Here is a 108,867-nt window from a genome sequence, read left to right on the forward strand (position 1 = left end):
CTCCCCATCTTTTGGCCAGTTTCCGGGGTGGTTTAAGCTACTCTCTGCCCCTGCTGGTCGGTTTCGATCTGGTTGAAGTAGACCACGGCGGGCGGCTGTCCGCCATGGGCGGCGTGAGGCCGCTGGTGGTTGTAGAAGGTGATCCATTGGCCAACCCCGGCCTTCGCCTGCGAGCCCGTCTCCCAGGCGTGCAGATAGACGCACTCATACTTCAGGGACCGCCAGAGGCGTTCGATGAAGATGTTGTCGAGACACCGGCCCTTGCCGTCCATCGAGATCCGGGTGCCGATCCGTTTCAGCCGGTCGGTCCAGGCGAAGGACGTGAACTGCGACCCCTGATCGGTATTCATGATCTCGGGCGGGCCGAAGCGGTGGACCGCCTCGTTCAGCGCCTCGACGCAGAAGTCGGCTTCGAGCGTGTTCGAGATGCGCCAAGTCAGCACCTTGCGGGTGAACCAGTCCATGATGGCAACCAGGTAGAGGAAGCCCCGCCGCATCGGAAGGTACGTGATGTCGGCGCACCAGACCTGGTTGGGCCGTTCCACCCGCAGGCCACCCAACAGGTAGGGGTAGGTTTTGTGCCCCTTGGCCGGTTTGCTGGTGTTCGGCTTCTGATAAATCGGCATCAAACGCATGAGCCGCATCAGCCGCCGGATACGCTTCACGTTCACAGCGTGGCCCTCGTTCTGCAGGTGCCAGGTCATTTGTTGGACGCCGTAGAACGGGGTTTCGAGGAACTGCCGGTCGATCAGTTGCATGAGCGCCAGGTTCACTGCGGTCTCGCCCAGCGGTGCGTAGTAGAACGACGACCGCGAGATCGACAGCAGGCGGCATTGCGCCCCGACCGACAGCGTGGGGTGAGAGCGTTCGATCATCCCGCGCCTCACTTGCCGGTCCAAGGCTTGAGCTTTCTGGACAAAAAATCGTTGGCGACGGCCAGTTCCCCGATCTTGGCGTGAAGCGACCGCACCGTCTCCTCGTCGACCTCGGCCTTCTTCTTCCCGCCGCGCTCGAAAATGTCAGATGCGCCTTCAAGCAGCGCGCTCGCCATTGTTCTTGAACCAATGGCGCACAATGGCTCGCTCCACTGATGGATCATGGTCGGATGCACGCCGTATTCCGCGGCCAGCTCCGACACCGTGCGCTCGCCCTTCAGGGCTTCCAGCGCCACGCGAGCCTTGAAGCCCGCGTCATGGTTCCTGCGTTTCGACATGTTCTGATCTCCTCGTTCTTAGAGACCAGCAGACGTCAGATAGTAGCTTCCGTCACTGTCCGATTTTCGGGGAGGAGCTCAGCTTTCGAGACCATCAACACAGTATTTGATTGGTTGCCACTCGACTATACCGAGACGTCTAACGTCTTCAGTTCGCAAGAAAAGAGTATCATCTCAGAGTTTGTTCGGCTTGTTGAAGCAGCCTCTGACGCAACTACCGAAGACACTTGGGACGTCGAGTGGTTCAAGTCCTCAAAGGAGTGGGTGCAACTTTCTGCCTTCGCGAATGTTTCGGTGCCGCTGTTGCTTGAGCGCGGCCGCTTCTCAGAGGAAACAGAGGAGTCCCATTTGGGTTGATGGTAGGTTTGGGCTCAAAGCCTACCTCCACCCCTCAGCTGAGGCTCACGCCCTTCCGACCCGCCAGATCGGTGAAGAACTGCCAGGCAACCCGGCCCGAGCGTGCACCCCGCGTGGCCTGCCATTCGATGGCCTCCGCCCGCATTTCCTCCGCATCCACCGGCACGCCATAGGCGGCGCAATAGCCGCGGATCATGGCGAGGTATTCGTCCTGCGAGCAGGGATGGAAGCCGAGCCAGAGGCCGAAGCGGTCGGACAGGGAGACCTTCTCCTCCACCGCCTCGGACGGGTTGATCGCCGTCGAACGCTCGTTCTCGATCATGTCGCGGGGCATCAGGTGGCGGCGGTTGGAGGTGGCGTAGAGCACCACGTTGTCCGGGCGCCCCTCCACCCCGCCGTCGAGGATCGCCTTCAGGCTCTTGTAGTTCTGATCATCGTGGCTGAACGAGAGGTCGTCGCAGAACAGCACGAAGCGCTCCTGTGCCCCGCGCAGATGGCCCAGAAGGCGGCCAACGGAGGAGAGGTCCTCGCGCTGGATTTCCACCAGCTTGAGGTTCAGCCCCTCCCCGCAGATGGTGCCATGCACCGCCTTTACGAGACTGGACTTGCCGGTGCCGCGCGAGCCCCAGAGCAGCGCGTTGTTGGCCGGCAGGCCGCGCGCGAACTGGCGCGTGTTGGCGAGCAGCGTGTCGCGCGACCGTTCGATTCCCACCAGAAGCGCCAGCTCGACCCGGTTGACCTGCGGCACAGGCACCAGCCGGTCCGGCTCCGTATGCCAGACGAAGGCCTCCGCGCTGGCGAAATCGGGCGCGTCCAGCGGCGGCGGGGACATGCGTTCCAGCGCCGCTGCAATGCGTTCCATCGGATCGGAGAGGATCGTCACTTGTCGTCGTCCTTGTCGAACTCGGCCATCAGCGGGTCCTCCGCTTCATCATCCTCGAACCACAGGCCCTGCGCGCGCAGCTCCTTCTCGCGCTTCTTCTCGGTCAATCGCACGAGGAGAATGGAGACTTCGTACAGGCCGTAGACCACGGTGAACAGGATCAGCTGCGTCGTCACATCCGGCGGCGTCACCACGGCAGCGAGGATCAGGATGCCGACCATGGCATATTTGCGCACCGAGCCGAGACCCGCCGCGCTGACCAGCCCGGCCTTGCCCATCAAGGTGAGCAAGACCGGCAACTGGAAGCACAGGCCAAAGGCGATGATGAATTTCAGCGTGATATCAAGGCTTTCGTTCACCTTCCCGAAGAAGGTGATGCGGATGCCTTCGGTGGTTTCCGGCACGATGGCCACGTCGGTCGGCAGGCCGGTGCCCGCGGGCATGGCCGCCCCCGTGGCATCCCCCGCCGCATTCAGCAGGTTCGCGAAGATCGACGAAATGTCCGCAAAGCCGAGGAAGAAGGCCATGGCGAGCGGCGTCACCACGAAATGCGCGAAGCTCGCACCCAGCAGGAACATGAAGGGCGAGGCGATCAGGAACGGCAGGAACGCGCCCTTTTCGGACTTGTAGAGCCCCGGCGCCACGAACCGCCACAGCTGGTAGGAGATCACCGGGAAGGCCAGCGCAAAGCCGAAGACCATGGAGATGCGGAACAGCGTGAACAGGTATTCCTGCGGCGAGGTGTACTGCATCGTCGGAGAGGGATCGCCAAGCTCGCGCAGCGTCGCCTCGATTGGGCCGAGCAGGAACTGCAGGATCGGCTCGGCCACGGTGAAGGCCAGCACCATGCCCACGACGAACGCCAGCACGCAGCGGATCAGCCGCGTGCGCAATTCGGCGAGGTGTTCGATCAGCGGGGCGGAGCTGTCCTCGAGCTCGTCATTGGCGCTCATGCTTGTCCCTTGTCACTCTCGCCCGGCACATCGGGCGGCAGGTCATGCGGATCGGCGGCGAGCGATTTCTCCAGCTCCTCCGCCTTGCGCGCCGCCTCTTCCGCCTCGCGCTGCTTGCGTTCGGCGGCCTTGCGGGCGGCGTTGGCCTCGATCTTGCGTTTGGCCTCCTCGCGTTCCTTCGCGAGCTTGTCGGTTTCGCTGTCCTCGGTGAAGGACGTCATCGACTTTGCCGCATCCTTGACGCCATCCATGGCGCTGCCCACCGGGTTGGTGGCGGTTCGAATCGTCTTGTGGATGTCCTTCACACCGGCATCGTCCGCCGCCTGGTTCATGGCGGTGGTGAACTCGCGGGCCATGCCCCGGGCCTTGCCCATGAACCGGCCGGCGCTGCGGAACAGCTTGGGCAGGTCCTTCGGGCCGACGACGATCAGCGCGACCGTCCCGATGACCAGCATTTCGCTCATGCCGATGTCGAGCATGACTGCTTACACCTTGTCTTTTTCGTCCTCGGGAGTGACGTCCCTGGCGGAAGCCGCCTTGTCGTCCTCGATCTCCTGCTTGCCCTCGTCGACGCCCTTCTTGAAGGCGGTGATGCCCTTGCCGACCTCGCCCATGAGGCTGGAAATCTTGCCGCGCCCGAACAGCACGAGAACGACGACGGCGATCAGAAGAAGGCCGGGAAGGCCGATGTTGTTGAGCATGGCTCCACTCCTTGTGTCAGCAGGCCCCGCCGGGGACCCGTGCGAAAACTGGTGCTGGCCTTCTATGCCTTCCCGGACCGGGGGAAAAGCACCAAAACCGCGCCGGACCCGGGTTGTTTTGTCACCTTCTTGTCAGTTGTCAGGATTTTGTCAGTATAGGCCGACGGGAGAGCGGAAAAATGAATCGCAAGGACCGGCTTTACGCCCTGATGGAGCGCCTGCGCGACGGGCAATTGCACACCGCGGAGGCGATGGCGCAGGACCTTGGCGTCTCGATCCGCACGATCTACCGCGACATGGAGGTGCTCGCCGCCTCCGGGGTGCCGGTCGAAGGGGCGCGCGGCTACGGCTACACCGCCCGTGCCGCCGTCACCCTGCCGCCGCTGAACCTGACGGAGGCCGAACTCGACGCGCTGCACATCGCGCTCGCGGCCCTCGCGGCCTCGCAACTGGACGAGCACGCCCATGCCGCCCGCAGTCTCGCCGCCAAGATCGACGCCGTCCTGCCCGAGGAATCCGGCAAGCCGATGGCCCCCTTCGGCTTCGCCACGGACGCTTTTGCCAATGCAGCAAAGGGCTTCGCCCATATGCCCGCGATCCGCGCCGCGATCCGGGCGCGCCAGAAGCTGCGTGTGAGTTTGGCCGGGCGGGCCCACGACATTCGCCCGCTGCTGCTCGATTACTGGGGCCGGGTCTGGACCTGCGTGTGCTGGGACGAGACCACCGGCGCGTTTCACCGCTTTGCCCTCGAGCGGATCGAGAGCCTGTCGCCCCTGCCCGGCCTGTTCGTGGACGAGCCGGGCAAACGCCTGTCAGACTGGCAGACCTCCGCCCGGGGCGCTCAGGGCTGACCGATCAGGCGCACGACTTCGCCGTGCAATTCGCCGAAATGGGTGATGACCGCCTCCGGCGCCAGCGCCCGCACCGCCTCGCCCGCCGGCGAGAAGGAGACGAGTATCGACGGCACCCCGGCCGCCGCGCTGGTCTTGCGGTCCGTGTCGCTGTCCCCGACCAGCAGCGACGCCTCGCGCCGCCCGCCGCAGCCATCCACAGCAGCCCAGTAGTGCAGCGGATCGGGCTTCTTCACCGGCAGTGTATCGGCCCCGATCAACGATCCGAACAGGTCCCGGACACCCAGTGTTTTCAACAGGATATCCGCCAGATTTTCGGTCTTGTTGGTACAGACGCCTACCGCGTAACCGGCCTCGATCAGCCCTTCCACGGCGGCGACGGCGCCGGGATAGAGCGCGGTGTGCGTGGCCACGTTCTCGCCGTAGACCTCCAGCAGGCGCGGATACCACGCCATCACCCGCGCCTGATCCGGACGGCCCAGCCGCGTCAGCCCCTCCGCCAGCATCACCCGCCCGCCGCGCAGGGCCAGCTCGCGGTCGGTCTCGGTCGAGAGGCGCACCGCCTCGCCCATTTCCGCGAAACAGCGGTTCGCGGCGGCCAGAAGGTCGAGACTGGTGTCCGCCAGTGTCCCGTCGAGGTCGAAAATCACGCAAGGTTTCATGCACTGTCCTGCCATATCTGGTGACAGCCCCCTGTCACATCCCGAAATCAAGCGTGAAAAGCCCTTGCTTGCCCCGCCGCGAGAACCGGATAAAACGGGGCCAAGAGAAAAACAAACAGGAAAGAGGCCATGAGCACCGCCCTCATCATTCTTGCCGCGGGCAAGGGCACGCGGATGGAATCCGACCTGCCCAAGGTCCTGCACCGGATCGCCCACGCCCCGATGCTCTGGCATGCCATGCGGGCGGGCCTCGCGGTCGACCCGGAGGAAACCGTCGTTGTCGCCGGCCACGAGGCGGCGCAGGTCGAAGCCTCCGCCAAGGATTTCGACCCGCAGGTGAAGGTGGTGATCCAAGCCGAGCAACTCGGCACCGGCCACGCCGTCGCGCAGGCGAAGAACGCCCTGCAAGGCTTTGACGGCAATGCGATTGTCCTCTACGGCGACACACCGTTCATCTCCGAGGACACGCTTCTGGCGATGCTGGCTGCCCGCAAGACGCACGACATCGTGGTGCTCGGATTCGAAGCCGCCGACCCGGGCCGCTACGGACGTCTCCTCTGTTCCGGAGAAACGCTGGAGCGGATCGTCGAGTTCAAGGATGCAACGGATGAAGAACGCGCCATAACCCTCTGTAACTCTGGGGTTATCTGCGCGGATTCGACTGTTCTGTTCAATCTCGTCGACGCCGTGGGTAACGACAATGCCAGCGGCGAGTATTACCTGACCGACATCGTCGCCATCGCCCGCGCCCGCGGCCTCTCCGCCACGGTGGTCCGTTGCGACGAACGCGAGACGCTGGGTGTGAACTCCCGCGCGGAACTGGCTGTTGCAGAATGGCTTTTCCAGAAAAACCGCCGCGCCGAACTGATGGCGGACGGCGTGAGCATGGCGGCTCCCGACACGGTGTACCTCGCCTGGGACACGGTGATCGGCCGCGACAGCGAGATCGAGCCGAACGTGGTTTTCGGCCCCGGTGTGACCGTCGAGAACGAGGTCCGCATCCGCGCCTTCTCCCATCTCGAAGGCGCGCATGTCAGCCGCGGCAGCATCGTTGGCCCCTTCGCCCGCCTGCGTCCCGGAGCGGAGTTGGGCGAGAACGTGCATGTGGGCAATTTCGTCGAAGTGAAGAATGCCGTCCTGCATGAGGGGGTCAAGGCCAACCATCTGACATACCTCGGAGATGCGGACATCGGCGCCCGCACGAACATCGGCGCGGGTACCATCACCTGCAACTACGACGGGGTGTTCAAACACCGCACGGTGATTGGCGCGGATGCGTTCATCGGATCGGATACCATGTTGGTAGCCCCGGTCACTCTGGGCGACGGCGCCATGACCGCGTCCGGCTCCACGATCACCGAAGATGTGCCCGCCGCGGCGCTCGCCGTGGCCCGGGCCAGGCAGGAAAACAAGCCCGGGCTCGCCAAAAAATTGTTCGATATGTTGAAGGCCCGCAAGGCAAAGATGGTTAAAGGGGCGTCATAATGTGCGGTATTGTCGGAATCCTTGGAAAACACGAGGTGGCGCCCAGCCTGGTCGAGGCGCTGCGCCGTCTGGAGTATCGCGGCTATGACAGCGCGGGCATAGCCACCATCAACAACGGCCATCTCGACCGCCGGCGGGCCGTGGGCAAGCTGGTGAACCTCTCGGACCTGCTGGTGCACGACCCGCTTCCCGGCAAATCCGGCATCGGACACACCCGCTGGGCCACGCATGGTGCGCCGTCCGAGAACAATGCCCACCCACACAAGGCCGGGCCGGTGGCCGTGGTGCACAATGGCATTATCGAGAATTACAAGGAGCTTAGGGCCGAGCTGGCGCGGTCCGGGATCACCCCGCAGACAGAGACCGATACCGAAACCGTCGCGCTCATGGCACAGCACCTGCTGGACAAGGGGCTGGCACCGGTCGAGGCGGCCATGCAGACTGTGGACAAGCTCGACGGGGCTTTTGCCCTGGTGTTTCTGTTCGATGGCGAAAGCGACCTCCTCGTCGCCGCCCGCAAGGGCTCGCCACTCGCCATCGGTCATGGCGACGGCGAGATGTTCGTCGGCTCCGACGCCATCGCCCTTGCTCCGCTGACCGACCGGATCACCTATCTGGAAGAAGGCGACCGCGCGGTTGTCACGCGCGAAGGTGCCGTGATTACAGATGCTTATGCGCGGCGTGTGAACCGCGACCAGAAAACCATCCGGATGGATGCCGCGCGCGTCGACAAGGCCGGGTACAAGCACTTCATGGCCAAGGAGATCGCCGAACAGCCGGCAGTCCTGTCCGGGGCGCTCTCCGCCTACCTGACCCAGGACGGCATCGCCCTGCCCGAACCCGGCCTCGATTTCGCGAAGGTCGAGCGCCTCGTGATGGTTGCCTGCGGCACGGCGTTCTACGCCTGCCTGACCGCGAAGTACTGGTTCGAGCGGCTGGCGGGCATCCCGGTAGAGGTCGATATCGCCTCCGAGTTCCGATACCGCGAGCCGCCGATCGGCAAAGGCACCGTCGCGCTCTTCGTGAGCCAGTCCGGCGAGACGGCCGACACGCTCGCAGCGCTGCGCTACTGCAAGGAAAAGGCGGACAAAATCGTCTCCGTCGTCAATGTCGAGACGTCCTCCATCGCCCGCGAGAGCGACCTTGCGCTGCCGATCCACGCCGGGGCGGAAATCGGCGTCGCCTCGACCAAGGCCTTCACCTGCCAGCTCAACGTGCTGCTGATGCTCGCGCTGAAGGCCGCCGAGGTGAAGGGCCAGATGACCGATGCGGCGGTGCGCGACGCCCTGACCGCGCTGCGGGCGCTGCCCGGCGTGTTCAACATTGCGCTCGACCAGGACCAGGTCATCGCCGACACCGCGATGCAGATCGCCGAAGCCCGGGACGTCCTCTTCCTTGGGCGTGGACTGATGTATCCAATCGCTCTTGAAGGCGCATTGAAACTCAAGGAAATCAGCTACATCCACGCCGAAGCGTATGCATCGGGCGAACTCAAGCACGGCCCCATCGCGCTGATCGACAAATCCGTTCCGGTTGTCGTCATGGCACCGCGCGACTCGCTGTTCGACAAGACCGTGTCGAACATGCAGGAGGTCATCGCCCGCGGCGGCAAGGTCGTGCTGATCACCGACGCGAAGGGCGCCAGGGCGGCGGGCGAGGATGTCTGGCAGGTCGTGACCCTGCCCGAGGTGACGGAGATCCTGACACCGCTGCTCTATGCCCTGCCCGCGCAACTGCTGGCCTACCATGCGGCAATCGCCAAGGGCACGGACGTGGACCAGCCCCGGAACCTCGCGAAATCCGTGACGGTGGAATAGCGGTTCTGCCCCTGTTTCCGGCGGCCAATCCGACGGAAACTGTTGAAATATAGAACAAAGGACGGCAGCGCGGTGGATCTGGATATGGCACTGGCGGCCTTGCGGGCCGAGGCGGATGCGGAGCGTGCGGCGGGGAGTGCGGCCTATCACAAGGCGGATCGGGTCTACCTCGGGGTGCCGAATCCGGTCTTGAACGACCTCACGACGCGCTGGCGGCAGGAGATGCCGGTCGAAGCACGCGTGGCGCTGGCAGACGCACTCTGGCAGACCGACATTCACGAGGCCCGGATCGCCGCGGCGAAGCTGTTGACGCAGGCCCGGATGCGGCCCGACGACGCCGCCTGGGCGCTTATCCTGACCTGGGTGCCGCAGTTCGACGCCTGGGCCATTGCCGACCACGCCTGTTCCGCCGGGGCGCGGAGGCTGCAGGCCGAGCCGTCGCGGATCGACACCGTCGAAGGCTGGACCACCTCCGGCCGTCTTTGGACAAAGCGGGCCGCAATGGTGATGACCCTGCCCTGGACCAAGCAGAATTTCCCGTCAGATCAGGATCTTGCGATCCGCGAACGCGTTCTGGGCTGGGCGGCCGACTACACCGCCGATGCGGCGTGGTTCATTCAGAAGGCCGTGGCCTGGTGGCTGCGCGACCTGTCGAAACATGACCCGGACCGGGTGCGGGCCTTCCTAGCGGAGCATGGCCCGCGGATGAAGGCCTTCGCGCGAAAGGAGGCTGGCAAGTTCCTCAATTGACGGAATTTTCCCGCGCCTTGAACAGGTATCGACCAAGCAGCACCGTCACCAGCAGCGCCGCAAGGAGGCCGATCAGGTCCGAGGCGATCTGGGCCACCTGCGCGATCTGGCTGGCAAAGACGAAGCCGAGGCCGGTCTAGATCAGCACCCAGACCGATTCGCCGCTGACGCTGCCCGCGGTGAAGCGCCGCCAGTCCAGCCCCATCGCGCCCCCGATGAAGTTCACGTAAGGTCCCAGCGGGCTGAACAGCCAGCGGGTGAGGAAGACCGAGACCACCCCGCGCTCGGTGATCATCCGCCGTGCCCTTGCGATCAAGCCGGCGCTGCGCTCGTGTGTCTCCAACCGTGCAATCAGCGGCGTTCCGCCTTTCCGGCCAAGGAGATAGCCGGTCTGATCCCCGGCCAGCGCACCGCCAAGGGCGGAGGCCAGAACGGTGAGCAGGGCAAGATCGTCCGAGGCGGCGAAAGCGCCGCCCGCAAGCATCAGCAGGGACGACGGCACCGGGATCGCAAGGCAGGACAGAAAGGTGACCGCCATGAGAATCCAGCCGCCATAGACGGGCACGAGCGCAAGCAGCGTGTCAGTCATGCGGCTGCGCCCTGTGGTCCGTGATGGCGGAATAGAGCGCCTGCTTGAGCGCCTCGACAGGCACACCGCGGGCCTTCGCGAGTTCATCAAGCGTCTGGCCCGGTTGGAAGGTCTCCTTGGTGAAGCCGAGCGCATCGCCGACAAGCTGATTGGGCACGTGCCAGGAATGCGCCACGTAGCCCGGGGTCATCCAACCAGCGATGGTTTCGTCCCGGTGGGCCGGGTCCGCCCAGTACAGGCCGTGCAGCACGAGGCGCACGCCGAACACCACGCTCAGCACCAGCGCGAGTGCAAAAATCCCTGTCAGAACAGGGCGTTTGCGGAAACGTCTCGACACGGAGGCGACCATGGTGCCGTCAGCCCCCGGAATAGACCTCAAGGGTCGGCAGATCCGTCAGCGGGGCTTCGAGCAGGCGCATGGCGGCGAGCGAGATCCGGCTGCCGGCGGTGGCGGGACCGTCGATCGGGATCAGCTCGACCTGCGCCGACTTGCCGTTCGCCGAATAGACCACGCGGCCCATCGTGGGTGCGCTGACCAGAGGGGTTTCGAGCCAGAACCCCGGCCTTGCCACGTCGCCAAGCGAGGCCACCGTGGTGCCAAGGCTGACCTCGCCCGCCGGTTCCGGCGCGGCGGCGGCGGCGGCGCGTTCCTCGGCGGAGGTGGTGTCGAACTGCTCGGCGGTGCGGGCCGAGGCTGGCGGAGGCGGAGCGGCGGCTTCGGGGCGTGACTGCGGCCGCGTCTGTCCGTCGGCATTGGCCGCCGCCGGGGCGGCGTCAGGTCTGCCTTTGAAAAACCCTTTGAAACCGTCTCCCGACCCGCAGGCGGCGAGGCCGAGGGCCATGGCTGTCATCAGAACTGCTCTCATACACGCACCTTACGACCTTGGTCGCTCCCTGACAATTTCGCTGTTTCCCTTGCTCAAATACCCGCCGAAGCATAGGTTTGCCAGCATGACTGCGCCCCTGATCGACCCGTTTCATCGCCCGATTTCCTATCTTCGGGTTTCCGTCACCGACCGGTGCGATTTCCGCTGCGTGTACTGCATGTCGGAAAACATGACCTTCCTGCCGAAGAAGGAACTCCTGACGCTGGAGGAACTGGACCGCATGTGTTCCACCTTCGTGGGTTTGGGCGTGCAGAAGCTGCGTATCACCGGAGGCGAGCCGCTGGTGCGGCGGGACATCCTGACATTTTTCCGCTCCATGACGCGCCACCTCGACTCCGGAGCGCTCAAGGAACTGACGCTGACCACGAACGGCTCGCAGCTGGAACGCTTCGCCGGGGACCTGGCCGAGGCGGGCGTGCGCCGCGTCAATGTCTCGCTCGACACGCTGGACGAGAAGAAATTCGCCGACATCACCCGCTGGGGCCGCCTGCCGCAGGTGCTGCGCGGGATCGACGCGGCGCAGAAGGCGGGCCTCAGGATCAAGATCAACGCCGTTGCACTGAAAGGCTTCAACGAGGACGAGTTGTTCACCATGGCCGAATGGTGCGCCGAACGGGACATGGACCTGACCTGGATCGAGGTCATGCCCATGGGCGACATCGGCAACGAACAGCGGCTGGACCAATACTGGAAGCTGACGGACCTGCGGGCGCGTCTGGCGGAGCGCTACACGCTGACCGACCTGCCGGAAAGCACCGGCGGTCCGGCGCGGTATGTGCGACTGGAGGAAACCGGGCAGAAGATCGGCTTCATCACGCCGCTGTCGCACAATTTCTGCGAAAGCTGCAACCGGGTGCGGCTGACCTGCACCGGGGAGCTTTACATGTGCCTCGGACAGGAGGACATGGCCGACCTGCGCGCGCCTCTGCGCAACCATCCGGGCAACGACACCGCGCTGGAAGAGGCGATCCGGGCGGCGATCCGGCTGAAGCCGAAAGGGCATGATTTCGACTATTCCCGGCAGGACGTCGAAGGCCGCGTCTCGCGGCACATGAGCCACACCGGCGGGTAACGTTTCGCAAAAGGAGCGCCTTGCGGCGCGCTTTGCCGGTTCCGGGGGCAAGCCCCCGGTTGCCCCCGGATGGGGCTTCGCCCCAAACCCCGAGTATTTGCAAAGAGAAGAAACGGGGGACCGTTTCGACACCCGCTTCGGTCGCTGTCAGGCCTGATCCGGACGGCTGATCCGTCCGCCGCCGACCGGGGCGGCCACGCCGGTGGTCATCGGCGCGGAGGTGGGCAGGCCGCGCAGCACCCGGACCGCGAGAAAGGCGAAGGCCTGCGCTTCGAGCATGTCGCCGTCGAGGCCGACCGCCTCCACCGGCTCCACCGGGCAGTCGAGACCCGCAGCCAGCATGCGCATCATCACCGGGTTGTGCCTGCCGCCGCCGGTCACCAGAAGGCGGCTCGGCAGGGTCGGGCAATGCTCCATGCCCTGCATCACCGCGGCGGCGGCCATCGCCGTCATGGTCGCCGCGGCGTCGGCATCGTTCAACTCCCGCACGAGGTCCAGCATCAGGGAAAAGTCGTCCCGGTCCAAGGACTTGGGCGGTATCTTGCGGAAGTATCCTTCTTCGAGGAAAAGCTCCAACGCGCCTTCCTCGACGCGGCCCTTCATCGCCAACGCTCCGTCCCGGTCGCAGTCGAGCCCCAGCCGTTGTTGCACCAGATCGTTTATCGGTGCATTGGCCGGGCCGGTGTCGAAGGCAAGCAGCGCGCCATCGTCCTGCGGATTTGCCTTTGCCGGATCGAGCCAGGTCAGGTTGCCGACGCCGCCGAGGTTGAGGAAGGCGACGGGCTGCGACGCTCCGAACCATTTGGCGCAGGCGAAATGGAAGAACGGGGCAAGCGGCGCGCCCTGCCCGCCCAGTGCGACGTCCGTCGACCGGAAGTCCCAGACGACCGGCGTGCCCAGGGCTTCGGCCAGTGCGTCGCCGTCTCCCATCTGATGGGTGCCGCGCCCTGCCGGGTCATGTGCGAGCGTCTGGCCGTGAAAGCCGATCACCTCTGCCCCATCGAACTCCGCCAGGATCTCGCGATGGGCTTCGAAAGAAACCCCCGGTGCCTCGCCGAGATCGTCGCCAGGCCAGCGCCCAAGTGCCCCACGCAAGGCGGCCCGCTCAACATCGGTATAAGCCCGGTAAGCGCTTGCTCCGAAGTCGAAAATCGTCTCGCCATCCGTGCGCAGCATCGCCGCGTCGACGCCGTCCAGCGAGGTGCCCGACATGGCGCCCAATGCCCTGACCGGACCGCTTGGCCGGCCGTGCTGCAACTTGCCCTTCACCTTCGCTCTTCCGCCTCTTATAGGTGCCTCGCGTACCCGTATACGAGAGGCACCCCATGACCTACCATCCCAAATCGGATTTCATGTCGATCATGATGCAGCGCGGCTACCTTGCCGATTGCACCGATTATCAGGGCCTCGATGAGGCGCTGAGCAAGGGGTGCGTGCCGGCCTACATCGGCTTCGACGCCACGGCGAAGTCGCTGCATGTGGGCAGTCTCATCCAGATCATGATGCTGCGATGGCTGCAGAAGACCGGGCATCAGCCGATCACCCTGATGGGCGGGGGCACCACGAAGGTGGGCGATCCGTCGTTTCGCGCCGACGAGCGGCCCTTGCTGACGGCGGAACAAATCGACGCCAACATCGACGGCATCAAGCAGGTCTTTGCCAAGTATCTCGACTATGACCGGGCGGATAATCCGGCACTGATGCTGAACAATGCCGAGTGGCTGGATGGTTTGAACTACCTCGAATTCCTGCGCGACATCGGGCGGCATTTCTCCGTCAACCGGATGTTGGCGTTCGAGAGCGTGAAGTCGCGGCTCGACCGGGAGCAGTCGCTGTCGTTCCTCGAGTTCAACTACATGATCCTGCAAGCCTATGATTTCCTTGAGCTGAACCGCCGATATGGCTGTTTGCTCCAGATGGGCGGCAGCGATCAGTGGGGCAATATCGTCAACGGCATCGACCTGACACGCCGGGTTCTCGATCACGAAATCTATGGCCTGACCTCGCCGCTGCTGACCACTTCGGACGGCAAGAAGATGGGCAAGACGGCGGATGGCGCGGTCTGGCTCAATGCGGACATGCGCTCGCCCTACGAGTTCTGGCAGTTCTGGCGCAACACGACGGATGCGGACGTGGGGCGGTTCCTGAAGCTCTATACCGAGATCGACGTGGCGGAATGCGATCGTTTGGGCGCATTGGCCGGATCGGAGATCAACGAGGCGAAAATCGTGCTGGCGAATGCGGTGACCACGCTCTGCCACGGTGTGGACGCGGCGGCAGCGGCGGAGGCCACGGCGCGGGAGGTCTTTGAAAAGGGCGGCGTGGGTGACGATCTGCCGACGCTGGAACTGACCGCGGACGAGGTCGCGGGCGGGATTTCCATCGTTCAGGTGATCGTGCGGGCCGGACTGGCCAAGTCCGGCAAGGAGGCGAAGCGCCTGATCGCGGAGAACGGCGCGCGCTTGGACGACGCGCCGCTGACGGACGCGGGGCTTGTTCTGGACGCGGGAGCGCTTGCCGCGCCGATCAAGCTCAGCGCGGGCAAGAAGCGTCACGCGCTGGTCAAGCTCGGCTGAACCGGCCCGCTCCGGAAAGGAATTGCGCCGCCTCCCGGGGCGGCGTTTTCACGTCATAGTGCGATCTCCAGCAGGGCCAGCAGCGCCAGCGGTACGGACAGGGACAACGCCAGCAGCAGGGCTGCGCCGGAGGTTGGTCGGGGGCGTGGGGCCATGGCTTTTTCCATGCCGCCATTAAGCACATGGAAAGTTTCCATGGCGTAAATGGGTGGCATGACCGGATTGCCCTGCCCCCTGCCCCAATCCACCGAATTTGCCCGCGCCTGCGAGGCGATGGGCTTGCCGATCCGGCGGATGCAGCAGGAAAGCGGCGGCGCGGTGCGTCTGCACTGGCAGGTGCAGTCACGCAAGCTGCCCATGCTGGGCCGGGTCGACCTGATCTCGCGCGGGCCGGTTGCTCTGGAGACGGCGGATCTGCTGGATTGGCTGTCCCGGTTCCAGCGCTGGCAGGACGGTCGGCCGCTTCTTCTCAACAACGACGGACTGCCGGTGGAGCGCCTGCTGGGCGCCGGGTTCTGGCCTTTGATGACGGCCGCGACGCTGGCGATGCTGCCGCTGGGCGATACCGCGCAGATGCGTTCACGGCTCGACCAGAAGTGGCGCAACCGCCTGAGCAAGGCGGAGAAATCCGGGTTGAAGGTCACCCGGCATCCGCTGACGAAAGGGCACTGGCTGCTTGCGGCGGAGGCCCGTCAGGCGAAGGCGCGGGGCTACCGCAGTCTGCCGGCGGAGGTCTCGCTCGCCTTCGCCCATGCCAACCCCGGCAAGGCGCAGCTTTGGGAGGTGCGGCAATGGGGCGAGCCGCTGGCGGCGGTGCTGATGCTGCGACATGGGGCGATGGCAACCTGGCAGATGGGGCATGTCACGCCGGAGGGGCGGAAGGCGAACGCCATGAACCTCGCCCTCTTCACGGCGATGAAAGCGCTGGCGGATCAAGGACATACGCTACTCGATCTTGGCACGATCAACACCCAGGACGCGGTAGGTCTCGCCCATTTCAAGCTTGGAACCGGGGCGAGCCCCCATCGGCTCGGCGGGACCTGGCTGCATTTCGGGGCCCTGGCCGCGATCGTGCGACGCCTGCCGGTGCCGCTGCGGCTGGCGGCATGAAAAAGGGGCGACGCCCCGCGGCCCCGCCCCCTACGCTCACGCAATGGCGTGAAAATTCACTCGGTGACGGTGACCTTCACCATGCGGTCCGGCTCCCCGAAGACCTCGCCGTTGCGGCCTTCGCCGCGCTTGATGGCGTCGACCACCTCCATGCCGGATGTGACTTCGCCGACGACCGTGTACTGGCCGTTCAGGAACGGACCGGGCTCGAACATGATGAAGAACTGCGAGTTGGCGCTGTCGGGCGACTGCGAGCGGGCCATGCCCACGATGCCGCGCTCGAAGGACTTGTCGGAAAACTCCGCCTTCAGGTCCGCACGCTCGGAGCCGCCGCGGCCCGCCATGCGCATGTCGAAGTCCTCGGCCTCCGCATCGCCGAACCGGACGTCGCCGGTCTGGGCCATGAAGCCTTCGATGACCCGGTGAAAGACGACGTTGTCATACTCGCCCGCCTCGGCCAGAGCCTTGATCTGGGCGACATGGCCGGGGGCGACATCTTCGAACAGGTCGACATGCACGATGCCGTTGGCACCCTCGCCCGCGATCTCGATATCGAGACCCGTGGCCAGCGCCGGGGCCGTCATCAGCGCGAGGAACGCGCCGGAAACCAGCAGCTTACGCATCGGCGGCCACCTTGACGGAGATCATCGTGTCCGGGTTCGCGGGCGGCTCGCCGCGCGTGATGGCATCGACGTGCTCCATGCCGGAGATCACCTGCCCGTAGACGGTGTACTGGCCGTTGAGGAAGTCGTTGTCCTTGAAATTGATGAAGAACTGCGAATTGGCCGAGTTCGGGTTCTGCGAGCGGGCGGCGCCCAGCGTGCCCCGGGCGTGCGGGATGCGGGAGAATTCGGCAGGCAGGTCCGGCAGGTCCGAGCCGCCGGTCCCGGCGCGGCGGATGTTGAAGCCGTCGTTCATGTTGCCATGCTCGACATCGCCGGTCTGGGCCATGAAACCGTCGATCACCCGGTGAAAGACCACGCCGTCGTACTTGCCCGCACGCGCCAGTTCCTTCATGCGTTCCACGTGCTTGGGCGCCACGTCCGGCATCAGTTCAATCGTGACGGTGCCACCTTTCAGCTCCATGAGGATGGTGTTCTCGGGGTCCTTGATCTCGGCCATGGCCTTGCTCCCTTTCGGATTTGCTTTGACGACAGGACTTAATCGCCTGAGGCCCGCTTGCCAAGACGCCGTTGACGCCCCGGCGATGAAAGGGCAGACAGCGATGGGACAAATGTGGGAGAGCACCATGGCCTGGAAAACCCTCGACGAGATGGATCTGGACGGAAAACGGGTCCTGACCCGCGTCGACATCAACGTGCCGGTCGAGAACGGCGAAGTGACGGACACCACCCGGATCGAGCGCATCTGCGCCACCGTGCAGGACATTCTGAACCGGGGCGGAAAGCCGGTGCTGCTGGCGCACTTCGGACGGCCCAAGGGGGAGCGGCGCGAGGACATGAGCCTGCAGATGCTGATCCCCGCGCTGGAAGCGGTGATGGGCGTGCCGGTGGTGTTTGCCGCCGATTGCGTCGGGCCGGCTGCGGCGGCGGTGGTCGACGCGCTGGAGCCGGGACAGGTGGCGCTGCTCGAAAACACGCGCTTCCACAAGGGCGAAGAGAAGAACGACCCGGAGCTGGCCGCCGAAATGGCGAAGCTGGGCGACATCTACTGCAACGACGCGTTTTCCGCCGCGCACCGGGCGCATGCCTCGACCGAGGGGCTGGCACGGCTGCTGCCGTCCTGCGCCGGGCGGTTGATGCAGGCGGAACTGTCGGCGTTGGAGAGCGCCCTTGGAAACCCGGAACGCCCGGTGCTGGCGGTGGTTGGCGGGGCGAAGGTCTCGACCAAGCTCGACCTGCTGGGCAACCTCGTGGAAAAGGTCGACATGCTGGTGATTGGCGGCGGCATGGCGAACACCTTCCTCGCGGCACAGGGGATGTCCGTGGGCGCCTCGCTCTGCGAGCACGAGATGGCGCCGACCGCGCGGGAGATCCTGGAGAAGGCGCAGGCCGCCGGCTGCGAGATCCTGCTGCCGACGGACGTGGTGGTTGCCCGCGAGTTCAAGGCCGGTGCGGAGAACGAGACGGTTGCCGCGAACGCCTGCCCGGAGGACGCGATGATCCTCGACGCGGGCCCCGAGAGCGTGGAGGCCATCAAGGAGGCCATCGGCAAGGCGAAGACGTTGATCTGGAACGGCCCGCTCGGCGCTTTCGAGATCGAGCCGTTCGACACGGCCACCAACGCGGCGGCCCGCTATGCGGCCAAGCTGAGCGCCGACAGCCAGCTGGTTTCGGTGGCAGGCGGCGGTGACACGGTTGCGGCGCTGAACAAGTCAGGCGCGGCGGCGGATTTCACCTATATCTCCACCGCCGGGGGCGCGTTCCTCGAATGGATGGAAGGCAAGGAGCTGCCCGGCGTCGCGGCCCTCGGGTGAGGATAATTTTAGACTAAAATTATCCTCACGGTTCAGCCCGCCTGCGCGCGAATCGGCAGGAATGCAACGGTCGCGCGGCGTTTTCCGCCGCGGCGACTCAGGACTTTTCCGGAGCCTTGCCCCATGCCAGACTCCATCCACCGCCCGGCAAGAGGCGGCTTCGCAGAGCAGTTCAAACAGGTGACCCCGATGACGCACAGGCGCGCGCGACCGACTCTTGGCACGCTCATCTTCTTTGCCGTCGCACTCAGCCTCTCCGCCTATTTCACCTTCGCCGCCGTGCAGGGCGATTTCGGCCTGTTCCGCCGCGCCGAAATCTCCGTCGAAGCGCATGAATTGCAGGGTGAACTGGCGCATCTCAGGGAGGACGTCAGCCGCATGGAGAACCTCACGCACCGGCTCTCGGACGAGTATCTCGACCTCGACCTCCTCGACCAGCAGGCCCGCGACACCCTCGGCATGATCCGCGCCGACGAGATCGTGGTGAACTGACCTCCCGGCCCGTCGTCGGACTTTACTCGCCCCAACCGCCCCGCTACGCTCGAACCAAACCGTTCAAGGTTAAACAAAAGTCCGGGGAGGAGTGCGCATGGCGACGCGCAAGACGACGGCCAGGCCGAACGTGTCGGCAGAGGAATTGCTCAGCTATTACCGCGACATGCTGCTCATCCGCCGCTTCGAGGAGAAGGCCGGACAGCTTTACGGCATGGGCCTGATCGGTGGCTTCTGTCACCTCTACATCGGCCAGGAAGCGGTTGTCGTCGGGCTGGAGGCCGCCTGCGAGGAGGGTGACAAGCGCATCACCTCCTATCGTGACCACGGCCATATGCTCGCCTGCGGCATGGACCCGAACGGCGTCATGGCGGAGTTGACCGGGCGGATCGGCGGCTACTCCAAGGGCAAGGGCGGCTCCATGCACATGTTCAGCCGTGAGAAGCATTTCTACGGCGGCCACGGCATCGTCGGCGCACAGGTGCCGCTCGGCGCGGGCCTTGCCTTTGCCGACAAGTACAAGGACAACGGCCGCGTCACCTTCACCTATTTCGGCGATGGCGCGGCCAACCAGGGTCAGGTTTACGAGACCTTCAACATGGCCGCCCTCTGGTCCCTGCCCGTGGTATTCGTCATCGAAAACAACCAGTACGCCATGGGTACGGCGCAGAAACGCTCCACCTCCACGCCCGAACTCTACACCCGCGGCACCGCCTTCGGCATCCCCGGCGAGATCGTCGACGGCATGGACGTGCTGGCGGTCAAGGCGGCCGGCGAGACGGCGGTGAAGCACTGCCGCGCGGGCAAGGGCCCGTACATCCTCGAGATCAAGACCTACCGCTATCGCGGCCACTCCATGTCCGATCCGGCCAAGTACCGGACCCGCGAGGAGGTGCAGAAGATGCGCGAGGAACGCGATCCCATCGACCACGTCCGCGAATTGCTCCTGCAGGGCAAGCACGCCTCGGAGGAGGATCTGAAAGGGATCGACAAGGAGATCAAGAAGATCGTGAACGACAGCGCGGACTTCGCCCGGGAAAGCCCGGAGCCGGACCTTGATGAGCTTTGGACCGACATCTATGCGGAGGCTCAGTGATGGCAACCGAAATCCTGATGCCCGCGCTGTCTCCCACGATGGAGGAAGGCACCCTGGCCAAATGGCTGGTCAAGGAGGGCGACACGGTCCAGTCCGGTGACGTGATCGCGGAGATCGAGACCGACAAGGCGACGATGGAGTTCGAGGCGGTGGACGAAGGCATCGTCGGCAAGATCCTGATTCCCGAGGGCACGGCGGACGTGAAGGTGAACACCCCCATCGCGGTGCTGGTCGAAGAGGGCGAAAGCGTCGCGGATGCCAAACCGACCGGCCCGGCGCAGCAGCCCGTCCCGGCGGACAAGACCCTGACGTCCGAGGATCAGCCCGCCGCCGCGAAGACGCACCCCGCCCCAGCCCCGGCCAAGGCGGAGGCCCCCTGGCCCGATGGAACGAAGACGAAGAAGCAGACCGTCCGCGAGGCGCTCCGTGATGCCATGGCCGAAGAAATGCGCGCCAACCCGGACGTCTTCCTCATGGGCGAGGAAGTGGCCGAGTATCAGGGCGCCTACAAGATCAGCCAGGGCCTGCTCGATGAATTCGGCTCGAAGCGCGTGATCGACACGCCGATCACCGAACACGGCTTCGCCGGCATCGGCGTCGGCGCGGCCTTCGGCGGTTTGCGGCCCATTGTCGAGTTCATGACCTTCAACTTCGCCATGCAGGCGATCGACCAGATCATCAACTCGGCGGCGAAGACGCTCTACATGTCCGGCGGCCAGATGGGCTGCCCCATCGTCTTCCGCGGGCCCAACGGCGCGGCGGCCCGTGTCGGCGCCCAGCACTCCCAGGATTACGCCGCTTGGTACGCCCATATCCCGGGGCTGAGGGTCTGCATGCCCTACTCCGCCTCCGACGCGAAGGGCCTCCTGAAGAACGCCATCCGCGATCCGAACCCGGTGATCTTCCTCGAAAACGAGATACTCTACGGGCGCAGCTTCGACGTGCCGCAACTGGACGATTACACCGTTCCCTTCGGCAAGGCCCGCATCTGGCGCGAGGGCACGGACGTCACCCTCGTCAGCTTCGGAATCGGCATGACCTATGCGCTCGAAGCGGCGGAGAAACTGGCCGCCGAGGGGATCAGCGCCGAGGTTATCGACCTGCGCACTCTGCGGCCCATGGACACCGCCACCGTAATCGCCTCGGTTCAGAAGACCAACCGCTGCGTAACCATCGAAGAGGGCTTCCCGGTGGGCGCCATCGGCAACCACATCTCTGCCGTGCTGATGCAGGAGGCCTTCGACTACCTCGACGCGCCGGTCATCAACTGCACCGGCAAGGACGTTCCGATGCCCTACGCCGCGAACCTCGAAAAGCACGCGCTGGTCACCACCGCCGAAGTGATCGAGGCGGTGAAACAGGTCACCTACCGATGAGCACGCTCGAGATGAACGGCCCGGACGGGCGCGGCGGCTATCTGGTGGCGCTGAGCGACGGCGCCACGCAGGGCTTGATCCCGGCGGACCTGCTCTCGGAGCAGACCGGCGGCGGCGCACGCGAAGACGCCGAGGCGTGGATTGCTGCGGAAAGCGCCACCATCGCAGGGGCACTGGAGACCCTGCGGGACGGTGGAACACCCCGCGCTCCGTTCGACCGCATCCGGCTGATTGGCGCCGAGACATGAGCCCCCGGGTCGAGGTCCAGGGCCGCGACGCCGCGCGCGAAGCCTACCGCATCGAGACCGACGCAGGCCGCGCCCTCGTGCCGGAATTCCTGATGGCGGGCCTGCGTCCCGGCGACCGCCCCACACATCAGGACGCCTACGAATGGATCGCCGCCCACCGCAAGCCGCTGGCCGAGGCGATCAAGACCCTGGCATCCGGTAGAACGCCGCGCCGACCCTACGACACGCTTGTCCTGCTTTCTTCTCTTTCCAAATACTCCGGGGAGTCCGAGGGGCCGGCCCCGCCGGGCCCCCGCCCCCCCCACAAAAACCCCCCCCCCGCCCCCCAGCCGACAGAAATCCTCATGCCCGCCCTCTCTCCGACCATGGAGGAAGGCACCCTCGCCAAATGGCTGGTCATGGAGGGCGACACGGTCCAATCCGGGGACGTGATCGCGGAGATCGAGACCGACAAGGCGACGATGGAGTTCGAGGCCGTGGACGAGGGTACCATCGGCAAGATCCTGATCGCCGAGGGCACCGAAGCGGTGAAGGTCAACACACCCATCGCCGTCCTGCTCGAAGACGGGGAAAGCGCCGGCGACATCGCCGCGCCGGTTGCGAAGCCGCAGGCGGAGGCAACCGCGGCCGCCGAGGTGGCTCCTGCAAGGGGCCCCGAGAAGGCCGCCCCCCCGGCTCCAGAACAGGACGGAACCCGGATCTTCGCCACCCCCGTCGCCCGCCGTATTGCCGCCGACAAGGGGCTCGATCTCAGCGTGATCAAGGGCTCCGGCCCGCGCGGCCGCATCGTCAAGGCGGACGTGGAGAGAGCAGAGACGCAACCGGCGACGGCACAGTCTCCGGCACCCGCCGCGCAGGCCCCCGCGATACAGGCGCCCCGGCCTGCCGACCCCGGCGCAATCGCCAAACTCTACGAAGGCCGCGCCTTCACGGAGGTCCCGCTCGACGGCATGCGCAAGACCATCGCCGCCCGCCTCACCGAGGCCAAGCAGTCGATCCCGCATTTCTACCTGCGCCGCGACATCCGCCTCGACGCGCTCCTGACCTTCCGCAGCCAGCTCAACAAGCAATTGGAGCACCGCAGCGTCAAACTCTCGGTCAACGACTTCATCATCAAGGCCTGCGCCCTCGCGCTCCAGCAGGTGCCCAAGGCCAACGCCGTCTGGGCCGGCGACCGTATCCTTCAACTGGAGCCGTCCGACGTGGCCGTCGCCGTCGCCATCGACGGGGGGCTGTTCACGCCGGTGCTGAAAGACGCTGAAAACAAGAGCCTTTCGGCGCTTTCGGCTGAAATGAAAGACCTCGCCGCCCGCGCCAAGTCCCGCAAACTCGCGCCGCATGAATACCAGGGCGGCAGCTTCGCGATTTCCAACCTCGGCATGTTCGGCATCGACAATTTCGACGCGGTCATCAACCCGCCGCACGGCGCGATCCTGGCCGTTGGCGCGGGGGTGAAAAAGCCTGTGGTCGGCAAGGACGACCAGATCGAAGTGGCCACGATCATGTCCGTCACCCTCTCCGTCGATCACCGCGTCATCGACGGGGCACTAGGGGCGGAACTGCTGACCGCGATCAAGGACAACCTGGAAAACCCCATGGCCATGCTGGCCTGAGGCGCAACAACACGGGCAATGCCATCCGCAACGCCCCCGACGAAAGACCGTTTGAGTGAGTTTCTATTTCAACATTGCCACCGACAAGACCGTCACCGCAGACCAGATTCTCGAAGCCCTCGGACGCCCCGAAGTTTCGGTGGACGACAACAAGATGATCTTCCACATCCCCGGAAAATCCCTGCGCGGGGCCTGTGTCTATCACTCCGACGAGGGCTATGAGGTCGGAGTCAACGCCTTCACCCCCAAAACGGATGCCCGCCTGACCCGGGACGTCGCGGCCGCCATCGCCTGGCTTACTGGTGCGTCCGTCGTGCCCGAGGACAGCGAAGACAGTTTTTCCCCGGAATACATCGCGGACTACGGCGGCGAGGACTGGGTCGCCGAGCGGTTCGACGAAGCGTATTTCCTCGCCCGGCGCCCCGATGACGCCGCCGAGGGCGGGCCCCTTAGCGTTGCAGGCTACAAGCGCACATTTGCCGTGACCCCGGACATGTTTGAGCAGGACGCCGGTTCACTGGAGGACGCAATTCGCGCGGTGATGCAGGTGGGGATCGACTTGCAGACGTTGGATGACCGGGAAGATATCTTTGCCGCCAGCCTCATGTCTTTCACCCCGCCCGCGGCACCGCCGCAATCGACACTGCGACGGATGTTCGGTTTGTCAAAACCTGTATCCAACGTTCGGGAGCCCTATACGGCCTTTTTCATCGGACCGGACGTCCGGACTTTGACGCCTTACAACGAGACATCAGACCCGTTCTACGTCCATCTCAGCGTGGATCAGAAGGCAGTCTTCCGGCTTCCGGCTGATGACTTCTTTGCCTACGCTGAAGCGGCTGGAGCCCGTGCCTACGGAGCACAAGTCTACGACATCACGATCAGTCAGGCCGACCATGCGAAATTGATGCAACAAGCCGAGCCCGCCTGACCGGCGGGCACGGGCCCCGCCTCACACCTTGTCCGCATCCCGCAGCAGGTGGTCCATGCTGATCGACGGCTGGGCGCAGCCCGCCTTGCCGACGATCTTCGCCGGAACACCCGCCACCGTGGTGCACTCCGGCACCTCGTTCAGGACAACGGACCCCGCCGCGATGCGGCTGCAGTCGCCGATGCGGATGTTGCCGAGCACCTTGGCCCCGGCCCCGATCAGCACGCCATTGCCGATCTTCGGGTGACGGTCTTCCTCTTCCTTGCCGGTGCCGCCGAGGGTCACCGAATGGAGCATGGAGACGTTGTCGCCCACCACCGCCGTCTCGCCGATGACGATGGAATGGGCGTGGTCGATCATGATGCCCCGGCCGATCTTCGCCGCCGGGTGGATGTCGATGCCGAAGACTTCGGAGGAGCGCATCTGGAAGAAATACGCCATGTCGCGCCGCCCCTGCTTCCACAGCCAGTTGCCGACGCGATACGCCTGAACGGCCTGGAACCCTTTGAAAAACAACAGCGGCTGCAGGTAACGGTGGCAGGCAGGGTCACGGTCGTAGACCGCGACGATGTCGGCACGTGCGGCGGCGGCAAGATCGGGATCGGCCTCGTAGGCACCGTCGCAGATTTCCCGCAGGATCTGCTCGGACATCTCGCCGTTGGCCAGCTTGAGCGAAATCCGGAAGGCGAGCGCCTTCTCCAGCGTCGGGTAATGCAGGATCGAGTAATGCACCATGCCGCCCAGCAGAGGCTCCGCCTGAACGGCCTCCTCCGCCTCCCGCACCACACGGGCCCAGACGGGATCGAATTCGGCAAGTCTTGCGCGCGTTTCAGCCATCGTGTTTCTCCTTTGACCCGGGCACGATAGCAGATAGTCGCTTTGTCGCGAAACGCAAATCCGTGATGCGGTAAATCGCCAGCTGTGAACGCGGCAGACAGAAAGGCCGACCCGGTCCGCGCGTGCCCCCCCCCCCCGCACCCGCGTCCTTCGGACGTGGTGATTGCCTGTTTCGCCGCGTCCCGGCTTGACCCGGGACATCAGCGCCGGACCGCATTGGCAAGACGAATATGATGGAAGCCCCGGGAGTGAGCCGGGGTCCATACACGCCTGCCAGAAGCAAGAGAGCGCTACCCCGGCATGTTCCGCCGCCCCCGCAGCGCCTCCAGAACGGCCACGAAACACTCCGCGAAATCCGGATCGTCCAGCCGCCGCTCGGGTGGCAGGCGGCCCCACCCCAGCGCCGCCGCCATCAGCGTGCCGTTGCCCCAGAACGGATGCGCCTTGCCGAGCCGCTTGCGGTAACGGTCCGCCGCCTCTGCCTGCGTCACCAGCCGCCGGGCCAGCGCCTCTCGGGCGCAGGCGGGCACCATCAGAAGCACCCGCGCCGCCGCGCTCACATCGCCATGCAGGACCGGCCTCACAGCATCACCACCGTACTGGCGAACGGCCCCGGGCCGAACCGGGCGGAGACCTGCGCCACCGACAGCGTGGCGAGACCGCTGGCTCCGTCTGCACTTTGCATGGCGCTGGTATAGGTCCACTCCGGCACCGCCACCTGCGCCTCGCGCAGCACCGTACCGCCCTGCTCCACCCGCACGACATAGGCCTCGAGGTCTTCGCCCAGCGGGACATCCGCAAGGTCCCAGCTGTCGCCCTCGATCCGCGTCCGCCGGATCCAGCGCAGGGTCTGCCCCGTTGCCGATCCCGAGGCCGTCAGATGCACCGGGCTGTACGGCCGCAACCCGTTGCCCTCGAAGGCATGGATCTCGTGCACGTAGCTCGGGTCGTCATAGGGCCGACGCGCCGGTCCGATGCGGAAATGCCGCTGCATCCGCCGTTGTGCCGCCGCAAGGGCGATCTGGGTCGGCAGGCCGTCCATCATCACCACGAGCGATCCGGCGGGCCAGGTCTGCGGCATCAGCGCATCGCTGCCCAATTGCCCGCGCAGCCGGTTCCTGAGTTCCCAGGTTTTCGGCCCGACAAGGTCCGCCTCCCGAAACTGCAGGAGTTCCCACCGGTCCGGCGTGCCGTCTCCGATCGCCATCAGGTTCCCGCCCGCCAGCAGCGCCTCGTCCGAAATGGACTGGAGCGTGCCATGCGGCAGCGTAATCCGCAGCGGCGCACCCGTGTCCATCCGCCCGACAGGCCCCGCGAACAACGGCACCTCCGTGACGCCCACGGTGGAGCGTGTCGCGATGATCTCGTTCAGCAGGTAATCCGCATCGAACGCCGAGTCATAAACCGCCACGCTCCCCGGCCAGGGGTCCGCCACGATGGCGAGATGCGGCGCATGCGGCACCTCGTCGCCGCGAATCAGCGGCAGGTCCATGAACACCGGCGTGACCGGGGCCACGCCCTTGACCGTGCGCATCTGGGCGCCCTCGTCATCGAATACCGCCGGTTTGAACACATCCGGCACGATCCGCACCGCGTCGATGATCTGCCGGTCGGTCACCTCGACCCGGTCAATGCGCGCCAGCACCGGCCCGGACTTCGACGGCAGCCGCACGATATCGCCCGCGCCCAGCGCCAGCTTCGACGGCGGCAGGGCAAAACGCATGCTGTCCCGCGCCACACGCGCTTCGGCGAGCCAGCGCTCGGCGGTCTGCCGCCCCTCGGCCCGGGTCAGGGTCATGTTCAGATCGGTCTCCGCCACCGCATGGGTGCGCTCGTCCGGCAGCACGGTTTCTTCAGTCGACACCGCATGATCGCCGTCCGCCTCGACGAACCCGACGCGCACCCGGCCGACCATCTCTACCTCTCCGGCGCGGGTCTCCATCAGGTCGCCCTCGACATCCTCGCTCAGGGCGAAGGCCGCCGGGTCCAGATCGACCGGATTCGCCCCGGTCCGCATCCGGAACACCAGAAGCCCGTCGCGTTCGATGGCGTCGAAGCCATAGGCGATCATCAACGGCTGCAAGGCATGCCGCGCATCCGAAACCCGGGGCACGACGTAGCCGCGCACGTAGCCATGCAACTGGCTGGTGTCGATCTCCGTCAGCCCGGACCGCTCACAAATTTCGCGCACGACCGAGGCCAACGTCCGCCCCGACGCCCGGCCATTCAGCCAATGCCCGCGCCGGTAGTTCGGCCCGTCCGACCACAGGTCCGCATTGCCCGGGAACCACGGATAGGGCCGCGCGTCCCAGGCCCAGACAAAGGCCTTGCCCATGTCGATCATCGACTCTCCATAGACCTCCGACACCGGATTGTGCGCCGCGTCGCCCCAGTAATCGTACATCGCGCGGATGTACTGACGCTGGATCAACTCGTCGCGCATTCCGTTGGAATAATACGGCAAAGACGATTCCGAGCTTTTTGGATCGACGAACTTGTTCGGCTGGTTGGTGCCCTTGTCCACCGATGCGCAGCCCAGTTCCGTGAACCAGATCGGCTTGCTCTGCGGTTCCCACTCGGTCGGGTCCTCCGCACGCACACCGCCAATCCGCTCGTAATGGTCATGCGACCACCAGTTCCGGATGTCCTTGTAGCGCCAGACCCAGGGCTCATCATAGGCGCCATCGGTAATGGGCTCCCGGCGTTGGAAGTCCCGGCCCTCCTGGCTGTCGTAAAACCAGTCATACCCTTCACCCCCAGCGATGTTCGCCTTGAGGTAATCGAGGTTGTAGATCGACTGCCACGCGGCATCCGCATGGTCCTCCTCGTCGCGCCAGTCGGAGAGCGGCATGTAGTTGTCGATCCCGACGAAGTCGATCTCGTCATCGCTCCAAAGCGGGTCGAGGTGGAAATAGAGGTCCCCCGAACCATCCTGCGGATGATACCCGAAATACTCCGTCCAGTCCGCCGCATAGCCCAGCTTGACGGATGGCCCGAGCAACGTCCGACACTCCGCCGCCAGCGCCTTGAGCGCCTGCACCGCCGGGAAGCCCGCGGCGCCCCGGATCTGCGTCAGACCGACCATCTCGGAGCCGATGCAAAACGCGTTCACGCCGCCCGCCGCCGCACAAAGCGCCGCCTGGTGCAGAATGAACCGGCTGTAACTCCACTCCGCCGGACCAGTGTATGTGACGGTCCCGTTGCCCACTGCGAAATCCGCCGCCGTTACCGTACCGATGAACGCGGCCACCTCCGCATCCGCGACAGCCGTGCCATCCGGCGAGCCGTCCCGCCCCGGTGCAACGCTGAGCGTGATCCGCCCGCGCCACGGCAGTTTTGGTTGACCTGCCGCGCCGGTCCAGGGATCGGGCAGGCTGTTGGTCATCTGTTCCATCAGGATGAAGGGATAGTACATCACCTCCACACCCTCGTCGGCCATCTTGCGGATTGCCTGCACCACGGACGTGTCCGTTGGCGTGCCGCCATAGACAGGCCGCTCCATGGAGGTCGGCACCATCTCCGCCTCGTCGCGCGTCAGCCCGCTGACCGACCACGGCATCTTCGGAGCCTCGAACTCCTGATCCTCCACCTTCGGCTTGATCTCACAGGACCCGCAGCGCAGGTCGCTGCCGAACCAGCTCACCACAAGCGATGCCGACGTACAGCCCGGCATTTCCTCCCTCAACTGCTTGAGAGAAGTATTGAAATCCGGATCCTCGGAGGGCGAATTGACGTTCACCACCTTCTTGCCGGCCTTGGAAATGCCAAACTGGTTCGTCGAACCGGCGGTATAGTTCATATAGACCGGCTCGGTCGCCAGCGCATATTCCCCCGTCCCCGGGATCATCGCCACGCCGGTCACCGCGTTCGGCACATCGCCGGCGTCCTCCAGCTCGGGCCGTACGACTTCAAAGCTGAACTGCGGAATCCGGTTGCCGAATTCGCCGAGTTGCAGATCCTCCATGACCACATAGGCGGTGCCCCGGTACGCCGGCACCAGCCCCGTTCCCTCCACCGCCTCGATCTTCGGATCGGGCAACTGGTCATGGGTCCCCCGATAAACCCGCATGTTCAGGTCCTTCAGCGGCACCTCGACGCCATCGGCCCAGACCCGCTGCACAGACGCGATCTCACCCTCGCAGAGCGCAAGGGCAAGGCTCACCGAATAGCTGAACGTCTTGGTCTTCGGCTGCGGCGGAGCCCCCTTGCCGCCACCCCCGGTCTTCTTGACATGCTCCTCGAAATGGGTCGCCCAGATCACATGCCCGCCAAGCCGCATGCGGCCATAGACCTGTGCAATCGGGGCGCCTTCACCAGCGCCGGTCACCCGGAACCGGTCGATCTTGCCGACCTCCACCGCATCGGAGCCCTGCCCCATGATGCGCTGGTCGATGGCGTGACCCAAAGATGCGCCTATGAACCGGCCAACCGCCGTCATGCTCAGTCCGAGCAGCGAGCCGCCCATGGAACTGCCAATCGCCGCACCCGCGACCGAAAGAAGGATCGTAGCCATGCCTCACACCTCCGCTGGAAAGGCGAACCGCGCCACAACGCGCCGCGCCCATGGTGCGCTCAGCGCACTCTCGATAACCCCATGCCCGCTGTAGGCATGAATGAATGCCGCGTCCGTCCCGGTCCGCGACTGGATGCCCACATGCTTGGCAACAGACCCGTCCCGCATCCGGAACAGCAGCACATCGCCCGCCGCCGGCTCGCCCAGCGACTTGCGCGACAGATGGGCCATAGCCGCCTGCCACAGGCGCTCTTCGCCCTGTGGCTCGGACCAGTCCATCGTGTAGGCGGGCACCTGCACCGGCTCCGGCCCGATCACCTCGCGCCAGACACCCCGAAGCAGCCCGAGGCAGTCACAGCCCGCGCCCTTCGTGGACGCCTGATGCACGTAGGGCGTGCCGATCCACGTCCGCGCCGCGCCAACAATCGCGCTCATCGCCTGCTGCCCCCACCCGTCGCCTTGGCGCTGCCCGCATGGACAAACACCCAGTCTTCCTCCGGCACATCCGGGAAGCCCTGGAAATTGACGAGGTTGTTGAACTTCAACCGACAGGTCTCGAACCGCTTGTCGCAGCCCGCGATCAGCCGAACCTGATCCCCCGGCGCGACATCCGCGCGCAAAGGCTCCCACAGGTCGATCCGCCGCGTCCCGTCGCTCTGCGCCTCGTCCCGCTTGATCGCCCCGGCCAGCCCCGCCGCCGAACCGCTCAGCACCTCTAGCCGCCCACGCTGGAACCAGCCGTCCTCGAACCCGCTCAGGTCCGCGAAGGTGAACGCCCGCGTCTCCTCGACGCGCAGCACCCCGCCTTCATGAAAATACCCGCCCGAGGTCACATCGAACCCGCACGCCCGGTCACCCAGCACCGCCGAACACGGTTTCTGGAACACCCGCCCCAAAGGCCGGTTCAGCTTGTCCGTCAGCCCGCGCAATTCCGCATGAAACGCGCCATTGCCCCGGCGCAACTCGCCGATGTGGCCCCGGAACATCACCCGCCGCGCCGAGACATCCGCCCAGTTCACCAGCCAGGAGACCACCTCGGCGTCGTCGAACCGCCCTGCCGCAATGTCCTCTTCGCGGATCGAGGCATCGCTCAGGGCGCCCATGGCCTCGGTATTGTCCACCGCCAGCCCCGTCGCCTGCTGAAGCGCCCGTGCGCTCAATCCGGTATCCGCCCGGAACGTGATCCCGTCGAACGACAGATCCCGGTCATGGTCGGTGAACCCGTAGACCACGCCATCCCGGCGCGTCACGGCCCAGGCCCGGGCCACCGTGCTGGTCCCGGCCTGCAAATGCGTGTGAAGCTCCGTCGCGCCCATCAGACCCGAACCTCCACAACCGGCACATCCGGCACCTGACCGGCACGGAAGCTGGCGACACTGACGTTGATCCGGTCGGTGTCGAACCGCACCGGCACGTCGAACTCGAACCCGGCACTCACCTCGACCCCGGCCAGAGGCGGCTCGACGAAGGTTATCAAACCCTTCTCGACGTCCAGCGTGAAATGCACACCCTCGCGCGCCTCCACATCCTGCACTGCCGCCGTCACCGTCCCGGCCACCGGCTTGGTGATCGGCCGTGCGTAGGAGCCCTCGCCGGACTGATAGGTCTTGATCAGCTGGAACGTCTTGGTCACGCCGTCGCCATGGCCGATCACCTGATCGCCCATTTCCGGCTTGCGGGAGGGCTTGCAGGATTTGTAGTCCGCCCAATCCTTCCAACGGAAGCCGTAGATCTGCCCCTGCCGCGCCTCGAAAAACGCGATCAGCGACGACACATCGTCCAGAGACCGCAGCCCAAGTCCCGCATCATACCGCCGACGCGAATGCGCCCAGGGCGTGTTGCGCTCTTCGAACCCGCTGGTCAGTTGCACGATATCCGTGCGCCGCTCCGGTCCGCCGACCGAGCCAAAGCTCAGATCCGCCGGGAATCTTACCTCGTGAAACGCCATCTTTCCCTCCGTTTACCTGTTCCGCGCGCCCTTGCTCAGAGCCCGGCTCATCTGCGCTGCGATCTGGGACTGGCTGCGCTGGAAGCCCTGCACATCCGGCGTGTGAATATTCATCACCACCGTCACCGGCTGCCCGCCGCCTTGGGCCCGCACGCCGAGCTTGCCATCGGCGCCCCGGGTCAGCGGCATGATCGCCTCCGGCCCCGCCTCGCCCATCAACCCCGTGCCGCCCCGCATCGGGAAGGTCACCGGGCTGCTGACGACGCCGCCATTCGCAAACGGCATCACCCGCCCTTGGGAAAAGCTGCCGCCATTGGCAAAGGGCGAGAACGAGCCGAACATCGCCGACATGCCCGACGCGAGCAGCCCGCCGACATGGTTCGCCACCGGCTGCACCGCCGCCTTGTAGGCCGCGTTGATCATCGACTGCGCGACAACGCCCAAGGCGTCAGACAGCTTCATGCCATCCAGCACCACGCCGTCGATCGCCCGACTCACGCCCGAACTCAAAGCCCGCTCCAGCTTCGCTGCGCCGTCGCCCGTCGCCGAGAACGTCGAGTGAATGCGCTTGAGTTCGGCGTCGAACTCCGCCGCCATCGCGACGGCCCCGCCAAGCGATCCCTGCAGCGCCTCGATCTCGGTGCCGAGATCGTCGATCATATCCAACTCGCTCATTCCATTGCCCCTTCCGTGTGATCCGGGAACGCCGCCATCAACTCATCGAGCCGCGAGCGCCCCATCGGCCTGCCGCCCTGGCCTTCGCCCAGCAGCACTTGCAATTCCGCTGGGGTCAGCGCCCAGAACTCGTCCGGGCTCAGCCCCAGCCCACGCACCCCGGCACGCATCAGCGCGGCCCAGTCAAACCCCTGCATCCGCGCTCTCCGGCGACATGAAGGCCCGCGCCAGCAGCTCCGCCGAGGCCTTCGCCGCCGCCATCGGCCCGCCCTCGATCTCCGCCTGCAAGAGGTCCGACGCCCGGCCGTTCCAGCCGCCGCCGCGAAGCCCCGCGACGATCAGCATCAACACGTCCCGCGTGTTGAACGCCCCCTTCTCGAACCGCTGCACCAGGTCGACGAGGGAGCCGCTTTCGAGGCTCGCCTCCAGTTCGGCCAACGCCCCAAGCGTCAGCCGCATCACGCGGCGCTCGCCATCCACGACAAGCGCCACTTCCCCCCGCCACGGATTGGCCATCACGCCACCGGCAGAGCGATGAACTCGAGCGCACCCGCCGAAGCCAGCGAGACCTCGTAGGTCGCCTCGCCGTTGTGCGATCCGGCATACTCGATGGACGTCACCTGAAACGCGCCCTCGACGGTGCCGAAATCCGGGATGATGACCTGAAACTCCGGCGTTTCGCCGTCGAAGAAGATCTGCCGCGCCCGCTCGTCCGTGCCCGCGTCCTTGAAGACACCCGACCCGGAGATGTTCGCGCTCTTGACGCCTGCGCCCGCCAGCAACTCGCGCCAGCCGCCCTGGCTTTCCAGCGTGGTGACATCCACCTGCTCGGCATTGAAGCTCACCCGCGTGGCCCGCAGCCCCGCCATGGTCTCGAACTGACCGTCGCCGGTCAGGTCCACCTTGATCAGAAGATCCTTGCCGTTCTGTGCACCCATGATCCTACTCCAGTTGATGTGGGTTGAGAGAAGACCCGCGCAAACCACGGGCATTGTTCAGGAAATCTTTTCAGGCTGCGTCGTCCTCGACACGTGCCCGGAAGGTCATGTCGATGCGCCGCGCACCGTTGCTCTCGCGCTTCGCCTTCGCCTTGCGGAACCACAGCCCGACCAGCCGCCCCCGGCTCAACGTCAGAGCGGCCCCGTCCAGCGCGTCGCTCACCGCGCCCGCGGCTTCCTTGGCGCTCTGGAACCCGGCCACATCCGTCACCACCGAAATGGTGAACTCGTGCCAGGCGCCGCCGTCTTCGACATCGGACGCCTCGGTGACGAACTCAGGCCCGAGCGAGACATAGATCGACGGAACCGCCCCGGAGGGCATCGCGTCGAAGATGTCGTCCCCGACCAGCGCCTCAAGCGCTGCATCCGCCTGCAACTGCGTGTAAACTGCTGCCTGCAAAGGCGCGGACATGCCGTAACTCATGGGCTGACCTCCATTTCGCACTGGCAGACGAGGTACTGTCCACGCGGGCCTTCCTCGATGACTGCCTTGATGACGTGAACCTGGTCCCCGGCGACGAACCGCTGACCCGGGACCGGGCGATTGCTCTGCCCCACCGGCGCGCCGCGCACGGTGATCCGGCACACGGCCCGCGACAGAACCCCGTCGGTGCCGCTCACCTCCCGCCCGGAGCGCGGCTCGACCTGCGCCCAGAGCGTTCCCAGCGCCTGCCAGCCCTGCACGAACCCCCCGGCACCATCCGGCGTCCTGACGGGGGCCTCCAGAACGAGGCGTCTGTTCAGGGACGGCGTCATACGCCCATCCCCAGCCGCATCGGGCGATACCGCGCGATCAGGCTCGTCACGCCGAACGGCATGCATCCCTGGCCCAGCGCCGTCTCATCCCGGTATTCGTAGTAGTGCGCCGCAAGCAGTAGCACCGCCTGTTGCAGGTCCGCGGGAACGTCACCAAACGCCGGACCGTAGCCCGCAACGAACCGCACTTCCGCCGCGCCCTCCGGTGAAATCCCCGGCAAGCTGCTGCCCTTCGCCTTCAGCACCGGAGCAAAGCTGTCCTTGACCAGCCGGTACCGCGCCGGGTCGGCAGTCGTTGTCGCCCCGTAGGCATCCACCAGCGTCACATCCGTGATCGCCTCGACCGGCGCCACCGGCAGCGGCTGTGCGTCCCCCTCTCGCCATTCATCGACCGTCATCACGAAAGCCCGCGACATCAGCGCCTTGGAGCACCGCGCCTCGATCGCCGCCAACGCCGCCCGCAGGAAGGACTTCAGAACTGCGTCCTGCACGTCGTCTTCAGCAAAGCCGGTCCCGAGGCGCAGATGCTGCTTGAGCGCATCCACGGGCAGAGCCGCGTCAGCCACCTGTGTTTCTTCCACCAAGATCATCTCAATTCTCCAAAGCTCCTCGCCCGTCCCCCGCTTGCATACTCAAGCGGGCGCACGCCGCCCGCGTCGCAGTGGCGGAGGGGGCAGCTGGACAACGCCGTTGGCGTGCGCCCTGTGAAGGACGGACCAGCACGGCCCGCCCCCCAGTTCCGTCACCCTCAGGCGATGCAGCGCAGCAGCTTGATCGCCGCGAAGTCGCTCACGTCTCCGCCCACGCGCTTGGTGGCATAGAACAGGACGTGCGGCTTGGCGCTGAACGGGTCGCGCAGGATGCGCAGGTCCGGGCGCTCGGCGATGGTGTAACCGGCATCGAAGTTGCCGAAGGCGATCGGGGCATTGCCAACACCGATATCCGGCATGTCTTCCGCGATCAGCACCGGGTAGCCGAGCAGACGTGCCGGCTCACCGGCGGCAAACCCGTCGGACCACAGGTGACGGCCATCGGCATCCTTGAGCTTGCGCAGCGCACCGGCGGTCTTCGAGTTCAGGACGAAGGTCGCCCCGGCGCGGTACTGCGCACCCAGCGCATAGACCAGCTCGATCAGCGCATCGCCGCCGGAGAAGTCTGTCGCAACGGAGCCTTCGACATAGCCCACCGAACCCCAGGCCCAGCTGGCATTGGCCACCTGAGTGTGGTCGAGGAAGCCGCGCGGCTTGTCGACACCGTCGCCATTGACGAACGCCGCCGCTTCGGCGCGGGCGAACTTCTCGGCGATGCGGCCCGCGAGCCAGCCTTCAACGTCGAACGCACTGTCGTCCAGCAGGCGCTGCGAGACCTTCGGCATCGCGTTCAGCTCATAGAGCGGAATGGAAATGCGCTCGATCGTCGGCGTGCCGGTCTCGGAGCGCGACGCGGTCTCCTCGGCCCAGCCGGCGCCGGTGTCGTTCTGGTCGATCAGCACGTCGAAGGAGGTCGCCTCCACGTTCACCACATTGGAAATGGCGCGGATCGAGGCGGTCGACGCCAGGGTCGACTTGATGGTCTCGGCGGTTTGCGGATCGACGAGATAGCCGCCATCGGCGTTCACCGCCGTGGACATGGCCTTGCCTTCCAGCTCGAGGCCGCGCAGGCCATCGTCGTCGCCGGATCGCAGGTAGGCGTCGAACGCCTTCTGGTGCGGTGCCTCGACCGGCTGTGCGGACGAAAGCGCGGGGCGGCCCATGCGGGCGGATTTGTGATCAAGCATTTTCAGTCGCTCTTCCTGTTTGTTCATCTTCAGTTGCATGTCGGCCTGGAGGGCCTTGATGTCCCCGATCAGCCCCGCCATCGCGGCACTCACCCGGGTGACCGGAGACAAATCTTCCCCGGTCCGAGACTTGGTCTCGGGTGTCTTCATGAGGTTTTCCCCGTGTCTTGAGAGAGGCGCGCGTCAGCCGCCCGCCAGGTTACGGCGCATGTCCTCCAGGACGTCCGCCAACTCGCGCAGGGCCTCGCCCTCAAGGAGGTCATCTCCCTTGGACGCAACCCGCGCACTGGGAAGCATCGGGAAAGTCACCAGCGAGACCTCCCAGAGCTCCAGTTCCGTCAAGAGCCGCTGGCCCTTTTCGTTCTTGCTCGCTTTCAGCGTGCGATAGCCGATCGACAGGCCGTCGATGGCCCTCGCCTCGATCAGCGCCGCCGCCTCGCGGCCCTTCGCCACGCTCTCGAGCAGGCGACCCTTCACATAAAGGCCGCGCTCATCCTCGCGCACCTCGTCCCAGATCCCGATGGGCTGCGCCGGGTCATGCTGCCAGAGCATCTTCACCGCCCGCCCTTCGGAGGTCAGCCGCTTGAGCGAGCGGGCATAGGCCCCCTTGCTCACAACGTCGCCGCCCTGATCGCAGGCCCCGAAGAGGCTTGCGTAGCCCTCGATCCTTGTGCCTTCGACGACCTTCACCTCGTCGTCGAAGCGGCAGAACTTGTGTTCCAGATCCATCTGTTTTCTCCTTTTTTGTCCGACGGGCGCTCAGGGCGTGGCCGTCATGAACCCTGCAAAGACCTGCAGCAGGATCGCCCCCGCCACGCCGTAGACCGTGAGCCAGACCCGCTTCTCCACGCGCTCGAGCTGCTTTTCGAGATGCTCGTAACGGGTCGTCATCGCCTCGACGTGCAGCTTGCTGATCTGCTCATGCGCCTCGAGCCGCAGCGCCGGGGCGCAGGCGAAAGGCTCGCTCGTGCGCCGCTCACTCACCGCCGTCCTCCACCGCCAGCGCGGGCAGACCCAGCATCCGGCGCTTCTCGTCGGCGGTCAGGAAATCCGCGTTCGCCACCCGGCTCCACTGCGCATCGCGCTCCGCCGCCAGCGCCGGGACCTGGTCGAGGTCGGGCTTGAGGCTCACCGCTTCTCCCACGAACTCCGACAGCCAGCGCCCGATGGAGGCACTCACCCGAGTTGCCAGCGGCAGCACCGTCAGGCGATAGAAGGCCCGGTGCGCCTCCGCGTAATTCGAGTACGTCGCCTCACCCGGAATGCCGAGCAACATGGGCGGCACGCCGAAGGCAATCGCAATCTCCCGCGCGGCGGATTCCTTGGTCTTCTGGAACTCCATGTCCGAGGGGCTGAACCCCATCGGCCGCCAGTCGAGCCCGCCTTCCAGCAACATCGGCCGCCCGGCATTGCGTGCGCCCTGGTGGTTGCTCTCGATTTCCGCGGCGAGCCGCTCGAACTGCTCCGGGCTCAGATGCCCCTGGCCGTCGCCGCCCTTCCAGACAATCGCCCCCGAAGGCCGCGCCGCATTGTCGAGCAGCCCTTTGCTCCAGCGCGACGCACTGTTGTGCACATCCACCGCCTGCGCCGCCGCCTGCAGCGGCGACAACCCGTAATGGTCGTCCTGCGGATGGAAGCTCTTGATGTGGCAGATCGGCGAGACAGGCCCGGTCACGTCGAAGCGATGCTTGCGCGCGCCCACCGAGTATTCATAGGCCACCGGCCAACCGTCCGCCCCCGGCACCAGCCGCATCCGGTCAGAGCGCAGCACATGCAGCTCGAACGGCACCGCCGCGTCGCCCACCACGGCTTCGACATAGCCATCGCCGGACAGCAGCAGCTGGCCATAAAGCGCCTCGAACAGCTCGGCCCGCCCCTGCGCCGGGTTCGGCGCAGTCAGCAGACCGAGCAGCGGGTGCGCTTCATAGCGCGTCCCGCTGTCCTGCAGCACCAGCGGCAGCGCCGCCGCCGCTTCGGCGATCAGTTTCACCGCGCGGAAGCCCACCGGGTTTCCGGCGAAGGCCTGCTTGGTCAGCGAAACCGTATCGCGCGGCGACCAGGCCACGCGGCCCGAGGTCATATGCGCCACCACCGGCCCCGTGGCCGAGGCTTTCGCCTCCGGTGCCGCGCCCTCCGGCGCCCCGCCGCCCCGCCGCAGAAAATCGAATACCATCGCCTTGCGCTCCTTTGTCTCCGCCGGGACCGGCCGCAGGATGCCGCCCGAAAGCCCGCGAAGGCTTCCGGCACCCTGTCCGCCGTGTCTCAGGATCTGTCTTTCGGGGTGGCCCCCGTCGTCTTCGAAAATCAATCTATGAAGCGGGAGTTAACAAGTGTTCACACCACCGTACGGTGCATGTTTCGCGCTTTTTCAAACACTTGCAAAACCCACCGCACCGCACCCACCCGAATTCTTTAAAAGAATTCGGCCCGGAATCTTTTGAAGATTCCGGCACCTCTCCTCACAGCACGCGCACCTGAGGCGACACATATCCCTGCTTGTCCAGCATCAGCTCGTGGATCGCCCAGACCAGCGCGTCCACCCGGTCCGGAGAGCCCTGCCCCAGATAACCGCCGTTGGTCATCCGGCCCATTTGCGCCTCCAGCGCCTCCAATCCCCGCGCATGGAATACCCGGCCCTGCTCGTACAAGGCCGCAACCGGCTCCGCCCGCGCGATCTTGCCCCGCGTCGCATGCACCGTCTTCACCGGCAGCATCGGGTCCACCGTGTGCAAGACCGACGTCACCATGGCCCCGCCCTGGTTGACCTCCGCCACCACCCGATCCGCCTTCCAGCGCGCCGCCGCCTCGCAGGCCGCCGCCGCCCAACCGGCGGGGCCCAGCCCCTGCACGCTGGCATCCTCCAGCACGTAGCCTTTCCACGCAGCCGGCGGCCCGTCCATGACCACCCCGGCCACGATGATCCCGCAGGCATCGCTGGCCTTGCCGTCGCCCGCCGGCGGGTCCACCGCCACAACGATCCGCCCCAGTTCCGGCTGCCGCCCCATCCGCGCCGCGTCCAGCATCTCCAGCGTCCACAGGGCGCCATCGACCTGGTCCACCAGAATGCCGTCGAGTTCCTGCAACCCCAAACGCGTGCCTTCGTACCGCCGCCGCACTTCGTCCAGGAACGGCGCGGCGAGAAAGGCCCGGTTGGCCTCGGTCGGCGCATGCGTCCGCACCGTGGACTCCAACTCCAACAGCGTCTTCAGCACCTCCACGTTGCGCGGCGTCGTCGTCACGCAGGCGCGCGGGTCCCTGCCCAGCCGCAGCGCAAACTGCAACTGGTCCCAGGTCTCCCGCCCCTTCGGCCATTTGGCGAGTTCATCCGCCCAGGCCGCATCGAACTGCGGACCGCGCAAACTCTCTGGCGAGAAGGCCGAAAACGCCATCGCCTCCGCCCCGTTCGGCCAGACAAGGCACTGCCGCCCAGATACCCACTTCGGCATCCGGTCCGGCGGCGTGCATTTCAGAATGCCGCTGTCCCCGAACACCATCACCTCGCGCACCTGATCGAGCGTCTCACCGACCAAAGCCACGCGCTTGCACTTCCCCGGGTCGAGCGGCCGCGGCCCCTCTACCATGGAGCGCACCCACTCCGCCCCGGCCCGGGTCTTGCCCGCGCCGCGCCCCCCCAGAATCACCCAGGTCCGCCAGTCGCCCTCGGGCGGCAATTGGTGCGGATGTGCCCAGAACTCGAACAAAAAGGGGAGCGCAAGGCGCTCCCCGTCTTCCATATCCTCAAGAAACATCTTCATCGCAGCAGGCTCTGAGGCTAGCCAGGCGGCACCCGACCTGATAGGCGGCCGCGTCGAAATCGATGCCCCATCCGAGGGCGCATCCGTTTTCCTGTCGTCTGAGTGCGTCAATTTCCTTCTCCGTTTCCCTGGCCTGCTTGAGCCAGTAACGAACCTCGGTCAGCAGTTTGCCACCCTCGGCCCCGGTTCCCGCGCGCCGCTCGGCGCGCAGATCGTTCTTCAGCTCCTCGAGATCCTCGACGAGGTCCCTCAGCGTTGCCGCGATGCTTTCGCGGTCGTTCTCCAAACGCTTCAGGTCTGCCCCCGGAAGGATCAGGATCGGCTTTTCTTCAGCCTTCACGGCTTCTTCTGCTCGGTACATGCTCGACACCTTTTTTGCCTGTATGGGTTCCCCCTCCGGGGTAAGGCACAAACGAAAACGGCCCCGGGTCGCCCCGAAAGCCGTTTCGCTGTCACCTCGTCCAGCATGTCACAAGTGATACTCCGGACCGTGCGTTGGGTCAAACCCGGGCACGGGCGCAAGCAACTGAAAACATTCAGACAAATTACCAATCCGTTAACAAACGCAGGTCTCTGCCCTGGCCGCCCTTGCCCGCCCGGCGTGCCTCTGGCACTGATATCTCCAGCAAATACAGGAGCCTCCATGCCGCAGTTGTCCAAACGCATCCGCACCCTGAACACCGCAGGCTCGGACGGCTGGGAGGTGTTCTACCGCGCCCGCCAGATGATCGCGGCAGGCACGCCGGTGCTGGAACTGACCATCGGCGAGCATGACATCCGCACCCATCCGTCGATTCTCGACCACCTGCACGCCAGTGCCAAAGGCGGCCATACCGGCTATGCCTCCGTCCCCGGCGTCCTTGCGCTGCGCGAGGCCATCGCTCAGCGCGTCACCGCCCGCACCGGCGTGCCCACGACCCCGGACAACCTCGTCATCACCGCCGGCGGGCAGGCCGCGCTCCTTGCCGCGCATATCGCCGTCTGCCAGCCCGGCGAAACCGCGCTGCACATCGACCCGTTTTATGCAACCTATCCTGGCACGATCCGCTCCGCCTCCGCTATTCCGGTCACCGTTCCGACAAGAGCACGGGACAGCTTCCTGCCGGATCCGGCTCAAATCGACCGCATCGCCTCGGAGACCGGCGCCCGCTCGCTCCTGATCAACACGCCGAACAACCCCACCGGCACGGTCTATCCCCGCGAAACCCTTGAAGCCATTGCAGATGTCTGCATCCGGCACGACCTCTGGCTGATCTCCGACGAAGTCTATGACACCCAGGTCTGGGAAGGACAGCACCTCTCCCCGCGCCAACTCCCCGGCATGGAAGAGCGCACCCTCGTGATCGGCTCCATGTCCAAGAGCCACGCCATGACCGGCTCCCGCGTCGGCTGGCTGCTCGGTCCCGCCTCCGCCATGCCGCACCTGATCGACCTGTCGACCAACACCAACTACGGCGTGCCCGGCTACATCCAGGACGCCGCCCTCTTCGCGCTCCAGCAGGGCGCACCGCTCGAAGACGAGGTGGCCGAGCCCTTCCGTCGCCGCCGTGCCCTCGCCCTGTCCATCCTCGCCGAACAGGACACCGTCACCGCGATCCCCTCGCAGGGGGCCATGTACGTGATGCTCGACATCCGTGCCACGGGCCTCTCGGGACGCGACTTCGCCGAGGGGCTGCTCGACGCGAAACACATCGCCGTTATGCCCGGCGAGAGCTTCGGCACATCGGCCGCCGGACACATCCGCGTCGCCCTCACCATCGAGGATTCGCTGCTGGCGCAAGCCCTCCGCGACCTCTGCAGCTTTGCCCGGGAGATCACCCCATGACCGACATTGGCACCCGTTTCCGCGACCTCCACCGCCCCGGCGATCCCTTCATCCTGGCCAACGCCTGGGACATCGGCTCGGCAAGGATGCTGGCCGGTCTCGGGGCGCAGGCCATCGGCACCTCCTCCGCCGCCCATGCCTTCACGCTCGGTCGCCCGGACATGGGCCAGGTCACCCGCGACGAGGCCCTTACCCACGCGCAAACCCTTGTCAGCGCGGTCAATCTCCCCGTCTCCGGCGACTTCGAAAACGGCTTCGGCGAGGCGCCGGAGACCTGCGCCGAAACCGTCCGCCTGTCCTGCGAAGCCGGTCTGGCCGGTATATCCATCGAGGACACCGCCCTCCCGGACGATTCCCCCTACGATCGCGCCCTCGCCATCGAACGCATCCGCGCCGCAGCTGCCGCCGCCCGCGCGTTGCCCAGGGATTTCATCCTCTGCGCCCGCGCCGACGGTGTGATGAACGGCCACTATGACCTGACCGAAGCCATCGCCCGCATTCAGGGCTATGAGCAGGCCGGGGCCGACTGCGTCTATATCCCGCTCCCGCCGACCTTCGATGATGTGGCAACCATCTGCCAGTCCGTGAAAGTCTCGGTCAACGTTCTTGTCGCGGGCAAGTTCACGTCGCACCTCAGGCTGCAATATGCCAAGGTCGGCGTCGCCCGCCTCTCCCTCGGCTCTGCCCTCGCCCGCGCCACCCATCGCGTGATCCACGACGCCGCCAGGAAGATGTTCGACGACGGCGACTTCTCCGGCCTCATGCCCTCCATCTCCGGCGCGGAGGTCGACAAACTCCTCACATGAGCACGCCCATCTCCTCCATCCGAAACCTCGGCCCCGCCTTCGAGGAGGAGTGCATCCGCGCGGGCATCCCAGACGCCGAAACCCTGCGCGGGATCGGCGCACACGAAGCCTACCGGCGGATGCTGGCCCACGGCACCCGGCCGCATTTCATCGGCTACTACGTGCTGCACATGGCGCTGCAGGGCCGACCGTGGAACGACTGCAAGGGCAAGGAGAAGGACGCGCTTCGGGCGCAGTTCGACAGCCTGAAAGCCGAAACCACTCCGAAAGCCCCGCCCGGCATCGAACGCATCCTCAACGAGATCGGCACCGGTGCGCGCCGCTGACGCTGGCCAAGGCCCGCGACGTGCAGTAAGCCGACCCGAACCACAAGGAACGGAACGAGCCATGAGCGCCCTCGACGGACTGCCCCCCCTGCGCGACGTGATCGCAACGCACGAGCTCCGCGCCAAGAAGAACCTCGGCCAGAATTTCCTTCTGGACCTCAACCTCACCGCCCGCATCGCGCGCATCGCAGGCGACCTTTCGAAAACCGACGTCATCGAAGTCGGCCCCGGTCCCGGTGGCCTCACCCGGGGCTTGCTCGCCGAAGGCGCGCGCAAGGTCCTCGCCATCGAGAAGGACAGCCGCTGCCTGCCCGCACTGGCCCAGATCGCCGCGCATTACCCCGGGCGGCTGGAGGTGCTGGAAGGCGACGCGCTCAAGATCGACCCTTTGGAATACCTTGAGCAGCCCATCGCGATCTGCGCGAACCTGCCCTACAACGTCGGCACCGAGCTGCTGATCCGCTGGCTGACCCCGGAGGACTGGCCGCCGTTCTGGTCCTCGCTCACGCTGATGTTCCAGAAGGAAGTCGCCGAGCGCATCACCGCCCAGCCCGGCTCAAAGGCCTACGGTCGTCTCGCCATCCTCACCCAATGGCGCGCGGATGCCCGCATCGCGCTCACCTTGCCGCCGGAGGCGTTTACCCCGCCGCCGAAGGTCTCCAGCGCCGTCGTCCACCTGACCGCCCTGCCGGAACCGCGCTTCCCGGCCGATCTCAAGACGCTGGAACGGGTCGTCGCCGCCGCCTTCAACCAACGCCGCAAGATGCTCCGCGCCTCGCTCAAGGGTCTGTCTCCGCAGATCGAGGAGCACCTGACCGCAGCAGGCATCGCCCCCACCGACCGCGCCGAACAGATCCCGCTGGAGAACTTCTGCGCCCTCGCCCGCAGCCTCAAGTCTGCCTGAGGCCGCGCAGCGCAGTCCCGGACCTGATCCGGGACCTCCTGCTTTCCAGCCGCGATCCAACGAAAAAGCCCGGGCACACGACCCGGGCTTTTCCACAAATCCAGTTAGCTTACTCTGCCGCGTCCGGCGGCGTATCCGCCGCCACCGGGGCGCTCTCGCCTTCCGGCACCTTCTTCGCGCGCGGCTTGCGCGGCGCACGCGGCTTCTTCGGCTTGGGCTTCTCCTCGGCCGCCTCCGCAGGCTTGTCCGCCTTCGATTCAGGCGTCTCCACGAGACCCGGACCATCGTCTTCCGACTCGTCCGACGCGCTCATGTCGAGAATGTCCGGCTGATCGCCCATGCCCGCAGGCTCATGGCGCGGCGCCCGTTTCGGACGCGGCTGGTGCTGCGGCTCCTGGGCCTCCGCCACGTCGGGCTGGCTCTCGCCCTCGTCGTCACCGCGCGGCCCGCGCGTTGCATCACGGTCCGCCCGCTCGCGGTCCCGCTGCGCCTGCCGCTCGCGGTTCTCGCGCTCCTGCTGCTCGCGCTTGGCGTCGAGTTCCTTCTGCGCCTCGCTCAGCAGACGCAGGTAATGCTCCGCGTGTTGCTGGAAGTTCTCCGTCGCAACCCGGTCATTGCCAAGGGCGGAATCTCGGGCCAACTGGTTGTACTTGTCGATGATCTGCTGCGGCGTACCGCGCACCTTGCCCTCGGGGCCGTTGCTGTCGAACACACGGTTGACGACGTTGCCCAGCGAGTTGGAATTGTTGCGGTTGCGGTTGTTCTTGTTCCGCGAACGAGATTTGGAAGATCGCATGTTCTTGACTGTCCAGCCTGCTTTTCGACTGTTTCGTGACCTTTGCGGTGCATCCTGCACCAGGAAGAATCAGGTCACCTGAATGTTGGCTTGGTGTCGGGCGCGACCGCAGGTCAAGCGATCAAGCCATCCGACGGAACTTTCTAAACACGGATGGGGGACGCGGGGCAAGGAGAAATACCTGACTTCCGTCGATTTGACGCGGTTTTCAGCCGGTTTTTACGCCATGCGTGCCCAGGACCACACGATCACGGCCATCGAGATCGGGAATCACCGTCAGTCCGGTCAGCCCGGCCCCCGCCATCAGCGCCGCCACATCGGCGCCCTGCGTCGGCCCGATCTCGACGATCAGCCGCCCGCCCGGCTCCAGGTGCCGCATCACGCTGGCACAAATCGCGCGATAGGCGTTGAGCCCGTCCGCCTCGTCGGTGAGCGCCATGCGTGGCTCGTGATCCCGCACCTCCGGGGCCAGCCCCGCCATCTCGCCCCGGGCGATATAGGGCGGGTTGGAGACGATCAGGTCGAAGGTATCCTGCCAGTCCAGCGGCGTGAACCAGCTGCCGGCCCGCAGATCCGCCCGCTCTTCCAGCCGCAGTGCATTGCGGTTCCAGAACGCCACGTTCAGCGCCGCCTCGCTCAGATCGGTCCCGACCCCCACCGCCCGCTCCCGCTCCGCCAGCAGCGTGAGCAGGATGCAGCCCGACCCGGTTCCCAGGTCCAGAACCGCGGCGAAAGGCTCCGCCAGGGCCACCTCGATCAATGTCTCGGTCTCCGGGCGTGGATCGAGCACCTCCGGCGTCACCAGCCACTCCCGCCCGTAGAACTGCCGCCGCCCGGTCAGATGGCTCACCGGCACCCGCTCGGCGCGGCGTTCGATCATCACGTTGAAAACCACTTCGAGGTCCGGCTCGACAGGCTCCGGCAGGAACAGCGTCAACCGCCCCGGCGGCACCTTGAGCACATGCGCCAGAAGCCGCCGCGCGTCGCGCCCCGCGTCCGGCACCCCGGCAGCCACCAGCGTCGCCGTCCCGCGCGCAACAAGCTCAGCGCCGCGCATCGCGGGCCCTCCGACACTCCCGCGGCCAAGGTTCTTCACAGGACCTTGCAAGGTCCGTCCACGGAAATTGCGCCCGGATCATCCTTCCATCTCCGCCAGCAGCGCCGCCTGATGCTCCGCCGTCAGCGCATCGACGATCTCGTCGATGTCGCCCTGCAGGATCTGGTCGAGCCGGTACAGCGTCAGCCCGATCCGATGGTCCGTCATCCGGCCCTGCGGGAAGTTGTAAGTTCGGATGCGCTCGGACCGATCCCCGGACCCCACCTGGCTTTTCCGGTCCGATGCCCGCGCGCTGTCGATCTTCTGCCGCTCTGCATCATACAGCCGCGCGCGCAACACCTGCATGGCGATCTCGCGATTCCGGTGCTGCGATTTCTCCGACGATGTCACCACGATCCCTGTCGGGATATGCGTGATCCGCACCGCCGAATCCGTGGTGTTCACGTGCTGGCCACCCGCACCCGAGGAACGCATCGTGTCGATCCGGATATCACCCGGGTTGATGGCAATATCGACCTCCTGCGCCTCCGGCAGCACCGCGACCGTCGCCGCAGAGGTATGGATGCGTCCGCCGCTCTCCGTTTCCGGCACGCGCTGCACCCGGTGCACGCCGCTTTCGAACTTCAGCCGGGCAAAGACGCCCTCGCCTGCGATCCGCACCACGAGCTCCTTGAGCCCGCCAAGGTCGCTCGCCTGCTCCTCGATCACATCCCACTTCCAGCCCTTGGTCTCGGAATAGCGTTGGTACATCCGCGCGAGGTCTGCCGCAAAAAGGGCCGCCTCGTCGCCGCCTGTGCCGGGCCGGATCTCCAGAACCGCTGGCCGGGCATCCGCAGCATCCTTGGGCAGCAGCGCCAGCTGGACGGCCCGCTCCGCTTCCGGCAGCTTCGCCTTCAAGGTCGGCAGTTCCTCCTCCGCCAGGGCCCGCATTTCCGGGTCCGACAACATCGCCTGCGCTTCCGCCAGATCGGCCAGCAAGGTCTCGTAGGCACCGATTTGCGCCACCACGGGCTTCAGCTCCGCATATTCGCGGCCAAGCTCCGCAATGTCGCCGGTGCCCGCGCTCATGCGGGCCTCGACGAACTCCAGACGTTCCTTGATCTGCTGCAGGCGTTCACTCGGGATCATGCGGCGTGCATTGCCCGGAAAATCAGCCGGGTCAACCCTCTGCGGCGCGCAGCTCCTCGAGCCAGCCGTCCACGCGCGCGCGGTTCACCCCCAGGTCGGAGGTGCCGAACCGCTGCCGCGCGAAAATCTCGATCTGCCCGTCCGACTCCTGCACCGTGGTGTAATCCGGGAATCCCATCCACAGGCTGCGCGTGACATAGGTCGCGCGTCCGTCCTCCGGGCCTCCGGCGAGCACTTCGGTGCGCGGCGTCGCGAGAATTATGCCGTTCAGACGGGCAAACCGGCCCTCGTCCGCTTCGATCCTGCGCCGCACGCCGCTCGCAAGATCCTGGTCCGCGGTGACCATCGGATCGACGTTCCACACCGCGGGATCGGAGGGCGCAAAGCGAATCCACGCCAGCCCGCCGATCACAAGTATCAGAATCGCAAAGAAAATCATGCGCACGTGGGTGCTCCGGCTCTCACCAATGTCTTCCATCCCCGGGACCGGCATGACACGGGTCCGGGGGCGGAGGAAAGGGCCTCGCTCGAAATTGACACAAACCCGCCGATCTGGCCCTTATCGGCGTCAGTTTTCCGCCGATGGCCGGGCTTGACAGTCGCGGATCAGCGGCGCGTCCACCCCCAGAGGCACAGCAGTTCCGTCGCCACATGGGCCGCCGCCGTGGCTGTCATGTTCGCGTGATCGAAGGGCGGAGAGACCTCCACCACGTCTCCGCCGACCATGTTGATGCCCTTCAGTGCCCTGAGCATGTGCAGCGCCTGCCAGCTGGCAAGCCCGCCACTCACCGGCGTGCCGGTTCCGGGCGCAAAGGCCGGATCGAGCGCGTCGATGTCGAAGGTGACATAGACCGGATGGTCCCCGACGATCTCTTTGACGTTTTCCATCAAGGATTCCGGCGTGTTGCGATGACATTCCGGGGCATCGAAGATGTGGAAGCCACGCGTGTCCGGGTTGTCGGTCCGGATGCCGATTTGCACCGAGCGGTCCGGCACAACGGTGCCTTCCTTCGACGCCTTGTACAGGAACGTCCCGTGATCCACCCGGGAAAAGTCGTCATCTGCCCAGGTATCGGTGTGAGCATCGAACTGTATCACACTGAGCGGACCGTATTTTTCGGCATGGGCCCGCAAGCACCCGAGCGTGACCGAGTGATCCCCACCCAGCACGATGCACCCGGTATCCGTGGCCAGTATGCCACCCACATGCGCCTTGATCCGTGCCGGCACCTCGGATGGCATAGCGTAGTCGAAAGCCATGTCGCCGTAATCCGCGATGGCAAACTCGCTCAACACGTCGTAGCCCCAGCCATAGGGCGAGTCGCACTGTTGCAGGAGCGAGGCTTCGCGGATGGCACGCGGCCCGAGTCGCGTGCCGGGGCGGTTGGTCACCGCCTGGTCGAACGGCAGACCGGTGACCGCCACGTCCGCATGCGTCAAGTCCTTCGTATACCGCCGTCGCAGGAATGAGGCCGCGCCGGCGAAGGTGTTCTCGAACGAGAGCCCTTTCAGATCCTCGCGCATAAACGCTTGATCTATCGAATCTTTTGCGTCTTCGAGTGCCATTGGGTTTTCCTTGTTGTCTCCGGCGGAGTTCAGATCCGGTGCCGCCGCTCGATCAGCCGGGCAAAGAAACTCGCCCCGATCGGCGCAGCGGAATCGTTGAAATCGAAGGCCGGGTGGTGCACCGACGGTCCTTTACCCTGTCCGAGGAACAGGAAACAGCCGGGCCGTGCGTTCAGCATGTAGGAAAAATCCTCCGCCCCCATTTCCGGCGGCAGATCATCGACGACGCGGTTCGACACCTCGCGCGCAATTTCGACCGCAAAGGCCGTCTGCGCGGCGTGGTTGACCGTCGGCGGATAGCCTTTTCTGTAGTCGAGTTCGGCACTTACCCCGTAACTCATCGCCTGCCCCGTCACGATCTCGGCAATCCGGCGCTCCGCCAGGTCGCGGACTTCGAGGGACAGGTTGCGGACGGTGCCGCCAAGCTCGACGGATTCGGGGATGATGTTGAACGCCGTGCCGCCGTGCATCATCGTCAGGGACACCACGATGGAGCCGAGCGGATCGACCTCACGGGACACAAGTGCCTGTAATGCCGAGCCAATTGCCAAGGCGCAGGGCATCGGATCGCGGCAGTCCTGCGGGTAGGCCGCATGGCCTCCCTTGCCCTTGACGGTGATCACGAAGTCGTCCACCGCCGCCATGATCGGTCCGGGACAGGTGCGGAACTCGCCCAGATCGCCATAGGGATCGGTGTGCAGGGCATAGACCTCCTCGACGCCGAACCGCTCCATGATGCCCTCTTCGACCATCATGCGCCCACCGCCGATCGTTTCTTCGGCAGGCTGGAAGATCAGAACAACTTTGCCCCGGAAGTTTCTGGTTTCACTCAGATATTTTGCCGCACCCAGCAACATGGACGTATGTCCATCATGGCCGCAGGCGTGCATGCGCCCCGGGATGGTACTGGCCCAGTCCGCTCCCGTCATCTCATCCATCGGCAACGCGTCCATGTCAGCCCGGAGCCCGGTCACCGGCCCGTCTCCGCGGCCGTGGATCACCCCGACAACACCGCTGGTTGCAATGCCTGCGTGAATTTCGTCCACACCAAAACTTTTGAGATTTTGCACAACGAATTCAGCGGTTTGAAAGCACTCCAACGACAATTCCGGATGCATGTGCAGATGCCGCCGCCAGCCTGCCATCTCATCCGCAAAGCCTGCGATGCTGTTCACGATGGCCATCGGCGACTCCTTTCTGGACTCCCCGTCCACAATCCCGCATCCCTCTGACAGAGCAGAAAAACCGGGGGTGATGCAATGACTGATGAGCTGGTTCACGATCCGAAGGGGGGGATGCCGCGGCTCCTGGAGATCATGCGGCGGCTCAGGGACCCGCAGACCGGATGCCCCTGGGACCTGGAGCAGGATTTCGCCACGATTGCCCCCTATACCATTGAAGAGGCTTACGAAGTTGCCGATGCCATCGAGCGGGAGGCCTGGGCCGAGTTGAAAGGCGAGCTTGGCGATTTGCTGTTTCAGTCGGTTTTCCATGCGCAAATGGCTGAGGAAAAGGGGTTTTTCAATTTCAACGACGTCGCGGACACGATGAGTGACAAGATGGTCGCCCGTCATCCCCATGTCTTTGGGAGCGAGAGCCGGGACAAATCCGCCGAGCAGCAGACCCGCGATTGGGAAGCCATAAAAGCCCTTGAACGCAAAGAGAAAAAACGGAGCGGCGTGCTGGATGACGTGGCCTTGGGGCTGCCGGCGCTGATGCGGGCGGTGAAACTTCAAAAACGCGCTGCAAGGGTCGGATTTGATTGGCCTTCCACCGATCAGGTCATCGACAAGATCGTCGAGGAGGCCCAGGAGTTGCGTGAGGCGAAGAACCCGGCGCATGCCTTTGAAGAGTTTGGAGATTTGCTGTTTGTCATGGCCAATCTCGCCCGCCACATGCAGATCGACCCGGAGGAGGCCCTGCGGGCCGCCAATGCCAAGTTCACAAGGCGTTTCAGGTACATAGAGGCCGAACTTGCAACGCAAGGCCGGACACCGGACGACAGCGACCTCGCCGAGATGGATGCGCTCTGGGACAAGGCCAAGGCGCAGGAAAAGGCGCATTAACCTCTCGCAGATCTTGTCAGTCCATTACGGCACCGACCGCCGGGGTTAACGCGGCGCACGCCGGAAACCGTCAGAATTCCGCTAGACGACGAACCATATCTTGTACCCGCCCCGGTACATTCCACCACGGGTGAAGAGACTGTGAACGTTCACGCGACGCCGTTAACCGGCGTTTGGTGCGATTCCATCCGAGTTTCGTACAGATTGCCCCAGCGCGACTCGGCTCGCGCGCCGGTCCACCGTTGCGCCAAAGATTTTTCCTTAACCCCTGAGACTTTCTCCGATCACGGAGGCGCGACCGGCGCCGCGCCCTCTTGACCTGATAATTTTTGTCAGGTTTAACGCGGGCAGCGAAACACTTCACCAGACGAGGAGACACCATGGTCCCGCGCATAACAGCCACCGCCCTTGCCCTCTGCCTTGCCGCCCCGGCCATGGCGCAGGAGGTCAATCTCTATTCCTATCGCCAGCCGGAACTGCTCAAGCCGCTGACCGATGCCTTCACCGAGGCCACCGGGATCAAGGTCAACGTCGCCTATCTCGAAAAGGGCATGGTCGAGCGGCTGAAGGCCGAGGGCCGCCGCTCTCCCGCCGATCTGATCTTCACCGTAGACATCTCGCGCCTCGCCGCCGCCGTTGACGCGGGCGTGACGCAACCGGTCACCAGCGACGTTTTGACCGCCAACGTGCCCGCCGCCTACCATGACCCGGACGGCCAGTGGTGGGGTCTGACCACCCGGGCGCGGATCGTCTATGCCTCCAAGGACCGGGTCGATCCGTCGGAGGTGACGACCTACGAGGACCTGGCCGATCCGAAGTGGAAGGGCCGCATCTGCACCCGGTCCGGCACCCATGACTACACCGTCGCGCTGGTCGCGGCGATGATCCACCACCACGGCGAAGAGGCCACCAGGACCTGGCTGCAGGGCGTCAAGGACAACCTCGCGCGCAAGCCGCAGGGCAACGACCGTGCGCAGGTCAAGGCGATCTGGGCCGGGGAATGCGACATCAGCCTCGGCAACACCTATTACATGGGCCAGATGCTGAACGATCCCGAGCAGATCGAGTGGGCCAATTCGGTCAACGTGCTGTTCCCGACTTTCGAGAACGGCGGCACGCATGTGAACATCTCCGGCGTGGCCATGACGGCAGCGGCACCGAACAAGGACAACGCCTTGAAGATGATGGAATTCCTCGTCTCTCCGGAGGCCCAGGAGGTCTACGCCCATGCCAACTACGAATACCCGATCGCGCCGGGCACCGAGGCCGATGACCTGGTGAAGGGCTGGGGCACGTTCACCGCGGACGACACCAACCTGATGACGCTGGCCGGGCTGCGCGAGGATGCGCTGCGACTGGTGGAAGAGGTCGATTTCGACGGTTGATCCCGGCCCCGGACCGGGCTTGATCGCGGGGGCGGCCTTCGGGCCGTCCCTTTGTCTTTCGGCCTGTCTTGTCGGCGGACGCAACCTTTTCGCGGCGGTTGCGTTGACATGCCGTCTACCACAAGAAGACAGGCCGCGCCTCATGTACCAAGCCTCGCCCTCCTTTGCGGAGCCCGACACCGTCAAGCCGGAGGGCAAAGCGCACCCTCTCGGGCAGATCGCCGTCATTGCCAACAAGGCGTCCGGCACCAACGCCAAGGACAGTGCAGCCATCGACCGGGCGCTCGACGTGTTCGGGCGGGACCAGGCGACGCTGTACTACTGGAACCCGAAACGCAGCATCGACGCGGTCCTCGACACCGCGCTGGCCGAGGGTGCCACAACGGTCGTCGCCGCGGGCGGCGACGGCACGGCAATGGCGGTGGCGGGCGCGGCTCTGGGGCGGGACTGTGCTTTCGGCGCTCTGCCGCTCGGGACGTTCAATTACTTCGCACGCGGGCTTGGCCTGCCGGAGACGCCGGACGACGCCGCAGAGGCGCTGCTCGACGCGGCTCCGCATGACATCCGCGTCGGCACGGTCAACGGGCGGGTGTTCCTGAACAACGCCTGCCTCGGCATCTACCCTGCCGTGCTGAAACAGCGCGAGACCGTGTACAAGCGCTGGGGGCGGCACCGGCTGATGGCGCATTGGTCGGTGATCCAGACCTTCCTGCGGTTCCAGCGGCCGATGCGGCTGACTCTCTACGCGGATGGCCAGACCGTGGAGCGCCGGACGCCGCTGCTGTTCGTGTCGCGCTCCGCCTTTCAGCTGGAGCGGTTCGGTCTGCAGGGCGGTGACGTGATTTCGGACGACGGCTTCGCGGTGCTGGTCGGGCGCGGCGAGACGCGGCTGGATCTGTTCCGGACGGCGTTTCGGCTGATCACGCATACCGCGGAGGCCGGGCGGGATTACGATTTCCTGCCGGTGCGGCAACTCGATGTGCACACGGAGCGGCAGATCGCGCTGGTCGCCTATGACGGCGAGAAGGCCCGGCAACCGGCGCCGTTCCGCTTCCGCATGTCCCGTGCGACCTTGACCGTGCTCCTGCCGAGGAGCGATGAGGCGGCAGCATGAGACGGATCCTGCACCTGTCGGACCTGCACTTCGGGACCGTGGACGCGGGTCTGTCCGTGCCGCTGCTGGAGACCGTCGCCCGGCTGCAGCCGGACCTGGTGGTGGTGTCGGGCGACCTGACGCAGCGGGCGCGGCGCGGGCAGTTCCGCGACGCGCGGGTTTTCCTCGCCCGGATAGACGCGCCGGTGTTGAGCGTGCCGGGCAACCATGACACGCCGCTCGACAACCTCTACCTGCGGTTCCTGCGGCCGTTCGGGCGGTACAAGCGCTATATCGACGGCGAGTTGGAGCCGGTGTTCGAGGACGACGCGATCATCGTGATCGGAGTGAACACGGTGAACCGCTTTGCCTGGCAGAGCGGCAGGATCGGGCGCGGGCGGCTGGCGCGGCTGGCCTGGCGGTTGCGCGGATCGGCGGAGAAGCTGCGGGTGGCGGTGCTGCACCACCCGCTGGAACATGCACCGGGCGTGGACAAGCGGCTGATGCGCGGGGCGGACCGGGCGCTGGCGGCGCTGTCGCGCTGCGGGGCGGATGTGGTGTTGTCCGGGCATCTGCATCATGCGGTGGCGGCGCCTTCCGTGGCGGTGCCGGATGTGCTCTTCGTGCAGGCCGGAACGGCGCTGTCGACGCGGCTGCGGGGCGACCAGCGCAACAGCTTCAACCTGCTGGATCTGGAGCCGGACGGGTTGCACGTCACCACCTGGACCACGCCCGAGGGCACTGAGCGGTTCCAGCCGGGGGAGACGACTCTCTGGCGGCAGGAACCGGAGGGCTGGCAGCAGGTCCGGCCCCGGCAGCATCGCTCCGCGCACGGGTGACGGGACGGCGGGCGGGGCGATCTTGCCGCCAGGCAAGGAGCGGCGTCCCGGCGGCATCCTGGCGAGGCCGCAACGTAAAAACGGCGCCCCGGAGGACGCCGCTCATGGAAACGACAGGCGTTTCGATTACTGCGCTTCGGTGATGAACTTCACCGCGTCGCCGAAGGTCTGAATGGTCTCGGCGGCGTCGTCCGGGATCTCGATGCCGAACTCTTCTTCGAAGGCCATGACCAGTTCGACGGTGTCGAGGCTGTCTGCGCCCAGGTCGTCGATGAAGGACGCCGACTCGGTGACCTTGTCTTCTTCCACGCTCAGGTGCTCGACCACAATCTTCTTAACGCGATCTGCGATGTCGCTCATGTTTCTTCCTCACTTGTTCGGGCGCATGCCCATTTTCCGCCTTCGCCCCGAAGGGTCGGCATTTCGATGCCCTTTCGGGCGGTTCTCGCCGGAAACCCCGGCCCTGACCAGTACGCGAAGACGCCCCTCGGCCAAAATCTGGGGGGCCTATAACACACCCGCCCGCAATGGCAAATGCTTTTCCCTGCGGGCCGAAGCCCCGTTTACAGCATGGCCATTCCGCCATTGACGTGCAAGGTGGTGCCCGTCACGTAAGCCGCTTCATTGCTCGACAGATACAGCACCGCAGCGGCGATTTCCGCCGGCGTGCCCATGCGCCCGCTGGGGATCTGGGTCAGGATCGCGGCCTTCTGGTCATCATTGAGCTTGTCGGTCATCGCCGTCTCGATGAAGCCCGGGGCCACCGCGTTCACCGTGATGCCGCGCGAGGCAACCTCGTAGGCGAGTGACTTGGACATGCCCACCATGCCCGCCTTGGCGGCGGCGTAGTTGCCCTGCCCCGGGTTGCCGGTGGCGCCCACCACGGAGGAGATGTTGACGATCCGCCCCCAGCGCGCCTTCATCATGCCGCGCAGCACGCCCTTGCACAGGCGGAAGGTGGAGGTGAGGTTCACCTCCAGCACGGAGGCCCACTCCTCCTCGCTCATGCGCATGAAGAGATTGTCGCGGGTGATCCCGGCGTTGTTCACGAGGATGTCGATGGCGCCCATCGCCTCGATCGCCTGCTTCGGCAGCGCGTTGACCGCCTCGGCATCGGACAGGTTGCAGGGCAGTACATGGACCCGGTCGCCCAGTTCGGCGGCCAGCGCCTCCAGCGGTTCGGTGCGGGTGCCCGAAAGGCCCACGGTGGCCCCGGCGGCGTGCAGCGCCTTGGCGATCTCCCCGCCGATGCCGCCCGATGCGCCAGTGACCAGCGCGCATTTTCCTGTCAGATCGAACATGTCATTTCCTCTTTGTGTCGCGCAAAGCCCTGACAGGGCTTTGCAAATGTCTTCAAAGACATGTGCGGCTCAGCCCTTGAGGGCTGTCGCCGCGGCCTGTGCCTCGGCCGCCGTGCCGACATTGCCGACCGTCGTTGCCTTGTGGATGCGGCGCACCATGCCCGAGAGCGCCTTGCCCGCGCCGATCTCAAGGAAGTCCGTAACGCCCTGCGCCACCATCCATTCCACGCTTTCGCGCCAACGCACGGAGCCGGTGACCTGCTCGATCAGCAGCTGGCGGATGGTGTCCGGATCGGTGACCGCCTCGGCGCGGACATTTACGACCAGCGGCACCTTCGGCGCATGGATCGTCGCCCGGGCCAGTTCCTCGGCCATCACATCGGCGGCGGGTTGCATCAGGGCACAGTGGAAGGGTGCGCTCACGGGCAGCAGCAGCGCCCGCTTGGCTCCGGCTTCCTTGGCGATGTCCACCGCGCGTTCCACCGCGGCCTTCGCGCCGGAAATGACCACCTGCGCCGGGTCGTTATCATTCGCCGCTTGGCAAACCTCGCCCTGCGCCGCCTGCTCCGCCACCGCGCGGACGGCGGCAAGGTCAAGGCCGAGCACCGCGGCCATCGCCCCCTCGCCCACCGGAACGGCCGCCTGCATCGCCGCGCCGCGCGCCCGCAGGAGTTTCGCGGCATCGCCGACCGAGAGCGCCCCGGCGGCGGTCAGGGCGGAGTATTCACCCAGCGAATGACCGGCGACGAAGGCGGCGTCGGTGATCGCCACACCTTCGGCCTCCAGCGCCCGCATGGCCGCAATCGAGGTCGCCATCAGGGCGGGCTGCGCATTGGCGGTCAGCGTCAACTGGTCGGCTTCGCCCTCCCAGATCAGGCTGGAGAGCTTTTCGCCCAGGGCCGCGTCGACCTCGTCGAAGACGGCTTTCGCCGCCGGATAGGCCTCGGCCAGGTCCCGGCCCATGCCGATGGTCTGTGCGCCCTGCCCCGGGAAAATGAATGCGCGGCTCATGTCGGCCCTCTCGTTTCCGTGTTCCTTGTCGCAAGGGCTTACAGGGCCGGGCCGGTCCGGGCAAGCCACCGGCACAGGATATGTGCGGGAATGAAGATTGCATGCTGCGCTGCGGCATATAGGTGATGACACAGTCAGAACGAGGGAGTGCTGTCATGGCCTTGCGAAATACATCCACCCGCTTCGGGAGCCTGTCGAAGGCCCTGCACTGGACGGTTGCCCTTGGCATCCTCCTGATGATCCCGCTGGGGATCATGGCGAGCGATGCGCCCTATGGGACGGCAGAGGAGCTGGCCTGGAAGGCGCAGCTGTTCTCCTGGCACAAGACCGTCGGCGTGGGGCTGTTCTTCCTCGCGCTGGTGCGGATCGGCTGGATGCTGAGCCAGCCGAAACCCGCTCCGCTGCATCCGGAACGGCGGCTGGAGACCTGGCTTGGCGAAACCGTGCACTGGGTGCTCTACGGGGCGCTTGTGCTAGTGCCGCTGACCGGGTGGATTCACCATGCGGCGACCACGGGCTTTGCGCCGATCTGGGGGCCGTTCGGGCAGGACCTGCCCTTCGTGCCGAAGGACGAGAACGTCGCGCATGTGTTCGGCGTCATGCACGTCCTGTCCAAGAACGTGCTGATCGGCAGCCTGCTGCTGCATGTGGCCGGGGCGCTCAAGCACCATGTCATCGACCGGGACGCGACTCTGAAGCGGATGTTGCCCGGATCGGCGGAGGCCGGGGTGCCGGGTGCCGGCGGGCACGTGCTGGCGGCGGTCGCGGCGGTGGCGGTCTGGGCCGGAGCGCTGGGGCTGGCGCTGGTTCCGGGCGGCGGCGAGGCCGAGCCGGGCGGCGCCGCCCCGGCGCTGGCGCAGGTCGAGAGTGATTGGGCGGTGCAGGACGGCACCCTGTCGATCGCGGTCCAGCAGATGGGCAGCACCGTCAGCGGCAGCTTTGCCGACTGGACCGCGGCGATCTCCTTCGCCGGTCCGGAGGCGGAGGCCCCGCAGGGATCGGTGCGGGTCGAGGTGGCGCTGGCGTCGCTGACGCTGGGCTCCGTGACGAAACAGGCGCTCGGCGGGGACTTCCTCGCGGCGGAGCGCATCCCGACAGCGGTCTACACCGGAGACATCTTTGCGACGGAGGACGGATACAGCCTGCGCGGGGCGCTGGACCTGAAAGGGGTGCAGGTGCCGCTGACCATGGCATTCACGCTGGATCTGGACGGCGACACGGCGCGGGCCAGCGGGACCGGCACGCTCGACCGCCGGGACTTCGGCATCGGCGAGAGCATGACGGATGGGGCGCAACTCGGCTTCGACGTGGTGGTCTCGTTCGAGTTGACGGCAGTGCGGGGCGACACGGAGGCCGGGTCCTGAAAGGTCCGGGCGGATCGTGCTGGAATTGCCCGGTTTCGTGCAGCATATGCCCTTCCGAGCCGGATAACCGACAGTATCTTCCGGTTTTCCCCCCGGGCGGTCGTCCGGACGGCGGCGCGGTCAGCCTGTCCCCCGGAGCGGGTGCGGGGCACAGCCCCGCCCTACCCCGGTCCCGCCAGACGAAAAAGCCGCGCCCCGGTGTCCCGTGGCGCGGCGCTGTGTTCAGGGTCTGGATTGGACGTTTACTTGATGCGCTGGCCGTTGGCGAGAACCTGGCCCTGCTCGTTGAAGACGATGGACGAGGTCGCGGTATCCGGCTCGGAGCCCGGAACGGTGAACATCGAGAGCATCATGCGCGCGCCCATGGCGTCCTCTTCCGACATCAGGCCCATCTGGATGATCTTGTCGATCAGCCCGTTGGCACCGGACACGGAAAGGTCGATCTTGCCCTCCGGCCGCGGGATGCCGTCGAAGCTGGCCATGTCGGTGTTGTCGAAGGTGAAATCGCCGGTGCCGGTGATCTTGCCGCCCGCCGCCTCGACGGTCAGGTTGTTCAGCGTCAAGGCGTTGAGCTCGCCCGGCATCATGCCGTCCTCCACCTTCGCCATGGATTCCTCGTCCAGCAGGCTGATGAAGGGGGTGATCTTCGCGGTCAGGTCGGCGGATACGGTGGCCGGATCACGCGGCAGCACCGCGCCCGGGTCGATCATGCCCCAGATCATGTCCGAGGTCTCGAAACCCGCCAAGGTGATGCCGATGGCAGCGTCCTGCGGCTCCTGCGAGGCCTGCAGCGGCACGGTGACGTTGAACGAGGTCTCGGCCATCTTGCCGTTGATCGGCAGCGGGATTTCCGCGCCCATCAGCGCCACGACCATGTCAGTGTTGCCGACCTTGTAGGTCATCGCGTCCTCGGACATCGCCACCGTCAGGTTGCCCGACGAGGTGGTCATGGTGCCCTCGGTCTTCTGCCCCCGGTCGTTGAAGTCGAAGGCGATGTCCGCGCCGGAGTGGGTCAGCTGACCTGCCACGGCGAAGCCGGCGGCCAGCATGGCGGGCATGTCGGAGTAATCCACTTCCATCGGCAGCATGCTTTCGCTGCTGCTGTCCATCCCTGCGAGTTTCAGCGAGAAATGCCCGCCGTTGTCGGTGCCCGGCTCGGCGGCCATGCCGGTCAGGCTCAGCCCGGAGGCGCTCATGGTCTGGGTGACCATGCGCATGCCGTCCAGCATCGCCAGGGTGCTCTTGCCGGAAAGGCCGTTCATCATCATCTCGACCGTGGCCATGTCGCGGGTGATCTCGTTGCCCTCGACGATGAGTTTCGACAGGGTCAGACCGAGGCTGTCCGCCTTGAAATCATAGGTCAGTTCCTCGGGGCTGCCGGAGGCGGTCATGTCGAGTCCGTTGGTGACATAGTCGAGGGTCACCTCCACCGGGCTGCCATCGACGTCGACGCTCACCATCACCGGCATTGGCGAGGGCCAGGTCACCGCCACGGTGCCGTCACCCTTGTCCGACAGGGTGAGTGCGCCCATGATCACGGAGACATCGCCCCCGGCGTCCGGGATCTCCATGGACATGGTCACGTCGCTGACGGTCAGGGTGTCGCCGGACATCGTTTCCGTTCCGCTCACCGTGTAGCCCGACATGGTCAGGTAGCTTTCCAGGTTGTCCCAGACCTGCTCGGGGGTGACGTCGGCCAATGCCGGGTATGCCATGGCGCAGAGGGCCAGGACGGATGCGCTGCCAAGATGTTTCATGAATTTCCTCGTTGAAGTACGGGTTATATCCTGCCCAAGTGTCGGTGCTTGCCGGGCATGGGTCAAGGGACTGGATTCCATACTATCTTCGCTTTACGTGTTGCGTAAGGCACGATCCGTTCAGAAAGGGCCAAACCATGGACTTGACAGGAAAAACCGTCCTGATCACCGGGGCGAGCCGGGGCATCGGGGCACAAGCCGCGCGCGCCTTCGCCGCCGCCGGGGCGAAAGTGGCGCTGGTGGCGCGCAGCGCGGAGGCGATTGCCGGGCTGGCAGGCGAGATCGGACCGAGCGCGGTGGCGATCCCCTGCGACATCGCCCGGTATTGGGAAGTCGAGCAGGCGGTGAACGCCTGCCTGTCGGCGCACGGGAGCCTCGACATCGTGGTGAACAACGCCGGGATGATCGAGCCGATCGCACGCATGGACGAGGCCGACCCGGCGGCCTGGGGCGAGGTGATCGACGTGAACCTCAAGGGCGTCTTTCACGGCATGCACGCGGCGCTGCAGGTGATGCTGCCGAAGGGCGGCGGCACGATCCTCACCATCGGCTCCGGCGCGGCGCATGGGCCGGTCGAAGGCTGGTCGCACTACTGCGCCTCCAAGGCGGGGGCGCTGATGCTGACGAAGATGCTGGACAAGGAGTACCGGGAGGCAGGCATCCGGGCGATTTCGCTCTCGCCGGGCACGGTGGCGACCCAGATGCAGAAGGAGATCAAGGCCTCGGGCATCAACCCGGTGTCACAGCTGGACTGGTCCGACCACATCCCGCCGGAGTGGGTGGCGCAGGCGCTGGTCTGGATGTGCGGGGCGGAGGCGGACGGCTTCCTGGGCGGCGAGGTGTCGCTGCGCGACGAGGCCATCAGGGCCAGGGTGGGCCTCGCGTGATCCGGCTGCAGAAGGAAGAGAGCGGCCTTTGGGTGGCGGTGATCGACCGGCCCGAGAAGGCCAATTCGCTGACGGCGGAGATGCTGGAGCGGCTCTGCATCATTGCCGAAGAGGCGCGGGAGGCGCGTGGCCTGGTGCTGACCGGCACGGGCAAGGTGTTCTCCGCCGGGGCGGACCTCGACGCGGCGAAGGCGGGGCTGGCGGTCTCGCCGCTGTGGGAGCGGCTGTCGGGCGCACTGGCCCGGCTGCCGGGGATCACGATCTGCGCCCTGAACGGGACCGTGGCCGGTGGCGCGATGGGCATGGTCCTCGCCTGCGATTTGCGGGTGTCGGTGCCGGGTGCGAAGGTGTTCTACCCGGTTATGAAGCTCGGCTTCCTGCCGCAGCCCTCGGACCCGACGCGGCTGGCGGCGCTGGTGGGCGCGGCGCGGGCGAAGCGGGTGCTGATGTGCGGGGAGAAGATCACCGTGGAAGAGGCGTTCGGCTGGGGGCTGATCGACCGGATCGCGGAGGGCGACGTGCTGGACGCGGCGCGGCAGATGGCGCAGGACAGCCTCGGTGCCAGCGCGGAGCACGCGGCGGCGATCAAGCGGATGATCGGCTGAGGCGGGTGCTGCAAAGTCCTTCGACGGGCTTTGCAGAACTCTTCGAAGAGTTTTGCACGAGGCCCCTGTCGGGGCCTCGCAGGTCGGTGGGGCCCCAGCCGGGGCCTCGCAGGTCGGTGGGGCCCCCTGCCGGGGACCCGCCTTTTGGAGTGGATCACTCCGCCGGGGTGGCTTCGACGGAAATATAGACCTCAACTTCGTCGCTCACGTAGGGCGCGAACATGCCGAGGTCGAACTCGGAACGGGTCAGCGTGGTGGTTGCCTCGAACCCGGCCCAGGGCTTGCCCTCCATCGGGTGGTCCATCTCCTGCGTCAGTGTCGCGTCCAGCACGACAGGCTTGGTCACGCCGTTCAGGGTCAGATCGCCGGTGATTTTCGCGGTGGTCTCGCCGGTCACTTCGATGCCGGTGGAGGAGAAGGTCACCAGTTCGCTGTCATCCTCGGCGCCGAAGAAGTCGCCGGACATGAAGTGTTCGAAGCGGGCTTCCCAGCCGGTCAGCATGGTGCGCACCGGGAAGGAGACGGTGACGGAGGAGGCCGCCGGGTCTTCCTTGTTCCAGGAAATCTGGCCCTCGAAGCCGGAGAACATGCCGTAGGTGGTCGAATAGCCGAGGTGGTTGTAGTGGAAGACAACCTGGCTGTGGCTCGGGTCGAGCACGTAGACGGTGGCTTCGGAGGCAAAGGCGGGGGTGGCAGCGGCAAGCGCGGCGGCAAGGAAAAGCGGTTTCATGTCAGGGCCCTCGATTGGCGTGGAAAACATGAGAGCGATATTGATGCTGCGGGTGCAGCATGCAATTCCGCGACCCTCCACAGGGTCTGTGTATTTGCGAACGGATCGCGCGGGCGATGGTGCGCAAACGGCGGCGCGTGGTCAGCAGCGGCGGGCGCGGACCAGCAGGGAACAGCCTGCAACGAACAGAAGGACCGAGACCCAGAGCTTGAGCAGCGAGACCGAGGGCAGGCCGTGGCTGGCCAGGGTCAGCCACAGGACAAACGCGGAGAGACAGAGCGCAAGACCGAGGCAGCCCAGCAGGAGCGAGAGGAAAAACCCCGAAAGGGAGACTTCGACCGGGGTGCGGCGGCGGACGTCGGCGGCGAGCGTGCTCATGGCGGAGGCTCCTTCGAGGGAAACAATGTGAAGCAGGATCAGGCTCTGTTCCAAAACGGGCATCAATGCGGCGCAGGCGGGGTCATGTTGTGCCGGATCGGCCGCCCCATTCGGTCCCCCACCCCGGCCCTCCCCGTCCCGGGGAGGGAGACCGCGCGCGACCTGCGGCCTTGTGCACCATGTCCCCTGCCCCGCAAGGCTTGCGCCGCCTTGCGATCCGTGCAATACGGCGCAACCTTTCGCGACTTTGCTTGAACCGCGCAGTCTCTCGTGGACCGGGGCGAAAGGGACACCCGGCCCTATGAAATGCGCCTTGATAAAAGAACGGAGATCGCATGCCGCTGTATGAGCATGTCATGATCGCGCGTCAGGATCTGTCCAACGCGCAGGCCGAAGGCCTTGTCGAACACTTCAGCGCAGTCCTCACCGACAACGGCGGCAAGGTCGTCGAGTCCGAGTACTGGGGCGTGAAGACCATGGCCTACAAGATCAACAAGAACCGCAAGGGCCACTATGCCTTCCTGAAGACCGACGCGCCCTCCGCCGCGGTTCAGGAAATGGAGCGCCTGATGGGTCTGCACGACGACGTGATGCGCGTCCTGACCATCAAGGTCGACGCCCACGAGGACGGCCCCTCCGTCCAGATGCAGAAGCGCGACGAGCGCGAACCGCGCCGCGAACGCCGCAACTGATCCCCGGGACACAGGAGTTAAACCATGGCCGCAAAACCGTTTTTCCGCCGCCGCAAGGTCTGCCCCTTCTCGGGCGACAACGCACCCAAGATCGACTACAAGGACACGAAGCTCCTGCAGCGCTACATTTCCGAGCGCGGCAAGATCGTCCCCTCCCGCATCACCGCCGTCTCGGCGAAGAAGCAGCGTGAACTCGCCCGCGCCATCAAGCGCGCCCGCTTCCTCGCCCTGCTGCCCTATGCCGTGAACTAAGGAGCGAAAACCATGCAAGTGATCCTTCTGGAACGCGTGGCCAAGCTGGGCCAGATGGGCGACGTCGTCGACGTCAAGCCCGGCTTCGCGCGCAACTACCTGCTGCTGCAGGGCAAGGCGCTGACCGCCTCGAAAGAGAACATCGCCTCCTTCGAAGAGCGCAAGGCGCAGCTCGAGGCCCGCAACCTGGAGACCCGCAAGGAGGCAGAGGCCCTGGCCGACCGTCTCGGCGGCCAGCAGTTCGTCGTGATTCGCCAGGCCTCTGACGGTGGCAACCTCTACGGCTCCGTCACCACCCGTGACGCCGCCGAAGTGGCAACCGCCGAGGGCTTCTCGCTCGACCGCAAGCAGGTCATCATCCGCCAGCCGATCAAGGTCCTTGGTCTGCACGAGGTCGAGGTGCACCTGCACCCCGAGGTGATGGTCACCATCTCCCTCAACGTCGCGCGCTCGCCCGAAGAGGCCGAGCTGCAGGCCTCCGGCAAGTCCATCCAGGAACTGGCCGCCGAGGAAGAGGCACAGGCCGAATTCGAGATCTCCGAACTGTTCGACGACATCGGTGCTGCCGCCGACGACGAGGATTCGGGCATCGTCGAGACGCCGGAAGGCCGTTCGGACGCCTGATCGCCCCCGGGTTCCCAATCCGGCCGGGATATCAACCGCCGCGCAGACCACTGCGCGGCGGTTTTTCTTTTGTTCCCTCTGCGCGACTCGGGCGCTGCGCACGCAATCCGCGACAATTAGGCATTTGGTTAGAATTTGAGATTATCAAATGCATCCATACTTCACCTTTCAGCCGGAGCTTGGGATGCGACTATTTGGGACGAAGACGAACACACAACTGAAGCTGGCCAGTGGCGAGCCGGTCACTCAGGGGTCTGTCGCCTTGATCGACATGGTCTTGCAGACCCAGGCCGTGATCTGGTTTCAGACGGACGGGACGATCATCGACGCGAACAAGAACTTCCTTGGTGCCGTTGGCTATGCGCGCGAAGAAATCGTCGGCAACAACCATTCGATGTTCGTCACCTCCGACTACCGCAAAAGCAAGGAGTACGCCGCCTTCTGGGAGTCGCTGCGCGCAGGTGAGGTGTTCACGGATCGCTTCGCGAGGGTCAGGAAGGACGGCAGCCTGCTCTGGTTGCTGGCAACCTACGCGCCGGTCCGGGATGCCCAGGGGCAGATCAACGGCGTGGTGAAGATCGCAACGGATGTCACCCCCCGGCAAAAGGCCATCGAAACCATCGCCGCCGGACTGGAGCACCTGCGGAACGGCAATCTCGGTCATCGCGTGGCGTCGTCGCGCGAGCCGGACCTGAACGCGATCTGCGAGGCGTTCAACGCCGCGGCCAGCCAGCTCGAGGAGCTTGTCGATGGCGTCAAATCCGCATCCGCCCGGATCAGCGAAAGCGGCAGCAAGATCGGCACCGCATCCGAAGCGCTCTCCACCCGGACGGAGACGCAGGCCGCTACGCTGGAGGAGACCGCCGCCGCGGTGGAGGAACTGACCTCCAACGCGGCCACCGCGGCGGAGAATGCCCGGAACGTCACCGATATCGCCGTGGAGACGCAGGAGGCTGCGAAGAAAGGCGGCCAGGTGGTGGACGACGTGATTGCGGCGATGACCCGGATTTCCAAATCCTCCGGTGAAATCAGCCAGATCATCACCGTGATCGAGGATCTCGCCTTCCAGACCAACCTGCTGTCGCTCAACGCCGGGGTCGAGGCGGCCCGCGCCGGGAACGCGGGGCGCGGTTTTGCCGTGGTCGCCTCCGAAGTCCGGGCCCTGGCACAGCGCTCGGCGGACAGCGCCCGGGACATCAAGTCGCTCATCACCGAAAGCTCGGAGCACGTGGCCGGTGGTGTGGACCTGGTGCAGCGGGCCAACACCGAACTCAGCACGATCTTCGACCGGGTCGGCACGATCACCAACAATATCAAGGAGATCGCGGGCGGGCTGAAGGAACAGTCGGCGACGCTGACAGAGATCAACACCGCCGTGGCGGAACTTGACGTGGTGACCCAGCGCAACGCCGCGATGGTGCTGGAGAACATGACGATCAGCAAGACGCTCTCCTCGGATACCGAGGCGCTGTTCGACCAGGTGGCGGTCTTCCAGACGTCGCAGGGCAAGATGCACGCCGGTGGCTGGACCCACGCCCGGCCCGAGCACAGCCAGGCCGGAATGCTGGCGGAGACCTTCTGACCCCCGGCTCCCGGCCCCCCATGTCCCGGAAAGAGGAAAGCCGCCCCTAGGGGCGGCTTTCTCAATTCTCCGGAACCCGAAAGCGCGGTCAGGTCACTCTTCGTCGAGCGCCTCGACGGCCTTCTGCAGCTCTTCCTTGGAGACCTCTTTCTCGGTCACCTGGGCGCCCTCCGCGATGTGGTCGATGACCTTGTCCTCGAAGATCGGCGCGCGCAACTGCTGCTGCATTTGCTGGTTCTGGCGCACGAAATCGAAGAACGCGCGTTCCTGGCCCGGGTACTGACGCGCCTGCGCCATCACCGCCTGGGTCATCTCGGCGTCGGTCACCTCGACCTCGGCTTTCTGGCCGATCTCGGCGAGCAGCAGGCCAAGGCGCACGCGGCGAACCGCCAGCTTGGTGTGCTCCTCGGTCGGCTCGATCTCGCCGTGGTCATGGCCGTGATCGTCCGGGTGCTCCTCGTGGTAAAGCTGGTGGGCGATCTGCTTCGCCTCCGCCTCGACGAGGCTCGGCGGCAGGTCGAAGGACACCAGACCGTCCAGCTCATCGAGCAGCGCGCGCTTCATCACGGCGCGGGCCGCGCCGGTGTACTCGTGCTCGAGCCGCTCGCGGATCTGGGCTTTCAGCGCCTCGAGGTCCTCGGCACCGAACTTCTGCGCCAGCGCATCGTCGATCTGCGCCTCGGCGGGGGCCTTCACAGCCTTGACCTTGCACTCGAAGACGGCGTCCTTGCCGGCGAGGTTTTCCGCGCCGTACTCCTCCGGGAACTTCACCTCGACGTTCTTCTCGTCGCCAGCCTTGAGCCCGACGAGCTGCTCCTCGAAGCCCGGAATGAACGAGCCGGAGCCGAGCACCAGCGGATAATCCTCCGCCGCGCCGCCGTCGAAGGCTTCGCCATCGACCTTGCCGAGGAAGTCGATGGTGACCTGGTCACCGTCCTGCGCGGCTTCGCCCTCGGCGCGATCCTCGAAGGACTGCGCGGTCTTGGCGAGGTCGGCGAGGGCTTCGTCGACGGAGGCGTCGTCAGCCTTGGCGACCAGCTTCTCGATCTTGATGCCGGAGAAATCGATCTCCGGCACCTGCGGCAGCGCCTCGTAGGACATCTCGACCTGAACGTCGTCGCCTTCTTTCCAGTCCTCGTTGGTCATCTTGACCTGCGGCTGCAGCGCCGGGCGGTCGCCGGAGTCCTCGAAGTGCTTGTTCATGGCGCCGTCGATGGCTTCCTGCATCGACTCGCCCAGAAGGCGCTGGCCGAACTGCTTCTTCAGCAGCGGCATCGGCACCTTGCCCTTGCGGAAGCCCTTCATCTCGATCTCGGGCTGGGCCTCGGCGAGCTTCTCGTTGACCTTGGCGTCCAGCTCGGCGGCCGTCACGGTGATCGCGTAGCCGCGCTTCAGACCGTCGTTCAGAGTCTCGGTGACCTGCATGTTTTCCTCTTTGTCCTTATCGGCACGGGCCGCCAGGCGTGGTGGCCCCGGTTCAAAATCTGCGTTCTTCTAAGCACCGAAGGGGGTCGGCGCAAGGTGATTCATGGGGTTTGGCGCCGCTCGGCGCGTGACGGGTCCGGCACGGTCAACCGCGCAGGGCGTCCATCCAGCCCAGCGTCTCGCCCGTGGGCCGTCCGGGCTTGTATTCCGCGCCAAGCGGGCGGGTCCAGCCAGCGGCTGCGATCTGCGCGAAGATGTGCGCGAAGTTCAGCTCGCCCTGGTCCGGTATGCCACGATCCGGGACGGAGGCGAACTGGACGTGGCCGACGAGAGGCTGAAGGGCTCTGAACCGCGTGGTGACGTCGCCCTCGGTGCGGCCGATGTGATAGCAGTCGAACATCAGTTTGACGTTGGGTTTGCCGGTTTCCGCGATGATCTCGCGCGCCTGATCGGTCGTCGTCAGGAAATAGTTCGGCGCGTCGTGGCGGTTCAGCGGCTCGATGAGGATCGTCAGGTCCGGTGCACGGTCCGCCGCGTAGCACAGGTTTTCAACGAAGGTGGCATGCGCCTGCGGCCCGGTGGCAAAACCTGCCATGACATGCACCGCCCCTGCGCCGATTTCCTTCGCATAATCCAGCGCCTGGTCGATGGCGGCGCGGGCCTCCGTCTCGCGGCCCGGCAGCGCGGCGAGACCGTTTTCCCCGGGATTGCCCCGGATGGTGTTGATGCCGAGCATGGCGAGGCCGGTCTCTTCCAGCGCCTGTCTCGTTTCGGCGGCAGGGGTGTCGTAGGGCCAGTGGCATTCGACCGCGTCGAACCCGGCGGATTTGGCGGCGCGGATGGCATCGGGGAGCGGCAGGTCCTGCCAGAGGAAGCCGAGGTTGGCGGAAAACTGTCTCATGCGTCCCACTCCACGTTGAATTTGGTTACCAGTGCCTGCACTTGGCCCGCGTCAAGGCCACGGGCATTCATGCCACGGGTCATCAGGGCGAGTTTCGCTGTCGCTTCAAGCTCTTCGATGGCGTTGCAGGCCGCTTCGACGTCCTTGCCCGCCACGACAGGCCCGTGATTGGCCAGCATGACGGCGGAGCGCTTGCCCGCGAGGCCCCGGACAGCCTCTCCCATCGCCGGATCGCCGGGGAGGAAGAAGGGCAGCAGCTTGACGCGGCCCAGTTGCATGATGCCGTAGGGGGTGAGCGGCGGCAGGAAGTTGTCTTCGTCCACGTCGAGCATGGAGAGCGCGACGGAATGGCAGGAATGCAGATGCACCACCGCCCCGGCCGTGCTCCGCGTGTCGTAGAAGGCGGCGTGCAGCGGCATCTCCTTGGTCGGCTTGTCGCCGCCGATATGGGCACCTGCTGCATCAAATCGGGCCAATCGTGCCGGATCGAGCCGTCCGAAGCTGGTGCCGGTGGGCGAAACGAGCAGGCCGCCGTCCTCGGTCCGGGCCGAGATGTTGCCGGTGCTGCCGTGGGTCAGGCCGCGATCGAAGAGGGACTTGGCCAGCGTGCAAAGTTGCTCGCGCAGTTTGCTCTCGCTCATGACCGCCCCGCCAGCAACGCGTCCGCCTTGGCGAAGAAGTCCTCCGCGCCGAAGTTTCCGGACTTGAGGGCGACGACGAGGTTCTCTCCCGCGCGGAGTGCCGGAACACCCGGGTCGATCTCGGGCCCGATCTCCAGCGTGTCGAGCGCCAGACCTTCGACGATGGCCCCCGAGGTCTCGCCGCCTGCGGTGATCACGCGGGTGAAGCCTCTGGCGACGCATAGCCGGGCGACCTCGGCGAAGAGACCTTCGAGCGCTTCCGAGGCCCTCTCCCGCCCGTATTCCGCCTGCACCGCCTTCACCGTCTCGGGATCGGCGGAGGAGTAGATCAGCGGCAGGCCGTCCTGCGCCTCGGCCCAGTCCGCCAGATCGGAGGCCGTCACCCGGCCTTCGAGCACATCCGCCGCCAGCACCTCGCGGGCGGGGCTGTGTTCTTTATGCTTCTCGACCTGCGCGCGCGTGGCGATGGAACAGGAGCCGGAGAGCGCAACCGCCCTGCCCGCCTGCCCCTGCCACGGCGCTGCGCCCGCGGTGCAGCCGAAGTTCGCAGGCAAGCCGAGCGCCACGCCGGAGCCGCCAGTGATCAGCGGCAAGCCCTTGGCGGCCTTGCCGATTTCCAGGAGGTCCTCGTCGCGGATGGCATCCACGACGATCAGGCGATGGCCTTTCTGATCCTCGGCAAACAGCGCCTCGGCAATGGCCTCATGCCCCTGAAACACGGTCTGCGCCGCCACATGGCCGACGGTTCCGGTGGTCTGCGGCGCCAGCCAGCGGCGCAGGTCCGCGTCCGTCATCGGCGTCAGCGGATGGTTCTGCATGCCGCTTTCATTGAGCAGCGTGTCCTTGACGAAGAGATGCCCCTGGTAGACCGAGCGCCCGGTGCCGGGAAAGGCGGGGCAGACGATGACCATGGTGGCGTTCAAAGCATCGGCCAGCGCGTCCGCCACCGGGCCGATGTTGCCTTCGGCAGTGGAATCGAAGGTCGAGCAGTATTTGAAGAAGATCTGCTCGCAGCCTTGGGACAGCAGCCAGTCAAGCGCCTCGAGAGACAGGCGCACCGCCTCCGCCGGGTCGATGGAGCGGGATTTGAGCGCCACGACGCCAGCCTGCACGTCCACCCCCGCGTCTCCACTCGGGACACCGGTATATTGCACGACTTTCATGCCGCCCTTGGCCAGCGTGTTGGCAAGGTCGGAGGAGCCAGTGAAATCGTCGCCGATGCAGCCCAGTTTCATGCGTCTTCTCCCGGCAGGGTAAGGCCCGCATTGCGGGCATAGACCTTCGCCACGGCGGCGTCATCCTCGCCGCCCAGCCCCATGCCCTGCGCGGCAAGATACTGCTGCATGGCGGCGGCGGTGATCGGGGCGGAGAACTTCGCCGATTTGGCGATGTCGAGAACGATGCCGAGGTCCTTCGGCCAGATGTTCACCGAACTGTGCGGCGTGTAATCGCCGTTTACGATATGCGGCGCGCGGTTTTCCAGCATCCAGCTGGTCCCAGCGCATTTGCTGATGACCTCGACGAACTTGTCCGGGCTCACGCCCTGCGTCATGCCGAAGGTCAGCGCCTCGGCCATGGCGGCGATATGCACGCCCGCGAGAAGCTGGTTCACCGCCTTCATGGCGCTGCCCGATCCGGCTTCGTCCCCCAGTTCGAAGACCGTCGCCGCGCAGGCGTCCAGCACCGGCCGCGCCGCCGCAAAGGCCTCTGCCGTGCCCGAGGCCATGATCGACAGCTGCCCCTGCGCCGCCTTCACCGAGCCGCCAGAAATCGGTGCGTCGAGATAAAACACGCCGCTCTGAGCGCAACGCGCCGCCATGGCGCGGGCAAAATCTGGCGGCACCGTGGCGCAGGCGAGAACCACCGCGCCGGGTTTCAGGAGTGGCACGACGCCACCTTCGCCGAAGAGCACCGCTTCCGTCTGCGCCGCGTTGAGGACCACGACGGTGACCGCGTCCAGCGATCCCGCCACGTCCACCAAGGGTCCGGACGCCCCGCCCTCGCCCGCGAACCGCTCCATGACCTTCGGGTTGATGTCGAAGCCGTGGCAGGTCAGCCCGGCGCGCAGCTGCGACTGCGCCATGCCGTAGCCCATGGAGCCAAGGCCGATGACGGCTGTTGTCGTTTTGCTCATGCGAATTCTCCTCCGGCAGCGGGCAGCCTGCAGGCCGCCGCGTTATCGCTATCGCATAAGGGTTCCAGCCCGGGTGTCAATCAAATGGTATACCAGACGCCGGCCTGCACACATCATTCAACATTTTAGTTGACTGATGAAGGGCAAGATGGTTCAATCAACTTCATGGTTGAATCACAAAAATCCCTCGACACCGTCTTCCACGCCCTGGGAGACGCCACCCGCCGCCAGATGCTGGCGGCCCTGGCTGGCGGCGAACGCACGGTCTCGGAGCTCGCAGAGCCCTTCGACATCTCGCTCGCCGCCGCCTCGAAGCACGTGAAGGCGCTGGAAAAGGCCGGCCTGCTGACGCGTGAGATCCGCTGGCGGACGCACGTCTGCCAGCTGGCGCCGGGCCCCCTCGCCGAGGCGCACGCCTGGCTGGACAGCTACGCCCGGTTCTGGACCGACCGCCTCGATGCTCTCGACGCGCTGCTGCGGGACGACGACGCGCATTCCCCTTCGAAACAGGAGTAAACCCATTGAATACGCTAGTAGAAATAGACCCATACGCACAGCTGACAGGCCCGACGACGCTGGTCATCAACCGCCTTCTGCCCGGCCCGCGCGACCGGGTCTGGCGTTACATCACGCAAAGCGACCTGCGCGCCAAATGGCTGGCCTCCGGGGAGATGCCGCTGGAACCCGGAGCGGAGTTCTCACTGACCTGGAACAATGGCGAGATCGGCGACCCGCCCGCCCCACGCGACACGCCGGTGGCGCCGCACACGATGGCCTGCCGGATGATCGAGGCCGACCCGCCGACCCGCCTGCACTACGAGTGGATCGACGTGGGCGATGTCACATTCGAGCTGTCGGACCACGCGGACGGCGTCCTGCTGACCCTCACCCACGCAAGGCTGACCACCGGCGCGAACCGGCTCAACGTGCTGGCCGGCTGGCATGCGCATTTCGAGGCGTTGGAGGCCGTCTGCGCCGGACGCCCCCGCGCGGACCTGATGACCCGCCATGCGGCCTTGAAACAAGAGTACGACGCACGCACCCGTCAAGGCTGACCCGAGCCCCAACCCGCACCAGCACCGCCCGGCATAGGCAAGACCGCGCTTCCCGCCTGCCAGACCGGCTCCGACGTGCCGCGCACCGAGCCGCATGGCGATGGATGGAACAAATGCAACGTGGTGCGGGTGAGAGGAGGCCCCTCGAACCAAACCGGCCTCAACTAGCCGAAGGCGGCAGGCCCAGAAAGAATGGTGCGGGTGGAGGGACTTGAACCCCCACGCCTTGCGGCGCCAGAACCTAAATCTGGTGCGTCTACCAATTTCGCCACACCCGCATCCGGCCCGGCGCGGGGCCGGGCGTGGCGCTCAATAGCAAAGGCCGCTGGCAAGGGCGAGTGGAAAATTCATTTCAAATTACGTGCAAAGACACGCAGCAGGATCCGGTGGATTTACCGGATCTTGCGAAGGCACGGGCAGGATCGGGCGCAACGACAAACCGGACTCCCACCATGACGGTAAACCGAACCAGACCGTGTTCACCACCAGCCTCTGCGCCGCAGCGCTCCGGACCCGGGGCGCCGTGGCCGGGTGATGCGGGAAAGACTCAGGCATCGGCCAATCCGGAACTGACACGAGAAACCGCTGACGTGGCCGGCGTATCGTGCTCTATTCATGGGAAAAAACCAGAAGCAGGCAGTGCGGCAGGACAACGATCCATGACTATCGACATCTCAGAGCAGCAGTTGCGGGCCAGCCCCGGCGACATCGGGACGACCGGGCGCGACATCCGGATCACGCCGGGGCGCAATGCGCTGGTGGCGGGGACCGTCATTCTGACCCTCGACGGGGCGCTGCCGGTGGAATTCATCGCGCCGGGCGATCGGGTGATCACGCGAGACAGCGGCGTCGCGGTGGTCCAGGCGTTGCTGCGGGGGCGTGACGTGCGGCGGTGCGTATCGGTCCGGGCGGGCTCGCTCGGCAATGCGCGACCGGATCGGGACGTGATCCTGACCGCAACGCAGGAGGTGCTTATCCGTGACTGGCGGGCGGCCGCCTTGTTCGGCAAGACACCCGCGCTGGTGGCGGCGGAGCGCCTTGTGGACGGTGCGTTCGTGCGCGACATCGGAGCGTGCGACATGGAGACCATCGCCGTGATCTTCGATGCCCCGCACATCGTCTATGCGGATGGCCTCGAGGTGGCGTCCGCAGTCTGGCACACGGACACCTGATCCCGCAAATATGGCATTATTGGAGAGGCGGTCCGATGCGGGCTGCCTTTTGCATTCCGGGGGTGCGGGGCTAAGCCCCGCCCTACGGCCCACCCGCGCAGGCTGGCGAGGTCACTGTCCCAACGACCGGAACACCTTCGGCAGTTCCTCGGGCAGGTCCTCGGCAATCAGGCCGGGGCCGAAGCTGCGGGCGCATTCCACATGCAGCCAAGCGGCGGTCTCGGCGGCCTGCATCGGATCGAACCCCCGGGCGAGCAGGCCGGTGATGAAGCCGGCGAGCACGTCGCCGGATCCGGCGGTGGCGAGCCAGGGGGCGGCGCGATCATAGACGGCAGCATTGACGGAACAGCGGCCATCGGGGGCGGCGATGACGGTGTCGGGGCCTTTGAAGAGGACGATACAGCCCGCGCGGGCCGCCGCCTCGCGGCAGGCGTCGACCTTGGAATAGGCGGGACCCTTCGTTGGTGTTTCGGTCAGTTTGTGCATGATATCGGGAAAGAGCCGCGCGAATTCGCCCATATGCGGGGTGATCACGCACGATCCGTGGAGTTTTGCGAACAGCACGCCCGGGTCGTCTTCGAATGCGCTCAGAGCATCGGCGTCCAGCACCGTAGGGCGGGGCTTTGCCCCGCACCCGCCCAAGGCAACCGGGACAAGCGCCTTCGCCCGCTCAAGCCCCATCCCCGGCCCGAGACAGAGCGCGTTCAGCCGGTCGTCGCTCAGTACCTCCGCGAGACCTTCCGCATCCTCCACCCGCCGCAGCATCAGCGCGGTGATCTGGGAGGCCACCTCCATCTGCGCCGCCCCCGGTACGCCTAGCGTCACAAGACCCGCGCCGATACGCAATGCGCCGCGCGCGGCAAGGCGGGCGGCACCGGTACAGCCGAAACCGCCGGCGAGGATTAGGGCGTGGCCGTGGGTGTATTTGTGCTCACTCGCCAACTTATCAATGCAGGCAGGTGCCCAGTCAATCGAAGTCACAATGCCTGACGAACGAGGAGCGGCGTCCTCCTCAATCCCTATGCTCTTGACCACGACTTTGCCGCTACTTTTTGGCCCCCAATCAAGAATTTGGCCCAGCTTCGCCGCGTGAAATGTCACAGTTAATTCTGCCGCTGCACAGTCCGGGAAATGCTCACAGCCGTTCGGTAAGACTCTTCCGCTGTCGGAACAAAGACCGGACGGCAGATCAATTGCGACGACTCGCGGAACGCCAAGAGCCCTGCGCTCACTCGGAGGCAGATCTAAGTCGTCCCAAAGCATGTCAAACAATTCAGGCACCTGTCCCCCAATAGGACGTGCCAAACCGGTTCCGAACAGGGCGTCCACCAAGAGGTCTGGTCCCGTGAAAGGCCCGTCCCACCAATCGTCAAATGATACGACATCTCCATCAAACCGCTCATAATTCAGCTTCGCATCCGGCGGCAACCTAGAGGGATCGCCGTAGAGAAACACCTCCACGTCCCAGCCCCGCTCCTTCAGCAAACGTGCCACCACAAACCCGTCGCCGCCGTTGTTGCCCGGACCGCAGAGCACCACGGCGCGGTGGCTTCCCTCTGCAAGCTCCGGCCATTCCTCGAAAACCGCCTCCACGACGCCCTGCCCGGCGCGTTCCATCAGCTCGAGGCCCGTCACGGCCCCCGAGGCAATTGCCGCCTGTTCGATGGCCCGCATCTGCGCCGCGGTGAGGAGTTCAGCCATTCTTAACCACCCTGCGATTCACTTTTGCCCAATTTTCAGGCAACACGCACATTTTCTGCACATGCCGATTTTTTCAGCACTTCCCTTGCGCTCAGATTGGCCCTATCGGATTGTGGGCGCCAGACAGAAATGATCTGCACGGGTCCAATCGCATTACGAGGAGACGGGAAGGCCATGAAGAAGATCGAGGCGATCATCAAGCCGTTCAAGCTCGACGAGGTCAAGGAAGCGCTGCAGGAGGCGGGCATCCAGGGTCTGAGTGTCGTCGAGGTCAAGGGCTTCGGCCGCCAGAAGGGCCACACCGAACTGTATCGCGGCGCCGAATACGTGGTCGATTTCCTGCCGAAGGTGAAGATCGAGACGGTTCTGGACGATGACCAGGTCGAAGGCGCCATCGAGGCGATCATAGGCGCGGCCAAGACCGACAAGATCGGCGACGGCAAGATCTTCGTCAGCCCCGTCGAACAGGCGATCCGCATCCGCACCGGCGAGAGCGGCTCGGACGCCCTGTGACGCCGTCCCGGGCCTGACCCGGGAGAGCACCGCAACCCATGAAGCCCGGGGCGACCCGGCGCTTTGCCAAGAACCCAAACATAAGCAATCAGGGGAATGATAAAATGAGCGCAAAGGACCTGCTCAAACTGATCAAGGACGAGGAAGTCGCCTATGTCGACATCCGCTTCACCGATCCGCGCGGCAAGCTGCAGCACGTGACCGTGATGGAAGACCAGGTGGACGAGGACTTCCTGGAAGAAGGCTTCATGTTCGACGGCTCGTCGATCGCCGGCTGGAAATCCATCGAAGCCTCCGACATGAAGCTGATGCCGGACTGCGACAGCGCCTACATCGACCCCTTCTATGCCGAGAAAACCGTCGCGATCCATTGCACCGTGGTCGAGCCGGACACCAACGAGCCCTATGACCGCGACCCGCGCGGCACCGCGCAGAAGGCCGAGGCCTACCTGAAGTCCTCCGGCATCGGCGACACCTCCTTCTGGGGTCCGGAAGCGGAATTCTTCCTGTTCGACGACGTCAAGTACGCCGTCACCCCGAACAAGGTCTCCTTCGAGATCGACGCCGACCACGCGGCGTGGAACACCGATGCAGAGTTCGAGATGGGCAACCTCGGCCACCGTCCGACCTACAAGGGCGGCTACTTCCCGGTGAACCCGATGGACGACGGCCAGGACATCCGCTCCGAGATGCTCTCGACCATGAAGCGCATGGGCATGAAGGTCGACAAGCACCACCACGAAGTGGCGACCTCGCAGCACGAACTCGGCCTGATCTTCGGCTCGCTGACTGAGCAGGCGGACCACCTGCAGAAGTACAAGTACGTGATCCACAACGTGGCGCACGCCTATGGCCGTTCGGCAACCTTCATGCCGAAGCCGATGGCCGGCGACAACGGCTCGGGCATGCACGTCAACATGTCGATCTGGAAGGACGGCAAGCCGCTCTTCGCCGGTGACAAGTACGCCGACCTCAGCCAGGAAGCGCTGTACTTCATTGGCGGCATCCTGACCCACGCCAAGGCTCTGAACGCCTTCACCAACCCGGGCACCAACTCCTACAAGCGCCTGATCCCCGGCTTCGAGGCCCCGGTTCTGCGCGCCTACTCCGCCCGCAACCGCTCGGGTTGCGTGCGTATTCCGTGGACCGAGAACCCGAAGGCCAAGCGCGTCGAAGCCCGCTTCCCCGATCCCTCGGCGAACCCCTACCTGTGCTTCGCGGCCCTGCTCATGGCTGGCCTCGACGGGATCAAGAACAAGATCGATCCGGGCGAAGCCATGGACAAGAACCTCTACGACCTGCCCGCAGAAGAGCTGGCCGGCATCCCGACCGTCTGCGGCTCGCTCCGCGAGGCGCTCGACGAGCTGCAGAAGGACATGGACTTCCTGCTCGCCGGTGACGTGTTCACCAAGGGCCAGATCGAAGGCTACATCGACCTGAAGATGGAAGAAGTGATCGCTTACGAGCACACGCCGCACCCGGTCGAGTACAAGCTGTACTACAGCTGCTGATCGGCACAGTCCGTATCAAGGGAAAGGGGCGCCTCGCGGGGCGCCCCTTTTTTATGGGCCGGTGGCAAGGCGATTCTCCCCCGCTGGCCAGCCGGACGGAAAACCACGTTGGCGCTGCCGCGATCCGGGCGCGCCCGACCCGGAAACAGGGCGGGATTGCGGCGAGGCGCCAGGCGCCCTGGTCAAACCCGGAAACAAACCTGCTGTGATCCAGATCACAGGTGAAATCCCGCATTCCGCCCGAAGCGTTGGCAGAGGGAACGTCCGCGCCCGTCCCCACCACATTTTCGGCGTGAACGCGGGAATAGCCGCCTGCCGCGCCGCATTTCGCGGGCTTTCGGCACGGCTTTGCCACATTTCGGGGTCTCTGCCGCAATCCGGCCATACCCGCCGATTTCCGGCATGGTTCATCCGTTTTCTCACCACAATTGACCGCCAGCCTGAGGTCGATCTGATGAGCCCCGGTACAGGGGAGAAGGAGAAGAGATGACACAGACCACCGCAAGACTCGTCCTCACCGGCACCGGCTTCGTCTCCGTGTACAAACTGGCGGAAAAACTCGGCGAGGCGCTCAGCCGCTGCACCGGTGCGGCGTTTGCGCTTCAGGACGCCGCGCTGACCGGCGTGACCGTGGTCTCATGCGATCACGCGGTGCAACTGGACCTCGGCTTCGAGGGGGACGAGACGTGCGTCTCCGTGACGGTGCAATCCGCCGATCTCGGCACCGACGCGGCGCAGGCGCTGCTGGCGCGGCTGGTCTACCCGATGGTGGCCAGCTTTCCCGTCGCGGCGGTGGTCTGGCCGGGCACGACGCTGCGCATTCCGAAAGACGCCTTCCTGACCGGCCTCGGCGCAACCCTCGCCCCGCAGGCCGCCGCGATCACCGCGATCGCGCCGCGCCGGGTGATCCGCACGGACAGCACCGGAGCCCTGCGCCGCAAGGCGGTGCGCATCGACCGCGGCGCCGCGACGGAGCCGTCGCTGCCGCGCGACGCGGGCGGCAATGTCATCGCCCTGCCCGTTGCCCTGCCCGCGGCGCAGGCCTTCGACGCCCATGTCCATGCCTTCGAGGCGCATCAACGTGCGCAGCTCCTGCGCGCCGCCAGCAAGTCCGAACTGCAAGCCATCCGCCTCGCCGAGGGTATCCAGACCCCGACGGAGCGTCTCTCGACCTGGGCGGTCTCGCTCAGCGTCGCCACCGTCGCCCTGCCCGTCGCCGCGCCGCTGATCGCCTACAACCTGGTGAAGGGCGAGGACTTCCGCGTCGCGTCGCTGGCCATGGCCCTGGGCGGACTGTTCGTCACGCTTGGCTCCACCGGCGTCATGGCCTCCCTGCCGATGCCGTGAGGTCAACCAGCGCCCAGGAAAACAAGTCCGGAATTCCCGTTTGGTCTTTTGCATGAGACGCGCTAACCTTTTGTATCAAAGCGTTTTCGAAAAACGCGTTCGGTCCAAGATTTTTTCGGAGAACCCCATGCGCCGTCTCTTCACCACCCTCTGTCTCACTGCCCTGACCGCCGCCGCCGCCCCGGCGTGGTCGGCAAGCTGCATCACCTCGCAGGGCGCCTTTGGCCAGTACAAGGCCGAGTTCGCCCAGGAAGCGCAACGGGCCAAGATCGGCCAGCGCGGTCTTGCCGCCCTGAACGCCGCGAAACTCTCCGGCATCACCTGGAAGTTCGAGTCAAACCCGTCCAGCCAGAGCGGCGTGCAGCACGGCGACCCGGCAGCCTTCCTCGCCAAGCGCTCCGGCAGCTCGGCGCAGAACTTCATCAACATGGCCCAGTCGCGGATGCAGAAGAACGGCAACCTCTTCGCCGCCATCGAGCGCAGCACCGGCGTGCCGGGTTCCATCCTGGCGACGATCTGGGGGCTGGAGACCTCCTGGGGCGGATACACCGGCAAGACGCCCATCGTCGATGGCGCGGTGACGCTGGCCTCCTATTGCCGCCGCCATCCGCGCTTCGAGACGCACGCCATGTCCGCGCTCAAGCTGGTCGACATGGGGCTGATCTCCTCCTCGACGAAAGGCGGCCCGTCGGGAGAGCTGGGTCACATGCAGTTCCTCGCGGGCAACTGGCTGAAATACTCCGTGGACGGCAACGGCGATGGCCGCGCCGATCCCTACAATGCCGCAGACGCGCTGTTCTCCGCCGCCAACCTGCTGCGCCGCAATGGCTGGAAGGCGGGCCAGCCCTTCGGCGAAGGCACCGCCAATTTCCGCGTGCTCAGCGCCTGGAACGACAGCGGCAACTACCAGCGCGCCATCGCCTATGCCGCCGAGCGCATCGGCAACTGAGGGCGACTCAGGGTTTACACGAGATCAAGACATTGCGAGGGCACGGGCGGGAAACCACCCGTGCCTTTCCCGTTTGATGATCTTGCGCGAACCAGTGCCCCGCCGCACCCCGGATCGTGCACGGTTTGCCGACAATTGCTCCAGAACTTGCCTCAAATTCTCCCAATTTATCGAACATTCTCGAAAGCTATCCAGAGCCGCCACCCGGACGAGGACCGAGAATGTCGCATCATGAGTACCCCTACGCAGGTCTGATACTCCCCGATGAACGGGGCCTTGCCATCGGACCTTACCTCGATACCTGCCAGCAGGTGCTGGCCCGCCTGGACCCGCGTCCCGTGGGTGTGCCGAAGCGCTCCGAGAAACGGCAGGCGGTGCTGGGAAACCACTACGGCCTGCGGGTCCGTCCGGAGGCCGACGGCCTCTACGGTCCGCGCGTGGTGATCGACATCATCACGCGCGACGGCAGCCCGGTTCCGGAAGAGGTCGGCGCCAAGCTGTTATCCGATACGGTGCTGGCGGCGCTGGAGCACTCGCCCGCCGACACCATCGAATGGTACTCGCCCGATACCCTGCTCGACGCGGAAGACTTCATCCGCCTGCGCAACTACACCACGCCGCGCCGCCGCGCCATGACGCCGGAGGACGAGGACGCCGCCACCCGCCACGCAGTCGAGGAGGCGCTTTCCGAAGCGGCGCTCTACGATGTCGAGGACGACCCCGTGGCGCAAGACGCACGCGTCCTGACCGAGGAACAGCAGATGTCGCAGGACCTGCGGGATTTCCTGTCCGAGGAGGACTCCCCGGAGCCGCAGGAGACCTACAACCCGCTCGCCCGCATGAAGGCCCGCATGGCCGAGCAGGACGCGGACCAGAAACGCCTTGGCGCCGCCGCCTGGCTGATGTCCGGGATGCTGGCGGTGGTGTGCTTTCCGGTGGCCGCGATCGTCTGGCTCAGCGCGATCTGGAAAGGCATCGACTTCCGCCTGACGACGCAGGTGCTCTCGGTCACCATGCTCTTTGTCGCGCTGGCGAACAGCAACCGCATTCACCTGATGCTCGGGCAGATCCTGAACTGAACAGGGCGTTTCGTGCAGGATTGCCGGGCGGGGGCTTGCTGCCCGCGCCACCGGACGCCACTCTGCGCCGCATGACCGGAACCCTGCACACCTCCGCGCCGATTCTCAACACGCGCTGTCCCTACGATCCGCTGACCCCGAAGCCCCTGCCCGGCATCGCCCCGCTGGACGCGGCGCATTGGCTGCAGGCCAACGAGGCCTACGCAGCGCAGCTGGCGGAAAAGTCGCGGCTCCTGCGGACGCGCCGGGACGATGTGGTCTGGCTCGATCCCGCGCACCTGGGCGCGGCACAGGAGTTGCTGGACACCGTCCTGACAATGCTGCCGGAGGGCTTTGCCCGCGACGGCGAGAGCGTCCTCTGCCCCGATGGCCGCCGCGTGACCCCGGATCGCAGCGATCCCCTCGGCACGCTCGGTGCGCTGGTGCAGGAAGACCTGTGCCTGATGGTCAAGGACGGCGCGGAGCACGTGCTGCGCGGCGCGATCCTGTGTTTCCCCGCGAGCTGGACATTGGCGGAAAAGGCGGGCCGCCCGCTGACCGGCATCCACACGCCGGTGCGGCCCTACGACGCCGCTCTCGCGGCCCGCGTGCAGCGCCTGTTCGACGGCATCCGCGCCGGGCGTCCGCTCTGGCGCTTCAACGCCTTCTGGTATCACGACCCGGCGCTGTTCCAGCCCCGCCGGGAAGCCGCCCCGCGCGACGTCACCAACCCCGCCGCGGCGGGTTATCTCCGCAGCGAGCGACAGTGCCTTCTGCGCCTGCCGGCCAGCGGCGCGGTGGTGTTCTCGATCCACACCTACGTGCTGCCCCGCGCGGCGCTCACGGCAACACCAGCCTGACGATCTGCCCGAGGTGATCCGAGCCGAGGCGCGGCGTCTGTTGCCGGGTGAATGCGGTCCCACGCGGGGCGAGCATGTGATCGATGCCGATGGGCAGGTGCAGATACGGCAGGGTAAAGCTCCGCGTGTACCGCCCGATCCGCTCCGTCCGCGTCGCCGCCGCGATCCGCGCCAGAGTGTGCGACCAGCCGACGCTGTTGAAATCCCCGGCCAGCACCACCGGCCCGTCCAGCGCCTCCAGATGCGGCAGCACACCGTCCACCTGCGCCGCCTGCGGAAAGGGCCAGGGCCAGGTCACATGCAGGCTGACCATCCAGACCGGCCCCTGCGCCGTCTCCACCTGCAGCGCGGCGATTCCGTCGCGCCGCGAACACAGCCCGCTGCCCGCCACCACCGGCAGGCGGCTCAGCACCGCCTCGCCGACCTTGCCGCTCGGGCAGACCTGCTGATGCGGATAATCCTGCCGCAGGATGCGCAGCAGCGCCTCGTTCCGGGGAGAGAGCTCCTGCAGCAACAGCACGTCCGGCTGTGTCTCCCGGATCAGCGCCAGCAGCCCGTTGCGATCCTCCCGGTCCCAGAGCAGGTTTTGCTGGAACACCGTGATGCCGCCGCGCGACGGCCCCTGCGGCCCGGGCAACGGCAGATGCGGGACAAGCGCGCCCATGGCCAGCGCCGCCAGTGGCCAGCGCACCCGGCGCGGGCCATCGCTCCAGATCACCGCCAGGGCAAAGAACACCAGCAGCGGCTCTCGAAACACCGCCAGCGAATCGCCCAGCGGATACAGCGCCCCGGCAAAGCCGCCAAGGACCAGAACCCCGAGCCCGACTGAAACAAGTCTCAAGAAACCCCGCATCGCTCTCACCTTGCCGTGACGCGGCGCGCCCGGGCCTTGCCGGATGCGCCTCTGCCCGTCACCTATAGACCCGCTGCCTTAACAACCGTGCCTCGCCATGCCCTTCGATCGGACAACCGACCGCCTCACCTTCCCCGGCTTTTCCGGCGCGCCGCTCTCGGCGCGGCTGGACATGCCGGCCGGGCCCCACCTGGCCACCGCGCTCTTCGCCCATTGCTTCACCTGCGGCAAGGACATTCCCGCCGCCCGGCGCATCGCCGCCCGACTCGCGGGCATGGGCATCGCGGTGCTGCGCTTCGATTTCACCGGGCTGGGTCATTCAGGCGGCGAGTTCGCCAATACGAACCTGACGTCGAACGCCGCCGATCTCGAAGCGGCGGCGGCTCATCTGGCGGAACGCGGCATGCCGCCGACGCTGCTCGTCGGCCATTCGCTCGGTGGCGTGGCGGTGCTGCGCGCCGCCCACCGGATCAAATCCGTCAAGGCGGTGGCGACCATCGGTGCCCCTTTCGATCCGGCCCATGTGACGGAGCATTTCGACGAACACATCGCGGCGATCGAGCAGCACGGCCAGGCGCAGGTCTCGCTCGGCGGCCGGCCCGTGACCATCGGGCGCGGCTTCCTCGAAGACGTGCGGCAGGCCGAGCCCGGCGCCGGTCTCGCCGCGCTGAAGGCCGCGCTGCTGGTGATGCACGCCCCGCGCGACGCGGTGGTCGACATCTCCAACGCCACGAAAATCTTCACCGCCTCCCGCCACCCGAAGAGCTTCGTCACGCTGGATGACGCCGATCACCTGGTCTCCGATCCGAAGGACGCGGAATACGCGGCGGAGGTGATCGCCGCCTGGGCCTCGCGTTACCTGACCCTCACGCCACCCGCCCCGCCCATCGGCGCACCGGAAGGGGTGACGCGGGTGTCGGAGGCCGATCCGCTGGGCTTCCTGCAGGACATCCAGAACGGCCCCTGGCACCATGCCCTCGCCGACGAACCAAAAGCCTACGGGGGCGACAACCGGGGCATGTCGCCCTACGGTTTCCTCGCGGCGGGGCTCGGCGCCTGCACCTCCATGACCATCCGCATGTACGCAAGGCGCAAGGGCTGGCCGCTGACCCACGTTTCCGTCGACGTCACCCACGACAAGCTGCACGCCCAGGACGCCGCCACCGGATCGGACACCCGCATCGACAGCTTCACCCGGCGCATTACGCTGGAGGGTGACCTTTCTGCCGAGCAGCGGGCGCGGCTGATGGAGATCGCCGACAGGTGCCCGGTGCACAAGACGCTGGAAACCGGGGCAGAGATCCGCACCGAACTGGCGTGACCGCCCGTGCTTCTTCTTGGTCCAAATACCCCGGAACTCCGTCAACGACCGGACCGGACGCCCGAGGTCCTTGACGAAAAGAAGGCCGGGGCGATCCCCGGCCTTTCCTGTAGCGTCAGAGCCCCGTAGGGCGGGGCTTTGCCCCGCACCCGGCGCGGAGATCAGCCGCGCGCGCGGCCCACGGCCTTCCAGGCCATCGGCAGTACCAGCGCCGCCAGAGCCAGCTTGATCACGTCACCCACGAGGAACGGGGTCAGGCCCCACTCGAGGATCGGCTTGTCCCAGCCATAGAGCATCCCGAGCCAGATCAGGCCCGGCACGTAGATGATGACGTTCCCGAGCAGCATCGCCCCGGCCATCTTCGGCGCCGAGCGGTCCCAGCCCATGCGCGCCAGAATGCCCAGCAGCACGGTGGCCAGCACGTAGCCCACGAGATAGCCGCCGGTGCCGCCCAACATGTAGGCGATGCCGTATGTCTCCGCCGAAGACCCGGCGAACACGTCGAAGCCCAGCACGCCCACCAGCATGTAGCCGAGGATCGTCACAAGGCCGAGGCGCGGACCGTAGGCGGCGCCGAGGGCCAGCACGGCAAAGGTGCCCATGGTGATCGGCACCGGCCACATCGGCACGCTGATCTTGGCCGAGACGGCCAGTGCGGCAATGCCGAGCACCACAAGGGCCGCCTGCTTGACGCGCAGCGCAGCGCCTTCGTTTGCGCCGAACGCTTCCGCCAGCACGCTCCGGTTCATCGTAAGGTTCATGTCGAGCCCCCGTTATAAAACTGTTTCCTTGGCCTTGTTGTGCCCCAAGCCCCGAAACATCGCAAGTCTGCTCATGCTGCACAGCGGCGGTAAATTTGCAAACCCTGCTTTGCAATCGCAAACCCGCAAACCGTGCAGGGCTGCCCGGCGCCTCGCCGCGGAAGGCCGCGGGCCGCGCTTTCTAAAACGGGGTTTTCGTGGCATCATGGCGTTTCAGCTTGGACCCATACGCGTACGCGCTGTCCTGATCCCGCCCGCCGATCAGGACATTTGACGATCGAGAGGCTCCGGATGTTCGAGATTCACGGTGGATTGGTTGCAAACGGGACGATCCTGTTCACGCGCCAGATCGGCGTGCACACGCAACCGGAGCTCCGGCTGGGCATTCTCAGGGTTGTGTCCACCTTCAAGGATCACCCGCTCCTGCCGGAAATCGTCGACTTGTCCGCAATCCGTGATTCCGAGCTGAACTTCAGAACGTCCAATGCCCTGGTCGACACGATCCTGCCGCATATCGAACCGCCCCGGACATCCCCGAAGAAACGCATCGCCATGTATGCACCCTCCGGGACGATGTTCGGCATGGCCCGGATCTACGCGTCCCTGCTGGAGGCCAAGGACACCAACATCGAGTGCATGGTCTGCCGTACCGAGGCCGAGGCACTGGCCTATCTCGACCGGCCGGAGACCGGCTTTGCGGAGCTGGAGGGGTTCGACCGGGTCGGGCCGCTGCCGCCTCTCGAGTCGGCGTCGGGCCTGTAGCGGCGCAGTCCGGACCGCGCCGGGTCGGCGCCCCTGTCGCCAGTCATGCAAAAGGCCCGCCCCCTTGCCGGGAACGGGCCTCCTGATTCTGTCCGTGCTGCGGCTCAGAGCTTCTGCAGCAGATCCCCGACGGATTGTTTGGCGTCGCCATAGTACATCCGCGTGTTGTCCTTGTAGAACAGCGGGTTCTCGATGCCGGAGTAGCCGGTGCCCTGGCCGCGCTTGGACACGAAGACCTGCTTGGCCTTCCAGACTTCCAGAACCGGCATCCCCGCGATGGGCGAGTTCGGATCGTCCTGCGCCGCCGGGTTCACGATGTCGTTGGAGCCGATCACGATGACCACATCCGTGTCCGGGAAGTCCTCGTTGATCTCGTCCATCTCCAGCACGATGTCATAGGGCACCTTGGCTTCGGCCAGCAGCACGTTCATGTGGCCCGGCAGACGGCCCGCCACCGGGTGGATCGCGAAACGCACGGACTTGCCCTTGGCGCGCAGCTTCGACGTCAGTTCCGCCACGTTCTGCTGCGCCTGTGCCACGGCCATGCCGTAACCCGGTACGATGATCACGCTGTCGGCTTCGTCCAGCGCGGAGGCCACGCCGTCGACGTCGATGGCGACCTGTTCGCCCTCGACTTCCATCGCCGGACCCGCCGTGCCGCCGAAGCCGCCGAGGATCACGGAGATGAACGACCGGTTCATCGCCTTGCACATGATGTAGGACAGGATCGCACCCGAGGAGCCAACGAGTGCGCCGACCACGATCAGCAGGTCATTGCCGAGGCTGAAGCCGATGGCCGCCGCCGCCCAGCCGGAATAGCTGTTCAGCATGGAAACCACGACCGGCATGTCCGCGCCGCCGATGCCCATGATCAGGTGATAGCCGATAAACAGCGCCGCCAGCGTCATCAGGAACAGCGGGAAGAAGCCGCCCGAGGCGAAGTACCAGATCAGGCAGATCACCGAGATCGCCGCCGCCGCCATGTTGAGCAGGTGCCCGCCCGGCAGCTTCTCCGCCTTGGAAGTCAGCTTGCCCGCCAGCTTGCCGTAGGCCACGACCGAGCCGGTGAAGGTGATCGCCCCGATCAGGATGCCGAGGAACAGCTCGACCCGCAGGATGTTCTGCTCGACGGAGGTCTTGTGCGCGAGCAGTTCGGCGAAGCCGTGCAGACCCGCACGCTCTTCCGGCGTCATGGCCAGAACGTTGTTCAGCTCGAAGTGGGCATTGTAGCCGACGAAGACCGCCGCGAGGCCGACGAGCGAGTGCATCGCCGCGACAAGCTGCGGCATCTCGGTCATTTCAACCTTCTTCGCCACATACATGCCGATCACGCCGCCCGCGGCGACGAGGATGAGGGAGAGCAGCCACAGGCCCGAGCCCGGGCCGATCAGCGTTGCGAACACCGCCAGCGCCATGCCGACGATGCCGTACCAGACCGCCCGCTTCGCGCTCTCCTGCCCCGACAGGCCGCCGAGCGAGAGGATGAAGAGGACAGCCGCGACCACATAGGCCGCCGTCGTGAATCCGAATTCCATTGGTAATGTCCCCCCTTACGACTTCTGGAACATCGCGAGCATGCGCCGCGTGACCATGAAGCCGCCGAAGATGTTGATCCCGGTCATGAAGACCGACAGCGCCGCGAGCAGGATCACGAGGAAACTCCCCGAACCGATCTGCATCAGCGCGCCAAGGATGATGATCGACGAAATCGCGTTGGTGACCGCCATCAGCGGCGTGTGCAGCGAGTGCGACACGTTCCAGATCACCTGGAAGCCGACGAAGACCGAAAGCACGAAGACGATGAAGTGCTGCATGAAGCTGGCCGGGGCCACGAGACCGACCGCCAGCAGCAGCGCCCCGCCGACCGCGAGCAGGGTCACCTGCTGCCTGGTCTGCGCCTTGAAGGCCGCGACTTCCGCCGCACGCTTCTCCTCCGCCGTCAGTTCCTTGACCTTCTCCTTGGGCTTGGCCGCGATCGCAGCCACTTTCGGCGGCGGCGGCGGGAAGGTGATCTCGCCCTGATAGGTCACGGTCGCGCCACGGATGACGTCGTCTTCCATGTTGTGATTGATCTTGCCGTCCTTTTCGGGCGTCAGATCGGTCATCATGTGACGGATGTTCGTTGCATAGAGCGTGGAGGACTGCGTCGCCATGCGGGAGGGGAAGTCGGTGTAACCGATGATGGTCACGCCATTCTCGGTCACGACCTTCTCGTCCTTGACGGTGCCCTCGACGTTGCCGCCCTTCTCGGCGGCGAGGTCGATGATCACCGAACCAGGCTTCATCGCGGCGACCATGTCGGCCAGCCAGAGCTTCGGCGCCTCGCGGTTCGGGATCAGCGCCGTGGTGATGACGATGTCCATATCCGGGGCCAGCTCGCGGAACTTCTTGAGCTGCGCCTCGCGGAACTCCGGCGAGGAGACGGAGGCATAGCCGCCGGTGGCCGCGCCGTCCTGCTGCTCTTCCTCGAAATCGAGATAGACGAACTGTGCGCCCATGGACTCGACCTGCTCGGCCACTTCGGGGCGCACGTCGAAGGCATAGGTGATCGCACCGAGGCTGGTGGACGTGCCGATGGCGGCAAGACCGGCCACCCCTGCGCCGACGATCAGAACCTTCGCCGGGGGCACCTTGCCCGCGGCGGTGATCTGGCCGGTGAAGAAGCGCCCGAAGTTGTTGCCCGCCTCGATCACCGCGCGGTAGCCGGCGATATTGGCCATGGACGACAGCGCGTCCATCTTCTGTGCGCGGGAGATGCGCGGGACCATTTCCATGGCAATGACGTTGGCACCCTTGGCCTTCGCCTGCTCCAGCCCCTCGGCGTTGCCGCCGGGGTTGAAGAAGGTGATCAGCGTCTTGTCGGCGGTCAGACGGTCGATCTCGGCGGCGGTCGGAATGCGCACCTTGGCGATGATGTCCGCCTGCGCGAACAGCGCCTCGGCGCTCTCGACGACGGTCACACCCGCCGCTTCGTAATCCGCGTCAGCGAAACCGGCACGGCTGCCGGCCCCGGTCTCGATCAGACAGTCATAGCCCAGCTTCTGCAGCTGGAGCGCCGAATCCGGGGTCATCGCTACGCGATTTTCCCCGGCTTCGACTTCCCTTGGCGTCCCAATTTTCACGTGTGTCCCCCTTGGTCAGGTTCTGCGCTCACGCCCCTGACGGAGCGTAAATTCCGGATCGGTCTACATTGCTGACCTAGCTACCACAAGCAGCATAGGCCAGCCATCGGCTCTCCCGTGATAGATCACAGGAAAGTCGAGAGTTAAAGCCACCTTCTCGTTTGTTGCGTATACCGGTGGAACTCCGCAAGAAACTTGCTCTTTAGTCGCATTTCTTCCGGTTCGATAAAGCGTTTCTCGATGATCCAGACGAAGATCGGGACGAGCGGCAGCGACAGCACCGCATCCCAGTACAGGATCAATCCGGCGAGAATAAGCGAATCGCCAAGGTAAATGGGGTTGCGCGAGCGCTTGAAGATGCCGGAGGTGACGAGGCGGCTGGCCTGCTGGTGCGGGATGATGGTGGTGCGATGGCGGCGCATTTCGTAGGCGGCCAGCGCCATCAGCAGGATACCCGCGCCGACCAGCAGACCGCCGAGCAGGTCCGCCCAGACCGGGCCGAAGCTGAGGCCCATCGGGTGGTAAGCCGCCTGCCACTTTGCCAGCGCAAGGCAAGCCAGCAACCAGACCGGCGGCATGTCGATCCATTTCATCGTGCGAGTCCCTCGTCAGGCGTTTCGGCGGGGATCATAGGCGGCAATTTCCGTGAATGCGATCCTCCGGATCACTCCCACTCCATCTCCTCGTAAACCCGCCCCGCGTTCTTCGTTGCCAGTTCCTCGAAGGTATCGAGATATTCCCACCGGGTCTGATCGACATAATAGGCCCCAGCCAGATCCCCGCCTTCGTCGATATGCGCCCGGATCTTTTCGCGCAGGTCGGTCAGGTAGCCGACGGTCTCCATCCGCACCATGTCCATGTTCGTCGGATGACCATGTCCGGGGATCACATATGTCGCGCCAAGCTCCGTGAACGGCCCCTCGAAGGTTTCGATCCAGCAGGCGGTGCAGGTGCCCTCGAAGATCGGCGGCATGCGCTCGTGAAAGGCGATGTCGCCCGCGATGACCATGCCGAGGTCCGGCAGCCAGACCTGCACGTCGCCCGGATCATGCGCCGGGCCAAGGTGCAGCGCCTTGATCGTCACGCCGCCCATGGAGGCATCGTATTCATCGGTGAAGGAGAGGTTCGCCGGCACCACCCGCGTGCCTTCCGCCTTGTCGCGGTTGTAGCGTTGCATCCCCATCAGGATGAAATCCGCATCCTTCTCGACAACCTCGGTGGCATCCTCATGCGCAAGGATGTCGACCCCGAGATCGGCCCAATAGGCATTGCCGAGCATCGCATGCCCCTGCCCGTTCTCGTTGATGACGAGCTTCACCGGCTGGTCTGTGACGGCCTTGATCTCGTCGTGCAGCGCCTTTGCCAGTCGCACGCTGGCGCCGCCGTTGATCACGACAACGCCGTCGCCCGTCACGATGAACGACAGGTTGTTGTTGTGACCGGAGTTCTCATAGGTCGGCGGCGCGGTGGCCCCGATGGCGGACCAGACGCCGGGGATCACCTGCACCGGCTTCGCATAGAGTTCCGACTGCGGATAAAGATCCGCGATGTCCTCATGCGCAACGGCAGCGGAGGCCAGCCCGAGCAGGGCCAACGTGGAAAGCAAGGCGTTCATGGATCGGGTCCTCCCTATGTCCGAAACACATTCGCATGTGTGAATTGATTTGCCAAGCCACCCCGCGCAAGCCGACGGCCGATGGCTTGTCATGGCGCGGCGGGGCGGTCAGGGTGGAGGCCGGGAGACAGTCGGGAGGACAGGACATGCTCAGAGGCAAACACGCGCTCGTCACTGGCGGCGGCACCGGCATCGGCCTCGCCATCGCGCAGAGCCTGGCAAGCCATGGAGCGGAGGTGACGATCACCGGGCGGCGGGAGGGACCGCTGAAGGCGGCAGAAAGCCTGCGCATCCATCCTTTGGTGATGGATGTGTGTGACGAGGCGTCCGTCGTCGACGGCGTGGCGGCGGCGGTTGCGGCGCGCGGGCCGGTGCAGATCTGCGTGCCAAATGCGGGCATCGCCGAAGGGCGGGCGATCCTGAAGACCGACATGGACTTCTGGCGGCGGATGATGGCCACCAACCTCGACGGCGCCTTCCTGACCATCCGGGAATGCCTGAAGTCGATGACCACGACAGACTGGGGCCGCGTGGTGGCGGTCTCCTCCGTCGCGGGGCTCAAGGGGCTGAAGGGCGCTCCGACCTACAGTGCGTCCAAGCACGCGCTGATCGGCCTGATCCGCGGCCTCGCGGCGGATTACGCAGCGAAGCCCTACACGTTCAACGCGCTCTGCCCCGCCTATGTCGACACGGAGATCATCACCCGCAACACAACCTCGATCATGCAGCGCACCGGCCTGCCGGAGGAGGATGCGCGCAAGCTGATGACCGACCTCAACCCGCACGGGCGTCTGATCGCGCCGGAGGAGGTGGCCGAGGCGGCGTTGTTCCTGTGCGGGCCGCATTCGGGCAGCGTCAATGGCCAGGCCATTCAGATCGCGGGCGGAGAGGTCTGAGCGCCACGCTGGCTGCTTCTCTGGTCTGACAAATACCTCTGCGCACGCTCTCCACCAGGAGCAACGCGTGAGTGGAGCGGTGGAAAATTTTTCGGGTCAAAAATTTTCTTTCGGGGGCCTTGCCCCCGGAGCCCCCAGGTATTTGAGGACCAAAGAAGACCAGGGACTCTCAGATCTCCAGGGCAGCGCCAAAGATCCGCGCCATGCGGTCGAGGTGGGCGAGGTAGGATGCATAGTCCGGCGCCCGGCCCGCCGCCTTGGCTCCTTCCAGCGCGGCGATCATGCTGTCCGCCATCTGCTCGGGCGGATCGTCCAGCCGGATGCGCCCGTCCCGCACCATGCGGGCGAGCCAGTCGCCGAGGGTCGCCACGATCCGCGCCCGGCCCTGCGCCGCCTCCTGTGCTGCGATGACGTTGCCGATTTCGAGCATGTCCTCGCCGTGCGGGCTGCTCAGGAGGGTTTCCATCAGCCGACCGGACTTTGCCCGGAACGCCGCGCGCAGGAGCTCCGGCACCGTGCCCGGCCCGTTCAGCGCGCCGTCGATCGCTGCGCAGGCCTCGTCGTAGAAGGCGGTGACCAGCGAGCGGGCGATGTCTTCCTTGCCGTCGAAATATTGATACAGCGCGGGACGGGACATGCCAGCGGCCCGCGCTATGTCTGTCATCGAGGTCCGCTGGAAGCCGTATTGCGCAAACACGCCGAAGGCGGATTCGAGAATCGCCTGCCGTTTGCCCTGATCCTTGTCTGCGTCATCCTTCATTCCGACACTCTGACAAATCGGCGCAAAACTGTCAATTGACACCCTGACACTTTCGGGCAATAGTGTCAGAAATCTGCGAGAGGACGCCCCATGGCCAGACTGACCGTCAACGGAACCGAGCACGATGTCGATCTTCCCGGGGAGGTGCCGCTCCTCTGGGTGCTGCGCGACCAGTTGAACCTGACCGGCACCAAATACGGCTGCGGCGTCGCGGCCTGCGGGGCCTGTACGGTGCAGATCGACGGTGAGGCGGTGCGGTCCTGCCAGGTTGCGCTGTCGGATGTCTGGGGCGCGGTGACGACGATCGAGGGTCTGGGACAGCCGGACAATCTCCACCGACTGCAGCAGGCGTGGATCGACCATCAGGTGGCGCAATGCGGCTACTGCCAGTCCGGGCAGATCATGCAGGCGGCGGCCTTGCTGGCGTCCAACCCGACGCCCACCGACGATGACATCGATGCGGCGATGAACGGGAACCTCTGCCGGTGCGGCACCTACCCGCGCATCCGCGCCGCCATCAAGTCCGTCAGCGAAGGAGCCTGAGCCATGGCCAGCATCGGAAAGATCGTCCGCCGCACCTTTCTCTTCGGCTCGCTTGCCGTGGTCGGCGGGGCGGCGTTTGGCGCCTGGTATGTGTCGCGCCCTGCCCCGAACCCGCTCAAGCCCGGTGAAGGCGAGGCCAGCCTCAACCCCTTCGTGATGATCACGCAGGACGGCATTCACCTGATCGCGCCGCGCGCGGAGATGGGGCAAGGGACGCACACCACCTGGGCGGCGCTGCTGGCGGAGGAACTCGACGTCGAGCTGGATCAGGTGACGGTGATCCACGGCCCGCCCGCGAAGGCCTATTACAACACCGCGCTGCTGGCGGAGGGCATGCCGACGAAGGGCTATGACGCCAGCGGGTTCATGCATTCGCTGGGCGAGGCGATGGGCGTGCTCGGCAAGGTCTTCGACATGCAGGTAACGGGCGGCTCCAGCGCCATGAAGGACGGCTTCGAGCGCATGCGGGTGATGGGCGCCGGGGCGCGGGAGATGCTCAAGGCGGCCGCGGCCCGTCGGCTTGGCGTGGACCGGGCTTCGCTCAAGACCGCGGGTGGCAAGGTGATCGCGCCGGACGGGACGGAGATGGCCTATTCCGACCTCGCCGCCGATCTGGAGGGGATCGAAACGCCGAAGGTGGCGCTGCGCCGTCCGGAAGAGTGGCGGCTTCTGGGCAAGACACAGCCGCGCATCGACATTCCGGCCAAGTCGACCGGAACGGCAATGTTCGGCATCGACACCCGCCTGCCCGGCATGAAATTCGCCGCCGTGCGCATGGCGCCGACGCGGGCCGGGATGAAGTCGTTCGACGGGTTCGAGGCGGGGCGGATGCCGGGGGTGGAGAAGGTCGTGGACCTGGGCGACGGTCTGGCGGTGATCGCCTCCAACACCTGGCTCGCCATGCAGGCGGTGCAGTCGATCCCGGTGGAATGGGAAGACGCGGCCTATCCGGACACCAGCGAGGCGGCCTTTGCGGCGCTGGAGACGGCCTTCGAGGATGAGCCCAATTCAACGATGCGCGAGGATGGCGATCCGTTGCAGCAGCCGGAGGGCTCGGCGCGGATCGAAGCCGAGTACCGCGTGCCCTTCCTGTCTCATGCACCACTTGAACCGATGAACGCAACCGCCTGGTTCGACGGAAAAAAACTGCGCCTGTGGTGCGGCAATCAGGGGCCGACCTTCCTGCGCACCCGCTGCGCCGAGGCGGCGGGGCTCGACGAGGACGACGTCGAGGTCAACGTCACCCTGATGGGCGGCAGCTTTGGCCGCCGGGGCGAGCTTGACTACGCGGTGATCGCCACGAAGGTCGCCGCCGCCATGCCCGGCACGCCCGTCAACGTGACCTGGTCGCGGGAGGAGGACATGACCCATGACTTCTACCGTCCGCCCGCGATTGCCCGCATGACCGGCGCGGTGCGGGACGGCCTGCCGGTGGTGTTCGACGCACAGGTGTCCTCGCCCTCGATTGCGGCGCAGGCGATGGACCGCTGGCTGGGTTTTGCGCCCTCCGGACCGGACCGGGGGATCGTGGACGGGCTGTTCAACCAGCCCTATGGCATCCCCAACTACCGTGTCGCCGGACACCGGGCGATGATCGCGCCGCCGCTGGGATTCTGGCGGTCGGTGGGGGCGAGCTACAACGGCTTCTTCCACGAGTGCTTCATGGATGAACTCGCCGTCGCGGCGCAGACCGATCCCATGGAGATGCGGCTGAAACTGACGCGGGATGAATGGCTGCCCGCCTTCTACTGCCTCGAAGCGGTGCGCGACATGAGCGGCTGGACCGGCAAGCGGCAGGAGGGCGTCGGGCGCGGCCTCGCCATGGTTTACAGCTTCGGCACGCCGGTGGCGGTGGTGATCGAGGTGGCGAGCACCGAGGGCGGCATCCGGATGACCAATGCCTGGATGGCAGCGGATGTGGGCGTGGCGCTCGATCCCGGCAACATCGAGGCGCAGCTGACCGGGGGGCTGGCCTACGGTCTGTCGGCGGCGATCGGCGAGGAGATCACCTTTGCCAACGGCCAGGTGGACCAGCGCAACTTCCCGGATTACGAGCCGCTGCGGATGAGCCAGATGCCGAAGGTCGAGGTGCAGATCCTGCAGAACCAGGAGCGGCTGAACGGCATCGGCGAGCCGGGCACCCCGCCCGCGGCCCCGGCGCTGGCGAATGCGCTCTTCGACCTGACGGGCACCCGGGCGCGGGAGCTGCCGCTGAAGAAGCACTTCGACTTCTTCGTCTGAAGGGGGCCTCGCGCCCCCACCCCAACCCTCCCGCAGCTAGCCCCTACCCCACCCCAACCCTCCCCGTCGGGGAGGGAGTCCCCGCGCCCGCCACTCCGGTGTGCCCGGCTCCAACCCGTACAATTTACCGCAAATTTGCCACAATCGTTGGTTAATGCTTTGTTAACGTGCGGGGTCCGCTTTCGAAACCAACGGCTTCGGGGCAGAGTCCGGCGATGAGCAAAGACACCCCGAAGGCCCGTGCAGGCCCGAGGGTCGGCCTATCACCGGCACCAAGACCGGGACGGGCGAGGCAGGAGCAGCGGTATGCCGAGCGGGTATCTGGTCACCCTGGGTGACAACAGTCTGGATTCCGGCGATGTGATCAGCGGGGCGCTGATCAATTTCACCACGCAGACCAACCTGGGCGCGGGCCAGTGGGTCTGGTCCGGGACCTGGAACGGCAACAATTACAACAACGTGCAGGAACCGGGGACCTATTACCTCGCCACCAACGGCAACGTCTATTTCGTGCCGCAATACGGGCCGGTGGGGACGCTGTCCTCCTCCTCGGTGATCAGCGCTCCGAGCTACGTGAAGCCAACCGACGGCATCGTGTCCGGCACCACCGGCGGCGACCTGATCGACCCGGATTTCATCGACCCGGACGGCGACCGCGCCGATGGCAACACGCTCGCGGACGACATTCGCTCCGGTGCGGGCAATGACACGGTGATCGCCGGACAGGGCAACGACACGGTGGACGCGGGCGACGGCGACGATCTCGTCTACGGCGACTTCGGGACCTATACGCCCAAGCCGGTGACCGAGACGCTCGACTGGAGCCGGCAAGGCGCAAACGGCACCAATGTCGCGGGCGGCTTCACGCAGGACACCGGCACGGTCAACGTGACCGTCGGTTTCAGCAATGACGGCAACAACAATCCGACCTTCCAGGTGGACACGGCCACCGCGCAATATGCGTCCGGCGGCTATGATCCCAATTCGTCATTGTACCTGTACGGCCAGGGCGATGGCGCCACCTCGACCACGACCCTGACGTTCACCCCCAGTTCCGAGGGCACGGCGGCGGATGAGGTGGAAAACGTCCGGTTCCGGATCAACGATATCGACTGGGGGGCGGGCAACCATACGGATATCGTGACCGTCAACGCCTATGATGCGGACGGCAACCCGGTGCCGGTCAGCTTCGTTCTCGGCGGTGGCGACACGCTCTCCGGCAATACCATCACCGCCGAGGCGGTGGCGGAGAACGCCAATCAGGTCGGCGGCTCCGTACTGGTGCAGATCGCCGGGCCGGTGGCCAGCATCGAGATCATCTATGCCAACGGCCAGGGCAACACCCAGGGCATCTGGGTCACCGATGTGATGTTCGACGCCATCCCGGTGGCGGCAGGCAACGACAGCCTGATCGGCGGGGCCGGTAATGACACGCTGTTCGGCGAGGGCGGCAACGACACGCTTCAGGGCGGGCCCGGCAACGACAGCCTGAACGGCGGGGTGGGCCGGGACTCGCTGGTCGGTGGCGATGGGAACGACACGCTGGAGGGCGGCGCCGGGGCGGATACGCTGAGCGGCGGGGCGGGCATGGATTTTGCCAGCTATGCCGGCTCGGATGCGGCGGTCTACGTCAACCTGGCCACCAACACCTTCAGCGGCGGCCATGCCACGGGGGATGTGAACAACGGTGGCATCGACGGGCTCATCGGCTCGGCCTATGGCGACACGCTGATCGGCTACGACGGCCAGGGGCCGGACTGGACGAACGTGTTCTATGGAGGCCTTGGCAACGACACGATGGACGGCGCGGGGGGCGACGACTCGCTCTACGGCGAGGAGGGCAATGACTCGATCCTCGGCGGCGCCGGGGCGGATCTGGTCGATGGCGGCAACGGCAATGACAGCCTCGACGGCGGCACCGGCAACGACACCGTTCTGGGCGGCGCCGGACAGGACACGCTGGCGGGTGGCACCGGGGCGGACCGGCTCGACGGTGGCGCGGGCGATGACGTGATCCTGGCCGGGGTCGGCGACACGGTGACCGGAGGCGACGGCGATGACGTGATCCGCATCGTCAGCACCGGAGAGGCCCCCGGCGTCATCACGATCAACGGCAGCACCGCCGGGCAGACACTGGGCGACACGCTGGACCTGAACGGGCTGGCAGACCGCTCGACGCTGGTGATCACCGACAACACCGGCGGCGAGCTGACCGGCACGGTGACCCTGCTCGACGGGACGGTGGTGAATTTCTCCAACATCGACAGCGTGATCTGTTTCACGCCGGGTACGCGCATCCTGACCGACACCGGGCCGCGCCCGGTGGAGACGCTGCGGGTCGGGGACCTTGTGATGACACGCGACGATGGCCTGCAGCCGCTGGTCTGGACCGGGGCGCGGCGGATGCTGGCGCGGGGCGACAATGCGCCGGTGTCGATCGCACCGCATCTGTTCGGCGGGGTGCGGCCGCTGGTGGTCTCGCCGCAGCACCGGATGCTGATCGAGAGCCCGGCGGCGGAACTGCTGTTCGGCGCGCGCGAGGTCTTTGCGGCGGCGCGGCACCTCGTGGACGGCGACACCGTACGGCGGGCGGCGGATGGAGAGGTGACCTACCACCACCTGCTGCTGCCCCGGCACGCGGTGATCTACGCCGAGGGCATGGCGACCGAAAGCTTCTTTGCCGGTCCGGGCGGGCTGGAGGCGCTGGACGCAGCGTCGCGCGAAAGCCTGTTCGCCGCCCTGCCCGGGTTGCGCAGCGATCCCGGCAGCTATGGCACGACGGCGCGGGCCTGCCTGCGCGGGTTCGAAGCGCGCATGCTGCACGGCAGCCTGTCCCACCGCATCGCCTCTGTCGCCTGATCAGGCCTGGCCCGTCGGGCCGCCGGTTCAGGTCATGCCTTCGGTCCCGGGGCAACCGATTTCCTTTCAGGAAATCGGTCCGGACTCTTTGAAAGAGTCCGGGTCCAGCGTCGCCCATTGGCACCACTCCCCGCCGTTACGACACAGCCGCGCGCCTCCTCGCGCCCTGCCCTTGCCCGCCCTTTCCCCTTCGCCTATGGAGAAAGCAAGGCAAGGACAGGCTCTCTCATGCGCATTCTCATCACCAACGACGACGGCATCAACGCGCCCGGGCTGGCCATTCTCGAAGCCATTGCGGCGGAGCTGGCCGGGCCGGAGGGCGAAGTCTGGGTCGTGGCCCCGGCGTTCGAGCAATCCGGCGTCGCGCATTGCATCTCCTACACCCACCCCACGATGATCGCCCAAATGGGCGAACGCCGCTATGCCGCCGAGGGCAGCCCCGCGGATTGCGTCCTCGCGGGCGTGCATGACGTGCTGAAGGACAGCCCGCCGGACCTGATCCTCTCGGGTGTGAACCGGGGCAACAACTCCGCCGAGAACGCGCTCTATTCCGGCACGCTCGGCGGTGCCATGGAAGGCGCGTTGCAGGGCATTCGCTCTGTCGCGCTGTCGCAATACCTCGGGCCGCAAACCATGGACCTCGCCAACCCCTTCGAGGGCGCGGCGACCCACGGGGCCGCCGTGCTGCGCCAGATCCTCGCGGCCGACGCAGATGACGATCATCCCTACACGCTGTTCTGGAACGTGAATTTCCCGCCGGTCGCCGCTGCTGGTGTCAGGGGCGTCAAACTCGCGGCGCAGGGCATCCGCCCGGACACGCGCTTTTCGGTGGAGCCGCATGACTCGCCGTCAGGGCGTCGGTTCCTCTGGGCAAAAGGCGGCAACCAGCGCGTCGGCACCGCCCCCGGCACGGATGCCGCGGTCAACCTCGACGGCTGGATCTCCGTCACGCCGATGCGCGCGGACCTGACCGACCATGCCATGCTGGACCGGCTGAAAGACCGTTTCGCATGACCTGGGGCGGCGAGGCCAAGATGCAATTCCTCTTTGCCCTGCGCTCGAAAGGCGTGACCGAGACTGCCGTGCTGGAAGCCATGGAGCGAATCGACCGGGGCGATTTCATCCAAGGCTATTTCCAGGATCGTGCCTACGAGGACATGCCCTTGCCCATTGCCTGCGGCCAGACCATCTCGCAGCCCTCGGTGGTGGGCGTGATGACACAGGCGCTGCAGGTCGGCCCACGCGACAAGGTGCTGGAGGTCGGTACCGGCTCCGGCTACCAGGCGGCGATCCTCTCGCTGTTGGCCCGCCGGGTCTATACGGTGGACCGCCACCGCCGTCTCGTCGCCGCCGCCAAGGCGATCTTCGACGCGCTCGGGATCACCAACATCACTGCCTTTACCGCCGATGGATCGCACGGGCTGGCCGACCAGGCGCCGTTTGATCGCATTCTTGTCACCGCTGCCGCCGAAGACCCGCCCGGCCCGCTCTTGGCCCAGCTGAAGATTGGCGGTATCATGGTGGTGCCGGTGGGGCAGTCGGATGCGGTGCAACGGCTGATCCGGGTGACGCGGCACGACGGCGGGTTCGACTACGAGGAACTGCGCCCGGTGCGCTTCGTTCCGCTGGTGGAAGGCTTGGGCAAGGACTAGAGGGCCCTTATATTTTGGCAGATCCCCGGGAACACGGGGGCGCGCACGAGGACATCGAGATGACATTTCCCGGACTTTCCCGACTGAGCTCCGCCGTAGCGGTCTGTGCGCTGGTGAGCGCCTGCTCGCAGCCGATCGACCTCGATCTGCGCGGCAAGATGGGCGGCTCCGTCGACACCTCCGCTGCTGCCCAGAGCGCCCGCGTCGAGGACCGGCCCAGCCCCGATGACCGGGGGGTGCTGTCCTATCCGAACTACCAGGTCGCCATCGCGCGGCGCGGCGACACGGTGGCCGACGTGGCGAACCGCATCGGCCTGCCCGCCGAGGAACTGGCCCGCTACAACGGGGTGAAGGTCACGGACCCGCTGCGCCGGGGCGAGATCGTCGCCCTTCCGCGCCGGGTGGCGGAATCCGGCACAGGCGTGATCCGCCCTGCCGCACAGGTCGACGTGGCAACGCTGGCCGGAAACGCCATCGAGCGCTCCGCCTCCACGGCGCCCGCCCCGGCGGGTGGCCCCTCCGGCGTCGAGCCGGTGCGTCACCAGGTGGCCCGCGGCGAGACCGCCTTTACCATCGCGCGGCTCTACAACGTCTCGCCGCGGTCGCTGGCGGAATGGAACGGGCTCGACACCAATTTCTCGGTACGCGAGGGGCAGTACCTGCTGATCCCGACGGTGCAGGACGCCGCCCCCGTAGTGGAAACCGCCGCCGTCACTGAGCCCGGCCAGGGCTCACCGACGCCGCAGCCCCCTTCCGCCTCCAAGCCGCTGCCCACGGAAACCCTGCCCCCGGCTCAGACGACGACCACCGCGGCCACGACGCCGAAGCCGGAGAAGCCGGTGGCGGACATCGGCCAGACGGCGGCCAAACCCGCCGCCTCCAGCGCCGCCATGGTCATGCCGGTCTCCGGCAGCATCATCCGGGATTATGCCAAGGGCAAGAACGAGGGCATAGACATCGCCGCAAGTGCCGGGACAACCGTGAAAGCGGCGGCCTCCGGCAAGGTGGCGTCGATCTCGACCACCGCCGAGGGGGTGAAGTTCCTGCTGATCCGCCACCCGGACGATGTGATCACCGTCTACACCCACCTCGACGAGATCACCGTCAAGAAAGGCGACGCGGTGAGCAAGGGGCAGAGCATCGGCAAGGTCCGCGCGGGCGATCCGGCCTTCCTGCATTTCGAGGTGCGCAAGGGGTTCGACAGCACGGACCCGATGCCATATCTGCAGTAAACCGGCTTGGGCAGGGTCTCCCCCTGCTCCATATCGTCCCGCCCCCCACCCTGACCCTCCCCACGGGGGAGGGAACCGCGCTGCAGACGGGCGCGCCGGGACTCCCTCCCCCGTGGGGAGGGTTGGGGTGGGGTAGCGGCGCACCGGGCAGTCCCGCTACACCGCCCTGTGCGCCTGCGCCATCAAGCCCTGTCCCACGTGTTCCAGCGTCTGCGCCAGTTCCGTGAACCAGCCCGCCGGCTGCCGCGTCGCGCGGCGCACGAGGCCGATGGCGCGGCTGGGTTCCGGCGCGGCGAAGCGGCGCAGGCACAGACCCGGGGCCAGCGCCCGCTCTGCCGACGCCGCCAGCTCCGGCATCAGGGTCAAACCGAATCCTGCCTCCACAAGGCGCGTCAGGGTCGGCAGCGAGGAGGCGCCCATGTGAATACGCTGGTGCCCGCGCCCCCGGCCACAGACCGCCAGCGCCTGGTCGGTCAGGCAATGGCCGTCCTCCAGCAGCAGGATCTGGCTCTCGCTCAGCCCCTCCGGGCTGATGCCTTCTCCGAGGGCCGCCAACCGCGCGGCACTGCCCGCCAGCAGGAAGCGGTCCTCGAACAGCAGCCGCTCCTCCAGGCCGGCCCGTTCCGTCGGCAGGGCCAGGATGCAGGCGTCGAGCGCGCCTTCGGCCAGGTGATCGAGGACGCGGTCTGTCTTGCCCTCGGTGATCTGCACATCGAGCGAGATGTCCGAGGCCCGCAGCGCCGCCAGCGCCTCCGGCAGCAGGTAGGGCGCGATCGTCGGGATCACCCCCAGCCGCAGCACACCACCGAGCCCGAGCCGGTTCTGCGCCGCCTGTTCAAGGTCGGCAATCTCGGCCAGCACCCGCTGCGCCGTCGCCAGCACCTCGCGGCCCAGCGGCGTCAGCAGCAGGCGCCGCGACTGGCGTTCGACCAGCGGCGCGCCAAGGCTGCGTTCGAGTTCCTGGATCTGGACCGACAAGGCGGGCTGGCTGACGAAACACTGGTCTGCGGCCCGGCGGAAATTGCCCTGCTCGGCCAGCGCCTTGAAATAGGAAAGTTGCTTGAGCGTGATGGTCATGGGTGCGTCTTATCACGCAGCGCCCGAAATGAAAATTTCTCTTATCGAAACAAGGGCAGCCCCCGCGCCCTTCCGTTCGTCTCTGCCGTGACCGGAGCGGCGCCCACATGGGCCTCGCAAGGCACGACGGCGGTCTGCCACACCGCGGCGCGGCTGGTCAGCCGAGCAGGTCGCCTCCCCGGGCGCTGCGCTCCTCGTAGTGGCGGCGCAGGCGCTGCAGCGCGATGCGCAGCACGACCTTGCCGGAGCGGGCCGACCAGCCAAGCTGCTTTTCCGCCGTTTCCAGCCCTTCCAGATAGCAGCAGCAGCGCAACGCCACATCCCCGAGCCCCGGTCCCAGATCGCGCAGCGCCGCCTCGACGCGGGCGCGGGCGGCGTTCGGTCCCTTGTCCTCGTGACTGCGGGCATCGCTCTTCACACCCGCCGTCAGGAACTGGTCCCAGTTCTGCGTGGTACGCGGCCCCATCTGCGACAACTCGAAATCCTCGCGCAGCCGTTCGCCCGCGGTGATCAGCACGTCGGACAGGAACGGCTTGCCATCCTTGTCACGGCGGCGGGCGAGTGCGGTCAGCGGGCTTTCCACCAGCATGAACTTGCCCTTGCGGGCGCGCGGGTCGCGGTCGATCTCCTCCAGCGCCTCGTCGGCGGCGCGGCCGGTATCGAACCCGGCCTGCGCCTCGGCAAAGCCGCGCACCCGGTTCTCCTGCTCCGCCATCAGCCGGTTCAGCGCCACCCGCCCTGCGGAGGTGATGTGATAGCGCGAGATGCGGCCCGGCTCGTCACAGGAGATCCAGTCCTTCAGCGCCATGGCCTGCGCGATGGCACTGTCGACCACCGCCGTCCGCGCGCTGCCGCCCTCGCCCATGTCGCGGACCACCACGGCCTTGTCCATCTCGGCAGCCACGGCCAGCACCGCACCACTTTCGCAGAGCCGTCGCAGCACCCGCCGCGCTTCCCGCGCGAGGGTCTTCTCGTCCGGTGCAACCGGCATGTCGTTGAATGCAGTCATGACGTCGTCATCCCCTTTTGACTGGATCGCCTTGCAGGCGGTATTCAGGCGGCCCAACTGGCGCAGGGCCGCGTCGATCAGCGGGTCGTCGCGGCGTGTCTCGATGCGCCTGACCTGCCGCAGAACGGTGGAGGCATGGCACCCGGCGCGCCGCGCCAACGCGCGGATTGACTGGCCTTCCTCGGTGTGCGCAAGGTAAACCCGAGCAGCTTCGGGCACCCAATCCGGCAGCAGCGCCGCCGTCTCGCTTTCTCTGGCTTCGATCATGGTTCCCCTTCCCCGGGTGATCGTTATCCACAATTTTATCCCCATGGATAAGTCGCAACCTAGGCGTGTGTGTATTACTCCTTGGTTAAAATCAGGGTGCTGACACAACAATTCGACGCAATTTCTAAACAGTGCGGTAACCGATCGTTCGCGGCTCGGCACCAATGCGCAACACCGCTGATGGTTGTGTCAGTTTGCGCGACGGGGGCCAAAAAGACCGGAGCACACGACCATGAAAGACGTCCTTGGAATACTGAGCGAACTGCGTCGCCCACCGCTGCTGATTCGGGCTGCCAGAATCGGTGCGCAGGACTACAGGCGCGAGATTCACCTCGGCCGAATCCTCGGCACGGCGGCGCTGCCCCGCGCGGGTGCGGCGGCGATGCGGCTGATGGAACTGGAGATCGACCTCGACGACCGCCGCCGCCGCGCGGAGGCGGGCTACAGCGTGTCGCATCACGTGGAGGTTCTGGCCGCGCTCATGGGCGAGGCCCGGCTGCTGCAGGAGCAGCGGCTCTGACCCGGCCCCCGTCTCGCGGGGACCGGGCCGGTCTCGGTCAGCTGAAGGCGTCGCTCATCGAGGCCTTCTTGTTCGCGACATATCCCGCGAGGCCTTCGGCGATGGCCGGGTCCATCTGCGGCTGGACGTAGGTGTCCAGCAGCTTCTTCACCCGCGCCGCGGCCAGCGTCGCGGTGTCGCGTGCGCCTTCTTCGGACCAGGTCTCGAACGGCTTGTAGTCGAGCAGCTCGGACCGCCAGAACGCGCTCTTGAAGTTGGCCTGCGTGTGGGCACAGCCGAGGTAGTGCCCGCCGGGGCCGACCTCGCGGATGGCGTCCATCGCCTGCCCGTTCGCGTCAATACTCACGCCCTTGGCGAAGTGGTGCAGTGCGCCCAGCTGGTCCGCGTCCATCACGAACTTCTCGAAGCTCGACACGAGGCCGCCTTCCAGCCAGCCACAGGCGTGCAGCATGAAGTTGACGCCCGCCTGCAGGCCCATGTTCAGCGTGTTCGCCGTCTCATAGGCCGCCTGCGCGTCCGGCAGCTTGGAGCCGCAGAACGACCCCGCCGAGCGGTACGGCAGGTTCAACCGCCGCGCCAGCTGGCCCGCGCCATAGGTGATGTGCGCCGCTTCCGGGGTGCCGAAGGTCGGCGCACCGGAGTTCATGTCGATGGAGGTCACGAAGGCGCCGAAGATCACCGGCGCGCCCTTGCGGATCAGCTGGCTGTAGGCGATGCCCGCGAGCACTTCCGCCAGCACCTGTGTCAGCGTCCCCGCCACCGAGACCGGCGCCATGGCACCGCCGACGATGAACGGCGAGACGATGCAGGCCTGATTGTTGGCGGCATAGACTTCCAGCGAGCCCATCATCACGTCGTCGAAGGTCAGCGGCGAGTTGATGTTGATGAGCGAGGTCATCACGGTGTTGTTCTGCACGAAGTCCTTTCCGAAAAGGATCTCGCACATGTCGACCGAATCCTGCGCCCGGCTCGGCTCCGTCACCGACCCCATGAACGGCTTGTCCGACAGGGTCATGTGGGCGTGCAGCATGTCGAGGTGGCGCTTGTTCACCGGAATGTCGGTGGGCTCGCAGACCGTGCCGCCGGAGTGGTGCAGCCACTTCGACATCTGGCCGAGTTTCACGAACTTGCGGAAGTCCTCCATGGTCGCATAGCGGCGGCCACCCTCGTTGTCGCGCACGAAGGGCGGGCCATAGACCGGCGCGAGGACGAGGTTCTTTCCGCCGATCACCACGTTGCGCTCCGGATTGCGGGCGTGCTGGGTGAACTGGCTGGGCGCGGTCTTGCACAGCTCCCGGGCCAGGCCGCGCGGGATGCGCACGCGCTCGCCATCGATGTCCGCACCGGCATCCGCCCAGCGTTTCAGCGCGCCGGGGTTGTTCACGAAGTTGACGCCGATCTCCTCGAGCACGGTTTCCGCATTGTGCTCGATGATCTGCAGCGCCTCTTCGGTCAGCACTTCGAAGTTGGGAATGTTGCGCTCGATGAATTTCGCCGTCTCGACGACGACCGACGTGCGCTCCGCCCGCCGCGCGGCCCCGCCGCCACCCCGAGCCCGTTTGCGTGCACCAGCGTCCGACATCTCGTTCATCCCTTGAGCTTTCATAGGTTCGAAAGGCGCACCCGTTGTGCACCACAGTGGACAGGGGTTTATCGCGCCCGGCTCCCGCCCCGTTAGCGGTTTCCGGCGATTGAGGGGCGAAAACGACATTGCGGGCAGGTTTTTCGGCATCTGTCCGCGGCAGGCCCGGATCGGCCCCGGGAATGGTGCACATCCGAAATTCTCCAATTGTCGCTTTAAGGAGCCATTAGGCCGGGGCCGCTATCCCGGTGTGCAAAGCAACCCAACGGAGCCGTGCCCATGGCCTTTTCCGCCGTTTTCCGCCCTGCCCTCGCCTGTATCCTCGCCCTCGCCGCCGGGCCTGCTCTGGCCATCTGCCTCGAATTCGGCCCGCAGACGCCGCGCGACATCACAAACCGACACGGCACCAACGAGTCGCGCTTCAACCTCGCGCCGCCGCATCAGGAAATGAACCTGTGCAATATCCACACGCATACCAACGCCGAGCATATGGGGCCCGGCTTCTCGATCTACGCCGGTCCGGGCGAGCACGGCGGGTTCAAATGCGCGGGCAGCAATGACCTGACGGCGGAGGAACTGACGCGCCCGCATGGCACCGGCCACGGCGAGCACAGCACCTTCCATGGCGTCGAACCCGGCGACACCATCGAGGTGCACTGGGTCTATTCCTCCTGCCCGGTGCAGCCGGGGCCGACCCTTGGCTCGTGCATGTCGGCGAGCTGCTCGAACCCGCAATTGCGCGTCGAGAGCCAGGTGTTCCTCGTGGTCAACGATCCCAACGCGCTGGATTTCCGCGATTTCGACTATCGCGGCACCCGCCGCGCCGGTCTCTACCAGGCGCATTCGCTGCCCACCGGCACCGGCAACCCGGTGGTCTTCCGCGGCTCCACCACCGGGCCGAGCTATGACGAGCAGACCTGCTCGCCGATGCAGGTGACCTGGTCCGTGCGCCCCCGCTGTGCCCGGCTCGACATCTCCTCGCTCGACGCCTGGGCCGAGGCGGGGAACGTCTTCGAGGAGAACCACAGCCATGGCGTGCGGCAACTGGTCACCAGCCCGGCGCTGCTGTCCGAGATCGAGTAATCGCCGTGCGCCGCTCCGCCTGCATCCTTCTTCTGGCCTTCGCCCTGCCCGGGGCGGAGGCCAGCGCCCAGTCCTATTGCCGCGGCTTCGGCCCGCAGACCCCGCGCGACATCTCCAGTGTGGTTGGCACCAACCGCCGCCAGTTCACCATGGCTCCGCCCGCCTCCGATCTGAACCTGTGCAACATCCACACGCACACGAACGCCGAGCACAAGGGACCGGGCTTCTCCGTCTCCGCCGGCGCGGGCGAACACGGCGGCTGGCGCTGCAACGAAACGGACACGTTGAAACCGTCGGAGCTGGAGGACCCGGACCATGGCCACGGCGCCTTCCACGGCGTGAAACCCGGCGACACCATCGAGGTGCATTGGGTCTATTCCTCCTGCGAGGTCGCCCCCGGTCCCGGCCTCGGCTCCTGCCTCTCGCCCGCCTGCTCCAACCCGCAACTGCGGGTGGAGGCGCAGGTCTTTCTCGTCGTCAATGATCCGGGTGCACTCGATTTCATGGACTACGTCTATGGCGGCGAAGTCAGCGGCCTGCACCAGCCCAAGCAACTGCCGCATGGCACAGGCGCTCCGGTGGTCTTCGCAGGCTCCACCACCGGCCCCAGCTATTCTCAGGAAATATGCTCGCCGCTGCAGGTCACATGGTCCGTGCGCCCGCGCTGCACCCGCCTGAACATCGCCTCGCTGCATGCCTGGGCCGAACGCGGCAACCGCTTCGGGGAAGACCACAGCCACGGCGTGCGCCAGCTGGTCACCGCCCCGGAACTGCTCGCCCCGATCGGGAACTAGGCACCACATGCCGTAGGGCGGGGCTTTGCCCCGCACCCCCCCTTGCACAAGGTCCCGCACGGCCCTAAAGCGGAGCCATGACCCAGCATGACAGCCTTCTCATCATCGACTTCGGATCGCAGGTCACGCAACTGATCGCGCGCCGCCTGCGCGAGCTGAACGTCTACTGCGAAATCCGTCCCTATCAGGCCGTCACGATGGAGACGGTCCGCGAGATGGCCCCGAAGGCCATCATCTTCTCCGGCGGCCCGGACAGCGTCACCCGCGAGGGCAGTCCCCGTGCCCCCGAAGGCATCTTCGACTACGGCGTGCCGATCCTCGGCATCTGCTATGGCCAACAGGTCATGATGCAGCAGCTTGGCGGGCGCGTCGAATCCGGCCACGGCACCGCCGAATTCGGCCGCGCCTTCGTCAAGCCGACGCAGCCGCTCGATCTTCTCGACGGCTGGTTCGACGGCACCGAGCAGGAGCAGGTCTGGATGAGCCATGGCGACCACGTCGCCGCCATCGCCCCCGGCTTCGAGGTCTACGGCACCTCCCCCGGCGCGCCCTTCGCCATCACCGCCGACGCCGCGCGCCACTTCTATGCCGTGCAGTTCCACCCGGAGGTGCACCACACGCCGAAGGGCGCAAAGCTCTACGAGAATTTCGTCCGCCTCGCGGGTTTCAAGGGCGACTGGACCATGGGTGCCTACCGGGAGGAAGCGGTGCAGCGCATCCGCGACCAGGTCGGCGACAAGAAGGTGATCTGCGCCCTGTCCGGCGGCGTCGACAGCTCCGTCGCGGCGGCCCTGATCCATGAGGCCATCGGCGATCAGCTCACCTGCGTCTTCGTCGACCATGGCCTCTTGCGCCTGAACGAGGCCGAAGAGGTCGTCGGCATGTTCCGCGACCACATGAACCTCTCGGTGATCCACGCGCAGGAACAGGAGCTGTTCCTCGGTGAACTCGACGGCGTCTCTGACCCGGAAACCAAACGCAAGATCATCGGCAGGCTCTTCATCGACGTCTTCCAGAAATACGCCAGCCAGATCGAGGGCGCGGAATTTCTCGCCCAGGGCACGCTCTACCCGGACGTCATCGAATCCGTCAGTTTCAGCGGTGGTCCCTCCGTTACCATCAAGTCGCACCACAACGTGGGCGGCCTGCCGGAGAAGATGGGCCTCAAGCTGGTGGAGCCGCTGCGCGAGCTGTTCAAGGACGAGGTCCGCGCGCTTGGCCGCGAGCTTGGCCTGCCGGATCACTTCATCGGCCGCCACCCCTTCCCCGGCCCGGGCCTCGCCATCCGCTGCCCCGGCGAAATCACTCGCGAGAAGCTGGAGATCCTGCGAAAGGCGGACGCGGTCTACATCGACCAGATCCGCAAGCACGGCCTCTACGACGAGATCTGGCAGGCTTTCGTGGCCATCCTGCCGGTGCGCACAGTGGGTGTCATGGGGGACGGGCGGACTTACGACTACGCCTGTGCCCTGCGCGCGGTGACCTCGGTCGATGGCATGACGGCGGATTACTACCCGTTCAGCCACGACTTCCTCGGCGAGACCGCAACGCGGATCATCAACGAGGTCAAGGGCATCAACCGCTGCACCTACGACATCACCTCGAAGCCCCCGGGCACCATCGAGTGGGAATGATCCCGCGCCCGAGGCCCGCGATCCCGGAGACAGACCCTTGCCCTACGACCGGACCGACACGCCCGAGACTCTGCCGGTGACCCCGCTGAAGGCGACACCGGCCGTCTGGGTCCGGATGCTGGCCCGCATCGCCAACAACACCGCCCGCTCGCTCCGGGGCGCGGCCCTGCTGGCGCTGAAACCGAAGGGCGCAAAGGCGCCCTGCCCGCCGGTGCATCTCACCGACCTGCCGCCGGACCGCCAGACGTTCCACCACTGGAACGAGAGCTTTCCAATGGCGCACGGGCTGGAGCCGGTCACCCTGGTGCACATCGGCAAATGCGGCGGCACCTCGATCCGGCGCAGCTTCGTCGAGGCCGGCATCGACGTGCACGAGTTGCACATGCGCAAGGCGCCACTGGACGCCAGCCGCCGCTATGTCGTCTGGGTCCGCGATCCGATCAAGCGTTTCATCTCCGCCTTCAACCACTCCAAGAGCATCTGCCAGTTCGACGTCTCCGGCATGGCCCCGGGCAGTGCCACCCTCGCCAATTGCCCCGCACCGATGCGCATCGAGACGAAGATCAGGACGGGCCGGGCCTACCCGGACGAATACGAATACCTGATGGCGCAGTTCGAGACCGCGAACGACCTGGCAGAGTCACTCTATGGCCCGGACCTCACACGCCGCGTTCTGGCGCATCTGCTCATGCGCATGCCGGACGAGCACATGAACAAGGGCATCGGCTGGCACCTGCACAACGGCGCCTGGGTTGATGTCTACAGGGACAACATCGCAGCCGTGGGCCGGGTCGAGCAGTTCGACGCGGATTTCGGCGCGATGATCGACGACATGGGGCTCGGCCTTGATGTTCCGCTCAGGCACACCCGCATGCACAAGGCCAACCTGCCGACCGCCTTGAGCGAGACCGCCGTGGCCAACCTGAAACGGTTCTACCGCAATACCGACTACAAGACCCTCGACACCCTCAAGCGGCACGGATTTCTGCCGTGATCCGGCTCAAGGGCACGATGACCTGCACCGCGGATCGCCTTGCCGAGGTGCGTGCAGCCCTACAGGCCCATGTTGCCCTGACCCGCGACGAGCCGGGCTGTATCCGGTTCGAAGTGACCGAAGACGCCGCGATGCCCGGCCTCTTCCACGTCGACGAAGCCTTTTCCGACCGCGCGGCCTTCGAGGCGCATCAGGCACGCGGGGCCGCCTCGGTCTGGGCGGAGGTCACACTGGGCCTGCCCCGCGCCTACGAGATCACCGAAACCGAAGGCTGACCCGCCCCGGGTTCTGCTCTTTCCTGATACTCCGGGGAGCACGAGGGGCCGGCCCCTCGCTCCCGCGCGCTCCGCGGACACAAACTTGTCCGGCTCATAACCATCTTGCGGATTATGAATTTGCGTACTGCGGAAATCCGTGACAGACCCCGTTGCAAACCGACACCCAAGGGGAACCCATGTCCGACGCTCTGACAAAACTGCTCGAAACCCGCGACTGGCTGCTCGCCGACGGCGCGACGGGCACCAACCTGTTCAACATGGGCCTGATGTCCGGCGATGCGCCGGAGTTCTGGAACGAAATCGAGGCGGACAAGATCCGCGCCCTCTACAACGGCGCGATCAATGCCGGGTCTGACCTCTTCCTGACCAACTCCTTCGGCGCCAACGCGTCCCGCCTCAAGCTGCACGACGCCGCGCACCGCGCCTATGAGCTGTCCAAACTCGCCGCAGAGCTTGGCCGCGAATGCGCCGACAAGGCGGGCCGCCCGGTCATCGTCGCGGGTTCCGTGGGCCCGACCGGCGAGATCATGGGCGCGGCGGGCACCCTCTCGCACGAGCGCGCCGTCGAGATGTTCGAGGAAACCGCCAAGGGCCTGATGGACGGCGGGGCCGATGTGCTCTGGGTCGAGACGATCTCCGCCCCCGAGGAATTCCGCGCCGCTGCCGAGGCCTTCTCCAACATCAGTGCGCCCTGGTGCGGGACCATGTCCTTCGACACCGCGGGCCGAACCATGATGGGCGTGACCTCCGCCGAGATGGTCGGCATCGTCGAGGGCCTGCCCAATCCGCCCATCGCCTTTGGCGCGAACTGCGGTGTTGGCGCCTCGGATCTGCTGCGCACCGTGCTTGGCTTCGTCGCCCAGGGCACCGAGCGCCCGATCATCGCGAAGGGCAACGCCGGAATCCCGAAATATGTCGACGGCCATATCCACTACGACGGCACGCCGGATCTGATGGCGGATTACGCCTGCCTCGCCCGCGACGCCGGTGCGAAGATCATCGGCGGCTGCTGCGGCACCATGCCGGTCCACCTTGCCGCCATGCGCGAGGCTCTGGAGACCCGTCCGAAGGGCCCGCGCCCGACACTGGAACAGATCACCGCGGCGATGGGTGGCTTCTCTTCCGAGAGCGACGGCACCGGCGAGGGCGGCCCCTCCCGCGAGCGCAAATCGCGCCGCCGGAAGTGAGCGCCTTCACGGACCTTTAACCATGATCTGCGCATCCTCTTCCGCATGGGACAACCACCGGATTTCATCCGGCCAGAGGACTGGCTGCGCACCATCTTCTCCGCCCGCGCCGCGGCGGATGGCGGCGTCGTGCGCCGCAAGACCCGCGACATCGAGCGTATTGTCGGCCGCGAGCGCTTTGCCTCTGAACTGGCAAGGCGCGGGTTTTCCGCGGTCGAAAACGGCG

At 66.0% G+C, this 108,867-nt stretch carries 116 protein-coding genes and 1 tRNA gene (1 of these 117 only partly in view); 56 read left to right on the top strand and 61 right to left on the bottom strand.

The window, feature by feature from the left end; genetic code table 11:
* Positions 1-32: 32 nt before the first annotated feature.
* From ACP159_RS18345 to ACP159_RS18365, 5 genes are all read right to left on the bottom strand, one after another.
* Positions 33-1,213 (bottom strand): IS3 family transposase gene (locus ACP159_RS18345; RefSeq protein WP_425098180.1). Its coding sequence is split into 2 segments (ribosomal slippage): positions 33-916 and positions 916-1,213, totalling 1,182 coding nucleotides; the frame shifts between segments, so codons are not numbered across the junction.
* Between the two features lie 391 nt (positions 1,214-1,604).
* Positions 1,605-2,432: an ATP-binding protein gene (locus tag ACP159_RS18350; protein WP_425101338.1), complete on the bottom strand. Its 828-nt coding sequence runs from the start codon at positions 2,430-2,432 to the stop codon at positions 1,605-1,607.
* Positions 2,433-2,449: 17 nt separating this feature from the next.
* Positions 2,450-3,406: a twin-arginine translocase subunit TatC gene (gene tatC, locus ACP159_RS18355; protein ID WP_425101166.1), complete on the bottom strand. Its 957-nt coding sequence runs from the start codon at positions 3,404-3,406 to the stop codon at positions 2,450-2,452.
* Complete coding sequence (gene tatB, locus ACP159_RS18360) at positions 3,403-3,885, bottom strand: Sec-independent protein translocase protein TatB (RefSeq protein ID WP_425101167.1); 483 nt, start codon at positions 3,883-3,885, stop codon at positions 3,403-3,405. Before tatB ends, tatC begins: the two co-directional genes overlap by 4 nt.
* 6 nt (positions 3,886-3,891) lie before the next feature.
* Positions 3,892-4,107: a twin-arginine translocase TatA/TatE family subunit gene (locus ACP159_RS18365; protein WP_425101168.1), complete on the bottom strand. Its 216-nt coding sequence runs from the start codon at positions 4,105-4,107 to the stop codon at positions 3,892-3,894.
* Positions 4,108-4,286: 179 nt separating this feature from the next.
* Between ACP159_RS18365 and ACP159_RS18370 the strand changes: the two genes are divergently transcribed.
* Positions 4,287-4,958, top strand: coding sequence for a helix-turn-helix transcriptional regulator (locus tag ACP159_RS18370; protein WP_425101169.1), 672 nt, complete (start codon positions 4,287-4,289; stop codon positions 4,956-4,958).
* Here the strand turns inward: ACP159_RS18370 and ACP159_RS18375 are convergent.
* A complete protein-coding gene (locus ACP159_RS18375) occupies positions 4,949-5,620 on the bottom strand; it encodes an HAD hydrolase-like protein (protein ID WP_425101170.1) in 672 nt (223 codons plus the stop codon). The two genes, ACP159_RS18370 and ACP159_RS18375, sit on opposite strands and share 10 nt — an antisense overlap.
* A 129-nt stretch (positions 5,621-5,749) precedes the next feature.
* Between ACP159_RS18375 and glmU the strand changes: the two genes are divergently transcribed.
* The 3 genes from glmU to ACP159_RS18390 all read left to right on the top strand — a co-directional run bounded on the left by glmU (position 5,750) and on the right by ACP159_RS18390 (position 9,672).
* On the top strand, positions 5,750-7,105 hold the full coding sequence (gene glmU, locus ACP159_RS18380; protein WP_425101171.1) for a bifunctional UDP-N-acetylglucosamine diphosphorylase/glucosamine-1-phosphate N-acetyltransferase GlmU: 1,356 nt from the start codon (positions 5,750-5,752) through the stop codon (positions 7,103-7,105).
* The gene (gene glmS, locus ACP159_RS18385; protein ID WP_425101172.1) at positions 7,105-8,922 is read left to right on the top strand and encodes a glutamine--fructose-6-phosphate transaminase (isomerizing); all 1,818 of its coding nucleotides are present in this window, start codon (positions 7,105-7,107) and stop codon (positions 8,920-8,922) included. The genes glmU and glmS overlap by 1 nt, the downstream gene beginning before the upstream one ends.
* An 84-nt stretch (positions 8,923-9,006) precedes the next feature.
* Positions 9,007-9,672, top strand: a complete 666-nt coding sequence (locus ACP159_RS18390) for a DNA alkylation repair protein (RefSeq protein ID WP_425101339.1) — start codon at positions 9,007-9,009, stop codon at positions 9,670-9,672.
* A 136-nt stretch (positions 9,673-9,808) separates the two neighbouring features.
* Here ACP159_RS18390 and ACP159_RS18395 read toward each other — a convergent pair whose 3' ends face one another.
* The 3 genes from ACP159_RS18395 to ACP159_RS18405 are packed head-to-tail and all read right to left on the bottom strand — an operon-like array spanning position 9,809 to position 11,127.
* Positions 9,809-10,261, bottom strand: coding sequence for a DedA family protein (locus ACP159_RS18395; protein ID WP_425101173.1), 453 nt, complete (start codon positions 10,259-10,261; stop codon positions 9,809-9,811).
* The gene (locus tag ACP159_RS18400; RefSeq protein ID WP_425101174.1) at positions 10,254-10,598 is read right to left on the bottom strand and encodes a hypothetical protein; all 345 of its coding nucleotides are present in this window, start codon (positions 10,596-10,598) and stop codon (positions 10,254-10,256) included. Before ACP159_RS18400 ends, ACP159_RS18395 begins: the two co-directional genes overlap by 8 nt.
* Before the next feature lie 19 nt (positions 10,599-10,617).
* Complete coding sequence (locus ACP159_RS18405) at positions 10,618-11,127, bottom strand: hypothetical protein (RefSeq protein ID WP_425101175.1); 510 nt, start codon at positions 11,125-11,127, stop codon at positions 10,618-10,620.
* A gap of 85 nt (positions 11,128-11,212) precedes the next feature.
* Between ACP159_RS18405 and moaA the strand changes: the two genes are divergently transcribed.
* A complete protein-coding gene (moaA, locus tag ACP159_RS18410; protein WP_425101176.1) occupies positions 11,213-12,220 on the top strand; it encodes a GTP 3',8-cyclase MoaA in 1,008 nt (335 codons plus the stop codon).
* Between the two features lie 147 nt (positions 12,221-12,367).
* Here moaA and ACP159_RS18415 read toward each other — a convergent pair whose 3' ends face one another.
* A complete protein-coding gene (locus tag ACP159_RS18415) occupies positions 12,368-13,432 on the bottom strand; it encodes an anhydro-N-acetylmuramic acid kinase (protein ID WP_425101177.1) in 1,065 nt (354 codons plus the stop codon).
* 113 nt (positions 13,433-13,545) lie between these two features.
* Between ACP159_RS18415 and tyrS the strand changes: the two genes are divergently transcribed.
* On the top strand, positions 13,546-14,796 hold the full coding sequence (gene tyrS, locus ACP159_RS18420; protein WP_425101178.1) for a tyrosine--tRNA ligase: 1,251 nt from the start codon (positions 13,546-13,548) through the stop codon (positions 14,794-14,796).
* A 53-nt stretch (positions 14,797-14,849) separates the two neighbouring features.
* Here the strand turns inward: tyrS and ACP159_RS18425 are convergent, their stop codons facing one another.
* Positions 14,850-15,011, bottom strand: a complete 162-nt coding sequence (locus tag ACP159_RS18425) for a hypothetical protein (protein ID WP_425101179.1) — start codon at positions 15,009-15,011, stop codon at positions 14,850-14,852.
* Between ACP159_RS18425 and ACP159_RS18430 the strand changes: the two genes are divergently transcribed.
* A complete protein-coding gene (locus ACP159_RS18430; protein WP_425101180.1) occupies positions 15,010-15,906 on the top strand; it encodes a GNAT family N-acetyltransferase in 897 nt (298 codons plus the stop codon). The two genes, ACP159_RS18425 and ACP159_RS18430, sit on opposite strands and share 2 nt — an antisense overlap.
* Before the next feature lie 56 nt (positions 15,907-15,962).
* On the opposite strand, the gene ACP159_RS18435 is transcribed toward ACP159_RS18430, so the two are convergent.
* Both ACP159_RS18435 and ACP159_RS18440 read right to left on the bottom strand, forming a co-directional pair.
* Positions 15,963-16,529 carry a peptidylprolyl isomerase gene (locus ACP159_RS18435; RefSeq protein WP_425101181.1) on the bottom strand — a complete coding sequence of 189 codons (567 nt, stop codon included), beginning with the start codon at positions 16,527-16,529 and terminating at the stop codon, positions 15,963-15,965.
* Positions 16,522-17,028, bottom strand: coding sequence for a peptidylprolyl isomerase (locus ACP159_RS18440; RefSeq protein WP_425101182.1), 507 nt, complete (start codon positions 17,026-17,028; stop codon positions 16,522-16,524). The genes ACP159_RS18435 and ACP159_RS18440 overlap by 8 nt, the downstream gene beginning before the upstream one ends.
* Positions 17,029-17,155: 127 nt before the next feature.
* Here ACP159_RS18440 and ACP159_RS18445 point away from each other — a divergent pair, with 127 nt between their 5' ends.
* From ACP159_RS18445 to ACP159_RS18475, 7 genes are all read left to right on the top strand, one after another.
* Positions 17,156-18,343 carry a phosphoglycerate kinase gene (locus ACP159_RS18445; RefSeq protein WP_425101183.1) on the top strand — a complete coding sequence of 396 codons (1,188 nt, stop codon included), beginning with the start codon at positions 17,156-17,158 and terminating at the stop codon, positions 18,341-18,343.
* Positions 18,344-18,532: 189 nt separating this feature from the next.
* Positions 18,533-18,835, top strand: a complete 303-nt coding sequence (locus ACP159_RS18450; protein WP_425101340.1) for an FtsB family cell division protein — start codon at positions 18,533-18,535, stop codon at positions 18,833-18,835.
* 97 nt (positions 18,836-18,932) lie between these two features.
* Positions 18,933-19,931, top strand: a complete 999-nt coding sequence (gene pdhA, locus ACP159_RS18455; RefSeq protein ID WP_425101184.1) for a pyruvate dehydrogenase (acetyl-transferring) E1 component subunit alpha — start codon at positions 18,933-18,935, stop codon at positions 19,929-19,931.
* The gene (locus ACP159_RS18460) at positions 19,931-21,307 is read left to right on the top strand and encodes a pyruvate dehydrogenase complex E1 component subunit beta (protein WP_425101185.1); all 1,377 of its coding nucleotides are present in this window, start codon (positions 19,931-19,933) and stop codon (positions 21,305-21,307) included. Before pdhA ends, ACP159_RS18460 begins: the two co-directional genes overlap by 1 nt.
* Entirely contained in the window at positions 21,304-21,555 is a 252-nt protein-coding gene (locus tag ACP159_RS18465; RefSeq protein ID WP_425101186.1) for a hypothetical protein, read from the top strand. Before ACP159_RS18460 ends, ACP159_RS18465 begins: the two co-directional genes overlap by 4 nt.
* 344 nt (positions 21,556-21,899) lie before the next feature.
* Positions 21,900-23,168, top strand: coding sequence for a pyruvate dehydrogenase complex dihydrolipoamide acetyltransferase (locus ACP159_RS18470; protein ID WP_425101341.1), 1,269 nt, complete (start codon positions 21,900-21,902; stop codon positions 23,166-23,168).
* Between the two features lie 55 nt (positions 23,169-23,223).
* On the top strand, positions 23,224-24,099 hold the full coding sequence (locus tag ACP159_RS18475; protein WP_425101187.1) for a hypothetical protein: 876 nt from the start codon (positions 23,224-23,226) through the stop codon (positions 24,097-24,099).
* Between the two features lie 21 nt (positions 24,100-24,120).
* On the opposite strand, the gene cysE is transcribed toward ACP159_RS18475, so the two are convergent.
* The 19 genes from cysE to ACP159_RS18570 all read right to left on the bottom strand — a co-directional run bounded on the left by cysE (position 24,121) and on the right by ACP159_RS18570 (position 39,719).
* Complete coding sequence (cysE, locus tag ACP159_RS18480) at positions 24,121-24,936, bottom strand: serine O-acetyltransferase (protein WP_425101188.1); 816 nt, start codon at positions 24,934-24,936, stop codon at positions 24,121-24,123.
* Between the two features lie 290 nt (positions 24,937-25,226).
* Positions 25,227-25,520, bottom strand: a complete 294-nt coding sequence (locus ACP159_RS18485; protein WP_425101189.1) for a hypothetical protein — start codon at positions 25,518-25,520, stop codon at positions 25,227-25,229.
* Positions 25,517-29,449: a baseplate multidomain protein megatron gene (locus ACP159_RS18490; protein ID WP_425101190.1), complete on the bottom strand. Its 3,933-nt coding sequence runs from the start codon at positions 29,447-29,449 to the stop codon at positions 25,517-25,519. The genes ACP159_RS18485 and ACP159_RS18490 overlap by 4 nt, the downstream gene beginning before the upstream one ends.
* Before the next feature lie 3 nt (positions 29,450-29,452).
* Complete coding sequence (locus tag ACP159_RS18495; RefSeq protein ID WP_425101191.1) at positions 29,453-29,884, bottom strand: NlpC/P60 family protein; 432 nt, start codon at positions 29,882-29,884, stop codon at positions 29,453-29,455.
* Positions 29,881-30,765, bottom strand: coding sequence for a DUF2163 domain-containing protein (locus tag ACP159_RS18500; protein ID WP_425101192.1), 885 nt, complete (start codon positions 30,763-30,765; stop codon positions 29,881-29,883). Before ACP159_RS18500 ends, ACP159_RS18495 begins: the two co-directional genes overlap by 4 nt.
* Positions 30,765-31,397 carry a phage distal tail protein, Rcc01695 family gene (locus ACP159_RS18505; protein ID WP_425101193.1) on the bottom strand — a complete coding sequence of 211 codons (633 nt, stop codon included), beginning with the start codon at positions 31,395-31,397 and terminating at the stop codon, positions 30,765-30,767. The genes ACP159_RS18500 and ACP159_RS18505 overlap by 1 nt, the downstream gene beginning before the upstream one ends.
* A 12-nt stretch (positions 31,398-31,409) precedes the next feature.
* Positions 31,410-32,072 carry a phage tail tape measure protein gene (locus ACP159_RS18510; RefSeq protein WP_425101194.1) on the bottom strand — a complete coding sequence of 221 codons (663 nt, stop codon included), beginning with the start codon at positions 32,070-32,072 and terminating at the stop codon, positions 31,410-31,412.
* Positions 32,069-32,269, bottom strand: a complete 201-nt coding sequence (locus ACP159_RS18515) for a rcc01693 family protein (protein ID WP_425101195.1) — start codon at positions 32,267-32,269, stop codon at positions 32,069-32,071. Before ACP159_RS18515 ends, ACP159_RS18510 begins: the two co-directional genes overlap by 4 nt.
* On the bottom strand, positions 32,256-32,588 hold the full coding sequence (locus tag ACP159_RS18520; protein ID WP_425101196.1) for a gene transfer agent family protein: 333 nt from the start codon (positions 32,586-32,588) through the stop codon (positions 32,256-32,258). Before ACP159_RS18520 ends, ACP159_RS18515 begins: the two co-directional genes overlap by 14 nt.
* Positions 32,588-33,010 carry a phage major tail protein, TP901-1 family gene (locus ACP159_RS18525; protein WP_425101197.1) on the bottom strand — a complete coding sequence of 141 codons (423 nt, stop codon included), beginning with the start codon at positions 33,008-33,010 and terminating at the stop codon, positions 32,588-32,590. The genes ACP159_RS18520 and ACP159_RS18525 overlap by 1 nt, the downstream gene beginning before the upstream one ends.
* A gap of 70 nt (positions 33,011-33,080) precedes the next feature.
* Positions 33,081-33,494 (bottom strand): DUF3168 domain-containing protein, encoded by a 414-nt coding sequence (locus ACP159_RS18530; protein WP_425101198.1) that lies wholly within the window; start codon positions 33,492-33,494, stop codon positions 33,081-33,083.
* Complete coding sequence (locus ACP159_RS18535) at positions 33,491-33,826, bottom strand: head-tail adaptor protein (protein ID WP_425101199.1); 336 nt, start codon at positions 33,824-33,826, stop codon at positions 33,491-33,493. The genes ACP159_RS18530 and ACP159_RS18535 overlap by 4 nt, the downstream gene beginning before the upstream one ends.
* Positions 33,823-34,416 (bottom strand): head-tail connector protein, encoded by a 594-nt coding sequence (locus tag ACP159_RS18540; RefSeq protein ID WP_425101200.1) that lies wholly within the window; start codon positions 34,414-34,416, stop codon positions 33,823-33,825. The genes ACP159_RS18535 and ACP159_RS18540 overlap by 4 nt, the downstream gene beginning before the upstream one ends.
* Before the next feature lie 158 nt (positions 34,417-34,574).
* A complete protein-coding gene (locus ACP159_RS18545; protein WP_425101201.1) occupies positions 34,575-35,753 on the bottom strand; it encodes a phage major capsid protein in 1,179 nt (392 codons plus the stop codon).
* Between the two features lie 33 nt (positions 35,754-35,786).
* Complete coding sequence (locus ACP159_RS18550) at positions 35,787-36,332, bottom strand: HK97 family phage prohead protease (RefSeq protein ID WP_425101202.1); 546 nt, start codon at positions 36,330-36,332, stop codon at positions 35,787-35,789.
* A gap of 30 nt (positions 36,333-36,362) precedes the next feature.
* Positions 36,363-36,587: a GTA head formation protein, RCAP_rcc01685 family gene (locus ACP159_RS18555; RefSeq protein ID WP_425101203.1), complete on the bottom strand. Its 225-nt coding sequence runs from the start codon at positions 36,585-36,587 to the stop codon at positions 36,363-36,365.
* Positions 36,580-37,776, bottom strand: a complete 1,197-nt coding sequence (locus tag ACP159_RS18560; RefSeq protein ID WP_425101204.1) for a phage portal protein — start codon at positions 37,774-37,776, stop codon at positions 36,580-36,582. Before ACP159_RS18560 ends, ACP159_RS18555 begins: the two co-directional genes overlap by 8 nt.
* Before the next feature lie 286 nt (positions 37,777-38,062).
* The gene (locus ACP159_RS18565; RefSeq protein ID WP_425101206.1) at positions 38,063-39,358 is read right to left on the bottom strand and encodes a DNA-packaging protein; all 1,296 of its coding nucleotides are present in this window, start codon (positions 39,356-39,358) and stop codon (positions 38,063-38,065) included.
* Positions 39,342-39,719, bottom strand: a complete 378-nt coding sequence (locus ACP159_RS18570; protein ID WP_425101207.1) for a hypothetical protein — start codon at positions 39,717-39,719, stop codon at positions 39,342-39,344. Before ACP159_RS18570 ends, ACP159_RS18565 begins: the two co-directional genes overlap by 17 nt.
* Before the next feature lie 282 nt (positions 39,720-40,001).
* On the opposite strand from ACP159_RS18570, the gene ACP159_RS18575 reads away from it, so the two are divergent.
* The 4 genes from ACP159_RS18575 to rsmA all read left to right on the top strand — a co-directional run bounded on the left by ACP159_RS18575 (position 40,002) and on the right by rsmA (position 43,219).
* On the top strand, positions 40,002-41,183 hold the full coding sequence (locus tag ACP159_RS18575; RefSeq protein WP_425101208.1) for a pyridoxal phosphate-dependent aminotransferase: 1,182 nt from the start codon (positions 40,002-40,004) through the stop codon (positions 41,181-41,183).
* Entirely contained in the window at positions 41,180-41,989 is an 810-nt protein-coding gene (locus ACP159_RS18580) for an isocitrate lyase/PEP mutase family protein (protein ID WP_425101209.1), read from the top strand. The genes ACP159_RS18575 and ACP159_RS18580 overlap by 4 nt, the downstream gene beginning before the upstream one ends.
* A complete protein-coding gene (locus ACP159_RS18585; RefSeq protein ID WP_425101210.1) occupies positions 41,986-42,315 on the top strand; it encodes a TfoX/Sxy family protein in 330 nt (109 codons plus the stop codon). The genes ACP159_RS18580 and ACP159_RS18585 overlap by 4 nt, the downstream gene beginning before the upstream one ends.
* Positions 42,316-42,376: 61 nt before the next feature.
* Positions 42,377-43,219, top strand: coding sequence for a 16S rRNA (adenine(1518)-N(6)/adenine(1519)-N(6))-dimethyltransferase RsmA (rsmA, locus tag ACP159_RS18590; protein ID WP_425101211.1), 843 nt, complete (start codon positions 42,377-42,379; stop codon positions 43,217-43,219).
* Between the two features lie 109 nt (positions 43,220-43,328).
* Here the strand turns inward: rsmA and ACP159_RS18595 are convergent, their stop codons facing one another.
* From ACP159_RS18595 to ACP159_RS18620, 6 genes are all read right to left on the bottom strand, one after another.
* Positions 43,329-44,015, bottom strand: a complete 687-nt coding sequence (locus tag ACP159_RS18595) for a DUF4167 domain-containing protein (protein WP_425101213.1) — start codon at positions 44,013-44,015, stop codon at positions 43,329-43,331.
* 208 nt (positions 44,016-44,223) lie between these two features.
* On the bottom strand, positions 44,224-45,072 hold the full coding sequence (gene prmC, locus ACP159_RS18600) for a peptide chain release factor N(5)-glutamine methyltransferase (protein ID WP_425101214.1): 849 nt from the start codon (positions 45,070-45,072) through the stop codon (positions 44,224-44,226).
* 78 nt (positions 45,073-45,150) lie between these two features.
* A complete protein-coding gene (gene prfA, locus ACP159_RS18605; RefSeq protein ID WP_425101215.1) occupies positions 45,151-46,200 on the bottom strand; it encodes a peptide chain release factor 1 in 1,050 nt (349 codons plus the stop codon).
* Positions 46,201-46,231: 31 nt separating this feature from the next.
* Positions 46,232-46,678, bottom strand: a complete 447-nt coding sequence (locus ACP159_RS18610) for a DUF1499 domain-containing protein (protein WP_425101216.1) — start codon at positions 46,676-46,678, stop codon at positions 46,232-46,234.
* Between the two features lie 128 nt (positions 46,679-46,806).
* A complete protein-coding gene (gene speB / locus ACP159_RS18615; RefSeq protein WP_425101217.1) occupies positions 46,807-47,766 on the bottom strand; it encodes an agmatinase in 960 nt (319 codons plus the stop codon).
* A 29-nt stretch (positions 47,767-47,795) separates the two neighbouring features.
* Positions 47,796-48,950 (bottom strand): M20 aminoacylase family protein, encoded by a 1,155-nt coding sequence (locus ACP159_RS18620; protein ID WP_425101218.1) that lies wholly within the window; start codon positions 48,948-48,950, stop codon positions 47,796-47,798.
* Positions 48,951-49,025: 75 nt separating this feature from the next.
* On the opposite strand from ACP159_RS18620, the gene mazG reads away from it, so the two are divergent.
* From mazG to ACP159_RS18640, 4 genes are all read left to right on the top strand, one after another.
* Entirely contained in the window at positions 49,026-49,832 is an 807-nt protein-coding gene (gene mazG, locus ACP159_RS18625; protein WP_425101219.1) for a nucleoside triphosphate pyrophosphohydrolase, read from the top strand.
* A 380-nt stretch (positions 49,833-50,212) separates the two neighbouring features.
* Entirely contained in the window at positions 50,213-51,217 is a 1,005-nt protein-coding gene (locus ACP159_RS18630) for a Fe(3+) ABC transporter substrate-binding protein (protein WP_425101220.1), read from the top strand.
* Positions 51,218-51,359: 142 nt separating this feature from the next.
* Positions 51,360-52,331, top strand: a complete 972-nt coding sequence (locus ACP159_RS18635) for a diacylglycerol/lipid kinase family protein (protein WP_425101221.1) — start codon at positions 51,360-51,362, stop codon at positions 52,329-52,331.
* Positions 52,328-53,149, top strand: coding sequence for a metallophosphoesterase family protein (locus tag ACP159_RS18640; RefSeq protein WP_425101222.1), 822 nt, complete (start codon positions 52,328-52,330; stop codon positions 53,147-53,149). Before ACP159_RS18635 ends, ACP159_RS18640 begins: the two co-directional genes overlap by 4 nt.
* 126 nt (positions 53,150-53,275) lie before the next feature.
* Here ACP159_RS18640 and ACP159_RS18645 read toward each other — a convergent pair whose 3' ends face one another.
* The 3 genes from ACP159_RS18645 to fabD all read right to left on the bottom strand — a co-directional run bounded on the left by ACP159_RS18645 (position 53,276) and on the right by fabD (position 55,461).
* Entirely contained in the window at positions 53,276-53,509 is a 234-nt protein-coding gene (locus ACP159_RS18645; RefSeq protein WP_282299110.1) for an acyl carrier protein, read from the bottom strand.
* 203 nt (positions 53,510-53,712) lie between these two features.
* Entirely contained in the window at positions 53,713-54,450 is a 738-nt protein-coding gene (gene fabG / locus ACP159_RS18650; RefSeq protein ID WP_425101223.1) for a 3-oxoacyl-ACP reductase FabG, read from the bottom strand.
* 69 nt (positions 54,451-54,519) lie between these two features.
* Entirely contained in the window at positions 54,520-55,461 is a 942-nt protein-coding gene (gene fabD, locus ACP159_RS18655) for an ACP S-malonyltransferase (protein WP_425101225.1), read from the bottom strand.
* Positions 55,462-55,616: 155 nt separating this feature from the next.
* On the opposite strand from fabD, the gene ACP159_RS18660 reads away from it, so the two are divergent.
* Positions 55,617-56,825, top strand: coding sequence for a cytochrome b/b6 domain-containing protein (locus ACP159_RS18660; protein ID WP_425101226.1), 1,209 nt, complete (start codon positions 55,617-55,619; stop codon positions 56,823-56,825).
* Positions 56,826-57,067: 242 nt separating this feature from the next.
* Here the strand turns inward: ACP159_RS18660 and ACP159_RS18665 are convergent, their stop codons facing one another.
* Positions 57,068-58,582, bottom strand: a complete 1,515-nt coding sequence (locus ACP159_RS18665) for a DUF2125 domain-containing protein (protein ID WP_425101227.1) — start codon at positions 58,580-58,582, stop codon at positions 57,068-57,070.
* A 137-nt stretch (positions 58,583-58,719) separates the two neighbouring features.
* Here ACP159_RS18665 and ACP159_RS18670 point away from each other — a divergent pair, with 137 nt between their 5' ends.
* Both ACP159_RS18670 and ACP159_RS18675 read left to right on the top strand, forming a co-directional pair.
* The gene (locus ACP159_RS18670; protein WP_425101228.1) at positions 58,720-59,469 is read left to right on the top strand and encodes an SDR family oxidoreductase; all 750 of its coding nucleotides are present in this window, start codon (positions 58,720-58,722) and stop codon (positions 59,467-59,469) included.
* On the top strand, positions 59,466-60,074 hold the full coding sequence (locus ACP159_RS18675; RefSeq protein WP_425101229.1) for an enoyl-CoA hydratase/isomerase family protein: 609 nt from the start codon (positions 59,466-59,468) through the stop codon (positions 60,072-60,074). Before ACP159_RS18670 ends, ACP159_RS18675 begins: the two co-directional genes overlap by 4 nt.
* A 154-nt stretch (positions 60,075-60,228) precedes the next feature.
* On the opposite strand, the gene ACP159_RS18680 is transcribed toward ACP159_RS18675, so the two are convergent.
* Positions 60,229-60,804 (bottom strand): YceI family protein, encoded by a 576-nt coding sequence (locus ACP159_RS18680; RefSeq protein WP_425101230.1) that lies wholly within the window; start codon positions 60,802-60,804, stop codon positions 60,229-60,231.
* Positions 60,805-60,945: 141 nt separating this feature from the next.
* Positions 60,946-61,182, bottom strand: coding sequence for a hypothetical protein (locus tag ACP159_RS18685; RefSeq protein WP_425101231.1), 237 nt, complete (start codon positions 61,180-61,182; stop codon positions 60,946-60,948).
* Positions 61,183-61,517: 335 nt separating this feature from the next.
* Between ACP159_RS18685 and rpsF the strand changes: the two genes are divergently transcribed.
* From rpsF to ACP159_RS18705, 4 genes are all read left to right on the top strand, one after another.
* Complete coding sequence (gene rpsF, locus ACP159_RS18690) at positions 61,518-61,874, top strand: 30S ribosomal protein S6 (RefSeq protein WP_425101232.1); 357 nt, start codon at positions 61,518-61,520, stop codon at positions 61,872-61,874.
* A gap of 24 nt (positions 61,875-61,898) precedes the next feature.
* On the top strand, positions 61,899-62,126 hold the full coding sequence (rpsR, locus tag ACP159_RS18695; RefSeq protein ID WP_425101233.1) for a 30S ribosomal protein S18: 228 nt from the start codon (positions 61,899-61,901) through the stop codon (positions 62,124-62,126).
* Positions 62,127-62,138: 12 nt separating this feature from the next.
* The gene (gene rplI / locus ACP159_RS18700) at positions 62,139-62,750 is read left to right on the top strand and encodes a 50S ribosomal protein L9 (protein ID WP_425101234.1); all 612 of its coding nucleotides are present in this window, start codon (positions 62,139-62,141) and stop codon (positions 62,748-62,750) included.
* A 184-nt stretch (positions 62,751-62,934) separates the two neighbouring features.
* A complete protein-coding gene (locus tag ACP159_RS18705; protein WP_425101235.1) occupies positions 62,935-64,332 on the top strand; it encodes a methyl-accepting chemotaxis protein in 1,398 nt (465 codons plus the stop codon).
* A 93-nt stretch (positions 64,333-64,425) separates the two neighbouring features.
* Here the strand turns inward: ACP159_RS18705 and tig are convergent, their stop codons facing one another.
* The 5 genes from tig to ltnD form a co-directional block, all read right to left on the bottom strand.
* Entirely contained in the window at positions 64,426-65,757 is a 1,332-nt protein-coding gene (gene tig / locus ACP159_RS18710; protein WP_425101236.1) for a trigger factor, read from the bottom strand.
* A 145-nt stretch (positions 65,758-65,902) separates the two neighbouring features.
* A complete protein-coding gene (locus tag ACP159_RS18715) occupies positions 65,903-66,658 on the bottom strand; it encodes a hydroxypyruvate isomerase family protein (protein WP_425101237.1) in 756 nt (251 codons plus the stop codon).
* On the bottom strand, positions 66,655-67,299 hold the full coding sequence (locus tag ACP159_RS18720) for an aldolase (protein WP_425101238.1): 645 nt from the start codon (positions 67,297-67,299) through the stop codon (positions 66,655-66,657). Before ACP159_RS18720 ends, ACP159_RS18715 begins: the two co-directional genes overlap by 4 nt.
* Positions 67,296-68,534, bottom strand: coding sequence for a 3-oxo-tetronate kinase (otnK, locus tag ACP159_RS18725; protein WP_425101239.1), 1,239 nt, complete (start codon positions 68,532-68,534; stop codon positions 67,296-67,298). Before otnK ends, ACP159_RS18720 begins: the two co-directional genes overlap by 4 nt.
* Positions 68,531-69,433 carry an L-threonate dehydrogenase gene (gene ltnD / locus ACP159_RS18730; RefSeq protein WP_425101240.1) on the bottom strand — a complete coding sequence of 301 codons (903 nt, stop codon included), beginning with the start codon at positions 69,431-69,433 and terminating at the stop codon, positions 68,531-68,533. Before ltnD ends, otnK begins: the two co-directional genes overlap by 4 nt.
* A gap of 165 nt (positions 69,434-69,598) precedes the next feature.
* Here ltnD and ACP159_RS18735 point away from each other — a divergent pair, with 165 nt between their 5' ends.
* Together ACP159_RS18735 and ACP159_RS18740 are read left to right on the top strand one after the other, a co-directional pair.
* Positions 69,599-69,949 (top strand): ArsR/SmtB family transcription factor, encoded by a 351-nt coding sequence (locus tag ACP159_RS18735; protein ID WP_425101241.1) that lies wholly within the window; start codon positions 69,599-69,601, stop codon positions 69,947-69,949.
* Between the two features lie 5 nt (positions 69,950-69,954).
* The gene (locus tag ACP159_RS18740) at positions 69,955-70,488 is read left to right on the top strand and encodes an SRPBCC family protein (protein WP_425101242.1); all 534 of its coding nucleotides are present in this window, start codon (positions 69,955-69,957) and stop codon (positions 70,486-70,488) included.
* A gap of 193 nt (positions 70,489-70,681) precedes the next feature.
* Here the strand turns inward: ACP159_RS18740 and ACP159_RS18745 are convergent.
* Positions 70,682-70,766: transfer RNA gene (locus ACP159_RS18745), tRNA-Leu, on the bottom strand.
* Between the two features lie 381 nt (positions 70,767-71,147).
* Between ACP159_RS18745 and ACP159_RS18750 the strand changes: the two genes are divergently transcribed.
* A complete protein-coding gene (locus ACP159_RS18750) occupies positions 71,148-71,660 on the top strand; it encodes a Hint domain-containing protein (RefSeq protein ID WP_425101243.1) in 513 nt (170 codons plus the stop codon).
* Between the two features lie 111 nt (positions 71,661-71,771).
* Here the strand turns inward: ACP159_RS18750 and ACP159_RS18755 are convergent, their stop codons facing one another.
* A complete protein-coding gene (locus ACP159_RS18755) occupies positions 71,772-73,361 on the bottom strand; it encodes an NAD(P)H-hydrate dehydratase (protein WP_425101244.1) in 1,590 nt (529 codons plus the stop codon).
* Between the two features lie 174 nt (positions 73,362-73,535).
* Between ACP159_RS18755 and ACP159_RS18760 the strand changes: the two genes are divergently transcribed.
* From ACP159_RS18760 to ACP159_RS18790, 7 genes are all read left to right on the top strand, one after another.
* On the top strand, positions 73,536-73,874 hold the full coding sequence (locus ACP159_RS18760) for a P-II family nitrogen regulator (protein WP_425101245.1): 339 nt from the start codon (positions 73,536-73,538) through the stop codon (positions 73,872-73,874).
* Between the two features lie 104 nt (positions 73,875-73,978).
* Positions 73,979-75,385 (top strand): type I glutamate--ammonia ligase, encoded by a 1,407-nt coding sequence (gene glnA, locus ACP159_RS18765; protein WP_425101246.1) that lies wholly within the window; start codon positions 73,979-73,981, stop codon positions 75,383-75,385.
* 205 nt (positions 75,386-75,590) lie between these two features.
* Positions 75,591-75,875, top strand: a complete 285-nt coding sequence (locus ACP159_RS18770; RefSeq protein WP_425101247.1) for a hypothetical protein — start codon at positions 75,591-75,593, stop codon at positions 75,873-75,875.
* The gene (locus tag ACP159_RS18775; RefSeq protein ID WP_425101248.1) at positions 75,872-76,732 is read left to right on the top strand and encodes a hypothetical protein; all 861 of its coding nucleotides are present in this window, start codon (positions 75,872-75,874) and stop codon (positions 76,730-76,732) included. The genes ACP159_RS18770 and ACP159_RS18775 overlap by 4 nt, the downstream gene beginning before the upstream one ends.
* Positions 76,733-76,859: 127 nt before the next feature.
* Positions 76,860-77,681 carry a lytic murein transglycosylase gene (locus ACP159_RS18780; protein WP_425101249.1) on the top strand — a complete coding sequence of 274 codons (822 nt, stop codon included), beginning with the start codon at positions 76,860-76,862 and terminating at the stop codon, positions 77,679-77,681.
* Positions 77,682-77,902: 221 nt separating this feature from the next.
* On the top strand, positions 77,903-78,760 hold the full coding sequence (locus ACP159_RS18785) for a hypothetical protein (protein WP_425101250.1): 858 nt from the start codon (positions 77,903-77,905) through the stop codon (positions 78,758-78,760).
* 71 nt (positions 78,761-78,831) lie between these two features.
* On the top strand, positions 78,832-79,599 hold the full coding sequence (locus ACP159_RS18790) for a heme-dependent oxidative N-demethylase family protein (RefSeq protein WP_425101251.1): 768 nt from the start codon (positions 78,832-78,834) through the stop codon (positions 79,597-79,599).
* On the opposite strand, the gene ACP159_RS18795 is transcribed toward ACP159_RS18790, so the two are convergent.
* Positions 79,580-80,440: an endonuclease/exonuclease/phosphatase family protein gene (locus ACP159_RS18795; RefSeq protein WP_425101252.1), complete on the bottom strand. Its 861-nt coding sequence runs from the start codon at positions 80,438-80,440 to the stop codon at positions 79,580-79,582. The two genes, ACP159_RS18790 and ACP159_RS18795, sit on opposite strands and share 20 nt — an antisense overlap.
* A gap of 109 nt (positions 80,441-80,549) precedes the next feature.
* Between ACP159_RS18795 and ACP159_RS18800 the strand changes: the two genes are divergently transcribed.
* Positions 80,550-81,773, top strand: a complete 1,224-nt coding sequence (locus ACP159_RS18800) for an alpha/beta fold hydrolase (RefSeq protein WP_425101253.1) — start codon at positions 80,550-80,552, stop codon at positions 81,771-81,773.
* Between the two features lie 161 nt (positions 81,774-81,934).
* On the opposite strand, the gene ACP159_RS18805 is transcribed toward ACP159_RS18800, so the two are convergent.
* Complete coding sequence (locus ACP159_RS18805) at positions 81,935-82,534, bottom strand: biotin transporter BioY (protein ID WP_425101254.1); 600 nt, start codon at positions 82,532-82,534, stop codon at positions 81,935-81,937.
* A 291-nt stretch (positions 82,535-82,825) separates the two neighbouring features.
* Between ACP159_RS18805 and ACP159_RS18810 the strand changes: the two genes are divergently transcribed.
* Positions 82,826-83,296 (top strand): hypothetical protein, encoded by a 471-nt coding sequence (locus ACP159_RS18810; RefSeq protein WP_425101255.1) that lies wholly within the window; start codon positions 82,826-82,828, stop codon positions 83,294-83,296.
* Between the two features lie 104 nt (positions 83,297-83,400).
* Here ACP159_RS18810 and ACP159_RS18815 read toward each other — a convergent pair whose 3' ends face one another.
* The 4 genes from ACP159_RS18815 to ACP159_RS18830 all read right to left on the bottom strand — a co-directional run bounded on the left by ACP159_RS18815 (position 83,401) and on the right by ACP159_RS18830 (position 88,033).
* Entirely contained in the window at positions 83,401-84,831 is a 1,431-nt protein-coding gene (locus ACP159_RS18815; protein WP_425101256.1) for an NAD(P)(+) transhydrogenase (Re/Si-specific) subunit beta, read from the bottom strand.
* Positions 84,832-84,846: 15 nt separating this feature from the next.
* Positions 84,847-86,418 (bottom strand): Re/Si-specific NAD(P)(+) transhydrogenase subunit alpha, encoded by a 1,572-nt coding sequence (locus ACP159_RS18820; RefSeq protein WP_425101257.1) that lies wholly within the window; start codon positions 86,416-86,418, stop codon positions 84,847-84,849.
* 143 nt (positions 86,419-86,561) lie between these two features.
* Positions 86,562-87,011, bottom strand: coding sequence for a methyltransferase family protein (locus ACP159_RS18825; RefSeq protein WP_425101258.1), 450 nt, complete (start codon positions 87,009-87,011; stop codon positions 86,562-86,564).
* A gap of 71 nt (positions 87,012-87,082) precedes the next feature.
* Entirely contained in the window at positions 87,083-88,033 is a 951-nt protein-coding gene (locus ACP159_RS18830) for an MBL fold metallo-hydrolase (protein WP_425101259.1), read from the bottom strand.
* Positions 88,034-88,179: 146 nt separating this feature from the next.
* Here ACP159_RS18830 and ACP159_RS18835 point away from each other — a divergent pair, with 146 nt between their 5' ends.
* Positions 88,180-88,929 carry an SDR family NAD(P)-dependent oxidoreductase gene (locus tag ACP159_RS18835; RefSeq protein ID WP_425101260.1) on the top strand — a complete coding sequence of 250 codons (750 nt, stop codon included), beginning with the start codon at positions 88,180-88,182 and terminating at the stop codon, positions 88,927-88,929.
* 169 nt (positions 88,930-89,098) lie between these two features.
* On the opposite strand, the gene ACP159_RS18840 is transcribed toward ACP159_RS18835, so the two are convergent.
* Positions 89,099-89,689 (bottom strand): TetR/AcrR family transcriptional regulator, encoded by a 591-nt coding sequence (locus tag ACP159_RS18840; RefSeq protein ID WP_425101261.1) that lies wholly within the window; start codon positions 89,687-89,689, stop codon positions 89,099-89,101.
* A 90-nt stretch (positions 89,690-89,779) separates the two neighbouring features.
* On the opposite strand from ACP159_RS18840, the gene ACP159_RS18845 reads away from it, so the two are divergent.
* The 6 genes from ACP159_RS18845 (at position 89,780) to ACP159_RS18870 (ending at position 98,216) form a co-directional block, all read left to right on the top strand.
* Complete coding sequence (locus tag ACP159_RS18845; RefSeq protein WP_425101262.1) at positions 89,780-90,232, top strand: (2Fe-2S)-binding protein; 453 nt, start codon at positions 89,780-89,782, stop codon at positions 90,230-90,232.
* 3 nt (positions 90,233-90,235) lie between these two features.
* Complete coding sequence (locus tag ACP159_RS18850) at positions 90,236-92,473, top strand: molybdopterin cofactor-binding domain-containing protein (protein ID WP_425101263.1); 2,238 nt, start codon at positions 90,236-90,238, stop codon at positions 92,471-92,473.
* Between the two features lie 306 nt (positions 92,474-92,779).
* A complete protein-coding gene (locus ACP159_RS18855; protein ID WP_425101264.1) occupies positions 92,780-95,332 on the top strand; it encodes a Hint domain-containing protein in 2,553 nt (850 codons plus the stop codon).
* 228 nt (positions 95,333-95,560) lie between these two features.
* Positions 95,561-96,346: a 5'/3'-nucleotidase SurE gene (gene surE, locus ACP159_RS18860; protein ID WP_425101265.1), complete on the top strand. Its 786-nt coding sequence runs from the start codon at positions 95,561-95,563 to the stop codon at positions 96,344-96,346.
* On the top strand, positions 96,343-96,984 hold the full coding sequence (locus ACP159_RS18865) for a protein-L-isoaspartate(D-aspartate) O-methyltransferase (protein WP_425101266.1): 642 nt from the start codon (positions 96,343-96,345) through the stop codon (positions 96,982-96,984). Before surE ends, ACP159_RS18865 begins: the two co-directional genes overlap by 4 nt.
* A 59-nt stretch (positions 96,985-97,043) precedes the next feature.
* On the top strand, positions 97,044-98,216 hold the full coding sequence (locus ACP159_RS18870) for a peptidoglycan DD-metalloendopeptidase family protein (RefSeq protein ID WP_425101267.1): 1,173 nt from the start codon (positions 97,044-97,046) through the stop codon (positions 98,214-98,216).
* A gap of 156 nt (positions 98,217-98,372) precedes the next feature.
* On the opposite strand, the gene ACP159_RS18875 is transcribed toward ACP159_RS18870, so the two are convergent.
* A complete protein-coding gene (locus tag ACP159_RS18875; RefSeq protein WP_425101268.1) occupies positions 98,373-99,293 on the bottom strand; it encodes a LysR substrate-binding domain-containing protein in 921 nt (306 codons plus the stop codon).
* A gap of 157 nt (positions 99,294-99,450) precedes the next feature.
* Positions 99,451-100,569: a DUF6456 domain-containing protein gene (locus ACP159_RS18880; RefSeq protein ID WP_425101269.1), complete on the bottom strand. Its 1,119-nt coding sequence runs from the start codon at positions 100,567-100,569 to the stop codon at positions 99,451-99,453.
* A gap of 232 nt (positions 100,570-100,801) precedes the next feature.
* On the opposite strand from ACP159_RS18880, the gene ACP159_RS18885 reads away from it, so the two are divergent.
* Complete coding sequence (locus ACP159_RS18885) at positions 100,802-101,089, top strand: DUF6477 family protein (protein WP_425101270.1); 288 nt, start codon at positions 100,802-100,804, stop codon at positions 101,087-101,089.
* Positions 101,090-101,126: 37 nt separating this feature from the next.
* Here ACP159_RS18885 and ACP159_RS18890 read toward each other — a convergent pair whose 3' ends face one another.
* Positions 101,127-102,671, bottom strand: coding sequence for a trimethylamine methyltransferase family protein (locus ACP159_RS18890; RefSeq protein ID WP_425101342.1), 1,545 nt, complete (start codon positions 102,669-102,671; stop codon positions 101,127-101,129).
* A 279-nt stretch (positions 102,672-102,950) separates the two neighbouring features.
* Here ACP159_RS18890 and ACP159_RS18895 point away from each other — a divergent pair, with 279 nt between their 5' ends.
* The 7 genes from ACP159_RS18895 to ACP159_RS18925 all read left to right on the top strand — a co-directional run.
* A complete protein-coding gene (locus ACP159_RS18895) occupies positions 102,951-103,754 on the top strand; it encodes a delta-class carbonic anhydrase (RefSeq protein WP_425101271.1) in 804 nt (267 codons plus the stop codon).
* Positions 103,755-103,759: 5 nt separating this feature from the next.
* The gene (locus tag ACP159_RS18900) at positions 103,760-104,548 is read left to right on the top strand and encodes a delta-class carbonic anhydrase (RefSeq protein WP_425101272.1); all 789 of its coding nucleotides are present in this window, start codon (positions 103,760-103,762) and stop codon (positions 104,546-104,548) included.
* A 77-nt stretch (positions 104,549-104,625) separates the two neighbouring features.
* A complete protein-coding gene (guaA, locus tag ACP159_RS18905; protein WP_425101273.1) occupies positions 104,626-106,182 on the top strand; it encodes a glutamine-hydrolyzing GMP synthase in 1,557 nt (518 codons plus the stop codon).
* Between the two features lie 37 nt (positions 106,183-106,219).
* A complete protein-coding gene (locus ACP159_RS18910) occupies positions 106,220-107,176 on the top strand; it encodes a hypothetical protein (protein ID WP_425101274.1) in 957 nt (318 codons plus the stop codon).
* Positions 107,173-107,451 (top strand): putative quinol monooxygenase, encoded by a 279-nt coding sequence (locus ACP159_RS18915; RefSeq protein WP_425101275.1) that lies wholly within the window; start codon positions 107,173-107,175, stop codon positions 107,449-107,451. Before ACP159_RS18910 ends, ACP159_RS18915 begins: the two co-directional genes overlap by 4 nt.
* A 179-nt stretch (positions 107,452-107,630) precedes the next feature.
* The gene (gene bmt / locus ACP159_RS18920; RefSeq protein ID WP_425101276.1) at positions 107,631-108,641 is read left to right on the top strand and encodes a betaine--homocysteine S-methyltransferase; all 1,011 of its coding nucleotides are present in this window, start codon (positions 107,631-107,633) and stop codon (positions 108,639-108,641) included.
* 45 nt (positions 108,642-108,686) lie between these two features.
* On the top strand, positions 108,687-108,867 hold the 5' portion of the coding sequence (locus tag ACP159_RS18925; protein WP_425101277.1) for an N-(5'-phosphoribosyl)anthranilate isomerase. It continues 131 nt past the right edge of the window; 181 of the gene's 312 nt are visible here — the first part of the coding sequence; it begins with the start codon at positions 108,687-108,689; its stop codon lies off the right edge, out of view.

The sequence above is a fragment of the Tropicibacter sp. S64 genome (genome assembly GCF_049803835.1).
Taxonomy (GTDB): domain Bacteria; phylum Pseudomonadota; class Alphaproteobacteria; order Rhodobacterales; family Rhodobacteraceae; genus Pacificoceanicola.

What these genes read in the sequence shown, in the direction of transcription:
- ACP159_RS18720 (WP_425101238.1), bottom strand. Translation starts at nt 67,299, where the DNA reads ATGAGCGAGAGCAAACTGCGCGAGCAACTTTGCACGCTGGCCAAGTCC.
- rpsR (WP_425101233.1), top strand. Translation starts at nt 61,899, where the DNA reads ATGGCCGCAAAACCGTTTTTCCGCCGCCGCAAGGTCTGCCCCTTCTCG.
- ACP159_RS18630 (WP_425101220.1), top strand. Translation starts at nt 50,213, where the DNA reads ATGGTCCCGCGCATAACAGCCACCGCCCTTGCCCTCTGCCTTGCCGCC.
- ACP159_RS18415 (WP_425101177.1), bottom strand. Translation starts at nt 13,432, where the DNA reads ATGTCGGGCACCTCGCTGGACGGCGTCGACGCGGCGATGCTGCGCACG.
- speB (WP_425101217.1), bottom strand. Translation starts at nt 47,766, where the DNA reads ATGGCACTCGAAGACGCAAAAGATTCGATAGATCAAGCGTTTATGCGC.
- ACP159_RS18390 (WP_425101339.1), top strand. Translation starts at nt 9,007, where the DNA reads ATGGCACTGGCGGCCTTGCGGGCCGAGGCGGATGCGGAGCGTGCGGCG.
- ACP159_RS18365 (WP_425101168.1), bottom strand. Translation starts at nt 4,107, where the DNA reads ATGCTCAACAACATCGGCCTTCCCGGCCTTCTTCTGATCGCCGTCGTC.
- ACP159_RS18405 (WP_425101175.1), bottom strand. Translation starts at nt 11,127, where the DNA reads ATGAGAGCAGTTCTGATGACAGCCATGGCCCTCGGCCTCGCCGCCTGC.
- ACP159_RS18810 (WP_425101255.1), top strand. Translation starts at nt 82,826, where the DNA reads ATGTTCGAGATTCACGGTGGATTGGTTGCAAACGGGACGATCCTGTTC.
- ACP159_RS18370 (WP_425101169.1), top strand. Translation starts at nt 4,287, where the DNA reads ATGAATCGCAAGGACCGGCTTTACGCCCTGATGGAGCGCCTGCGCGAC.
- ACP159_RS18880 (WP_425101269.1), bottom strand. Translation starts at nt 100,569, where the DNA reads ATGATCGAAGCCAGAGAAAGCGAGACGGCGGCGCTGCTGCCGGATTGG.
- ACP159_RS18825 (WP_425101258.1), bottom strand. Translation starts at nt 87,011, where the DNA reads ATGAAATGGATCGACATGCCGCCGGTCTGGTTGCTGGCTTGCCTTGCG.
- ACP159_RS18760 (WP_425101245.1), top strand. Translation starts at nt 73,536, where the DNA reads ATGAAGAAGATCGAGGCGATCATCAAGCCGTTCAAGCTCGACGAGGTC.
- ACP159_RS18585 (WP_425101210.1), top strand. Translation starts at nt 41,986, where the DNA reads ATGAGCACGCCCATCTCCTCCATCCGAAACCTCGGCCCCGCCTTCGAG.
- ACP159_RS18620 (WP_425101218.1), bottom strand. Translation starts at nt 48,950, where the DNA reads ATGGCCATCGTGAACAGCATCGCAGGCTTTGCGGATGAGATGGCAGGC.
- ACP159_RS18840 (WP_425101261.1), bottom strand. Translation starts at nt 89,689, where the DNA reads ATGAAGGATGACGCAGACAAGGATCAGGGCAAACGGCAGGCGATTCTC.
- ACP159_RS18715 (WP_425101237.1), bottom strand. Translation starts at nt 66,658, where the DNA reads ATGAGACAGTTTTCCGCCAACCTCGGCTTCCTCTGGCAGGACCTGCCG.
- ACP159_RS18505 (WP_425101193.1), bottom strand. Translation starts at nt 31,397, where the DNA reads ATGGCGTTTCACGAGGTAAGATTCCCGGCGGATCTGAGCTTTGGCTCG.
- ACP159_RS18450 (WP_425101340.1), top strand. Translation starts at nt 18,533, where the DNA reads ATGACGCACAGGCGCGCGCGACCGACTCTTGGCACGCTCATCTTCTTT.
- ACP159_RS18430 (WP_425101180.1), top strand. Translation starts at nt 15,010, where the DNA reads ATGACCGGATTGCCCTGCCCCCTGCCCCAATCCACCGAATTTGCCCGC.
- ACP159_RS18850 (WP_425101263.1), top strand. Translation starts at nt 90,236, where the DNA reads ATGGCCAGCATCGGAAAGATCGTCCGCCGCACCTTTCTCTTCGGCTCG.
- ACP159_RS18470 (WP_425101341.1), top strand. Translation starts at nt 21,900, where the DNA reads ATGCCCGCCCTCTCTCCGACCATGGAGGAAGGCACCCTCGCCAAATGG.
- ACP159_RS18855 (WP_425101264.1), top strand. Translation starts at nt 92,780, where the DNA reads ATGCCGAGCGGGTATCTGGTCACCCTGGGTGACAACAGTCTGGATTCC.
- ACP159_RS18680 (WP_425101230.1), bottom strand. Translation starts at nt 60,804, where the DNA reads ATGAAACCGCTTTTCCTTGCCGCCGCGCTTGCCGCTGCCACCCCCGCC.
- cysE (WP_425101188.1), bottom strand. Translation starts at nt 24,936, where the DNA reads ATGGCTGAAACGCGCGCAAGACTTGCCGAATTCGATCCCGTCTGGGCC.
- ACP159_RS18705 (WP_425101235.1), top strand. Translation starts at nt 62,935, where the DNA reads ATGCGACTATTTGGGACGAAGACGAACACACAACTGAAGCTGGCCAGT.
- moaA (WP_425101176.1), top strand. Translation starts at nt 11,213, where the DNA reads ATGACTGCGCCCCTGATCGACCCGTTTCATCGCCCGATTTCCTATCTT.
- prfA (WP_425101215.1), bottom strand. Translation starts at nt 46,200, where the DNA reads ATGATCCCGAGTGAACGCCTGCAGCAGATCAAGGAACGTCTGGAGTTC.
- rsmA (WP_425101211.1), top strand. Translation starts at nt 42,377, where the DNA reads ATGAGCGCCCTCGACGGACTGCCCCCCCTGCGCGACGTGATCGCAACG.
- ACP159_RS18870 (WP_425101267.1), top strand. Translation starts at nt 97,044, where the DNA reads ATGACATTTCCCGGACTTTCCCGACTGAGCTCCGCCGTAGCGGTCTGT.
- ACP159_RS18875 (WP_425101268.1), bottom strand. Translation starts at nt 99,293, where the DNA reads ATGACCATCACGCTCAAGCAACTTTCCTATTTCAAGGCGCTGGCCGAG.
- ACP159_RS18835 (WP_425101260.1), top strand. Translation starts at nt 88,180, where the DNA reads ATGCTCAGAGGCAAACACGCGCTCGTCACTGGCGGCGGCACCGGCATC.
- ACP159_RS18580 (WP_425101209.1), top strand. Translation starts at nt 41,180, where the DNA reads ATGACCGACATTGGCACCCGTTTCCGCGACCTCCACCGCCCCGGCGAT.
- ACP159_RS18640 (WP_425101222.1), top strand. Translation starts at nt 52,328, where the DNA reads ATGAGACGGATCCTGCACCTGTCGGACCTGCACTTCGGGACCGTGGAC.
- ACP159_RS18525 (WP_425101197.1), bottom strand. Translation starts at nt 33,010, where the DNA reads ATGGGTGCACAGAACGGCAAGGATCTTCTGATCAAGGTGGACCTGACC.
- ACP159_RS18660 (WP_425101226.1), top strand. Translation starts at nt 55,617, where the DNA reads ATGGCCTTGCGAAATACATCCACCCGCTTCGGGAGCCTGTCGAAGGCC.
- ACP159_RS18535 (WP_425101199.1), bottom strand. Translation starts at nt 33,826, where the DNA reads ATGACGCCGTCCCTGAACAGACGCCTCGTTCTGGAGGCCCCCGTCAGG.
- ACP159_RS18520 (WP_425101196.1), bottom strand. Translation starts at nt 32,588, where the DNA reads ATGGCCAATCCGTGGCGGGGGGAAGTGGCGCTTGTCGTGGATGGCGAG.
- prmC (WP_425101214.1), bottom strand. Translation starts at nt 45,072, where the DNA reads ATGCGCGGCGCTGAGCTTGTTGCGCGCGGGACGGCGACGCTGGTGGCT.
- ACP159_RS18460 (WP_425101185.1), top strand. Translation starts at nt 19,931, where the DNA reads ATGGCAACCGAAATCCTGATGCCCGCGCTGTCTCCCACGATGGAGGAA.
- mazG (WP_425101219.1), top strand. Translation starts at nt 49,026, where the DNA reads ATGACTGATGAGCTGGTTCACGATCCGAAGGGGGGGATGCCGCGGCTC.
- ACP159_RS18665 (WP_425101227.1), bottom strand. Translation starts at nt 58,582, where the DNA reads ATGAAACATCTTGGCAGCGCATCCGTCCTGGCCCTCTGCGCCATGGCA.
- fabG (WP_425101223.1), bottom strand. Translation starts at nt 54,450, where the DNA reads ATGTTCGATCTGACAGGAAAATGCGCGCTGGTCACTGGCGCATCGGGC.
- glnA (WP_425101246.1), top strand. Translation starts at nt 73,979, where the DNA reads ATGAGCGCAAAGGACCTGCTCAAACTGATCAAGGACGAGGAAGTCGCC.
- ltnD (WP_425101240.1), bottom strand. Translation starts at nt 69,433, where the DNA reads ATGAGCAAAACGACAACAGCCGTCATCGGCCTTGGCTCCATGGGCTAC.
- ACP159_RS18890 (WP_425101342.1), bottom strand. Translation starts at nt 102,671, where the DNA reads ATGTCGGACGCTGGTGCACGCAAACGGGCTCGGGGTGGCGGCGGGGCC.
- ACP159_RS18865 (WP_425101266.1), top strand. Translation starts at nt 96,343, where the DNA reads ATGACCTGGGGCGGCGAGGCCAAGATGCAATTCCTCTTTGCCCTGCGC.
- ACP159_RS18735 (WP_425101241.1), top strand. Translation starts at nt 69,599, where the DNA reads ATGGTTGAATCACAAAAATCCCTCGACACCGTCTTCCACGCCCTGGGA.
- tyrS (WP_425101178.1), top strand. Translation starts at nt 13,546, where the DNA reads ATGACCTACCATCCCAAATCGGATTTCATGTCGATCATGATGCAGCGC.
- ACP159_RS18530 (WP_425101198.1), bottom strand. Translation starts at nt 33,494, where the DNA reads ATGAGTTACGGCATGTCCGCGCCTTTGCAGGCAGCAGTTTACACGCAG.
- ACP159_RS18830 (WP_425101259.1), bottom strand. Translation starts at nt 88,033, where the DNA reads ATGAACGCCTTGCTTTCCACGTTGGCCCTGCTCGGGCTGGCCTCCGCT.
- ACP159_RS18780 (WP_425101249.1), top strand. Translation starts at nt 76,860, where the DNA reads ATGCGCCGTCTCTTCACCACCCTCTGTCTCACTGCCCTGACCGCCGCC.
- ACP159_RS18395 (WP_425101173.1), bottom strand. Translation starts at nt 10,261, where the DNA reads ATGACTGACACGCTGCTTGCGCTCGTGCCCGTCTATGGCGGCTGGATT.
- ACP159_RS18645 (WP_282299110.1), bottom strand. Translation starts at nt 53,509, where the DNA reads ATGAGCGACATCGCAGATCGCGTTAAGAAGATTGTGGTCGAGCACCTG.
- ACP159_RS18595 (WP_425101213.1), bottom strand. Translation starts at nt 44,015, where the DNA reads ATGCGATCTTCCAAATCTCGTTCGCGGAACAAGAACAACCGCAACCGC.
- ACP159_RS18815 (WP_425101256.1), bottom strand. Translation starts at nt 84,831, where the DNA reads ATGGAATTCGGATTCACGACGGCGGCCTATGTGGTCGCGGCTGTCCTC.
- ACP159_RS18435 (WP_425101181.1), bottom strand. Translation starts at nt 16,529, where the DNA reads ATGCGTAAGCTGCTGGTTTCCGGCGCGTTCCTCGCGCTGATGACGGCC.
- ACP159_RS18495 (WP_425101191.1), bottom strand. Translation starts at nt 29,884, where the DNA reads ATGAGCGCGATTGTTGGCGCGGCGCGGACGTGGATCGGCACGCCCTAC.
- otnK (WP_425101239.1), bottom strand. Translation starts at nt 68,534, where the DNA reads ATGAAACTGGGCTGCATCGGCGACGATTTCACTGGCTCCTCCGACCTT.
- rpsF (WP_425101232.1), top strand. Translation starts at nt 61,518, where the DNA reads ATGCCGCTGTATGAGCATGTCATGATCGCGCGTCAGGATCTGTCCAAC.
- bmt (WP_425101276.1), top strand. Translation starts at nt 107,631, where the DNA reads ATGTCCGACGCTCTGACAAAACTGCTCGAAACCCGCGACTGGCTGCTC.
- ACP159_RS18800 (WP_425101253.1), top strand. Translation starts at nt 80,550, where the DNA reads ATGCCCTTCGATCGGACAACCGACCGCCTCACCTTCCCCGGCTTTTCC.
- ACP159_RS18350 (WP_425101338.1), bottom strand. Translation starts at nt 2,432, where the DNA reads ATGGAACGCATTGCAGCGGCGCTGGAACGCATGTCCCCGCCGCCGCTG.
- ACP159_RS18510 (WP_425101194.1), bottom strand. Translation starts at nt 32,072, where the DNA reads ATGAGCGAGTTGGATATGATCGACGATCTCGGCACCGAGATCGAGGCG.
- pdhA (WP_425101184.1), top strand. Translation starts at nt 18,933, where the DNA reads ATGGCGACGCGCAAGACGACGGCCAGGCCGAACGTGTCGGCAGAGGAA.
- tatC (WP_425101166.1), bottom strand. Translation starts at nt 3,406, where the DNA reads ATGAGCGCCAATGACGAGCTCGAGGACAGCTCCGCCCCGCTGATCGAA.
- ACP159_RS18895 (WP_425101271.1), top strand. Translation starts at nt 102,951, where the DNA reads ATGGCCTTTTCCGCCGTTTTCCGCCCTGCCCTCGCCTGTATCCTCGCC.
- tatB (WP_425101167.1), bottom strand. Translation starts at nt 3,885, where the DNA reads ATGCTCGACATCGGCATGAGCGAAATGCTGGTCATCGGGACGGTCGCG.
- ACP159_RS18565 (WP_425101206.1), bottom strand. Translation starts at nt 39,358, where the DNA reads ATGAAGATGTTTCTTGAGGATATGGAAGACGGGGAGCGCCTTGCGCTC.
- ACP159_RS18570 (WP_425101207.1), bottom strand. Translation starts at nt 39,719, where the DNA reads ATGTACCGAGCAGAAGAAGCCGTGAAGGCTGAAGAAAAGCCGATCCTG.
- surE (WP_425101265.1), top strand. Translation starts at nt 95,561, where the DNA reads ATGCGCATTCTCATCACCAACGACGACGGCATCAACGCGCCCGGGCTG.
- ACP159_RS18490 (WP_425101190.1), bottom strand. Translation starts at nt 29,449, where the DNA reads ATGGCTACGATCCTTCTTTCGGTCGCGGGTGCGGCGATTGGCAGTTCC.
- ACP159_RS18560 (WP_425101204.1), bottom strand. Translation starts at nt 37,776, where the DNA reads ATGGTATTCGATTTTCTGCGGCGGGGCGGCGGGGCGCCGGAGGGCGCG.
- ACP159_RS18775 (WP_425101248.1), top strand. Translation starts at nt 75,872, where the DNA reads ATGACACAGACCACCGCAAGACTCGTCCTCACCGGCACCGGCTTCGTC.
- glmU (WP_425101171.1), top strand. Translation starts at nt 5,750, where the DNA reads ATGAGCACCGCCCTCATCATTCTTGCCGCGGGCAAGGGCACGCGGATG.
- ACP159_RS18545 (WP_425101201.1), bottom strand. Translation starts at nt 35,753, where the DNA reads ATGAAGACACCCGAGACCAAGTCTCGGACCGGGGAAGATTTGTCTCCG.
- guaA (WP_425101273.1), top strand. Translation starts at nt 104,626, where the DNA reads ATGACCCAGCATGACAGCCTTCTCATCATCGACTTCGGATCGCAGGTC.
- ACP159_RS18805 (WP_425101254.1), bottom strand. Translation starts at nt 82,534, where the DNA reads ATGAACCTTACGATGAACCGGAGCGTGCTGGCGGAAGCGTTCGGCGCA.
- ACP159_RS18425 (WP_425101179.1), bottom strand. Translation starts at nt 15,011, where the DNA reads ATGCCACCCATTTACGCCATGGAAACTTTCCATGTGCTTAATGGCGGC.
- ACP159_RS18610 (WP_425101216.1), bottom strand. Translation starts at nt 46,678, where the DNA reads ATGGAAGACATTGGTGAGAGCCGGAGCACCCACGTGCGCATGATTTTC.
- ACP159_RS18845 (WP_425101262.1), top strand. Translation starts at nt 89,780, where the DNA reads ATGGCCAGACTGACCGTCAACGGAACCGAGCACGATGTCGATCTTCCC.
- ACP159_RS18670 (WP_425101228.1), top strand. Translation starts at nt 58,720, where the DNA reads ATGGACTTGACAGGAAAAACCGTCCTGATCACCGGGGCGAGCCGGGGC.
- ACP159_RS18885 (WP_425101270.1), top strand. Translation starts at nt 100,802, where the DNA reads ATGAAAGACGTCCTTGGAATACTGAGCGAACTGCGTCGCCCACCGCTG.
- ACP159_RS18785 (WP_425101250.1), top strand. Translation starts at nt 77,903, where the DNA reads ATGTCGCATCATGAGTACCCCTACGCAGGTCTGATACTCCCCGATGAA.
- glmS (WP_425101172.1), top strand. Translation starts at nt 7,105, where the DNA reads ATGTGCGGTATTGTCGGAATCCTTGGAAAACACGAGGTGGCGCCCAGC.
- ACP159_RS18790 (WP_425101251.1), top strand. Translation starts at nt 78,832, where the DNA reads ATGACCGGAACCCTGCACACCTCCGCGCCGATTCTCAACACGCGCTGT.
- fabD (WP_425101225.1), bottom strand. Translation starts at nt 55,461, where the DNA reads ATGAGCCGCGCATTCATTTTCCCGGGGCAGGGCGCACAGACCATCGGC.
- ACP159_RS18750 (WP_425101243.1), top strand. Translation starts at nt 71,148, where the DNA reads ATGACTATCGACATCTCAGAGCAGCAGTTGCGGGCCAGCCCCGGCGAC.
- ACP159_RS18540 (WP_425101200.1), bottom strand. Translation starts at nt 34,416, where the DNA reads ATGATCTTGGTGGAAGAAACACAGGTGGCTGACGCGGCTCTGCCCGTG.
- ACP159_RS18575 (WP_425101208.1), top strand. Translation starts at nt 40,002, where the DNA reads ATGCCGCAGTTGTCCAAACGCATCCGCACCCTGAACACCGCAGGCTCG.
- ACP159_RS18755 (WP_425101244.1), bottom strand. Translation starts at nt 73,361, where the DNA reads ATGGCTGAACTCCTCACCGCGGCGCAGATGCGGGCCATCGAACAGGCG.
- ACP159_RS18635 (WP_425101221.1), top strand. Translation starts at nt 51,360, where the DNA reads ATGTACCAAGCCTCGCCCTCCTTTGCGGAGCCCGACACCGTCAAGCCG.
- ACP159_RS18440 (WP_425101182.1), bottom strand. Translation starts at nt 17,028, where the DNA reads ATGGCCGAGATCAAGGACCCCGAGAACACCATCCTCATGGAGCTGAAA.
- ACP159_RS18375 (WP_425101170.1), bottom strand. Translation starts at nt 5,620, where the DNA reads ATGAAACCTTGCGTGATTTTCGACCTCGACGGGACACTGGCGGACACC.
- ACP159_RS18445 (WP_425101183.1), top strand. Translation starts at nt 17,156, where the DNA reads ATGGCCTGGAAAACCCTCGACGAGATGGATCTGGACGGAAAACGGGTC.
- rplI (WP_425101234.1), top strand. Translation starts at nt 62,139, where the DNA reads ATGCAAGTGATCCTTCTGGAACGCGTGGCCAAGCTGGGCCAGATGGGC.
- ACP159_RS18465 (WP_425101186.1), top strand. Translation starts at nt 21,304, where the DNA reads ATGAGCACGCTCGAGATGAACGGCCCGGACGGGCGCGGCGGCTATCTG.
- ACP159_RS18685 (WP_425101231.1), bottom strand. Translation starts at nt 61,182, where the DNA reads ATGAGCACGCTCGCCGCCGACGTCCGCCGCCGCACCCCGGTCGAAGTC.
- ACP159_RS18500 (WP_425101192.1), bottom strand. Translation starts at nt 30,765, where the DNA reads ATGGGCGCGACGGAGCTTCACACGCATTTGCAGGCCGGGACCAGCACG.
- ACP159_RS18515 (WP_425101195.1), bottom strand. Translation starts at nt 32,269, where the DNA reads ATGCAGGGGTTTGACTGGGCCGCGCTGATGCGTGCCGGGGTGCGTGGG.
- tig (WP_425101236.1), bottom strand. Translation starts at nt 65,757, where the DNA reads ATGCAGGTCACCGAGACTCTGAACGACGGTCTGAAGCGCGGCTACGCG.
- ACP159_RS18550 (WP_425101202.1), bottom strand. Translation starts at nt 36,332, where the DNA reads ATGGATCTGGAACACAAGTTCTGCCGCTTCGACGACGAGGTGAAGGTC.